Genomic DNA, 90464 nt, shown 5'->3' with positions numbered 1-90464 from the left:
CGAAGAAAGTCGTGTATGCTTGTCCATGGTTGATCCTTTGCTTTGGATTTGGACAGGTGACCACCTCTCCCTCCATTGTAAAGGGTTTTTTCATTATATAACGACTTGTTTATTGAACATTCTTTGTATTTTTAATGATCAGTACCTTTTAATGCAACGCTAGTGAAAATCGGTAAAAAAAAATCCCTAAAGCGACATTATCGCTTCAGAGATTCATAAAGTAAGGGTTTTTAATTTATTCCAAGCGCAAAACGAGGACAAAAAAATCAGGCTGGATGAAAACGCTTGGCTTATCTAAGCAAAAGGCTTTGGAGGCGCGGAGTTGCCATAAGGGCAATGCGCACCGGACAAGACAATGCAACAAAGAAAGCGAGCGTTTGTAGTCATCAGCCTGAAGATTTATCTCTTTTGTTTTGCCTTAGGCGGACCTAATATTTCTGCCCAAACAATGCCTTGGGCAGCATTCTTAGCAGAAAAGGCAACAGAAGCTTGATGATTGCCAGCTTTCTTCTTTGGTTGGTCTACTTTAACAACGACAAGATCGTCATCGCCAATCGCAGAGTTAGCCGACTTAGAAGGTTGGTATGTTTTACCAACGAACAGACTATCTTCTGATGTAGATGTATGCTTAGACTCTTCTGCCTCATTTGTGTACGGCTCAATCGTTTCATACTCAGGCATTTTCTGTTGCTCAGCATTTTTCTTCTCATTGCTCTTCATCCAACCGTAAATCATGAGAATAATAAACACAAGTGGGCCAAGAAACTCCATCACAGACCCTCCTTATTTATTCTTCATCTTCTTGATTGACCTTGCCAATGGCATCACGCATATCGGTATCCGCACCAATATTTTTGTAATTCATGTAATCCATCACACCCATTTTTCCTGAACGTAGCGCTTCTGCCAATGCCAGTGGAACCTCTGCCTCTGCCTCAACAACCTTAGCACGCATTTCTTGAACACTTGCGAGCATTTCCTGTTCTTTTGCGACAGCCATTGCTCTACGTTCTTCTGCTTTCGCCTGGGCGATGTTTTTGTCTGCCTCTGCTTGATCTGTTTGCAAGACAGCTCCAATGTTTTTGCCAATGTCTAAATCAGCGATATCAATCGAAAGAATTTCAAATGCTGTACCTGCATCAAGACCTTTCTTCAATACTGTTTGCGAAATCAAGTCTGGATTTTCAAGCACTTTTTTGTGATTATTGCTTGAGCCGATCGTCGAAACAATCCCCTCACCTACACGAGCGATAACCGTTTCTTCTCCAGCACCCCCAACGAGGCGGTCAATATTTGCACGTACGGTAATTCTTGTTTTTGCTTTGATTTCAATCCCATCCATGGCAACACCAGCAATAAACGGTGTTTCAATAACCTTTGGATTAACACTCATCTGTACGGCTTCAAGCACATCTCTTCCTGCAAGGTCAATGGCTGCACATCGCTCAAAGCTTAACTCTATGTTTGCTCGTTGGGCAGCAATTAACGCATTGACAACACGGTCAACGTTTCCTCCTGCTAGGTAATGACTCTCTAGCTGGTTGGTATTCACATCAATACCTGCTTTAGACGCTTTAATAAGTGGGTTGACGACGCGACGAGGGATGACTCGGCGTAACCTCATTCCAATCAGTGTGAAAATGCTAATGCGGACGCCTGCAGCAATCGCAGAGATCCACAACGTCACTGGGACAAGTGTGAAAAAGACGACGACGACAATAACAATGAGCGCGAATAAAAACCATGGTCCGACGTTTTCAATCATTTCCATCATTTCAACCTTACCTCCTTTAGTTCGTATCTATATGTTTTAATGCAAATGACATACCTTTTATACGTATGTCAGGTAAAAAGGTTTCATCCGTTTGCAGTGGTTGACAAACGTTCTCCTATCACTCAATGCCGAAACAACCTCACCATACTTTCAAAGAGAATAAGGGTTTTCCACATATTCATTTTGTTAGGAGCAACTAAAGTGAACGAAAACCTATGTAATTATTCAATCTTTTTTGCCTCGTGCTTTCTTTCCAAAAAAAGCACCTTGTTTTCACAAGGTGCTTTGATTACGATAATTCATCTTGTACTATCGTCCGAACGAGAGTGCCATCTGCTTTGCCTTTTACTTTCGGCAAAACGGCTCCCATGACTTTACCCATATCAGCTGGGGAGGTAGCTCCCACGTCTGTTATAGTTTCCTGAATCAATGTGCGCAAGCTTTCTTCTGAAAGCTGCTCAGGCATATACATCGTGACGATGTCCAATCCCTTTGCAACTTGCTCAGATAGATCACTGCGCCCCGCTGCGTCAAATTCACGGAGGGATTCCTTACGTTGCTTTGCTTCACGGGAAAGAATATTCAAGGCTTCTTCCTCCGACAGTTCCTGTTTTCCAAGCTTTATGGCTTCATTTTGATAAGATGCCTTTAGCATGCGGATCACAGTCAATCTGTCTTTGTCTCGCGCCTTCATTGCTTCTTTCATATCTTGATTCAGACGCTCCAATAAATTCATGGAGTCACACTCCCCTAGAATTTGCGCTTTCTGGCCGCTTCAGATTTTTTCTTACGTTTAACACTTGGCTTATCGTAGAATTCACGCTTACGAAATTCTGCCATCGTTCCACTTTTTGAAACGGTCTTTTTGAAACGGCGGAGAGCGTCTTCTAAACTTTCATTTGATTTCACTCGAGTTCCGTTTGACATGCTTATCCCTCCCTCCGAAAAGTCAGCTTGCAAAATGCATGCGTGACTTGTATCTCCCAAGATTATATAACAAGCAACCTTAAGGGTCAATAAATCCGTAGTCTTTTTAGGTCTTTCCAAGCAAAAAATTGCATAGGTTGGAACATCACTGACTTATTTCGCTAGATTAACGAAGCGACATCAAACAGTTTAACGTTGTCATGGACAAGGGAGACCGACCTATGAATCCTCTACTCATCACTTTTGCTGTGTATATCAGCATATTTTTGTTTGGCATGACGCTTATGAGGACAGGCCTTCTGTATCTTGGGAAGGAACGAGCAAATGTTTGGATCGAAGCCGCAACGAGTCAGCCTTGGAAAAGCTTGCTCATCGGCACGGCAGCATCGGCCATATTGCAAAGCAGCTCTGCTGTGCTTATTATGACGGTCGCTCTCGTTGCCGCAAAACAGCTCCGTTTCACAAGTGCTGTCGGCATTGTCCTTGGAGCCAATATTGGTACGACGCTTACATTGGAAATTCTAGCGTTTCATATTGACGTTATCGCCATTCCTCTTGTTATCATCGGTGCCTTATGTTTGTTCACGGGAAAGAAAAAATGGATGTTCGCCGGAACGCTTACATTTGGCTTAGGCTGTATGCTCATCGCCATGCATGGCTTTGAAAGCTTATCAGGAGCGATGATTGGTTTTGTGAACCGGGTGCTTGAGACGACGAACGCGACCGAGTGGCAAAGTTTTTTAGTAGGCAATCTTTTTACCATTATTATTCAATCTAGTTCTGGCGCTCTCGCCATTGTGATGACGATGCTTGAGCAGAATGCCTTGCTAATGACGCTCGCTCTTGCCTTTATGCTTGGCTCCAATGTCGGCACGTGCGCGACGGCCTTTTTGGCCTCGATTGGTGCAGGCAAGGCAGCCTTTTATGTCGCTCTAAGCCACCTTGCCGTCAATCTTCTCGGGACACTATTGTTTTATCCGCTACTGCCATGGTTTTCAGAATGGACACAAATGCTCTCAAACCATCCTGCACAGCAGCTTGCCCATGCAAGTGTCATTTACAATATTGTAACCTCTGTTGTGTGCTTGCCCTTGCTGCTTCCACTAGCGAAGCGGATTGAAAAAGCCCTTTAGCCCATATTGACAATTGTCACAGAAGCACTTGCGCCAATACGATCTGCACCTGCTTCAATCATCGCTTCGGCCGTTTGTCGGTCTCTAATGCCGCCCGACGCTTTGACCTGACAATGCCCTTTTACGACAGATGACATCAGGGCAACATCATCGAGTGTTGCACCACCTGTCGAAAAGCCTGTAGACGTTTTTACAAATGCCGCTTTTGCAGCAATTGCCAACTTACAAGCCGTCGTTATCTGCTCGTCTGTAAGCAAACAGGTTTCTAGAATGACTTTCACAGGAATATCCCCAGCCGCTTTTACAACTGCCTCAATATCGTGTTGGACCGTTTCTGTATCGCCGTCTAGCAATGCACCAATCGGAAGCACCATATCAATCTCAGTGGCTCCTTGACTTATCGCCTGTGTTGTTTCAAATGCTTTTGTTTCGCTTGTATTTGCACCTAGCGGGAAACCAACAACTGTACAAATGTGTACGTCGGTGCCGCGCAAATGCTCCGCAGCTAGCTTGACCCAACTTGGCTGAATGCAAACTGAATAAAAATGGTTCGCTGCTGCTTCGTCAGCCAATGCGACAATATCCGCTTTTGTTGCGTCTGCTTTTAAAAGTGTATGATCAATTTTTTGAGCCATCATAAGATTTTCCATTATTGTCACTCCAATCATTATCGTTTTATGAGGATAAACTTTGACGGTCATCGTCTTCGAGCGTCCGAACATAGACTCCTTCATTGTGAGGATAGCCCGCAGAGAGGATTTTAACCTTCACCAGTTTCCCAATGAGTTCCTCATGCCCTTTAAAAACGACTTTTAGATAGTTTGGTGTATACCCAACAAACAGATCACTATCTGGCTGATCTTTGAGGCGCTCTTCTGGAATAACCTCGACGACTTCACCCTCAAAGGTAGACGCATATTCTTTAGCAAGCTGATCTGACAGGGCAATCAGTTTGTGTACACGCTCCTGCTTTATCTCATCCCCGACTTGGTCGTCCATTCTTGCGGCCGGTGTGCCTGTCCGCTGTGAATAAGGAAACACATGGAGCTCTGAAAATTTATGTTGGGCGATAAATTGAAACGTCTCCATGAATTCTTCTTCTGTTTCGCCAGGAAAACCGACGATAACATCAGAGGTGACGGCAAGACCAGGAAGGGCTTTTCTCAACTTACTAAGCTTTTCAGCAAATTGAGCCATTGTATACTTTCTTCTCATCCGCTGAAGAACTGTGTCTGATGCGGATTGAATTGGAATATGAAGATGAGGAACGACTTTTTCCGAAGCTTGTAACACCGCGATAACCTCATCTGTAATTTGGCTCGCTTCGATTGAAGAAATTCGAATGCGCTTCAGCCCTGGGACATCAGCTTCTAAGGATTTCAGCAGCTTTGCAAAGTTGTATTCCTTCATGTCCTCCCCATAGCCGCCCGTATGGATACCCGTTAACACAATTTCTTTATACCCTGCGTCAACAAGCTGCGTTGCTTGTGCAATGACCTGCTCTGGATCTCGTGAACGAAGTAAACCACGTGCCCACGGAATGATGCAAAAGGTGCAAAAATTGTTGCAGCCTTCTTGTATTTTCAGAGATGCCCGTGTACGATCGGTAAACGCAGGAACATCCAATTCCTCATAAACATTCGCCTTCATTATATTGCCAACACCATTAATTGGCTGGCGCTCTTTACGGTACCGTTCGATATAGTCAATCATTTTCGAACGATCCTGTGTGCCCACAACAATATCTACGCCAGGGATTGACATCACTTCTGCCGGCGATGTTTGTGCATAGCAACCTGTCACGCAAATGACGGCTTCAGGGTTTTTCCGGATGGCTCGACGAATGGCCTGACGGCTTTTCTTGTCACCTGTGTTTGTAACCGTGCATGTATTAATAACATACACATCGGCTTTTGACTCATACGCCGTTCGTTCGTACGTCGCCGTCTTAAAAATTTGCCAGATGGCTTCAGTCTCATAATGGTTAACTTTGCATCCTAATGTATGGAAAGCAACGGATGGCATGACATTCACTCCTAGAAAAAATTATGATTCAAAATGAAACGACACCGCCGAAAGCAAATACATCGGCGCTGTTTCCGCTCTTAAAATGCGCGGACCTAAGCGACATGTTTCAAAGCCTGCCTGCAGAAGTTGCTCAATTTCGCTGTCTGCAAAGCCGCCTTCCGGACCAAATACGACTAAAAGTCGGTCGTCTGGACGCAAGACCTCACATTGTTTGTAAAAGGTACCAGACCCTGGTGAATCAGCTTCACGTTCATAGGCTACCCACTTTTTATCATACTCCTGGCTTTCCGTCAAAAATGCAGAAAAGTCCATCATAGGATGTACATGCGGAATTTTTGTTCGTTTGCTTTGTTCGGCAGCTTCCTTAACGATCGTTTGCTGGCGCTCACGTTTCTTTTGCGCCTTCTTTTCATCCCATTTTACAACTGCATGATGCGCTTTAAAAAACAAAAAAGCGGATGCACCGAGCTCAGTTGATTTTTGAATCATCCAATCGGTTTTATCACCCTTTAACAACCCTTGGGCGATCGTAATATGGACAGGAAGTTCAGCGCCAGCAGTGATCTGTTCGATTTGAGTTGCGGTTACGTATGGTCCATCAACCGTGGCAATCTCTGATTCCCACAAGGCTTGATCGGAAAAGCATACTTCAATTCGGTCACCCGCATTCATTCGCATGACGGTGGCGATGTGATGGCTGTCTTCTTTTGAAAAGGAAAAGCAATGCCCTTCCTCAGCAGCAGGTTTGTCTATAAAGTAACGCTGCATTCTTAAACAAACTCCTTCTTGGCAATCAATGCAACCCAACCTTCTTGCTGCTCTTCCTGGATATCATGTATGCCTTCCCGCTTTAATGCTTGCGCAACGAGCTCTTTTTTCTCCTCAATGATGCCGGAGACAATGAGTGCTCCGCCAGGGGATAATAAACGCACGGCATCGCTTGCCATTTCTATGACAATTTCAGCAAGGATATTGGCAACGATGACATCCGCACCCTCTTCAATACCTTGCAAAAGATGATTCGTTCCCACGTCAACCACCGAAGCGACACCATTCACTTCTACATTTTGCTTGGCGATGTCAGCTGCCATTGCATCAATGTCAAACGCTTTGACCGAAGAGGCTCCAAGTTTTGCTGCAGCAATGGCTAAAATACCTGATCCAGTCCCTACATCAATCACCTTTTGCCCCGGAATGAGATACTTGTCCAACGCTTGCACACATAATGCCGTTGTCGCATGGTCGCCAGTTCCAAACGCCATTCCAGGATCCATCGTAATTCGGATATCGACCTTCTCATCTGAAGGCTCCCACGGTGGCTCAACGATCACTCTCTCTGTTAAACGAATCGGATGGTAATGCGTTTTCCATGCATGCGCCCAGTCCTCTTCTGGTCGTAAATCCGAAGCCACCTTCACTTTACCAATGCGGAGGCCGAACGACGGTAATGTGTCTATAAAGGTGCGCACCTGCTGTTCTATTGTTGCACGCGAATGCTGTTCTGAAAAATAAGCCTTTACGAGCACTTCATCCTCGTCCACATCTGGATCTATGTCGGCAGGTAAAACGCCAAAAGGCCGCCCCTCTGTTTCATAAGCATCCTTCGGGTCTTCCGTAACAATACCGCTCGCATTCATTTGGTCAAGTTCATAATGCAACGCCTCTACAGCTTCACGATGAAGCCTAACTTGTAGCTCAATCCAGTTCATCAAATCCTCCTTTGTAGGTGCTGTTTTATCTCGTGTGGAACCTTGAAAAAAGCAAGCGGAGGTCCGCTTGCTTCACATTAATCACCTTTAAACGCACGTTTCATCTTAGAGAAGAAACTGTTTTCTTGCTCATCAATATGCTCTCCTTCGCCATCAGCAAATTCACGAATCAATTGCTTCTGGTCTGCCGAGAGCTTTGTCGGCACAACCACACGAACAGAAATATTCTGATCGCCTTGCCCTCTGCCTCGAACATTAGGAGCCCCTTTGCCACGCAGTCGGAATTTTGTTCCCGTTTGCGTTCCGGCTGGAATTTTCAGCTTCACCCGACCATGGGGTGTAGGCACCTCAATTTCATCGCCAAGCGCTGCTTGTGCAAAAGTTAATGGCACCTCACAGAATATATTATCGCCGTCGCGTTGGAAAAATTCATGAGGCTCGACATAAAACACAATATACAAGTCGCCAGGAGGGCCACCGTTTGCTCCAGGCTCCCCTTGACCTGCCACTCGCATTTGCTGTCCCTCATCTACACCTGCGGGCACATTAACATGAATGACTTTGTTCTTTTTGACACGCCCAGCTCCATGGCAAGTGCCACATTTCTCTTTAATAATTTTGCCTTTGCCTTCACAATAATGACATACACGGCGATTTACAACACGACCGAACGGCGTGTTTTGCGCTTCATTTAGCTGTCCGCTTCCATTACAGTGAGAGCATGTTTCTGGGTTCGTCCCCGGCTTTGCACCTGAGCCATAACACGTTTGACATTCTTCTTCTTTTGGAAGCGTAATGTCAGCTTCCTTCCCAAAGATCGCCTCTTCAAACTCAAGAGACATCGTGTATTGTAAATCTGCCCCTTGCTGTGGTGCGTTTGGATCGCGGCGTCGCCCGCCACCAAAAAACATGTCAAAGATGTCCCCAAAACCACCAAAATCACCAGCACCGCCGCCACCGAAGCCTTGTTGATTCGGATCAGCATGACCAAATTGGTCATATTGTGCACGTTTTTGTTGATCTGACAACACTTCATAAGCCTCTGACACTTCTTTAAATTTATCTGCAGCGCCTTCTTCCTTGTTTACATCTGGATGATATTGACGCGCAAGCTTTCGATAGGATTTTTTTATCTCATCTTTTGAAGCGCCCTTCCCAACCTCAAGAACGTCGTAATAATCTCTCTTACTCATGTGCACCACTCCCTACTTCACTAGCTACCATGTTACCATCTCTGGCTTCTTCCTCGCAACGTCTAACGCATAGAAAAAGCCAAAGCCAAAGCTGTCTAGCAACCTTGGCTTTAGCATGCATACCGTATAAATTATTTGTTGTCTTTGTCTTTGTCGTCATCTTTTACTTCTTCATAGTCTGCATCAACAACATTATCGTCCCCTTGGGCACCTTCGCCTTGAGCATCCTGTTGTGCTTGTGCTTCCTGTGCAGCTTGCTCATAAAGCTTTACAGATAACTGTTGGACGATTTCTGAAAGCTCGTCTTTTTTCGTTTTGAGTGCTTCTGCATCGTCACCCTCGAGCGCTTCTTTTAAAGCGTCTTTGGCTTCGTTTGCTTTCGCAATTTCGCTTTCATCAACCTTGCCGTCAAGGTCCTTCAGCGTTTTTTCCGTTTGGAAAATCAACTGATCCGCCTCATTACGAAGTTCTACAGCTTCACGTTTCGCTTTATCCGCTTCTGAATTTTCCTCAGCTTCACGAACCATGCGATCGATCTCATCCTCATCTAAACCTGAAGATGATTTAATCGTAATCGATTGTTCTTTGTTTGTGCCTTTGTCTACCGCACGCACATTCACAATACCGTTCGCATCAATATCAAACGACACTTCAATTTGAGGAATGCCTCTTGGTGCTGGTGGAATATCCGACAGTTGAAAACGACCAAGCGTTTTATTGTCTGCTGCCATTTCACGTTCACCCTGAAGCACATGAATGTCCACTGACGTTTGATTGTCAGCCGCAGTCGAAAAGACTTGGGATTTGCTTGTTGGAATCGTTGTGTTACGTTCAATGAGCTTCGTAAACACAGAACCCATCGTTTCAATACCTAAAGAAAGTGGCGTGACATCAAGAAGGACAACGTCTTTTACATCTCCGGCAAGAACGCCCCCTTGAATCGCTGCGCCAACCGCTACTACTTCATCAGGGTTTACGCCTCTATGTGGATCTTTTCCTGTTTCCTTTTTAATGGCTTCCTGAACCGCTGGGATTCGTGTCGACCCACCAACGAGGATGACTTTATGAATATCGCTTGCACTCATTTTTGCATCGCTTAGTGCCTTACGTGTTGGCTTCATCGTTCTCTCGACGAGGTCAGATGCTAGCTCCTCAAATTTCGCACGTGTTAAGTTTAATTCCAAATGCTTTGGACCATCTGCATCCGCGGTAATAAACGGTAGCGAGATTTGCGTTTGCGATACACCAGACAAGTCTTTTTTCGCTTTTTCAGCCGCATCCTTCAAGCGTTGCATGGCCATTTTATCTTGGGCAAGGTCGATGCCGTTTTCTTTTTTAAATTCAGCAACGAGATAATTAATCACAACTTGGTCAAAATCATCGCCACCTAGACGATTGTCGCCTGCTGTGGAAACAACTTCGAATGTACCGTCGCCAATTTCAAGAATAGAGACGTCAAACGTACCGCCACCAAGGTCATAGACGAGGATCGTTTGGTCTTGGTCTTCTTTATCAATGCCGTAAGCAAGTGCCGCTGCAGTTGGCTCGTTAATGATTCGTTTTACATCAAGACCGGCAATTTTCCCTGCATCTTTCGTTGCTTGGCGTTCTGCATCATTGAAATATGCAGGAACTGTAATAACAGCTTCTGTCACCTTTTCACCTAAGTAATCTTCAGCGTAAGATTTCAAATGCTGTAAAATAATCGCTGAAACTTCTTGCGGAGTGAATTGTTTCCCTTCAATCTCAACCGTATAATCGGTTCCCATGTGACGCTTAACTGATTGAATCGTGTCAGGGTTTGTAATGCTTTGACGTTTCGCTACTTCACCAACTTGGCGCTCTCCATTTTTAAAAGAGACAACAGATGGAGTTGTTCTGTTTCCTTCTGGATTTGGGATAACCTTTGCTTCTCCACCCTCCATTACTGCGATACAAGAGTTTGTTGTTCCTAAGTCAATACCAATAATTTTAGCCATGTTTTTTTCCTCCTTGGTCACTATCGAACACTATTCGTTTACTTTCACCATAGACGGGCGTAAAACCCGGTCTTTGAGCATATACCCTTTTTGGAATTCCTCAACCACTTGATTCGAAGGTACCCCTTCTTCAGACACTTGCATGACAGCCTGATGAAACGTCGGATCAAATGATTCGCCAACAGCTGCAATCACAGTCACGCCTTCCTTTTCTAGCGCCTGTTTGATTTGCTGGTGAACCATTTCAACACCCTTTAATACCGTCGTCACATCGGCGGATTCTGCATCGACCGCCAAGGCACGCTCAAAATTATCAAGCGCAGGCAATAACTCCGTGACAATGCCTTGTGCACGATATTTTTCACGAGCAGCTGTTTCATTACGTTCTCTTCGACGATGGTTATCATAGTCTGCTTGAACGCGTAACAAACGTTGCTCAGCCTCCTGAAGCTTTTCCTGGAGAGCAGCTACTTCAGCGGAAGACTCATCGGCTTCTAGAATTTCTACGTCGACATCCTGTTCGCCTTCGTCGCCACGATCCTCAAGAGTCGTGTCTTTTTCTTCAGGCGCCTCGGCCGTGTCCTCTGTCACGTTTTCTTCATGCTTGTTCGATTGCTTCTGTTCCATTGTAGGCACCTCCGGTCAAATTAATTCAAATCGTCGTTAAAGCGATGCAAATCGGCAGATAAATACGTAAGCAGGCTGATCACTCGACCGTACTCCATACGCGTCGGACCAAGCAAGGCCAACGTACCTGTTTTCTTACCATCTAGAGTAAAGGTTGCTGTGATTAAGCTGCAATTTGCCATCTCAATTAAGCTGTTTTCTTTGCCAATCTTCACTCGAATGCCATCGCCTAATTCATTAGGCTGCTTCATAAGGTCATACAAAGGTTGTTCTTTTTCAATGACGGAATACAACCCGTGAAGCTTACGAATGTCATGAAAATCCGGCTGCGATAAAATGTTTTCTTTGCCGCTGAAGAAAAGCTTCGCGTGCTGCGGTAGACCAAACAAATTTCCGACCAATTCATACAGCTGCGAGGATTGCTTCAAATGGTGCATCAAAATTCGGTCCATTTCTTTCGCAATATACTCATTCAATTGGCGGATTGGCACACCCCGAAGCCTATCATTCAGCATTCGGACGAGCATTTCTAAATCGTCTGCAGAAACAGATTTCGGAATGGCAATGGTTCGGTGCTCAACAAAGCCTGTTTCTGTAACAAGGATGACCACCGCCATTTGATCTGATACCGGAATGAATTGAATTTGTTTTAAAGAGGCATCAAACAGTTCAGGGCTTAATACAATCGACGTGTAATTCGTCATTGAAGATAGAATATTTGCCGCTTCCTGAATCAGCTTTTCAAATTCAATCATTTGCTGACTAAACAGCATATGGAGCTTCTCAACTTCTTTTTTTTCTAACACACTTGGGCTCACGAGATGATCAACATAAAAGCGGTAGCCTCGCTCAGACGGAACACGTCCTGAGGAACTATGTGTTTTCTCAATGTAGCCTTTTTCCTCTAGCTCGGCCATTTCATTTCGAATGGTCGCCGAACTAAATGCAATTTTGCCTGACTTCGCCAATGAACTAGAACCTACCGGCAAAGCAGTTTCGATATAATCTTCGATGATGACCTGCAATATAGACAGCTGTCGCTCAGTAAGGTCCATGCTAGAAATCACCTCTGTTAGCACTCTGTAGTGCCGAGTGCTAATTCTATTAATAACCTACCAAAACGAGAAGCAAATTGTCAATGAAGATGATCGAAAACATTCCAATTACATCAGTTCACCTCTAGACCTAAAAAAGCTTGAAACACTTCGTTGCCGAGCGGACGACCCAATTCAGTCAACCGTAACTGTCCATCTTCTTCGCTTAACAGCTCTTTTGTTTTTAACTGTTGAATGGTTTCCATAAACGCTTTCGGTAGCGGCATTCCAAACTTCTTTACGAAATGGGGAAGTGAAACACCATCATTTTTACGTAACCCTAAAAACAATTCTTCCTCCATTTTTTCCTGCGTCGTTACAAGATGATGTTCAAGATGTGGCTGGCCAGCCTCTACTGCATCAATGTATTTCCCGATCGGTCTTGTGTTCACCGTTCTATATCCATCAATGTACCCGTGAGCGCCTGCGCCTGCGCCGATGTACTCCTCATTGTCCCAATACGTAAGATTATGTTTGCTTTCAAAGCCAGGACGAGCAAAATTGCTTATTTCATACTGCATTAACCCCTCGTTTTGCATGTGTACGATCAGGGATTCATACATTTTGGCGTCCTCATCCTCAACAGGCAATGGAAGGCGACCCCGCTTATGCAGATTATAAAACACTGTTTTTGGTTCGATAATTAATGAATAAGCGGATACATGCTCAATACCCAATGACGTCGCTCTTTTCAAGGAGTTCTCCCAATCCGCTTGCGTTTGCCCCGGCAGACCAAACATCAAGTCGACGGAAAGGTTTGTAAATCCTACATTTCGGGCGATAGGAATCACTTGATCGAGCGTATCGGGTCCATGCGTACGTCCAAGACGTTCAAGCAGTTCAGACTGAAACGCTTGCTGACCTATGCTTAACCGATTCGCTCCCCCTTGCTTTAAAAGCTCAAGTGTCGGTTGGTTAAGGTCATTGGGGTTGGCCTCAATTGTGTATTCAAGCTCGTCGGAAGCCAACGGCAGCAATGTTTTCTCAATAAAACGCAGCAGCTTACTTAGCTGTTCATGATTCAGGGCGGTTGGCGTCCCTCCACCGATAAAAATAGATTGTATTCCTTCTAGTTGGGGATGTTTGTCTAACGTAAGCTCCACTTCCCGCTCCAACGCTTGCAAATACCGATCAACAGGCTGATTCTCAATAAACACCTTACTAAAATCACAGTAATGGCAAATCTGTTCACAAAAAGGGATATGCAGATAAATAGCTTTCATTTCGCTTCCCCTCCTAGGAAAACGTGCAAACGTCACGGAAAAACCGCAAGCGTTAGCCCGCGGTTCCTTCGCATATGCATTTATTTTGAACCACCGTCATCGTCCATTTTCAATACCGCCATAAAGGCTTCTTGCGGCACTTCAACCGAACCGACTATTTTCATACGTTTTTTACCTTCTTTTTGCTTTTCAAGCAACTTTCGTTTACGAGAAATATCGCCACCATAACATTTGGCAAGTACGTTTTTACGCATTGCCTTTATCGTAGAGCGGGAAATAATCTTTTGCCCTATAGCTGCTTGGACCGGCACTTCGAATTGTTGGCGCGGAATGAGTTCCTTCAGCTTCTCTACAATTTGCTTGCCTCGATGATACGACTGATCCCTATGCACAATAAACGACAGGGCATCCACCTTTTCGGCGTTCAATAAAATATCCATTTTCACAAGATTTGAAGAGCGATTGCCGATTGGCTCATAATCAAAGGACGCATACCCTTTTGTGCTCGATTTAAGTTGATCGAAAAAATCGTATACGATCTCCGAAAGCGGCATCTCATAGACGACATTCACTCGATTGTCATCAAGGTATTGCATATCCTTAAACTCACCGCGTTTCGTCTGGCAAATATCCATGACCGAACCGACATAATCGTTTGGAACCATGATGCTTGATTTAACATAAGGTTCCTTCACATCGTTAATTTTTTGACTATCCGGCATGTTGGATGGATTATCAATCTCAAGAATGCTTCCATCCGTTTTTTCAACAGTATAGATAACGCTTGGTGCAGTCGTAATTAGATCAATGTTAAATTCGCGCTCAATACGTTCTTGAATGATTTCCATATGCAGGAGTCCTAAAAATCCACAACGATAGCCAAACCCAAGTGCTTGCGAGGTTTCCGGCTCGTATTGCAATGAGGCATCATTTAGCTCTAGTCGCTCTAATGCTTCACGTAAGTCATTGTATTTCGCAGTATCGATTGGATAAAGACCACAAAACACCATTGGTTTTAGCTTTCGGTAGCCAGGAAGTGGGGTCTCCGCAGGATTAGCAGTACTTGTGATCGTGTCCCCCACTCTTGTATCGCCAACATTTTTTATGGCGGCTGTTAGAAAACCTACGTCTCCTACGGTCAGTTCTTTTTTAGCAACTGGCTTCGGTGTAAACACACCTACTTCGCTAACTTCAAAATCCTTTCCCGTTGCCATCATACGTATTTTGTCCCCGGGCTTTACTGTACCTTCAACGACACGGATGTATGCAATCACACCGCGGTAAGGATCGTAGAGGGAATCAAAAATTAACGCTTTTAAGGAGGCATCAGGATCGCCTTCTGGTGGTGGAACAAGTTCAACGACTTGCTCTAGAATTTCTTCAATGCCAATCCCCGCCTTTGCTGAAGCAAGCACAGCTTGTGAGGCGTCGAGGCCGATCACGTCTTCAATTTCCTGCTTGACGCGTTCAGGCTCTGCACTCGGGAGATCGATTTTATTCACGACGGGAAGTATTTCTAGATTGTTATCAAGTGCCAAATAGACGTTGGCAAGGGTTTGTGCTTCGATCCCTTGAGCAGCGTCTACTACGAGAATGGCTCCTTCACATGCTGCCAAGCTTCGCGACACTTCGTATGTAAAATCAACATGTCCTGGCGTATCAATCAAATGAAAAATATATTCTTCTCCGTCTTTTGCTTGATAAGTCAATTGTACTGAGTTTAATTTAATGGTGATTCCACGCTCGCGCTCTAAATCCATAGCATCGAGCATTTGTTCTTTCATTTCACGCTGTGTGAGCGCACTCGTCTTTTCCAAAATGCGATCGGCCAACGTCGATTTCCCGTGATCGATATGCGCAATAATGGAGAAGTTCCGAATTCGCTTTTGTCGTTCAAGTCTACGTTCTCTACTCATAAAGCTCATCAACTCCTACCAATGTGAACAAGGTACACTGCAACTGATTATAGCAAAGTGTTATGTTCCTGTCACGAGGCGAAGCAAGCGATTCACTGTTTGATAAAATACCTCTCCCGTCTTAGCACCAACCGAGGAGAGGAAGTTTTCTGTCTGCATCGCCTCAAACTGCTCTTGCTTTTGTTCTAATCGTTCTTGATCCCATTTCTCTCCTAGAACGACCGCATTCCATTCTTTGTCGCTCTCGGTCCATGCCAAGGCTTCATGGAACGATGAGTCATCGTACCCCTTAATCGTGTTCATTCCGTCATTTGACAGTTGCATACCGTACAAAACACTGATAAATAACAAGAGCAGCAGTCCAATGGTTTTTAGAAAAAATCGCTTCATTCAGACGTACCTCCTTCCGTATTGACCTTCTCAGCTTCCCAGTAATAATCTGCAAATACGTCCGCAATGGCCTCAGCCGTCCGATACAATTCTTCACTCGTATTGTCCACACCACCAAATTCAATTAAGATGGCGTTTGGCGATAGATCTTGATTGAATTTTCCATTCGTCCCAGGCCCTTGTTTCTTTGTAATGCCTCGACTTAACCCTGGATAATCTGCCTCTAAGCGCTGATTTAACTCCTTGGCTAATGCAAGATTCTCTTCATATCGTGCATGTTCTCCTCCAATGACAAACACAGTCCGCGCGTAGGCCTTGTTGTTTATCGTCACCGTCGTATCCTTTTTCCTGAGCGCATCACGGTGAAGATCAAAAAAGAACGTCAGATCATCGTTGTTTGCTATCGCTTCTTTGACTACTGGTTTGGAAAAATCATAGGACTGTGCGTACGTTGCATCATTGGCGAGAAGCTGACCAGTGATGTCCTCCGTGTTCACAGCGGTTCCTATACCACGTTTTTCAAGTGCTTCTCCTAGCTTTTTCCCAACCAGCGTAATATTCGCCTCTGTATGAAACGCCTCATTCGGGTTTGTCACATCAGGAAGCATTGGCAGAAATGATTCACGCGAGTGTGTATGATAAATGTAAACGACATCCCGATCTCCGGTTGTTTGTAGTGGGGGTGATAAAGAGGGACCTTCTTCCCCTTTAAGAGCAAGAGCAGAAGCTTCTCTCTCCTTTTCTAATACTTCCAACGGTGGCGCCGATTCTATTGGCAGTGTTGTGTAGTCTGTCCCTTCACCAGCAACGATAATATCGCCATCAAAGGTCGTAAATCCTGGCAATTCTTTTCCTAAAAGCGTTCGATGATCCTCCGGCTGAAGCGTTGAAATCGCTTGGAGGGTCAAATGTTGGACGTTTGGTGGCGGCGTTGGGGTCGCTTGCGAGAAATAGTGATTTTCCATAGCGAGCATATGCACAAGGCCAGCTCCTGAGAAAGGAGCGAGATAGTCTTGCAGCGGCTTCGCATTCATTCGCCATTCCGATTGCACGGCAGTTAGTGCGCCGGCAAGACTAACAAATCCCCAAAAGCTTAAAAGCAGCAGTGCCATCCACCTTCTGCCGAACATCGTTACCGATGGTGTGTGTGACTTTACTGGCACTCTCTCGTCCCTCCCAAGGTAGCATGTCTTATACTAAACTCTATGAGAGGGATTAGAAGAGTAGAACAGTAACCTCTATCAACTCTATTGTCTGTAAGATGCGAGATTGCTTTGTGTGATCGCTTCATGGAGGGCAGCGTTTAGTCCATTGGCAAGGACCTCTGCGGTATCTTGCAAAAATGCGTCCACTTCTTTAGGCGTGACCATTAAATTATGTCCCATCGGAGCAAGCACTTCATAGATGAGCTTTCGTTTTTCTTGCTCATTTAACTGACCTACAATGCCCATATACACCCCGCGCTGTTCTTCGTCAGGCAAATCATTTTGTGAGAGCTCTCGTTTCTCTCCAAATGACATGGATGCAGGCGCAAGGCTTCTCCTTGGCGTCCCTCCTTCCTTTTGCTCCTTTCCGAAATGCTTTAAAACAAAATCAATCGTATCGCTCGCAATTGTCACAGCATCGACGACTGTAGGAACACCAATCGAAATCACCGGAATTCCAAGCGTCTCTTTGCTAATTTCTTTCCGTTTGTTTCCGACCCCAGATCCAGGATGGATGCCCGTGTCCGACATTTGAATCGTTGCGTTCACACGCTCAATTGAACTTGCTGCTAAGGCATCAATGGCCAATACGAAGTCGGGTTTTGTTTTCTCCAAAACGCCGAGGATGATGTCACTGGTTTCAATGCCTGTCAGCCCCATCACACCTGGCGTCAAGGCGCTCACTGACCGAAAGCCTTCGGACACACGCTCTGGCTGCAGCTCAAATAAATGCTGTGTGACAAGAATTTGCTCCATCACTAAGGGGCCAAGTGCATCTGGCGTTACCTGCTTGTTTCCAAGACCGATCATCATACACGATGCATTCTCAGCAATGCCGCAGGATGAAAGAAAGGCAGCTAGCGTCTTTGCGAAAACTTCTTCTACGTGCTGCTTATGTTCTGCATCCTGCGTACGTAACCCCATCGTTTCAAGCGTAATGTAAGTGCCCGGTTTTTTCCCCGTCCATTCTTCACCTTCTTTTGTAATGACGACCGTCGTTTCTTTAATGCCATCGAGCTCCCTTGACGTTGACGTGACACCTTTTCTAGTTGATGTCGTTTCTTTTTTCTGCGAACGTTCAGTTGCCTCCAGTGCCAAGTCCGTTCTCACCTGATATGCTGACAAATCAATCTCTTCCACAGGCTCGCCTCCTTTTTTATTCAGTCTGCCCAGCCACATTTTTGTTCATTCGTGCAATTCCTTCTCTAACTCCATGATGAACATATTGCATAGTTGCAACGGTTTTGATAGAATTACCTATGGTTCAAGCACTGGAATGAACAGTGTCTATAAGGAGGTGAACGGTATGCCAAATATTAAATCTGCAATCAAACGTGTAAAAACGACTGAAAATCGTCGTACACGCAACATCGCATTCAAATCGTCAATGCGTACAGCTGTGAAAAAGTTTGAAACGTCTGTTGCTGACAAGAATGTTGAGCTAGCAACACAGCTTTATTCTGAGGCTTCAAAGCAGCTTGATAAAGCGGCGCAACGTAACATTATTCACAAAAATACGGCAGGCCGCCAAAAATCACGTTTAGCGAAACAGTTAAACAGTTTGTCTGCATAACAAACAAATAAAACAGCCTGGTCTTTTAAAAGACCAGGCTGTTTTTATTTTTGTGTCGTATCCGTCTTTCAACGATCGCCGCACGTAAATTACCGTCATAGCATGTAATGTCGATTAGGGAACACAGTGTCATTTTTTTAAATGGTACGATTAGCGGGAGCTATACTGAAGAAGAAACAATTCAAAACCTAACACTTTATCAACACGACCACTTTTCATTTGCACATCTAGCTGCCCAAGGTCAAAGAGCATTTTGGAAAGGTCGAGTGATGATGATTTTAATTGTGTGCTTAATACCTTTACTCTGTATGGGTGGAGTTTGAGCCGTTTTGCCACTTGCGCTTGTCCATAGCCCTTTTTTAACAGCCCGTCTATTTGATGCATCGCACGCACCTGACTTGCTAACAATAAAAGCAACTTGAGTGGATCCTCCTTTTGACGAAGCAGGTCGTGATAACGCAACATGGCGGAGTCTGTTTTTTTTTGCTGAAGATCATCCATGAGAGCAAACACATTTTGATCCAATGTTCGTGGAACAAGCTCGTCAACCATCGAAGCTTCAATCGTCCCTTCTGCATACAGGGAAAGCTTTCGAATCTCTTCTCTCAGCATTCGTAAAGAAGGACCCACCCGTTCAAGGAGAACTTTTCTTGCGTCAACTGTAATCAAAGCTTCATCTTTTTGTGCCGTTTTTTCGACCCATTGATGCAACTCCTGCTCCGAAAGTTCCGTGGCATGTTTTATCACTGCTGTTTGTTTAAGTTGCTTTACGATTTTTTTCCGTTCGTCTAACTTTGGGTAAGCTGCCCTGAACACTAGATAGGTAAACGGCGCTGGGTTATGTAAATAAGGCAACAGTATGTCCACATTTTGTTCAACGGCACCTCGTGGCTTAGTCCCTGTTAAAAAATATGGATTAGTCACCAAAACAACTTTACTTTCTTTCAAAAAAGGCAGTGTCTCAGCATCCTCCAAAATTTCATGAAGGGGCGTTTCCTCTCCGTCATAAAGAGAGATATCAAATGGAGATGGGTCATCTCCTACGGCTTTTTTTACAAGCTCCTTTTGGAATTCATCTATAAGGTACGGTTCTTCTCCGTATAATACAAATATACGATTTTCCTTGCCGCTCACAAACGTCACGTCCTTCTCCTCACATTCTAAAATTATCGTAGCAGGACGTCACTAAAAAAGCTACAGTAAGGAATTGTACCCAAGGATGCAGCGTGCTTTTACACTTTAGGTGTAGAGATTGATAAAGTATAGGGAGGAAGGCTGTAATGGACTCCCTCCCCTTTATTTAAACATTCCTATTTGAAGACCTAGGAAGCTTCAATGGAATGAGAACAGAGCAACCGGCTGTTCAATTAATATAACCTTGCATGGTTGAAGTATGGGTGTTAAGTCCTGTCAAATGAGGGGGCTCGTTTTTTCATGGATTTTCTGTTAAAAAACCTTTATACTACCGTTAAGGGAGGTTGCCATAATGAACGAATTTGAAAAAAGTGTCCAAAGCAAACGCAATGATTTTATTGATGCTGGCGTAGGCTTTGCTGTTTCCTTTGGTTTTTTCGCAACCATTTTCATCATTGGCATGGTTGTTCAAATTATTGGATCTTAAAAACGAACCATTGGTGAGGGAAAAGTAGCATTTGCTGTTTCAGAGTGAAGACAAAGCAAGGATCAATGTCAGGCTTGTCATGTTCAGGCTGAGTGTAAACGTTTGTTTATCGAGGCAAGGAACTGCCTTAGGGCATGACTTGTGACGAGACAAAGCATTAATGAAAGCAAGCGTTGTCAACAGCCTGGAGCAGCATTTCGCTGCTTTTTTTATTTTTCAAGTCAGTACGCTTTCTGTACGGTGCGCCTTATAAAACAGCATACGACATCCTATGCCCGTGCGCCTGAAACGTGCGTAGGTGACTAGCGGAACTGAATAACAATGCTTCCTTCCAAGTCTGTTCGCCGAACGACTACTTCGGCTGATTTTAATCGATTGAGGACAATGGGGTGTGGATGACCAAATTGGTTGTTTCTGCCTGCAGAAATCAATGCAAGGGTTGGGTTCACTTCCTCCAAAAACGATACTGATGTCGATGTTTCACTCCCATGATGAGCGATTTTTAGAATATCTGCCTTTAGGTCCTTCTCTTTTACTAATTGCGTTTCCCGATCCTCTTCAATATCCCCTGTAAAAAGCCATGCCTTCTTCCCAAGCATTGTTTTTATCACTATCGATTGGCTATTTCTTGATAATGTCTCTTTCGTAGACATAAAAATGTCAAATGAATACCCGCCTTGGGTAATCTGCATGTGATCCGTTGCCTCGACGAGTTGAATGCCTTTTGTTTGTGCTACGTTCACAACCTCCTGAACAGCGGCAGAGTCTAGGTTTTTCCCTTTGCCCATAAGAATGCGTTGTACTGAATTTGCATGAAGGAGTGCAGAAACCCCTCCTACATGATCCAAATCGCCATGAGATACAATCATCCAATCGACTCGACGAATCCCCCGCGATTTAAGATACGGTCCTACGATATCCTCTCCCGGATCAAAATGTGGTGAAAACACCCCACCTGCATCAATAACCAATACCCCTTTGCGATGAGGCAATTCAATGACAATACTGTCTCCTTGACCAACATCTAGCATTGTGACACGACCTAGCGGAGAAAGCTGAAACATAAAATAATGGGAGCTAAAAACAAGAACGAAGGGGAGGAAAAACAAAAGAACTCTACGCTGAAAACGATACCTTTCAACGCCTATTAGCAAAATAACAACACTGATCATCTCCAAACAGACGACCCATAATGGCGCCCTACCGTACAACATCGTTCCCGGTGCTGCTGTATCCATATATAGCAAACCGGCATGCATGACGTCTAATCCAGTTCCAAGGAAAGACCCAAGCAGAGCTGCGAATGCGGGAGAAACGAAAGAAAGAAGAAATAAAAAGAGGCAACCTGGCAACAAAATAGCTGTATACAATGGGACAAATATGACGTTCCAGAGTGGGCTCCAAATGGACAGCTCATAAAAATGATACAAAACGATTGGCCCACCAACGAGCTGAGCAATTGTGGAAATGAGCAATGACTGGTTAAACCAATGAGAGGACACCGTTTGCAATAAGTTTAACGAAAATAAGAGTCCATACGTCACGAGAAATGACAACTGAAAGGAGACACTTTGCAAAACGTAAGGGGAAAAAGCAAGCATGCACATAAAAGCGATGGACAATGCCTCAACACTTGAAAGCTTTTGTTTTAGAAGGAAGAACCAGCAGATCACAAGACCTACTTTAATAACGGAGCGGACGACCGGAGGATCTGCCCCAGTGGCGATCGCATAGCTAGGAAGAAAAGCCAACAAAAGCCACATGGCAGTGTTTCGAGAAAAAAATCGTGTGAGTAGTATAAAGAGGATCATGCAGAGGACAGCCACATGCAAACCTGAAATCGAGAGCAGGTGACTAATGCCAAAACGGTTGTAAACGTCGGTTAGTTCTTCTGGCATGGATGAACGATCACCTAGTAACAACGCCTTAGCAAATGGAGACAGCGAAGGAGGGAAAGTCTTCTCTATTTGGGAAAGCGCCCGTTGTCTTGTTTCGTACACAAGCGTCAGAGGACTTCTTTCAGGTGGAAAGCAATGGAGAGTGCTGGTCTTCACTTCCGCCAGCCAATGGATATGCTGTCGATATAAATACGCACTATAGTCAAAGCTGTTTGGCACTGTACTCTTCGGAGGCTTTTTTAGCGTTGCATTCATTTCACACCGCATACTGCGAGTCAATGGCTTCGCAAGACCTTCCGCCTTGGCCATAACTACCTCGCCCTTTACTGTTTTAAATGCGAATCTTATGCTTCCACTCTCACTCGTTTCAGGAAATGAAGAAACAGTGCCTTGAAAATGCTCCTGCGCTGGATCAATCACCGTGATGTTCGTAGCGTCCGTATGCCATGCCAGCGCATAGAAAACAGCAAACACACAGAAAGGCAGCCAAAAGATTTTTTTACTCCACATCAATAAGACACTTACGCATACAGCGATTGCCCATGCTGCACTCACATCGTCTAGCCCACCCCAACAGCCTACGCATGCAAAATACGCCAACACAGTGAGACGACCGTGGTTATTCACCTGCGCCTATCGCCTCTATAATCTTCTCGTAGGTTTTTTCACCGATCCCTGACACATCTTTTAATTCTTCAATTGATGAAAAAGACCCTTTTTCATCACGATAAGCAAGAATCGCCTCTGCTTTTTTTGGCCCTATACCAGGCCACTCCTCCATCGCAATGACGTCTGCCTCGTTTAAGATGTTCAATACGGGGTCGAAGACTTGCCCTCCGGTTTTTCCAATCTCACCAGAACTCTCTTTGCCTGGAATGACGATGACAAGCTCATCCTCAAGCCGTTTGGCAAGATTAACACTTCCGGTGGACGCTTCTTCTGTAAGACCTCCAGCCTTCTCGATCGCATCCTTTACCCTCTGTTTAGCTGTTAACTGATAAATGCCAGGTTGCTTAACCGCACCTTTCACATCGACAACAACCTGACCGGGCTCTTTGATCGCATGCTCTTCAGAGGTGTCCGTGCTCCAGTCCCCTATTTGATCCACAGATTGTGTCTGCTTCAACAACGGCGTTTTTATGACAAAGAGAATCGCAACAACGACCAGAACGGCCAGAACAGCAGCAACTGTTTTCCATTTCTTTTTAATCATAAGCTCATTTCACCTCTACCTAGAAAATTTTCATCAACTAGGGTGTGTCTGAGAACTTAGAAGGGAGCAGATGTTGCCGAATTATCGTTCCAAGCAAGGCGCTTTTTCGCAGTCGTACCGGGCGTACGTCAAGAAAAAGGAACGCAGGTGGGAACGAAAAGACGGTGACAGATGCCTCTGACCGAGTTTTAAGACACGCCCTAAAAAGCACAACTGTGAATTAGAGGAAATAACGTATAGTCGTGAACGACGACGCATAGGTTGGTTTGTAAAGCATTCATCTCGACGATGAAAGCTACAGAGTCATTGAGGAGGTGCATACATGAAACTAGGATTTATTGGGACAGGAAATATGGGGAGCGCACTCATACAGGCATTTGTGGAAAGCAATGCCGTCTGGCCAGAAAATGTGCACATAATGAATAGATCCACTGATAAAGCCTTACAGCTAAAAGAACGGATACGTGGAATCCATGTGGAAGAAACCTCAGAATCGGTTATTCAAAAAACGGATGTTCACTTTATTTGTGTCAAACCATTGGATATGCTTCAGGTGATACGAGACATCACACCCTTTCTGCGACCAACATCCATTTTAATTTCAATTACAAGCCCTGTATCAACTGCCGATATCGAAGAAATTGTCCCATGCTCTGTTGCAAGAGTGATCCCGAGCATTACAAACCGAGCGTGTGCTGGTCTCTCGCTTGTCACCTATGGTGAGCGATGTGACAACCGTGCCAAGGAAAAACTCAAACGTTTGCTGCAGCACATTTCTCAGCCCGTCTGTATTGAAGAAAATGTCACAAGGGTTTCATCAGATATCGCTTGCTGTGGACCTGCGTTTATTAGCTTTTTGCTTCAGAAGATGTGTACCGCAGCAGTAGAAGAAACAGAGATTACAAAAGAGGAAGCCGTGAAGCTGACGACTAGTATGATTATTGGGCTGGGGAAGTTGCTTGAGGAAAATGTGTATACGTTAGAAACCTTGCAAGAAAAAGTGACTGTAAAAGGCGGCATTACTGGCGTTGCTTTAGAAGCTTTAGAGGAAGGTGTAGGCGATACATTTTCAGAGGTTTTTCGAAGAACACACGAGAAGTATGCTGTGGAAAAAGCGCACATTTCAAAAGAAAAAGTAAAGTAGTGCGTTTTGTATTATACATTCTCTCTTTTAACAAGAAATCCTTTTTTTATTTTTGATTACTCAACTTTCGCAGTAAAAACTAATTCACCTGCATTTTATTGTTGTGGTTGCTTTTTATACAAGCTGCCGTGCGCTCGCTTTCACCCTAAAGGGTACAAGGGCAACATCGATTCGAAAGGATCTCATCGTGTTTTTTTGCCGCTGGAGTCTCGCTAGTGGCTGCTTTTAATAATCAGCATTTATGATTTAAATACAATTCAAAAAAGACTCTTTTAGTGATTAAGGGGTAGATGTCAGTTTCATTATTGAAAGACGACCTTTTAGAAATACAGGATTGTGAGCACTGGCATCATTCGGTCAATTGATCTATATCACTTCGCGTCAACTCAAGCTCAGCCAGTGTTGTAGATGATTTTTGCTCTGCGCAAGTTATCTAAACATATGTCCACCGCTGCATCAACATTGCACTAGGTGATGTAACTTTACAGAAAAGATGTACTTACTTATCTTGTTTGGTAAGCAATCACGATTTAACACGCTTTCTTACTCGTTATACGAGACCCGAACAAATAAAGAAATTACGCAGAAACAAACATCAGCGTAGTCAAAATACGCAGACTCCTGCGGCAAAGAAAACACGACGAGGTCTTCTCGAGTCGATGTTGCACTTGTACCCGTAGGGTGTAACAGCGCGAGCTGAAGATCCGCTCGGAAAGCTTGCTTTTCGAGGAAGCTGAAGCCGTGCCCGCGGAATGCGAAGTATTTTGACGAAGCGGTTTATGCTTTACTAACGCAAAAAAAAAACTCCAGAACAGATTCATGTATTGTTCGGAGTTTTATAAGGATAAATTAGTTATGTCCTAGCCTCTTTACAGAAATTGCATGCGCTTTTTGCAGGGCTCTCAAAATTGGAGACTTATTTTTTTCGACAGAGAAAAAGCCAACGTTCAGCCTCTTCTAATGGGATCGTTTCGTCAAAATCGCCAATGCATTGCTCAAGAGAAAGACCACTTTCATGGATACATTCCATAATCGCATCCATCGGAAAGGCCTGTTGCTCATGAACCTCTTCAAATCGCTCGCAAAGATTGTCATCATCAATGGAAACGAAAAAGGTAATTTCATGATCGACTCGGGCTTCACCTTCGCCTTTGAATGTGTTCCAAATATAGGACACCTCGTCACTCGCATAAGCATACGTACCTTCTTCAATAAAAGCATCCATTTTCTTAAGCGAATGCACATCAAACAACAGCCACCCATGATCTTCAAGGTGGCGTGCTGCAGCGGTTAATGTTGCTTTCCAATCCATTAGGTCGTGAAGGTAATTTAATGAATCACATAGGATGGTGATGCCATCAAACTGAGCTCCTATGTCAAGAGATCGCATATCTTGACATACGAGCATTGGCGTTTGTCCAGTATCCGATGCCAAACGATCACGTGCGACGGTCAACATATCCTCTGATAGGTCAACACATGTCACCTCATGACCTTCGTCCAAAAGCAATTTAGCAAATTTACCTGTCCCAGCAGCCACTTCAAGAAGCCGTGCAGGCTTTCCACCGGTTTGTTTCTGAACGGCCTGGAACCATTTGTCATATGGGGCATCCTTCATAAGGATGTCATATACGTAAGCGAATTGTTCATAACTCATTCACTTCGCCTCGTTTCTATCTATACGCTGTCTGCGTAGGCTCTAAAAAAGAATCTATATTCACATAGGATGCATCGCCCCAAAGCTTTTCAAGCTGGTAATGATGACGCTCTTCACTATGGAAAATATGGCAGACGACATCTCCAAGATCAACAAGCACCCATCGGGCATGGTCATACCCTTCAATTCGATGCACTTGCAATCCATCACCAAGTGCCTTTTCACGAATTCCTGAGGCGATGGCTTGCACTTGTTTCTCTGAATTTCCGTGGCATATTAAAAAATAGTCAGCGACCAATGAGATGCCTTTCATGTTGAGAACAACAATTTCATGGGCTTTTTTATCATCTGCCGCTTGCACGGAAAGCTGTAATAATTGAGTTTCTGTCAAAGAACAAATCCCCTTTCACTGCTTTAGTAGTTTTACCGTTTCCTTCTTATCTTACACTTTCGATTTGCGTTGAAACAGGACATCGTTATAAGCAAAAAAAGTATCTGGAACAACGGTTTGATGGGTATTTACAAGCATCGTAATCGTATTCGCCATCGCTTTAATAATGGCTGCATCCAATGATTTTTCTGCCAAATCGCGCACATCATCGACTCCATCGAATTTGCGATTAGGCTCGATATAATCAGCTAAAAAAATAATTTTTTCTAGCGTCGTCATCCCTTGACGCCCCGTCGTATGGTATCGGATGGCGTATAGAACACGATCGTCCTCAATCGCAAACTGTGTTCTGACAAGGTCCGCACCAACAACAGCATGCCATGTATTATGATGAAAATGCAACAGATCATGACCGATATTGTGATCGAGCATATATTGTTTTTGTTCATCTGGTGGTATGCATTTTGCACAATCATGCAACATTGCGGCAAAAGCCGTCTTGTCTTTGTCTTCAGAATAACGTTCGGCAAGCTCGACCGCTGTTTCTACAACACCGAGAGTATGTGTCATTCGAGCCTCGGTTAATTTAGGTGCGACAAAAGCTTCTGCCTGTTTAAGGCTGTACATACAAATCATGCTCCTTTATATAGGTCAACACATCCTCATCAAGAAGGTAGGCGATAGGCTTGAGTTCTGAAAGTCTATTCCTTAGCCATGTTGATGACAGCTCAATTTCTGGAGTATCGACGATGGTTAAAGGAAATTTTGATTGGAGTGAATACCCTGGACGTTTCGCTGCAATAAATGAGATTTGTGACATAAGGTCATCAATATCCTTCCACAAATGCAATCCTTCGACCATATCCGCTCCAATAATGAACGAAAAATGGACATCTGGGTAAGCGTTTTGGAGTGCAGCAACTGTATCTACAGTATATGATAGCGCTTCTGTAAATTCGATTGAGCACAGTCGAAATCGCTGATTTCCTTGAATCGCCTTTTCCAGCATGGCACACCGGTGCACACCAGACGTTAGACTGCGCGTCTTTTTGTGCGGTGGATCTTGAGCTGGAACAAACCAAATTTCGTCAAGCTGACAGGCGACAAGGACCTCCTGTGCCAGGATAAGATGACCAATATGTGGAGGATCAAACGTGCCTCCTAAAAGTCCTACTTTTTTATTCATGGCAATTGAATTGTTGGCTCATTTTCAGATGGCTTGTACAACACAACAATATGACCAATGGTCTGAATTAATTCCGCACCCGTTTTCTGCTGCAACAATTCTCCCGCTTCTTTTGCGTCAACATCAGCATTTCGCAATACGTTTACCTTAATAAGCTCTCTTGCTTCAAGAGCAAAGTTAATTTGCTTTGCCATCTCATCTGTGACACCCTGCTTTCCGACTTGAAAGATCGGATTCAAATGGTGTGCTTTGCTTTTTAAAAAGCGTTTTTGTCTATTTGTTAATGATTGCATTATTTTCTCACCTCGCTAATGCCTCTAGTACGACTTGACGCATTCGTTTTTCTGGCGCCTGTTGTTTTGTCCAATGTTCAAAGGCAAGCGCCCCTTGCCCAACAAACATCCCTACACCATCATGGACTATGCAGCCCTTCGCTTTTGCTTCTTTTAAAAGGGCTGTTTCAAGCGGATTGTAGACGATATCACTTACAACGCTTCCGGCAGTTACCGTATTGAGAGATAGTGGTTGTTCACTATCGTTTGGACTCATGCCAACAGACGTTGTATTAATAATAACATCATACGTCTGCAAAACGACTTCAGCTTCTTCATACGTAAAGATGGTGTGATTTTCTGGATGAGCAGATCCTTTAATGAGCGTTTCTGCCCGATCAAACGAACGGTTAACGATGTCCAGCTTTTGAGGTTTTTTTTCATCAAGCGTGATAAACAACGCCCTTGCCGCACCGCCGGCTCCAACGATAAGCACATTGGAATCCTCTAAAGGTTTTGGCAGTATCTGATTTAATGAGCGTAAATACCCCAAGCCGTCTGTGTTGTAGCCAATGAGCTTTCCTTGATCAATGACCACTGTATTTACAGCCCCAAGCTTTAACGCCAACGGATCAATCGAATCAAGCAATGGCATAATGGCCACTTTATGTGGAATGGTGACGTTAAACCCCTTGACTCCAAGCGCTTTTAGTCCGCGAACCGCCTCTGGCAATTCGGTTGGGTCGACGCTATAAGCAATATAGGATGCGTCAATTCCAAGTGAGGCAAAAGCCTCGTTATGCATGATTGGTGAAAGCGAATGACCAATAGGATGACCAATAAGACCGTATAAATCCATGACATACAACCTCCTTAAATCAAAGGAACACGCTTAAATACCCCAGACGCCTCTGGGGCATGGACACGAACCGTCACTTTATTTTTAGGTCGGATCGTAATCCAACCAAGCCCCGATATCACAATATCGGTTTTTTCAGAGATAGAAAAGCTTTTTTCTTTTAAATCAGGAAAGCTCTCACGTGTTTCTTCAGTTGGTGGTTGCAGTAAACCACCTACATGAGTTTGATACAGCTCGTCAGCTTTTTCAAGCTTTGTTCGATGCAAATGGAGCTCATTTGACATAAAACAGACAACATCTGCTTGATTGTCTACAACATCAAGTCTTGCTAACCCACCAAAAAAGATCGTCTGTGCGGATTGAAGCTGGTACACTCTCGGTTTCACTTCTTTCTTCGGGAAGACGACCTTATAGTCTTCCGCCGAAACAACGTGCGCCATTTGATGTCGATTGATTAATCCAGGCGTATCATACAGCGATTGATTTTGCTCTAACGGTATTTCAATTAGACCAAGGGTAGTTCCTGGATGCGCCGACGTTGTGATCACAGCCTCCTCAGCTGCGCCATATGTTTTTATCAGTTGATTAATGAAGGAGGATTTACCAACATTGGTACACCCGACAACATACACATCACGCCCTTTGGCATATTTAGACATATACGTTGCCGCAGCCTCTACCCCGCGGCCTGTCTGTGAAGAGACAAGTGCTGAGTCGACGACCTTTACGCCCCAATCTCTGGCTTGTCCTCTCATCCACTTCCTCACTTTTTCCTCATTAATGGACTTCGGAAGTAAATCCACTTTATTCCCTATGAGCAAAATATCGTTATTGCCCGCAAAACGTTGTATTCCTGAAATCCAACTTCCTTGAAAATCAAAAAGATCAACGACTTTAACAACAAGCGCTGGTTTTTGCGAAATAGTGTTGGCTATTTCCAAAAACTCCTTTTCGCCAATTGCGGTCGGAGTCACTTCATTATAATGACTAAGTCGAAAGCAACGGCGACAAACAAGTTGCTCTCGTTCCAAGGCTGATGCCGGAGCGAACCCTGGGGCATTTTCATGTTCTGTCTGGATGGGAACACCACATCCAGCACACACAAGCATATCATCTCTTTGCAAAAGCTAATCCTCCCATTTTACCAAACCTTTTTTCTTCATAAACGTCAGCAACCGTCGTTCAATTTGACGATTCACTCTAGTGATGAGACCGTCACTTTTTGACACAGGCACAACTAGAATTGTTTTCAAACCTGCCCTGTTGCCACCAAATACATCCGTAAGCAATTGATCGCCAACAACGACGACCTCTTCTTTTTTCAATCCCATATCTTTGATCGCACGTTTAAACGCTCTTCCCATTGGCTTCCGTGCTTTGTATATAAAAGGCACACCTACGGGTTCAGAAAATGAGGTGACCCTTGCCTTCGAGTTATTTGATATGATCGTAACCAAAATGTGGTTGGCTTGCATCGATTGAAACCATTCGAGAAGCTCTGGTGTCGCATCATCTCTATCCCACTCTACTAACGTGTTGTCTAAATCTGTAATAACCCCTCGTACGCCTCGTTTTTTTAAAGCCGCTGGAGAGATATCATACACATTATTTACATGTTCATCTGGTAAAAACCATTTCATCAACACTATCACACCTCATTTACTACGCTTATCTTATCATAACGAAATGAACTCCGTCTTTCAAAACAAGACCCCTTGACTCATCGTTCGACGAATTGATGAGATTTCATTTGATGAGGTCGTTTTATTTAAGTGATTACCCGAATAAATGAACGGTTTAACCAAACACGCTCTCGCCGTATCCGCTCACTATGAGATTGTCTCAGATGATTGACTGAACCACAAATTTTTTTTCGACAAAAAATTCAGGTCCTCCCTCTGTGTATAACATTATTCACAAAATACATACTGAAAAATCAATACTTAGCGCGTTTATTCACAAGTCATACACAGGTTATCCACGACGAGTTGTGGATAACAGAACAGTTGTTCTTGTTCGTTATTTCTGCTATTGTAGAAATTAACCAACTTACCATGATATGCACACGAAAAACTTTCATTCATACTTTGTATTTTCGGGAGGGTTGGATGTGAAACAGCTGACAGATGAATTGCTTCTAGAATCTTATTTTAAAGCAAGTGAGTTAAAGCTGAATCCCGAATTTATCCGATTGATTGAACAGGAAATTCGTCGGCGATCCTTACATGCGAAAATCAAATTAACATCGTAATTTAAAAGACCATACTCTGGCCAGTTCTCTGTGGCTAGAGTTTTTTTATTTTTTACTCAACTTTCGCACCTTCATTTATCAGACATACTTAGATTTAAATGGGTACTCCTTCAATTAATTGTTGTGCTTACTTTTTATATTAGCTGCCATACGCTCGCTTTCACCGTACGGGTGAAAGCGAAGTATTTTGACGAAGCGATAGTTCTCACCTTGCTTCTACTAAGACACAGCCAGCGTTGAAGATGACTTTTACACTGCGAAAATTATGTTTATTATAAATAGGTAGACATGCGATTTTCTTTTTGATCAAGCTCGTCATTACGACGTAAAGCTTGTAGAAGCAAAGATAATGCGCTTAAAATAGAAGCAAGCGTTTGAAGGAGGTTACTTTTATGCATTTGCTTCACATAGCGTTATTTTCCCCGATGTTTATTGCCTGTTGTATTCCCTTTCTTTCCCGCTGGAAAACAGCTGTTCATACGGGGTGGTTTGTCCTCCCGCTTCCTCTGTTGCTATGTGGTTATTTTATTTCATTACTTCCGAATGCGTCATCAGCTCCGAGGTTTGTTTCAATCCCTTGGATTCCCTCATTAGGGATAAACATTGATTTGTATGCAGATGGGCTCGCATTGCTTTTTGCGCTGCTGATTACCGGCATTGGGTCGTTAGTAACGTTTTATTCAATCTATTATTTAAAGAAAACCGAAGAGCTAGGGCACTTTTATACATATCTTGCTATCTTTATGACGGCGATGCTTGGGGTCGTTCTATCTGATAACATTTTCATTCTGTACACTTTTTGGGAACTCACAAGCCTTTCTTCATTTTTGCTCATTGGCTTTTGGAACAAAAGAAAAGGCGCTCAATATGGTGCACAAAAATCATTGTTCATCACTGTAGCTGGAGGACTTTCACTTTTCGCAAGCTTTCTCATCATTTTTAGTGTTACAGGGACGTCATCCATACGAAGCATCATCCTACAATCAGATATGCTTTTGAACAGTCCCCTTTTTCCTGCCATACTGTTGTTAATGCTCCTCGGCGCCTTCACAAAATCGGCGCAATACCCCTTTCATACTTGGCTGCCTGATGCAATGGAAGCACCAACGCCGGTTTCTGCTTATTTGCATTCGGCAACCATGGTGAAAGCTGGTATTTATCTCGTTGCCCGCTTTTTGATTATTTTTGCAAGCAGTGATTTATTTTTCTTGATGGTTACAGGAGTCGGACTAGCAACATTATGTTGGGGTGCCTTCCTAGCTCTTAGACAAACGGATCTGAAAGCCATTCTAGCCTACTCGACGATTAGTCAGCTCGGCATGGTCATGGCGATGCTCGGATTTGGCACCAATACTGCTGTTTTCGCTGCAGTATTTCACCTCTTCAATCATGCGACCTTTAAAGGCTGTTTATTTATGGTCGCTGGCATCATTGACCACAAAACAGGCACTCGGGATATCCGAAAGCTGCGTGGTCTATTGACCTTTATGCCGATTACCGCGACACTCGCATTTTTTGCTGCCTTTTCTATGGCAGGTATACCAATGCCTTTGCTTAATGGCTTTTTGAGCAAGGAAATGTTTTTTAAGGCGGCCACTCAAATCGGGGAAGGTTCTTTGCGTGAAGCTGTTGCCCCTTTCATTCCCGTCGCTGCGGTCCTAGGAAGCCTATTTACGTTTGCTTATAGTATGCTGCTCGTTTTTTCACCTTTCACTGGAAAAGTGGTCAATACTCGTGAGCAGACGCCTCAAGAGCCCGGTGTAGGGATGCTCATTTCCCCAGCCCTTCTTGCCTTGTTCATCGTGGGCATTGGCCTTTTTCCGAATGTGCTAGGTGCCATTGTACTCGTCCCGGCAGCAGAAAGTATTTTAGGTGGCACCACGTCTAGTGACATATCCTTTTGGCATGGCTTTTTTAATGTTCCGTTTCTGCTCTCCTGTCTCGTCGTTATAGTGGGCACGATTTTATACATGACGAGACATCGATGGAACAGCATTTATCATATTCTGCCTGGCAAATTAAGCTTTGATACACTGTATCAATTCATCCTCACAGCCATAGGGAAAACTGCTAAAACGACGAATCGTATCATGATGACGGAGTCGTTAACGGACTATTTTCGTATCGTGATAGTCGTGTTTGTTGGTCTTGCCGGCTACACGTTGATTCGCTCATTAGACCTATCGTTTGTAACATCACATTTGGCAAGTGGGGAGTTCTATGAGTATGCCATTATGGCGATCGTTGCGCTCAGTGCTTTAGCATGCGTCTTCATTCACCATCGTATTGCCCTTATTTTAACTGTTGGTGTCACAGGATACTGTGTGTCTTTACTGTTTGTTGTTTTACGTGCACCTGACCTTGCCTTAACACAACTCGTTATCGAAACCGTAACAGTCGCCCTTTTCTTACTTTGTTTTTATCATTTGCCTGAGATAGGAAAGATAAAACAACGAGCGATCAGCAAAGGGCTGCAAATCATACTATCTGTCTCCGTTGGTGTGATTGTTGCAGTCATAGGCATTGCTTCATACAGTGACAGTGGTCAATTTGAGAAAATCTCTACCTATTTTCTAAAAACCTCTTACGCTCTTGGTGGTGGAGACAATGTCGTCAACGTTATTCTTGTTGACATGCGTGGCCTCGATACCCTGTTGGAAATCACGGTACTTGGTTTGGCCGCATTAGGCATCTACACAATGATTCATGTCCGAGATAGAGAGAGGCTGAAATAACAATGGAATATGCGATGTCGATTTTAGCTGGTTTGTTGTTTGCCATTGGTGTTTACTTTTTACTGGAAAAGCAATTACTCAAAGTGATTATTGGCACGGTTTTACTGTCACACGGGGCACATCTAATGATTTTAACGATGGGAGGCTTAAAAAAGGGGGCTCCACCTGTGCTGGAAGATTATATTTCCAGTTATACGGACCCACTTCCTCAAGCACTCATTCTAACGAGCATTGTTATTTCGTTCGGGGTTACATCCTTTTTACTAGTACTCGCCTACAGAACGTTTAAGAAAACAAAAACCGATCGTGTGGATCAACTGAGAGGTTCAGATGATGATTAGCAATAGTGTTGTCCTTCCACTGCTTCTGCCATTTATCGCTGCCATCTTGGCTGCTTTTTTTCCAAAACGAATGGCATTCAATCGCATTTTTTCACTTATAACGTACGTTGTTACTCTTTTGATCTGCTTGTTTTTAGCACAGCAGGTGTTTGCAAATGGGGCTCTCGTTCTTGAGACGGGAGACTGGCAGGCTCCATACGGGATCATTCTTGTGGCAGATCCGCTTGCCAGTGTTTTGATCATCATTACACAGCTTGTTGCCCTTGCCACAGTGCTGAATGCCAGACAAACGCTACATTCCTATGAAGAAAAGGCTTATTTTTATTTCTTTTTCAATTTGCTTATTGTCGGTGTAACCGGGTCTTTTTTAACAGGTGACTTGTTTAATCTATTTGTTTTTTTCGAAGTGCTATTAATGGCTTCATACGGTCTGATTGTATTAGGTGGCCGAAAAGCTCAATTTAGGGAAGCAGTCAAATACATTTTAATTAATTTGTTCTCTTCCATCCTTTTTGTCATGACGGTCTCGTTTGTGTACGGCATTACTGGAACTGTGAATATGGCCCATATTGCTCAGCGAGTGCCAGAACTTGCCGATAATGGAGCTATCACAGGTGCTGCCATCCTATTGTTTATCGTGTTTGCAACAAAAAGTGCCCTATTCCCTTTGTATGTTTGGCTTCCTAAGTCATATATTGCACCGCCGACTGCGATTTCGATCGTCTTTGGTGCTCTCCTGACCAAGGTTGGCGTTTACGCCATCTTAAGGGTGTTTACGATTTTGTTTCCAGGACTCTCCGATTTTACTAGCGTTCTCTTTCTAGTTATTGCAGGTGTAACGATGGTATTTGGCGTTTTAGGTGCGCTTTCCACAAACAACGTCAAACTCATCATTGCCTACAATATCATTCCGTCCATTGGCTTTATGATGATGGGCATTGGTATTGGTACAGCAACGTCTTATGCCGGCACAGTGTATTATCTTATCAATGACATGGCACTCAAAGCAGCGCTGTTTCTTTTAATCGGTGTTCTTGTCACTTTGGCGGGGACGACAAATCTAAAGCAAATGGGGGGATACATTCGTCAGGCTCCATGGGCTGGTTGGTTGTTCTTCATCGCCTGCATTACCTTAGCAGGTCTTCCTCCCTTTAGTGGGTTCATAGGAAAATATTTATTGTTGCAAGCGGCTTTCGACAATGGCCATTACCTACTCGGCGCCGTTGCCTTGCTTACAAGCCTATTGATTTTATTTTCCGTCCTACGCATTTTCATTTACGGGTTTTGGGGTGAGAGCGATGACTCCCCACCCAGCGACTCTAAAAATGCCGCAGCGCGCTTCCGATCCATCGTTCCTGCGGGCATCCTTCTATTGTTCACCTTATTTTTAGGTCTTGGCGCTGAATTCGTATTGCCGTATATCGACGTCGTGTCCCACTCATTGCTCAATCCTGAAAACTATATTACACCCGTATTGAAGGAGTGATACCTCATGGCCATACAGCTCTTGATTACAGTCATCATTGCCGTTTTATGGATGTTTTTACAGGAAACCTATACGATGCAGACCTTTGTCGTAGGGATTATTTTTGCTGTAGTCCTTTTAGTCATGCTACGACGGTTTGTTCCAGGGAGACTTTATTTCATAACGATATGGCGATTTTTAAAGCTGGTTCTTGTTTTCTCAAAAGAACTTCTCATCGCAAATTGGGATGTCGTAAAAGCCGTCTATTCACCACGTATGAACACAAAACCTGGTATATTCAGGGTTCATACAGAGCTGCGTTCTAAATGGCAGATTACGCTTCTCGCGAACCTCATCTCCCTAACGCCTGGAACACTTTCATTGGTCGTTTCGGATGATCGTACGGTGTTATACATTCACGCGATGGACATCCACTCGACTGAAGAATCGGCACACAACATCAAAAATACGTTTGAAAAACTGATAATGGAGCTGACTGAATGATGATGGATGGATCAATTTTGCCTGTGGCGATCACCATTTCAATGGGAATTGTCAGCGTCTCACTGCTCATGCTTTTTATTCGAGTCGTTATTGGACCAACCATGCCAGATCGAGCAGCAGCATTAGATGCAATTGGAATTAATCTAATCGCCATGATCGGGTTGCTTGCCATCCGAATGCAGACCATTCATTTTAATGACGTCATTTTACTGATCGCCATTATAACGTTTATTGGGACAGTGGCTCTGGCCAAATTTCTCGTGAGTGGCTCCGTCATAGATCGGGAGATGGATAACTCGAACAAACCAAGAGAAGAACGGAGGAACAGTGATGAGTGAACTTATTGTCAGTGCACTACTCCTCATTGGGGCCTTTTTTCTCTTTTCAGGCTCGCTGGGTGTCCTGCGCTTTCGTGACGTCTACAATCGCCTCCACGCGGCGACCAAAAGCTCAACTCTAGGCATTATTGGCATCTTGCTCGGAGGATTTATCTATTTTTGGCATGAGAAAGGGATTGTCAGTGGAAAATTGCTCATTGGTATCTTTTTCGTAATGCTCACAGCACCCGTTGCCGCACATATGTTGGGACGCGCTGCTTACAAGCTCAAAATTCCAATGCAAGACAACACCATTCATAATGCATTGAAGGAAGATGTGCATGATGAAGAGAAGAACCAGGAGACGAGAGGATAAATTGAGCATTTCACCTCAATGTTCCACGATTACTTCTGATAAGAGCCCCATAATCATAGTAGGGAAAGCAGAATTCTGCTTTCCTTTTTTGATTGTCTCGCCCCTTCCTCGTTTTTCATACCGATTAAGTATGGACAGACACGGGCAAGCCCACAATTGCATAAGGTGGGATATATGGCCACAACGGGGGTGTTTCAATGATTCTTACATCAATTGGTATTGCGATAAAAGAAGTGTTGCTATTTGTCTCCTATGTAAAGAACAATGCGTTTCCACAGCCTTTGTCAGCGAAAGAAGAATCGTATTACCTGGACCGTTTAGCTGAAGGTGATGAGGATGCTAGAAATCGATTAATTGAACATAATTTACGCCTTGTAGCTCACATTGTAAAAAAATTCGAAAACACTTCAGAAGAACAGGAGGATTTAATTTCCATTGGCACGATCGGATTAATTAAAGGTATTGAAAGCTATTCTAAGGGCAAGGGCACAAAGCTCGCCACGTATGCAGCCAGGTGTATTGAAAATGAGATACTGATGCATCTTCGAGCGATGAAAAAGACGAAAAAGGATGTTTCCTTACATGATCCAATTGGTCAGGATAAGGAAGGCAATGAAATCTCATTGATCGATATACTTAAGGCTGAAACAGAAGACGTTGTGGATATGATTCAGCTTCATATGGAGCTGGAGAAGATGAAGGAATTTTTGCATGTTCTTGACGATCGTGAACGTGAAGTCATTACCCACCGTTTCGGGTTGGGCGTTCAAGATGAACTTACTCAAAAGGAGATCGCTCAACAGCTAGGGATTTCTCGGAGTTACGTCTCACGCATTGAAAAAAGAGCGCTTATGAAATTATTCCATGAATTTTATCGAAGTCAGCAAGCCTCGAAATAAATATCATGTTTGTCATTTGTCTAGTCACCAAAAGTCTTGTTCGCATACAATGCTTATAAAACTGGCGGTGAGTTTGTGGGGTACTGTAACGGATATTACCCGTATTATGGCTATCAAATGGACTGCGAACCGATTTGCTCATATGGCCCTCCAACCTGTCCTTCAAGTGGCGGTTTTGGGAGCGGCATTTGGTTATATTGGCTAATTATCATCCTAGCTATTTTACTGCTTATTTTCGGCGCATATTGGTGGAATACCTACGATGAGTAAAAAACGAGACAATTAAGAAACGGATGAGCATTCTCGCTCATCCGTTTCTTACTGTCTTTATTCATCCTCACTCACGCTGGCGAGGTGTTTCCCTGCGACGATGGATCGTCGAAAGGCAGCAAACGCCAAAAGAAGTGTGATGCCCGTTCCAAACATCATATATACTGCTGGAACAGTGGTTGTTGGCATAAACACGCCAATATAGAGAAAAACGCTGACGGCTAGCATGACGTAGCCTAACGTTGCATTGTCTTGCTTAATTTCCTTCAATTTCTTCATTGATTTTGATGCCATAAAAGACTCGGCTCCTTTGTATCCATGATAGTTTCACTGTATCATAGAAGCCAAAAAGAACCGAGCAGAGATCAGAGGCAAAGCTTGCAGGATTTAACGCTTAAAATACATTTTTCCATTCAGCACGTTTGTCGAGCATTTTTTGTGCTTCCACCTTTGCGCCTTCTAGACTATGGCTAGCAGCATATCCACATTGCACTTCATTGCAAGCGGGTACTTCGGTTGCCGTAAGAACATCCTGGAGTGTTGCTTCAATCACTTGCCCGATATGATCAAGATCGCTATCGTTTAGCACGGAAAAATAAAAGCCTGTTTGACAACCCATAGGCCCTAGATCGACGACTTCATCATGATGATTGCGCACAAATTCTGCCATCATATGCTCTAATGAATGCAGTGAAGGCATTTCCATATGCTCTTTGTTTGGCTGGCAAAAACGCAGATCGTATTTATAGATCTTATCCCCATGCGTGCCGTCTACTTGCCCTGCAAGTCGGATGTAAGGTGCTTTGACCTTCGTATGGTCAAGGTTAAAGCTTTCCACATTCATTTTTTTCGTCATTATTATTTCACTCCTTCTACAAATTGATGAATCACTTTTGCCGCATTGATCGATGCGGTTTCCAAAAATTGCTCAAACGACACATTGGATTCTTTGCCTGCAATGTCGGACAACGAACGAATCATCACGAATGGCACGTTAAATCGCTCGCACACTTGGGCTATAGCAGCTGCTTCCATTTCAACAGCCTGCACGTCAGGAAATTGCTTCTTGACCTCCTGAACCTTTGTCGCGTCACCCATAAAAGAATCCGAAGAAGAAACAATCCCCTTCCTCGCTGTGAGACCGGTTTTTTCTGCGATCGCAATGGCTTGCTCACTGTACCCAGGGTGAGCAGAAAAGACGGCTGGCATACCTGGCACCTGGCCGAGAGCGTAGCCAAAAGCAGTGACATCAACGTCGTGGTATTGCACGGCGTCTGCTACCACCACATCCCCTACTTGACTCGCTTCATTGAGTCCTCCTGCCGACCCAGTATTCACAATCATGTCTGGAGAAAATGTCTGTACTAATAACGTCGTGCTTACAGCTGCATTTACTTTGCCGATGCCAGATTGACACAACGTCACGGTGTTTCCTTGTATCGTGCCTTTGTAAAAATGGCAGTCTGCGATCTGCACCTCTTGTGAAATCTCCATATGATGCTTTATGGCATCAACTTCTTCTTTCATTGCCCCGATAATTCCAATATGCATAATTCACACCCCTACAGCATTCTGTTCAATAGCTGTATTGTATCAAACAAAGGCTTGATTTGACCACAAGCATGTTTGTCGGAATAAATGCATTTTACTCTTTAGCGCTCTATAAAAAAGAAAAACCTGCGAATAATCGCAGGCTTCTGTTCCTTCTTATCCTTGGTCGTTTTCCTTCAAACGTTGCATTTCTGTAACCTGCCACCCTTTATTCGGCACCCATTGCATGTAGAGCCTAAAGAAAGCCGATTGGTCGTTTGGACTTACGGTTGCGACAACATGATTGGTGTTCCCGTTGTAATTCCCATTCCACCAAATCGTAATGTCATTCTTCGGAAGACCCGTTGCTAATGAGATCACATCAAGTCGTTCTGCACCGTCTGTAGAATTGACATCAAAATTCGTCGTGTGTTCTCCAGACTGTGAGGTTCCTGTAGGTCCCCAAGGCCCTTCCATCACTTCAAGAACATTCGGGTCGTCGTTTGAATCAATGATGAGTGGAGCAGATTCCTCTGAACCAGTATCCGCTTCGCCCTCATTCCCTGTATTCCCGTCGCCTTCTGTACCTGTATTCCCCTGTTCCTCATTGGAACTAGTAGGATTCTCCTGCTCTTCGCCGGATTGATTCGCGTCCTCACCACCTGGGCTAGTTACAGCGGTGTCAGGATCTTCAGGTGATGGCGAATCATCAGGGGTCTCTTCTGTATCGTCAGTATCATCATTTGTTTCATTAATATTTATTGAATCGTCTGGTTCAGATGAGCCACCTTCTTCTGTAGACTCTTCTTCTCCGCCACCGGAATTTCCTTGTGGTGGAGCAGCTGTATCATCGCTTCCTGGTGACCACCATGTAATAATGAAAAAGAATAAGATCAGCATACAAACGAAACCGATTAAAAAGTTGAGCACTCGGTTGGCTGTCCTTTTCTTCTTTTTGCGTTCGAACCGTGGTCCATCAAACTTGGGCATCAGATATCCTCCTTCTTCCCTCAAACACTTAACAGGCCATCACCTTTAGTGTCATGGCATTTTATGCAGATAACCCAATTTACCTGCTATGGAACAACAATCGTTTGTTGTATTCTATCATGTTTTCGTCATAGAATACATGTTTTTAGTCGTATCTTGTCAAATACATTATTCTTTGACACCAACAAGACTCTCCCCCAATTTTCTGAATGTGTTGTAAGCACTATCATCCCCTGAAGATGTGTCCAAGGCGACCACAACAACGGCAAAGCGTGGCTGATCCAATGGATAATAGCCTGCAAACCATTTGTGCACATCCGCTCCATGACCAGTTTCAGCTGTCCCACTTTTTCCAGCGACTCCCCCTTTGATCGTTTGAAAGGATTGTCCAGTTCCATCTGTCACAACTTTAGCTAGTAGCGCATTGAGTTTTTTATATGTAAACATTGCCAAACCTTCCGCGCTTTCCTCAGATGGAAACAAGTAAAATGGCTGCCCATTTTTATATTGAATTTCTCGAACAGCCTTTGCTTTATAAACGGGCCCTTGCCGTGCAATGGCCGCCATCATATTCGCAATCCCTAAAGGCGTGATTTTCACATTTTTTTGCCCAATAGCCGTCTGTGAAATAGCTTTTTCAACATATTTATCTGCCTCATCTCCCCAAAGCGTTGGTAATGCTTCATCGGGAAAATGAGCGACAGAGTGCAACTTATACAGATTTCCTTCAAAACCGGCTTTTTGTGTTACCCCTAGCTTTCTTGCATACGTCTCTAAAATCGTAGGATCTTTTGCCATTAACTCATTGGCTAACGTTGCAAAGGTATTGTTACAGCTTTGAGCAAAGCTGTCTGCAAAGCTCAACTTGCCAAGCTCTCTAACTTCAGGCCCATCCCCATACATGTTTTTGTCGCAGTCAAACATACGGTCATGTATATTTAAGTGATCAATCGCCGCAGCTGCAGTAACAATTTTGAAAATAGAGCCGGGAAATGCCGGCTCCGTCATATAATTCAATGCCCCAGGACCCTCCAATGGAGCGTCTTGCTGCTTCTTAGGCCGACTCACCATCGCCAATACTTCATTCGTCGCTATATCTAGGACGACAACGCCTCCCTTTTTAAGGTGTGATTGATCAACATGGTGTTCGGCAACGGCTTGTATCTGTTTATCTAAAGTGAGTTGTACCTGAAGGGGATAAAACGTATTTCCATCTCCCATATACTTCATTTCCGAACCAAAGATCGGGTGACCAAACAAATCCACATGATATAACAGCTGCTCTTTTCCTCGTGATATTAATAACTCATCAAACGCTTGTTGGAGCCCTGAAACACCCGTTTCTGTTGCTGGAACAATCGTATGATTAAACTCCTCTGGGTATCGTTTTTGCAACAGATTGTCATTTTCTCCAAGCGTGCCTATGACATGAGAAGCGAGTGATTGTTCATTTTGTGACGTAGGTATCATTAAAAAGCCGCCATGGCCAACGACAGCAAGCGATGCTGCTCTATTTTTTTGAACATGGATCAGCTTGCCATCCTTCTGGAGAAAGAATGGCCCTTCATTGACTTCTATTTGATGGATAATATCGGATGAATGCAATTGTGTAGCCTCTGCAATGGCATCGATTCGGTCAGTTGATGAGGCAAGAGAAGGAAATACGAGGATGGCCAACTGTTCATTTTGCCACGGGGCATCATTTCGATCAATAAACGTTCCTCTTCCTTCATCTAAAACAAATGTCTCAGTACGCTGAGCGACACTCTCCTTAATTAAGTCGATATTATGTGCAGAAAAATGCGTCGTACGTACCACTTGAATATCAAACAACCGCCCACCTAAAATCAGAAGCATTAGTAAAAATAGGATTCCAATCCAGCGCATTCTGCGTTTCATCGAAAGCCCCCCTTCATTACCAGTGTGACCAGTTCCAGCTTGATTCAATCACAGGGGTCCTCGTGACTAGTGCCTCTTCAGGTAACGTAGATTTTATTTAATTTTATGATGTGTTGTGCTTGCTCGCTTGCTAATGGCCATTTTGAAAACATTCTCTCTAGGCAAACGCCTATACGTTCGCTTTCACCCTAAAGGGTACAAGTGCAACATCGACTCGAGAAGACCTCGTCGTGTTTTCTTTGCCACCGAGTCTCATTAGTAGCCACTTTTGTTTATGATAAAGGGCGGATCAAATGAAATCGACCTTTTATGGTTTCACTTGATTCCGTTACCAAACGAACTTCGTGTAAAAGGTACTAGGTGACCTACCTTGTAACAATGCACTTACCTGCCTTATATGGTTGCAACACGGCTTTTCACCCGCTCTACGAGACCGAGACACAATAAAAACCATTTTGCGCAGAAGCAAGCCCCAGCGAAGTCAACATACGTAGACTCTAGCGGGATTAGCGCGAGCTGAAGATCCCCTAGGAAAGCCTGCTTTCCTAGGAAGCTGAAGCCGTGCCCCGCAGAAAGCGAAGTATTTTGATGGAGCGGTCGTGATTTCTTTGCTGCCGGAGAAAGACCTTGTTGGTTCATTTTTGATCATGACCAACTACATTAGTGGAAAGTGCACTAGCATGAAATCTCACACTTACTGAAGCAAGGCACATATACGGTTAGCTTCAAATGGATGTCTTTTCAATCGATACAAAAAAAGCTGCCCTAAAAGTCATTTTAGTGACTTTTAGGGCAGCCTTGCTTTGGCACTCTTATTAGTGAATGTTCGTTATTTTTACGGAGATTTCTCCACCTGGGGTATGAACGTTCACTTGTTCGTCAACTTTCTTCCCAAATAGGCTTTTAGCCATAGGTGAATCGTTTGAGATTTTCCCTTCAAACGGATCTGCCTCAGCACTCCCGACAATGGTATAACTTTCCTCTTCCCCATCAGGCAATTCCACGAACGTGACTGTTTTCCCTAATGAGACCATATCAGTGTTTTTGTCTTCTTCAATAATTTCAGCATTTCGAAGCATGTGCTCGATTTGTGAAATGCGAGATTCAACAAAGGCTTGCTCATCCTTTGCAGCATCGTACTCAGAGTTCTCCGAGAGATCTCCAAAATCGCGTGCCACTTTAATTCGTTCAACCACTTCTTTTCGCTTTTCTGATTTCAAAACAGAAAGCTCATTTTCCAATTTCTCTTGTCCTTCAAGCGTCATAAAAAATTGCTTGTCTTCTGCCATATCCCTTCTTACACTCCTTCATATCTGATGTCACTTTTCTCAATCTTGTTCAGCAGATTGCTGTTCTTGCACAGCTTCCCATTCTGAACGATATTGGTTTTTTAATGTATTATGCTCTTCTAGCGTTTCTGAGAACAACACTTCTCCATTTGGTCGTGCATAAAAGTAAATTGCATCGGTGTCCTCAGGGTTCAAAGCCGCCTCCAAGGATGCTTCACCCATATTGGCAATAGGACCAGGGGGCAGCCCCGCATTTTGATACGTATTGTACGGTGACTGCACTTCTAAATCATCAAGTGAAATTCGAACCTTATGCTGATCTAGCGCATAGAGAACGGTCGGATCTGTTTGTAATCGCATATCGCTCTGAAGTCGATTCATAAAAACCCCGGCAATTTTTCTCCGATCCGTACTCTCTGTCGCTTCCTCCTCAATCAGAGAAGCAAAAGTTAACAGCCTATGAGCCGACATGTCTTCTGGCATTTGGCCCGTGTATCGACGCACAACCTCAGACATTTGATCGACCATCTTCATCACAATGCTTTCAATTGATGGCGACGGTTCGTAAAACGAATAGGTTGCAGGGAACAAGTAGCCTTCCAAAGGATGTTTTATCTCCGGCTTTAAAATGTCGTCGGTTAGTAGATCTGGATACTTCGACATAAGCGAAGAAATGAACTCTTCATCATTAAGTGTTGCCATCACTTCTTCTTCCGTAAAGGAGGTGTTGTTCGAAATCGTTTCGGCAATCTGATCGAGTGATTGACCTTCTGGAATGGTTAGTTTAAATTCCGCTTCTTGTATGATTTTCCCTGTTTTTAACTGTGAAATAATGGTTTCAACATCCATGGATGGACTTAATTGATAGCTTCCAGCTTGAAAGCCTTGTTCATTTTTATATTTTACATAATATTTAAAGACCTGTGCATCCTTAATGATCCCTTTTCCGGATAAAATTTGACCAATTTTCCCTGGAGAGGATCCAATCGGAATGGTTACGTCGATAATTTGATCGCTTTCTGCAGCAATCGGCGCAAGCGAACTTTTTATATAAAAATAGCCACCTATTCCAACAGTAAGAACACCTATAAAAATGATTGAAGCTACAATTGCAACAATCCGTCGCACCATTCCTGCTTCTTTTTGTCTACGAAGCTTTTTCGTTCTTTTCAATTTTTTATTGTCCAAAGGCGTTGCCTCCTTCCATCTGCATGCTCCAATGAGCGCTTTAGGAAGCTTTCATTTTTAATCAGAAGAAAAAGCATTCAAGCGTCTAGACATGATCGCCTGATGCTTTTTTCTCCTTCGTTTAAAGGTCTTGTTCGTTTGTATACGTGTTGATCATTTCCTCAACCATTTCCCACTCTTCATCCGTCTCGATTGGGAATAAGGCAAAGTCTTCGGGATCATCACCGTTTTCTTCATAACGGAAGGCAAACACCTCTACATCTCCTTCGTCGTCCTCGCCTTGCTCGGAAGGTGTAACGACAATATAAGAGGTTTCAGTTGCATCCACATCAAAGCTGAAAACGACATCGAACAAATGCTCCTCACCGTTTTCATCTGGGATGATAATACGTTCTTGTTCTTCACTCATCCAAAACACCTCCACTTACAGCAGAGCTACCCTTAGCATCCAAATAAGATTGGAGGATCAGGACAGCTGCCATTTTATCAATCACTAGCTTTCTTTTATTACGTCGAACATCAGCAGATATCAGCATTTTTTCTGCTGATACTGTTGTAAGTCGCTCATCCCATAGCACAACAGGAATGCCCACTTTTTGTTCAATACGTTTGGAAAAAGCCTCTATCGACTGTGCCCTAGGACCAATTGTCCCATTCATGTTTTTTGGCCAGCCACAAACGATTTTTTCAGCATCATAATGAGCAATCCACGTTTTTAACTTTTCGATGCTAACGTTGGGCTGTTCATCACCAGATGCAATCGTTTCGACCCCCTGTGCTGTCCAACCAAGTTCATCAGATACAGCAAGACCAATCGTCTTCGTACCTACATCAATCCCTAACAATCGCTTCACTCGTTGGCTCCCCTTTGATTCTCTAAATAATACTTCACTAAAACTTCGATAAGCTCATCTCTTTCAAGCTTACGAATCAAATTACGAGCATCCTTGTGACGAGGAATGTAGGCAGGGTCCCCTGACAACAGGTACCCTACGATTTGATTGATCGGGTGATAGCCTTTTTCCTGTAAGGCATCATAAACAGAAAGCAAGACCGTTTGGACATCAGTATCCAATGGCTCATCTTGAAAATTAAACTTCATTGTTTTATCAGAACTCATGGCCACATCACGCTCCTATGATGATGCTCATTTTTCCCAGTTTCACACATTTCACGCCTTCTGTAAAGTATCGTGAACCAAGTCTTCGACAGAAGCTATCGCTGCTGGAAGTTTCTCAGGCTCTTTTCCACCTGCTTGGGCCATATCTGGTCGTCCTCCACCACTGCCTCCGCACATGCTAGCAACGGCTTTAACAATATCACCAGCGCGTAAGCCTTTCGGATGAAGGTCCTTTGTTACACCTGCGACGATATGGACTTTGTCCTGCGATGCGCTACCAAGAACGATCACTGCAGAGTCAAGCGATTGCTTCAATTGATCTAAACGTTGACGAAGTCCATTCATATCAACGTCACTCATCTGCACGGCAAGCACTTGAACGCCTTCAATTGTTTTAACTTGCGAGAGAACATCGCCGCTTTCCCGGGCCCCAAGCTTTCCTTTTAAGGACTCATTTTCTCTTTCAAGGCCACGTAATTCATTGACGAGATTCGTTGCTCGGTCCACTACAGTTGAAGGACTTGCTTTCAAGGTTCCTGCGATTTGCTGTACTTTGTTGGCTTCTCCTTGCAAGCGTTCAAATGCTGCTTTGCCAGTGAGCGCCTCAATCCTTCTCGTTCCAGCGCCAATGCCTGATTCTGACTCAATCACAAACAGACCGATTTCTGCCGTATTGCCGACGTGACATCCACCACATAGCTCCACAGAATAGGAATCTACAGAAACCACACGGACACGATCACCGTATTTTTCACCAAACAAAGCCATGGCGCCTTTTTCTTTGGCAGCAGCCAAATCCATTTCTTCAATTTGCACAGCCGTTGCTTCCCAAATCTGTTCATTTACTTTTTGTTCGATGACCCGTAAATCATCAGCACTAATCGCGCTGAAATGGGAGAAATCAAAGCGAAGACGATTTGGCGAAACGAGGGAACCCGCTTGATTAACATGTGTTCCTAAAACATCCTTTAACGCCTGATGAAGTAAGTGAGTCGCTGTGTGATTTTTCACCGTCGCCGATCGCGTAGTACGGTCAACTTTTGCGTCGACTACATCGCCTAATTGAACCGTTCCAGCTTCAATAACGCCATAGTGTGCATTTTGGCCATTCGGTGCCTTTTGTACGTCATTGATAAACACACTTCCATTCGCGAGATGAAGGTAGCCCGTATCAGCGACCTGCCCACCGCTCTCTGCATAAAATGGTGTTTGATCTAAGATGATGACGACTTCATCGCCTGCCGACGCTGATTCGACGATCTTTTGTTGTGAGATCAAGCTGGCTACAGTCGCTGTCGTCGACGTGTCCGAATACCCAACAAACGAGGAATTGACTGTGATGTCTCCTAAAACGCCGCCTTGAATTTGCATGGACCCTTTATCCTCACGAGCGTTTCTTGCGCGATCTTTTTGTTGATTCATTTCCTTAAGAAACTCATCAAGATCTACACCAAGACCTGCTTCACTTGCATACTCCTCAGTGAGCTCTACAGGGAAGCCGTACGTGTCATACAACTTAAAGGCATTCGCACCACTTAAGGTTGTCTCACCTTTCGCTTTTAATTCATTCAGCATCTCATTTAAAATGCTTAAGCCCTCTGAAAGCGTCGCATGGAAACGTTCTTCCTCGGTTTTTACAACCTGCTGGATAAAGCTGTTGTTTTTTAACACATCCGGGTAGAATTCGGCCATATTTTCAGCAACTACATTGACGAGTCGGTACATAAACGGCTCTTCTAGCCCAATGATTTTTGCAAAACGAACCGCGCGGCGAAGCAATCTTCGCAACACATAGCCTCGACCTTCATTCGAAGGCAACGCACCATCAGAAACAGCAAAAGCAACGGTCCGAATGTGATCCGCAATGACTTTAAATGCGGTATCGACCTCGTTACTTTCTCCATACCGATTCGTCGTTAGTGTTTCCGTATAACGAATGATTGGCAAGAACAAATCAGTGTCATAGTTTGTTTTTGCTTCCTGAATGACGCTGACCATTCGTTCTAGTCCCATGCCGGTATCAATGTTCTTTTTAGGCAGTGGGGTATATGTGTGATCAGGATTATGATTAAATTGCGAAAAGACAAGATTCCAAATCTCGAGAAACCGTTCATTTTCACCGCCTGGAAACATTTCAGGGTCGTTTTCGTCTAACAAGCCGTAGTCGTCTCCGCGATCAAAGAAGATTTCTGTATTTGGTCCGCTTGGGCCTTCACCGATATCCCAAAAGTTTTCTTCGAGACGGATAATACGCTCTTCTGGGAGCCCGATCTCCTGATTCCAAATCGCAAAGGCTTCATCATCTTCTGGGTGAATGGTTACAGACAGTTTGTCTGGATCAAACCCAATCCACTTCTCGCTCGTCAAAAATTCCCACGCCCAATGAATGGCCTCTTTTTTGAAATAATCACCAATAGAAAAGTTGCCGAGCATTTCAAAGAAAGTATGATGCCTTGCCGTTACACCGACATTTTCAATATCATTCGTTCGTATTGATTTTTGTGCGTTTACAATCCTCGGATTCTCAGGAATGATGCGGCCATCAAAATACGGTTTAAGAGTGGCGACGCCAGAGTTTATCCAGAGCAATGTTGGATCATTCTTTGGCACGAGTGAAGCACTTGGTTCGATGGCATGTCCCTTTTCCTGAAAGAAATCGAGAAACATTTGCCTGACCTGATGAGAATACAACCACTTCATTACAAAACAGTCCTTTCCAAATGCCATGAGTGTTAAGAGGAATGGCAGGCTTTTTTTGCCACTTGCTCTACGTATAAAAAAAACACCATCATTCCAAAGGAACGAGAGTGCAGCCTTCGTTCTATGCACCTGTGATAGAGAATCGAAAATCGACCTCTTTTCACTTTCGAGGGTGCAATCCCTGCGTTGTTTTGATGCATTCAATCTGCGGATATTATAGTCAATTCCACCGCTTTTGTCAATTCAGCCATGCGTTTCTGCCGTGTTGCCATATAATGCGGATGACTGCAGCAGCCGGGATTGCCAACACCATGCCGACTAATCCAAAGAATTCACCTGCAAGCAAGAGGACGAAGATAACGACGACCGGGTGCATATGCAAGCTTTTTCCGACAACAAGCGGGGATAATACATTGCTTTCAAGCAATTGAATCACAACGACGACGCAAATGGCAAACACAGCTTTTGTTGGGGACATAGCAAACGCGACAACAAGAGCCGGAACCGCACCGATGATTGGTCCGAAATAAGGGATTACATTCGTTAAACCAGCAAACACGCCAAGTAGAATCGGAAATTGAAGCCCGATGATCCAATACCCTAGCATAGCCGCCCCACCGACAGCCGCACAAACAAGCAGCTGTCCGCGAATGTAACTACCTAAGGACGCGTTGACTTCTTTCGCAAACACTCGCCCCTCCCGATGCCACTTATTCGGAACAAAAGAGACGACGGCTTTTTTCACCTGTGGGTAATCCTTTAGCAAGTAAAACACAATAAAAGGAACCATAAGGAGCAAAAGCATTTCATCAAGGTTGTTTTGTGCTGTGTCCAAAAAACCATTCAATAGAACTTGTATCCATTGTTCTATGGAGGCGATCATTCCCCAAATTTTCTCCTGAACCCCATCTGGGTAATGCTCCGTATAATCGGATAAAGTGTAGAGCAAATCACGATAGGTGTTTGCCAAAGATGGGAGTTGCTCTGAAAACGCCCGCACCTGCATGAGTAGAAAAGGGACACCACGGTAAATGCCATAGCCACATGCCCCAAAAAACAACAGAAAAATGCTTCCTACCGATAACGTTCTTGAGAGTCCAGCACGCAGCAAATATTCGATCAACGGATGGAGCAAGTATGTAATCGCAATCGAAATGAAGAAAGGCACGAGCACCTTTATTGCCTTCGTGGCATAGGGCAGCCACACTTCCGATAAGCGCCACAGTAGAAATAAAATTGTTGCCGCCAGTAATGCATTGGTGAGCCATACTAGCCATACTAAGGGCTTTCCCATAAAAGAGATCTCCTTCTATAAAATGTTCAAGCTCAAAACCTGTGGACACCTTTTTGCTTAAATGAATTCCCGATTAGTTTAGATGGACGTTCAGTAACATAGCGAATAAACATTCACTTTGCTTTATGATTCGAATAATTATGAACAGACATTCGACTGCCAAAAAACCGATCTCCACACCATGTGAAAATCGGTCATTTTTTTGCTACTTTGTAAACTGTTTGACGCGTTTCTTCAGCTTTTTGTAAGTGGCAGGCTTCATCCAAGACATATAAGACGGTTTTTTTTCTCTTCTCATAAATACGGTGGAAAGCATGACTGCCCCAAGACCTGTTGCAACAGCGGAAACGGTTGTTTTCATGGAATCCTCCTTTGGTCTAACATCAACTGCTCTTCTGTAAATAAATCGTCTAACGTGCTTAGTGTCCCGTCCTCTTCCACTTGATGAGTGGATAAGCGATTTTGATGAATGCTCAATTCGATATAACATCCCCAGCAATAATACTGGTGGACACCGATTTTCCCGATATCCTTGGATCTGCAATTCGGACATTGCATGGGTGAACCCCTTCTTTCAACGGTTTTGTTACGACCATTGATGCCCGATTTTTTGCATTGCTATACGTGAGAACGGGGTGTCGTTTAGTCTAGAACATACTGAGAAGCACACCGTACATAAAGAAAAAATGCCCGGAACTCCGAACATTTTTAGTGTGCCCTCTTATAGGAAATCATAAGGAGAAACATTTTCCATTCCTGGTTCATCAACCTCTTGTAATGAAAAATACTCGTTTGAATCAACTTCATCCATAAAACGGTAAGCTAAACTCGTTTGCCTTGTGAAATCCATCGTTCTTCGCGCAGCTTCGTTAAATGCCCCGAGCTGGCCACAGAGAATAAGATAATCCTTACTACGAGTAATGGCCGTATATAATAAATTCCGTTGTAACATTCGGCGGTAGCTATACACTAAAGGAATGATGACGATTGGGTATTCGCTGCCTTGGGATTTATGTACAGAGCAGCAATACGCTAAAGTAAGTTGAATGAGGTCTTGCTTTGTATACACGATCTCCCGTTCATCAAAGTCAACGACAATTTGCTCTTGCTTGTCCGTCGTCTCGTTCGCCTTCATAATCGCTACAACTTCGCCTACATCCCCATTGAACACATGGTCTTCAGGTCGGTTCACGAGTTGAAGTACCTTATCGCCTGTGCGGAGAATGCCCCCTTTATGAGCTGTTTCACGTTTTTGGGGGTTTGGAGGGTTAAAGCATTCCTGTAACCTAAGATTTAACGCATCAATGCCTGCAGGGCCCTTATACATTGGTGCCAATACTTGAATGTCGTGTGGACTATAGCCTTTACTAGCCGCATTGCCACATACTTTTACAACAACATCGGCAAGCTGATGCTGAGAGCACTCGAACATACGCCGGTCGTTTGTTGGCTCGAGAATATCTTCAGGCAGCTCCCCTCGCTTTAAAGCATGCGCCATCCGTATAATGGAGGAGGATTCAGCTTGCCGATAAATATCAGTGAGTCGGACGACGGGAAACGAGTCCGCCTGAATCAAATCCTTTAGCACCTGACCTGGCCCAACAGATGGAAGTTGGTCTTCATCGCCAACAAAGATGACCTTGATCCCGTCCTCTACTGCCTTTAATAGTTGATTTGCCAAATAAACATCCAGCATTGAAGATTCATCAACAATCAATAGCTTTCCTTTCACAGGGTTCGTTTCATCGCGAGAAAATTTATTTTCTCCATTCCACCCGAGCATTCGATGAATCGTCATCGCAGGAAGACTCGTCGATTCACTCATCCGTTTGGCGGCTCGACCCGTTGGAGCAACCAACAACACTGGAAACGGATCATCTTTTTTATAATCCGACGGATCCAGTGAAAAACCTTCCATTTTTGCAAGCACTTCAACGATTCCACGAATAACAGTCGTTTTCCCAGTACCTGGTCCACCCGTTAAAATCATCATCTGCGCACGCAATGCCGTTTCAACTGCCTCGCGTTGTCTTTCAGCGTACGTGATGCCACGCTTTTCCTCAATCGTACCAAGGGCTTTTAGGAAGGCAGCCTGCGAAAAACGATCGCTCTCTGTCGTTGCGAGCAAGCGCCCAATTTGCGTTCGCACTCCCTTTTCCGCCCAATAAAGCTGTGCCATAAACACCTTGTCGTCTTCTTTGATGATTTTCTTGTCTGCTTGTAGAGTTGACAAATATGATGTTAAATCTTCGATCCGAAGCCTTAACAATTGTGCCATTCTTTGACGGAGTTGTTCCTCGTGCAAATATGTATGACCGTCATTTTGACCTGCTTCATACAACACATAAAAGCATGCCGCTTCAACTCGTTTTGGATGGTCTCCAGTAAACCCAAGCTTAGCTGCAAGTTCATCTGCTTTTAAAAATCCAATGCCTTCCACATCGTGTATCAATTGATAAGGGAACTCCTGCACCATCTCGATCGTCCGCTCTTGATACGCCTGATAAATTTTTATAGACAGCTGGGGACCAAAACCATAGTCTGCCAACGCACCTAATACAAGCTCCAATCCACGATGTTCCTTCAGTGCACTTCGCAAATCTTCCTTTTTTTTGGTCTTTAAGCCTTTGACCGCATCCAACGCAGCGTCATCATTCAAGATTTTTTCAATCGCTTGCAGCCCAAGCTCGGCAACAATCCGTTCTGCCGTTTTTTCACCTATGCCATGAAATAAATCACTGGACAGATAATGCACAAGCCCTTGTTCCGTTGTAGGACTTTCTTTACGGTAACGCTCCACTTGATATTGCAAGCCAAAACGGGGATGCTGATGAAAATGCCCATAAAACGTCACAGACTCATCCTCAGACAGTTTTGGGAAGTGTCCCGTAATGACGACTTCCTTTGTTGCTTCTGGCAGGTCTTCCGTGCTTTGTTCAACAGCGATTTTCGCCACCGAATACAAGGATTGATCGTTATGATAGATTAGCGCCTTAAGCTTGCCCTGCACAAATGGAGTTGCTGTTTCAGACATAGGTTGAACACTTCCCTTCTCACCGTCTATCTGGCGTGATTGTCCATGCAAAGTTGCTGTCAATCGGCCAACGTATCCACCGCTTCTAAAGCATGCACAGCAAGCGTATGGTCAGGCTGGATGACCAGCGCTTTTTGTAACGCGCTTTTTGCTTTATCTACATCGTTTTGGGTACTGTAGGCGATTCCGAGGTTATACCACGCGTCAGCATGCTGCTCGTCCTCTTCCACGATACGTTCGAGGTGAGGCAATGCCAACAAGATTTCATCCGTTTTTGCCAGCGCAAGCGCAAGCTGAAAGCGGGCTTCGATGTCATCTTCATTCAAATCAATGGCTTGTTGTAAATAAGGGAGCGCAAGCCGAGGATTGTCAAGAAGAAACAGACTTGACCCAAGCATAAAATAGACGTCGCTGCTCTCTAGCTTCGCATCGACTGCTTTCTGAAACTGTTGAGAAGCCTTCTGGTAGCTCTCTTGATCATAGTATAAAATGCCAAGACCATAGTAGGCAGCACCGGCTGATGGATCAAGCTCAATCGCCCGCTCAAAAAATTGTATCGCCTTATCAGCTTCGCCCATGGATTGCAGTAGGTTGCCAAAATTAACATACGCTACTGGATCTGTTGGTTGTGCTTCAATGGCTTGATTAAATGCCTTTGCAGCCTGTTCTATGTCGCCTTCTTGCAAATGCTGAATGCCTATTTCATTGTATTCTTTTGTCATAAGTATACCTTCTTTCCGGGAAACCCGTTATGCTGTCATTAAAAAAGGCAGGCAACTGGGCTTATGCCACAGCACCTAACCTAAACGTCATTATCCAACGTGCAACAGTTTGTTACCCTCTTTGTAGACCTCATCAATCGTCCCACCACCAAGACATACATCATCTCTATAAAAGACAGCAGACTGTCCAGGGGTAATCGCTTTTTGAGGCGTATCGAACCGAACGGTAACGCTATTGTCATCAAGACGCTGAACCGTCACAGGAATATCTGGCTGACGGTAGCGAAATTTTGCCATGCATTTCATTTCAGTAGCATCAGGAGGCAGGACCCAATTGACTTCGCGAGCAATAAGACTCGTTGAATACAAGGCTTCATGGTCATCTCCTTGCTCAACATATAGCTGGTTGGTCGCCATGTTTTTGCCGACAACAAACCAACGATCGCCAGCACCGCCGATACCAAGACCTCTGCGTTGGCCAATTGTATAATACATCAGTCCCTCATGCTTGCCCACAACTCCTCCGTCCATCGTGACCATCACACCTGGCTTCGCAGGAAGATACGATTGCAAGAATTCCTTAAAGTTCCGCTCGCCAATAAAACAAATGCCCGTGGAATCTTTCTTTCCCGCCGTCGCTAATTCTGCCTTTTCAGCGAGATGACGGACCTCTCGTTTTTCAAGCTCGCCCAAAGGAAACAACACATGCGATAGTTGCTTCTGCGACAGCTGATGCAAAAAATACGTTTGATCCTTTTGGCCATCGATCCCTTTTTTAAGCAAGACACCCTCCTCTGTTCGTTCAACACGGGCATAGTGACCCGTCGCCACATAATCTGCACCTAAGCTCATAGCGTGCTCAAGAAAGGCATTAAATTTTATTTCCTTGTTGCACATTACGTCAGGATTCGGCGTGCGTCCTGCTTTGTATTCCTCAAGAAAATACGTAAACACACGGTCCCAATATTCCTTCTCGAAGTTTACGGAGTAGTAGGGAATGCCAATTTGTTCAGCAACGCGAGCGACATCTTCAAAGTCCTCTGTGGCCGTACAGATGCCGCGTTCATCGGTATCGTCCCAATTTTTCATAAACAAGCCAATGACATCATAGCCTTGCTCTTTGAGAAGCAACGCTGTTACCGACGAATCTACACCACCGGACATGCCTACTACAACACGTTCTTTCATCCTTTTCTCCTCCTTCCTCTAGTTGTTTTTGCTTAAACGTCGAATAATCGTAACCGTCCGTTTCGCGGCCTGTTCGACCTCATCAACATCCATGTATACACCAAAACTAAACCGCACGGAGGTCATCGCCCGCTCCGGTAGATCCGGCCACATTGCTTGTACAACATGGGAGGGCTCTAACGTTCCTGCGGTGCATGCCGAACCACTAGAAGCCGCCACACCTTCTAGATCCAAATTCATGAGCAATTGATCACTACGAACATCAGGAAAGCAAAGGTTCACGATGGAAGGCAAGCTTTCCACTCCACTTGCGCCATTCGTAGAAAAAGATAGCTTTGCATCCTCTAGCACGGACAGGAAACGTGTCTTGAGCTTTTGCAGATGATCGTGGTGACCAACGAACTGCGCTTGCGTTAGCTCGATGGCCTTTTCGAATCCACATAAACCAGCGATATTTTCTGTTCCTGCACGATGCTGTCGTTCCTGTGATCCACCGTGCAGAATTGATTCAATTGAGTTTGCATGACGAACGTACAAAAAACCAACGCCGTTCGGTCCATTTAATTTGTGTGCAGCGGTTGTGAGGAAGTCAACGTTTAGTTCATCAACTTGCAGCGATTGAATGCCATACACCTGTACAGCATCTGTATGAAATAACACCGGATGATTTAGTAGCCTCGCGCCAATTTCACCAATCGGCTGTAGGGTTCCCACTTCATTGTTCGCCGCCATAATTGAGACGAGCACTGTAGAAGGCTTCAATGCCTCCTCAACCTGATCTGCTGTGATAAAGCCTTCACTTGACGGAGACAAATACGTAACGTCCCACCCACGCTTTTCAAGCGCATCAAAGGCCTTTAAAACCGCATGGTGTTCAATCATCGTCGTCATCATATGCCCTTTTTTCCCTTGCTTCTCTGCTGCCGCTGCTACACCTAAAATGGCAAGGTTATCCGACTCGGTGCCGCCACTTGTAAAAATGATCTGCTTTGCCTCTGCACCAATTGACTTTGCTGCCGTACGGCGAACCGCTTCCATTCTCTGCTTTGCCTCTCTTCCAAAAGTGTGTGTGCTAGATGGATTGGCAAAATAGGTCTGACTCGCTTCGGCTACTGCTGCAATGACGTCAGGGTGCATTGGTGTTGTGGACGCATGATCAAGGTAAATACGTTTCATTAAGAAAGCCTTCCTTTCTAGTGCGTGCAAGGAGGCTTTGGTGTTTTAGGGGTCACACACGCTCAGCCTCCGCGTTTTTTTTAGGCTGATGAGAAACGCTTGCTTTCTTCGTTGCTTTGCCTTGTCCGGTGCTCATTGCCCTTATGGCAGCGCCTCGCCTCCTAAGACTTTGCGCTTAGAGCAAACAAACGTTTTCGTTCAGTTTAGGTTTTTCAGCCTTCGGATTTAATGATATTTTTAGCTTAAATATAAAACATGTAGGATTCTTGCTCATCATTGCTCTCGTAATTCGCCAAATCTTCAAGCGTCGTGTTGTCAAGAACATCCTTGACCGCATCACGAATACGAATCCATAGGTCACGTTTCGCAGGTTCTTCATCTTCTAATACTTCAACGAGACTAATCGGTCCTTCAAGCACACGAATAATATCCCCTGACGTAATTGTCGCTGCATCTTTTGCTAGCACGTACCCTCCGTATGCACCACGGATACTTTTCACAAGCCCTGCGTTCCTTAATGGGGCGATTAACTGCTCAAGGTAATGCTCTGACAGGTTATGATCCTGCGCAATTGATTTTAACGATGTCGGTGTATCACCAGTTTTTTTAGCCAACGCGATCATAATGGTTAGACCGTATCTTCCTTTTGTCGATATTTTCATTTTGATCTCTCCTGTTCAACAAATATGTCATACTTCGTTCGCACATTGGAAGCGTCACCCCTACGACGGGACCAATACCAAATGTAAAAATAAGTGTTCCCCAAAAAACGGGTCCCCCAAGCAACCAACCACATGTGAGTACAATCATTTCCATTGCACTTCGAATTCGTCGGACGGGCCACCCTGTTCGTTTCGTTAATGCAAGCATTAATGAATCTCTTGGGCCAGCACCAAGATTTGCTGAAATGTACATGCCGATGCCAAAACCAATGATCATAATGCCTGCTAGCAGCATTGTCCATTGAAAAATGAGCATTTCTGGCGTTTTAAACCAAGGCATTAATAAATATACATCAATAAAAACTCCGACAAGTACCATATTCACAAAGGCACCTGCCTTTGGCCACTCACGCTCTAAAATGGAAGACATACCAAGAATCATACATCCAATAATGATGGACCACGTTCCGATGGTCAGACCAAGTTGTTTGTACAAGCCAATATGCAGAACATCCCAAGGCGCACTACCGAGGTCTGCTCGTATCATCATCGCAATACCAAAAGCCATAACGGCCATGCCGATTAGGAAAACACTTATACGAATCACTCTTCGCCTCAACCTGTGTATACAGCTCCTTTTATACATCATGCGACAAAACTGAACACATTATATCATGAAACCAATCTTTCTTGCATTGTTGGCTACAGTGGTGTATGTTTCGAACAGATTGTAGCGCTGATGACTCTAGTATATCACCGCTGAGATAGGAACGCTTCCATCACAGCTTAGAAAACAGAGCAATCTAAGCTGACATGGGACCATCCATGAATAGGAGGACTGGCATGGATCTATTTTCAATGAATAACCGGTCGCCAAAAGGGACGCCTCTCGCTTCGCGCATGCGTCCGCGAACACTTGATGAGTTTATTGGTCAAGCACACATCATCGGCAAAGGAAAGCTACTGCGCAGAGCTGTTGAAGCAGACCAGCTCACTCCGATGATCTACTTTGGACCGCCTGGCACTGGAAAAACAACGTTGGCCAGAATTATCGCCCATACGACGTCAGGTATCTTTGAGCAATTAAATGCCGTCTCTTCAGGCGTAAAGGATATTCGCGAAGTAACAACAAACGCGAAGGAACAGCTGCTGATGAATGAAACGAAAACGATTTTATTTATCGATGAAATTCATCGCTTCAATAAAAGCCAGCAAGATGCCCTGCTCCCTTTTGTTGAGGACGGGACGATTGTCCTCATTGGGGCAACGACAGAAAATCCAATGTTTGAAATTAATCGGGCGCTCTTGTCACGATCACGCCTTTTCGAATTTCATTCTTTAACAAACGATGACGTAAAACATGTTCTCCAGCAAGCGATTCAAGATAAAGAACGCGGGTACGGTGAGTACGCAATTGAAATAGCGGAAGACGCTCTCGCACACCTCGTCGACGTCGCAACTGGAGATGCTCGAACAGCACTCAACGCCCTAGAGCTTGCCGTTCTCACAACGTCACCTGCGGACAATGGCGAAATCCAGATTTCTTTGGAAGCCGCAGAGGAATCCATTCAGCGTCGCGTCGTCCACTATGATAAAAACGGCGATGAGCATTACGACGTTATTTCGGCATTCATTAAGAGCATTCGCGGCTCTGACCCCGATGCCACGCTATATTGGCTCGCCAAAATGATCTATGCTGGTGAAGATCCGCGCTTTATCGCTCGCCGTCTCTTTGTTCATGCCGCTGAGGATGTTGGCCTAGCGGATCCAAACGCACTCCTTATCGCTGAGGCTGCGGCACGTGCGGTTGATTTTATTGGCATGCCAGAAGCTCGAATTCCTCTAGCAGAAGCCGCTCTCTATCTTGCAACTGCTCCAAAAAGCAATCGTGTGATTACCGGAATTGATGCTGCCCTTCGCACGGTTGAAAAGGAAAAAGGCGGCTTAGTTCCCGCTCACCTTCGTGACGGTCATTATCCAGGAGCTAAAGAGCTTGGGCGAGGGCTGGATTACAAATACCCACACGATTATGAGGGCGGGTATGTGCCACAGGCGTATCTGCCAGAGCACTTAAGTAAACGCACCTTCTACCAACCTACTGATCGAGGGTACGAAAAAACGGTCCAGAAACGACTTGATTATTTCCTTCAACGTAAAAAAGACGTATAAGTCAAGCGCAGAGCGGTCATACTGTTCACTAGTAAAGCGGGACGAAGACGCCTTGGGTGCCGTCCAAATCTCATAAACTAGGAGCTGAACAATATGATTAAAGTGAGACAGGATGCTTGGTCGCATGAAGATGACCTCCTGCTTGCAGAAACTGTCCTTCGTCACATACGTGAAGGAAGCACACAATTAAAAGCCTTTGATGAAGTGGGCGATGCATTAAATCGAACATCTGCTGCGTGTGGCTTTCGTTGGAATGCAGAAATTCGCAATAAATATGAACAAGCGATTGCCATGGCCAAAAAACAGCGCAAGGCATATAAGAAAGAACAAGCTCAAGCGTACGTCCCTGGGCATATAAGAGACGAACCGGTAAAGCGTGCTACAGAAGGAATCACACAGTCACCTTCCCCTACCGCTGCAAAAACATCAATGACTTCTTTACAGGACGTCATCCAATTTTTGAGTACCTTTGATGAAAAACAGTCTCAGGTGCTGGCAGAGGATCATGAACAGCTTCAACGGTTGTATGAAAAGCAGAAGGAAGAGATTCAAGAGCTTGAGGAAAGCTATCAGCGTTTGAAGGATGACTATGAGGATATCCAAGAGGATTACCAAACCTTTGTGCTTATGATGGATAAAGCGAGACGGCGTACAAAGCTTGATCAAAATGCCTCCGTCGGTCGGTTTCGTATGGACGAGGATGGGAACTTCACACAAGTGGCGAAATAGAGACCGTTATGAGAAAAAATAAATACAATTTATGTAAAAATCACTTATATAAACTCCAAACAGTTTCAATTTAATCTGTTTGGAGTTTTGTTTTTAAGACACTGACCGCTTCGTCAAAATACTTCGCTTGCACCCTAAAGGGTATAAGGTCAACATCGATTCGCGAGTACCTCATCGTGTTTTCTTTTCACCCTACGGGTACAAGTGCAACATCGACTCGAGAAGACCTCGTCGTGTTTTCTATGCCGCCTGGCACGGCTTCAGCTTCCTCGGAAAGCATAAGCGGCTTTCCTCCGGGATCTTCAGCTCGCGCTGTTTCACCCTAAAGGGTACAAGTGCAACATCGACTCAAAAAGACCTCGTCGTGTTTTCTTTGCCGCAGGAGTCTACGTATTTTGACTACGCTGATGTTTTGTTTTTTGCGTAAAGTGTTTTTATTTTTTTATGTTCTTATTACAATGGAGAAAATGAAAATTTAGTTTAGCCACTTTGCTTCATAACTTGTGACCGAAGATCATCTGCTTCGCAGGATTGATCTTCGAATATGTTTATGTCTTTGTAAAGAACTCATACTGCACGTATTAAGGAACCTGAATTAAATAAAACTCCGAACAGATTCAATTGAATCGTTCAGAGTTTTTCTCAGTAAATTAGTTATGAGATTGCTTCACTTATCTTTTTGTGTTTACGTATTTTTAATCTTTATCCTAAGTCAACATAAAGAAAGAAACCCCAATGGTGCCGTCTCCTCAAGTGTTTTGAACCCGCTCTTCACAGGTGGGTGCGCAGTTTCCGAAATCTTCTCCTTCCTCAGCTTACGAGGCATGAAGGCATCCGAAAAACAATCGCTCCCGATCACACTATTGTTCGGTCAAAACAAGGCGAGGAAACACGTACACTTCAGGACTTCTTTCTAAAACTATATCATAGACAACAAAGCGTTGCAATAGTAGTCAGATTATTTTTACACATCTAGATCAATATGCAAATCGCTGAGCTGTTTCTTGCTGACAGCTGATGGCGCTGCGGTCATCACATCAGATGCACTCGCCGTTTTCGGAAAGGCAATGACCTCACGCAAGTTGGAATGTTCGGCTAGCAGCATGACTAGTCGATCTAATCCAAATGCGATACCGCCGTGTGGTGGCGTGCCATATTCTAAGGCGTCAAGCAAAAAGCCAAATTGCTCCTGACTTTCTTCCTCACTGAAACCAATCGCCTTAAACATACGCTTTTGAACGTCATTTTCATGAATACGAAGCGATCCCCCACCAATTTCGTACCCGTTCAAGACAAGATCATACGCTTCAGCTTTTACGTCGGCTGGGTTGCTCTCAAGCTTATCCAAGTCTTCTGCAACAGGCGATGTAAATGGATGATGCGCGGCGTGATAACGATTTGTTTCGTCATCATACTCAAGCAACGGCCATTCTGTAACCCATAATAAGTGATGGGCCTTTTGATCAATGAGGTCAAACTCTTTGCCAAAACGCAAACGTAATGCACTTAGTGTATCGGCTACGACGCTAGGCTTGTCGGCAACAAACAACAGCAAATCGCCTTTATTGGCCGCAAACCGCTCAATCATTAGGTCAAAGTCGGCGTCATTAAAGAATTTCGCAATTGGTCCTTTGACTCCATCTTCCTCTACCTTGAGCCAAGCGAGTCCTTTTGCCTTGTATTGCGCAGCAAAATCAGCAAGCTGATCAATTTCTTTACGCGAGTATCGATCGGCAGCGCCTGGTACACAAATGCCCTTCACCTGTCCACCGTTCTCAATGGCTTGACGGAAGACTTTAAAATCACAAGCTGTTGCTAGGTCTGAAAAATTCTTCAGCTCGACACCAAAGCGTGTATCGGGTTTGTCGGAGCCGTAACGTGCCATTGCTTCGTCATACGTCATACGTGGGAACGAAGAATCAATTTCGATACCTTTCACGTCTTTGAAAATCTTAACAACCATCTTTTCCATCATCGCAAACAGCTCATCTTTTTCGAAAAACGACATTTCAAGGTCGAGCTGTGTAAATTCTGGCTGACGATCGGCTCGCAAGTCTTCATCACGAAAGCACTTCGTAATCTGATAATATCTTTCGAGTCCAGATACCATCAACAGCTGTTTGAAGAGCTGTGGTGATTGTGGAAGGGCGAAAAATTCGCCTGGGTGCACACGGCTTGGCACAAGATAATCACGCGCGCCTTCAGGTGTGCTCTTTGTCAGCATCGGTGTTTCTACTTCAGTGAATTCAAGATCATCAAGATAGTGACGAATCGTTTTAAACACCTGATGACGGAGCCTCAATGTGTTTTGCATTACAGGCCGTCTTAAATCAAGGTAACGATAGCGCAAACGAATGTCTTCGGACGTTTGCAGGTCATCTTCAATAGGAAATGGAGGCGTTTTTGCTTCATTCACTATTTTGATATGCGATGCTTCAATTTCAATCTCGCCAGAAGGAATTTTTGCGTTGACGGTTTCTTTGCTTCTCGCCACAACTTTTCCTTCTACGTGCAGGACGTATTCACTTCGTACACTCTCCGCTGTCGTAAAGGCATCAGCAAACAGCTCTTGGTCCGCTACGACTTGAACAATGCCTGACGCATCTCTTAAATCAATAAAGATGACGCCACCTAGATCTCGACGAGTGCTAACCCATCCTTTTAGTTCGACAGTTTCTCCGATTTGTTCATTTCGTAGTTTGCCACAGTAATGCGTTCGTCCTCTACTCATGCTTGAGCTCCCCTTTGTTGAATATACTTAACCACTTCTTGCAAGCTCACTTCGGCTTGCTCGCCAGTCTCCATGTTTTTCACTTGCGCAATCCCTTTGTTTAATTCTTCTTCACCAAGAATGACAACGAATTCCGCTTGCAAACGGTCCGCCATTTTAAACTGGGCTTTCATTTTTTTATCCAAATAATCTCGGTCTGCAGAAAGACCCGCTTGACGCAATTGCTGTAGCAGTTTACTTCCTTCCAACTTGGATTCTTCACACAAACATGCAACAAAGCAATCGAGCTTTTTGGATATAGGCAACTCAACGCCTTCTGTTTCTAGCGCAAGCAACAGTCGTTCAATGCCTATGCCGAAGCCCATACAAGGCGTTTCTGGACCACCAATCTCTTTCACCATGCCATTGTAGCGTCCGCCACCACTTAACGTTGTGACGGCACCAAACCCTTCTGCCTCGCTCATAATCTCAAAGGCTGTGTGATTGTAATAATCTAGCCCGCGAACAAGCGTCGGATCAATCACATATTGGATGTCGTTAGCATCAAGATACTTTTGAACATCCGCAAAATACGCTTTCGATTCGTCAGATAAAAAGTCGAGTATGGCTGGTGCCGATTGAACTAACGGATGTTCCTTATCCTTTTTGCAATCAAGAATGCGGAGCGGGTTCAGTTCTAGTCTCTTCTGGCAATCCTCACAAAACTCGTGAATCGATGGCTCGAAATGGGCGACAAGCGATTCGCGATGACGTTTTCTGCTCTCCCAGTCTCCGAGAGAATTAATCACGAGCTTTAGCTTCTTAAGCCCAAGGGATTTGTACGTGTTAAACGCAAGTGAGATGACCTCAGCATCAATGCCTGGATCCTCACTCCCCAAGGCTTCAATACCAAACTGATGAAGCTGTCTCATGCGCCCAGATTGAGGACGTTCATAGCGGAACATCGGTCCAATATAAAAAAGTTTTACAGGTTGTTGTGAGAGACCAAAGAGCTTGTTCTCCACAAAAGCCCTCGCCACAGAGGCCGTCCCCTCAGGTCTTAACGTAAGGCTGCGATCGCCTTTATCCTTAAACGTGTACATTTCCTTTTGAACAATATCAGTGCTTTCTCCAACACCTCGTAAAAACAGATCAGTATGTTCAAAAATAGGCGTCCGAATTTCATGATAGTTGTACGCACTACAAAGCGTTTTTATATGGTTTTCAACGTACTGCCATTTTTCAATCGTGCCCGGCAACAAATCTTGCGTGCCACGCGGAATGTTAAAGCCCATTTTTTGTCCTCCTCAGTCGTTTTCATCAATGCTCAACGCAATCGTTTAGGCAAATTTGTACAATTGCCAACAACGCAAAAAAATCCCGTCCCTAAAAAAGGGACGAGATTAACCCGCGGTGCCACCCTCATGAAATGCCAAATGCATATCACTCTGTACAGTTATCGCCTGCTAAACGTTGTCCCTACTTTCATCTTTCAGGACAAAACCTCAGGAAGTGTCTTTCGCTAAAACGCTCTGAAAGGATTTCCAGCCGATGATCCTTCTCTCTTGGCAGGCTCTTTTCTAGCAACTCTCTTCTTCAACGGTTGCGCCGTATTGTATTGCTTTTATAGTACGCAGGTTCATCCAATGTGTCAAGGGCTCATTTCCTAAGCCGTGACGAAAGCACTGCATTTGTAATAGAAACGAAATGTGAATAATAAAGGAATATAGGCGATTTTTGTCGAAATAGTGCGCAGTGCATAATCTATCCTTCATTGTATTCATTCAATGGAGTGCTTTAATTCAGCTAGAAGGAGGATGTTGTTTGAAACAAGCTTGGTTTTTTCTTATTTTGTTGTTTTTCGCACTCATTTATACGACGCAGCCAGTTGATGCTGCATCACAGGCAACCGTCCAAACTGATTCATTAAACGTTCGTGAGGAACCTACTCGAGAAGCCCCCGTTCTTCATACGGTAAAGGCACAGCAATCCTTCCCAGTCGTCGAGGAAAAATTCGGTTGGGTCAAGATTCAGCTAACAAATGGGTCTACTGGATGGGTCGCAGGGTATCTCGTTTCGACAAATCAGTCCGCCCAAACAGATGCACCTTCCAATCAAGGGAGTATCGCTACAACCGGGACTGCGGCCGTCGTCACAGCCACTCAACTTCGTGTCCGTTCAACTCCATCGACTGAAGGTGACATTTTAGGGGCATTATTCGCTGGAGAAAAAATCACCGTGTTAGGCGAACAAAACGGTTGGTCACAGGTCAATTACAAAGGCCATAACGCATACGTATCAAGTAATTTTCTCCAAGAAAACGGTGCGCAGCCTGCCGCAATCGGGACGGCACCTGTTACTACACAACCAGTTGTTGATACAGTAGCTACTCAATCCTATGTGACGTCTTCCGTCGAAGGTGCCCGTGTTCGCTCAGCGCCTACGACAAATAGTTCCATCATGCTACAGTTAAACACAGGAGACCGCTTGCCTTTTCTCAGGGCAGAAGGCGATTGGTTTGCCGTTGAAACACCACAAAAACAAGTTGGTTATATCGCAAATTGGATTTCTAGAACCGATTCATCATCGGAATCACCAGCTAATGTACCTGCCCCGCCAGCGAATCGCTCAGGTGGCATACAAGGAAAAACAATTGTCATTGACGCCGGTCACGGTGGTCGCGACCCAGGAGCGATAGGCAAAGGCAGTACGTATGAAAAAACAGTGGCTTTACGGACCAGTTTAATGCTTGCAGATAGACTCTCATCTCTTGGAGCCAATGTCGTCCTTACACGATCAAATGATACATATTTAACACTGAGAGAACGCGTTCAAATTAGCGAAGCGAACGCGGCCGATGCCTTTCTTTCCTTGCATTATGATGGATCGGACAACTCTCTGGCAACAGGTGTAGGTAGCTTTTATTTTGATAGCAGAGGCAAGGCACTCGCAGCAACGATTTTGCCATCGCTTTCCTCTCACACAACAATGACAAACCGTGGAATAAAAGAAGCCAATTACCATGTTCTAAGAGAAAATGCCCAACCTGCTGTTTTGGTCGAGCTCGGGTTTATGACGACGCCGACCGACGAGCAAAAAATTGTGACAGCCAGTTATCAAGCAAATGCTGTAGCTGGCATCGTCGATGGCTTAGCAGCATACTTCGGTGAATAAAAGGAACACAAAAACTGTCCTACCCTCAGACATAATGAGCGGTGGACAGTTTTTTTATGCGATCATCTTTCAGATACGCGATCTCTCACGTACTTCAGATCAATTGGTGCTTATCCAAGCAGTTTGCACCAGTATCCGCGCAGATTGGGACATTACCCGAGCATGTTCTGACCGTATCCGCGCAGATTGGGACATTATCCGAGCACTTTCTGACCTCATTCGAACAGTTTAGAGCTGTATCCGCGTACTTTAAGCCTATCGAAGCAGTTGTTTTCACTTCGGCTTGCCATTTTCCCTATGTTTGCACTTGGAACGCACCTATACCAGGTCAATGTGATTTACCAAAAAAAGCCGTTCCTTACGCCAATGACGTGAGAACAGCTTTGAAAGACTATTTTTCGAGAAGAAACGTGACCGGCCCATCGTTCGTTAATTGGATGTCCATATGTTCACCGAATCGACCCGTTTCTATATGAACACCAAGACGGGTAAGGGCTGCGTTAAAATTGTCATAAACCTCTTTTGCCTGCTCTGGCTTTGCTGCGGCACTAAAATGTGGACGGCGCCCTTTATCGGTATTGCCGTAAAGAGTAAATTGAGAAACCGATAGCACACGACCTTCAACCTCTTTGATGCTAAGGTTCATTTTCCCCTCTTCATCTCCGAACACACGTAATCCAACGACTTTGTCGGCAAGTTTTTCTGCCGTCGCCAGAGTATCTTCATGGGTAACGCCTACAAGAGCAACAAACCCTTGCTCAATTTTGCCAACAACCTCTTCTTTCACCGTCACAGAGGCATTAGATACTCTCTGAAGAAGTATTTTCAAACCCTCTCGCTTCCCTTCTATTATTGCAACACACGTCGTACAGAATACACATCTGGAATTTGTTTAATACGCTCAGCAACCTTTTGCAGGTGACCGACATGATGAATAGACAACGTCATGTGAATGACCGCCATTTTGTTGCGATCGGTCCTTCCTGACACCTGTGAAATATTGGTTCGCGCTTCATTCACAGCCTGCAATACTTCATTTAACAGTCCACGACGATCATATCCTGTTATTTCTATATCAACATTGTAATGCTTGTTTTCATCCGGTTCCATTTCCCATTCGACTTCTAAAAGTCTGTCCTGCATATCATCCGCAGTGACATTCGGGCAATCCGAGCGGTGAACAGAAACCCCGCGCCCTTTTGTAATGTAACCGACAATGTTGTCCCCTGGCACCGGGTTACAGCATTTTGATAAACGCACGAGCAAATTGTCGACACCCTTTACCGTCACGCCAGAATCCTTCTTGCGCCTCGGTTCGGGTGTTGAGGAAGAAGAGTTAATATTCGTATTCGCCACAGCTTCTTCGAGGTGTTGCTTTGTCTCCATTTCTTGCTTTTGGCGAATCTTTTCAGTCAACCGGGTCGCAATTTGTGCGGCGGTAATCCCGTTATACCCGACAGCTGCGTACATATCCTCTTCATTCGCAAACGTAAATTTATCAAGAACTCGTTGGATGTTCTCAACGGTAAGTACTTTTTTCGGTTCTAAATCATGTCCACGAATTTCTTTTTCAACAGCTTCCTTGCCTTTTGTAACATTTTCTTCTCGACGTTGCTTTTTGAAAAATTGACGAATCTTATTTTTCGCCTTCGACGTTTGCGTAATCTTGAGCCAATCCTGGCTTGGCCCGTAGGAATGCTTTGACGTCATGATTTCAATAATATCGCCGGTTTTCAGTTTATGGTCGAGGGTGACCATCTTCCCGTTCACCTTAGCACCAATCGTTTTGTTGCCGATTTCTGTATGCACACGATAGGCAAAGTCAAGTGGTACCGAACCTCTGGGAAGCTCGTACACATCTCCTTTAGGCGTAAAGACGAAGACCATATCAGAGAACAAGTCCATTTTTAAAGATTCGACAAATTCCTCTGCATCTGAAGTTTCGTTTTGCCATTCAAGGATTTCCCTGAACCATGTCAGCTTTTTCTCAAAGGTTTCATTTGGTGCTTCGATATTGCCTTCTTTATACGCCCAATGCGCAGCAATCCCGTATTCAGCGATTTTGTGCATCTCAGACGTACGGATTTGCACTTCAAGAGGATCTCCTGTTGGACCGATGACTGTCGTGTGCAAAGATTGATACATGTTGGCCTTAGGCATCGCTACATAGTCTTTAAAGCGCCCTGGCATCGGCTTCCAGCACGTATGAATAATGCCGAGCACAGCATAGCAGTCTTTAATGGAATCAACGATGACTCGCACAGCAAGCAAATCATAAATTTCATTAAACTGCTTGTTCTGAACCGTCATCTTCTTGTAAATCGAGTAAATATGCTTCGGGCGACCTGAAATGTCTGCCGTCACATAGATGTCATTCACCTGATTTTCAATTTCAACCATGACTTCTTGAATATATTTCTCCCGTTCAGCCCGTTTTTGCTTCATCAAGTTTACAATTCGATAATATTGTTGTGGATTCAAATAACGAAGCGCTGTGTCCTCTAGCTCCCACTTTATCGTCGAAATCCCTAGCCGATGAGCTAACGGAGCAAAAATCTCCAACGTTTCCTTCGAGGTTTTGCGTTGCTTTTCTGGCGGCATATGCTTTAACGTACGCATATTATGCAAACGGTCAGCCAGTTTGATCAGAATCACGCGCATGTCACGCGCCATGGCGACAAACATTTTCCGGTGATTTTCTGCCTGCTCTTCCGCTTTTGACTCATATTTTATTTGTTTCAGCTTGGTCACGCCGTCGACGAGCATAGCCACTTCATCATTGAACGCTTCGGCTAAATCATTTTTTGTGATGTCTGTATCTTCAACCACATCATGAAGGAAGCCAGCAGCAATCGTTTCGGGATCCATTTTTAATTCAACCAAAATACCGGCCACCTGCACGGGATGAATAATGTACGGTTCACCGGATTTCCGATATTGGTCCTGATGGGCTTGCTTCGCAAACAAATAAGCCCTCTCAACCATATCCTTTTCGTCTTTTTCCATATACTCTCCAGCCATCTGAATTACTTTTTCAGAAGAGAGAATTTGATTGCCAGCCATTCCATCACCTGCGTTTTTGAGGCATGCTCTAAAATTTAATATATAACCTTTATTATGGTGAATAATTCGCGCGATGTAAAGAGAATTACAAGAAGTTGTCGAATGACGTCAAAAAACCGAGACAATTTCGTGATTCATTTGTCGAAAACAGAATATACGTTCTTAGAATAATGATTTATTTGTTGCAACTTCCGTAAAAAAACAATTTACACTTGTGCCCTTCAGGTTTAAAGAAAACACGATCGCTTCGTCAAAATACTTCGCTTTCACCCTAAAGGGTACAAGTGCATCATCGACTCGTTAAGACCTCGTCGTGATTTCTTTGCCGCCTGGCACGGCTTCAGCTTCCTTGGAATCTTGCTTTCCTCCGGGATCTTCAGCTCGCGCTGTTCCACCCTAAAGGGTACAAGTGCAACATCGACTCAAAATGACTTCGTCGTGTTTGCTTTGCCGCTGGAGTCTACGTATTTTGACTACGCTGATGTTTGTTTCTGCTTAATTTGTTTTTTATTTGTCTCTGTCTCGATATCCATTCAACACATAAAAAAAGTGCTTCTTTGCTGTGGTCTTGACGAATCGAGATCACTTAAAGAAGCACTTTTGTATTTTTATTGATAGTTCATTAGCGACATAATTGGATAGCCGTCCAGCTTGTCTCGACCGTTTAAGTAATCAAGTTCAATGAGAAAGGCGAGTCCGACGACAACTCCCCCAAGTTTCTCAACGAGTTCAATCGTCGCTTTGATTGTTCCGCCAGTGGCTAACAGATCGTCTGTAATCAGCACACGTTGACCAGGACGGATGGCATCTTGATGAAGGGTTAAAACACTTGTGCCGTATTCCAAATCATATTCGACCTTAATCGTTTCTCTTGGCAACTTGCCTTCTTTTCTTACTGGAGCAAAGCCAACGCCAAGAGCGTAAGCGACTGGACAGCCAATAATAAACCCCCGTGCCTCTGGACCTACAATCACATCCACGCCCTGCTTTTCAGCATATGCAACGATGTCATTTGTCGCCTGACGATAGGCCTCACCATTATCCATTAATGTCGTAATATCCTTGAAGCGTATCCCTTTTTTCGGGTAATCCTCAACGACTGTTATAAAGTCTTTGTAATTCATATGGAGACCTCCTCAACCCGTTGGTTGTTTTCTAAAATGTCATTTCCCCACAGCCATAGCTCGTCCATACCAGCCGTGCTTAGCCATTCCCCTGTTTCTAACAACGTTTTATAGGCTTGCAGTTTTGCTGATTCATTAATGTCCTTTTTTTCTTGAGACTTTGTCACTTCAAGAACATCGTTGCTTGCAGCGAACAACCCAAGCTCTTCAAACACATCAACAATGACCGTTGTTGCCTCAGCTGTTAATCCTTTTGTTTTTCCTGCACGAATTAACTTTTCCAATGGAACGGGTTGATGTGTTAAGACGATTTGATACACCCACTTAAATCGTTCTCGAGATGGAACTGCATCAAAAAGCTCTCTTTCTTGTTTGAACCAAATGTACAATGCGTCCGGCTGATGCGTGATAAGCCAGTCTCTCAATTCTTCTAAGGAAGCTGGCACATCAAGCAGTACCCACGTGTTGGATGTGGATGATTGTTGACCAGCAGAAGACTCGAGCTGCTTAACCAACTCAGTATTGTTTTGAAAGCTGAACAACTTGGCTCCTCCAAGCGTCTGCAATCGTTTTTTCACTGCCTCCATGGCAAGTCCACGCCAATCAAATAGTTGCCAGTGCTTTACAGCGATATCCTGTAGCATGAGCTGCGGTGATTGACGCCCATTCCATTCGTTAATGGACAGTTCACCTACAGCACTTACCTTTGCAATAGCCGAAATTGCTTCAGCACAATCTCCCATCTGAAAACCAACGGCGTCTAACTGACTACCTTCAGACCCCAGCGTTAGCTTTAAATGGTTTTTATCTGAACCAATTCGCTTGCTTTGTAAAATATGAAGCTGATCAAATAAAAAGAGTGGCTTCGGATTTCCATTTCCAAACGGTCGCAGTTTTTGCAATTGCTGAAGCACATCTAAAGTGACATCTGAAAGCTTCGCCTCCATCTGCACAGGAAGAACTGGCTGTCGCTCTTCTGCAGAAAGCTGCGCTTCAACCAGCTGACCAAGTCGATGTTCAAGCTCTTCGACATCGTGAAGCTCTAACGACATCCCCGCTGCCATCGAATGACCGCCGAAATGAGGCAAAATATCGCGATGCTTAGATAATTGATCAAATAAATGAAACCCTTCGATAGAGCGTGCAGACCCCTTCGCCATTTGTGTCGCTTCGTCTTTACCAAGAACGACACACGGACGGTGAAAGCGATCGACCATTCTAGAAGCGACAATGCCGACGACTCCTGGGTTCCAATCTTCTTTGAGCAACACAAGTGCAGCTGGCAGTTCATCCCGTGATTCCACCATGTCAATTGCTTCAGTCGTCATTTTACGGACAAGCTGCTGTCTCTCCTTGTTCTTTTGATCAATGGATAAGGCAAGCTCTTGTGCATCCTCTTTTGCGTCTGTAATTAAAAGAGAGACGGCCGGTGTCGCATCTCCAAGACGACCAACTGCGTTCAGTCTTGGTCCAATGGCAAAACCCACTTTTTCCTCATCTATGTCACTGATGGAGAACCCGCATACGTCTGTTAAGGCGGTTAACCCAGGAGACGTCGTTTGCTGTAACTTCGATAATCCTTTCGCAACAATGATTCGGTTTTCATTTGCTAGAGGAACGAGATCAGCGATAGTGCCAATGGCTGCTAGGGCAACGAGGTCATCAGGAACCTCCCCTAGAAGTGCATGAGCTAGCTTTAACGCCACACCAGCTCCGGCAAGCTCGCCAAATGGATAGGCTTCGCCTTTAATCCCTGGGTGAATCAAAGCGACGGTATCGGGAAGCTGCTCTCCTGCTTCATGGTGGTCGGTTATAATGACGTCCATTCCAAGGGACTGAGCATACGCCATCTCCTCTACGCCACTAATGCCATTGTCCACAGTAATGAGCAATGAAATGCCTTCTTCAGCAGTACGACGAAACGCCTCTTTGTTTGGACCATACCCTTCAATAAAACGGTTTGGTATGTAAAAGTCCACAGATGCACCTAGTAAAGTCAATGCTTTGTAAACAATGGCTGTGCTTGTCACACCATCTGCATCGTAATCGCCATAAATCCGAATGGCTTCATTGGCATCAATCGCATGTTGAATGCGAGTCACTGCTTTTGCCATATCGTTAAATAGAAATGGGTCATGATAGGACTGCTTTTCAGGCGTTAAAAATGCCTTCGCATGCTCCTCTGTGTTTATGCCACGATCAACTAAAATCGCGGCCACAAGTGGAGAGACCTTTAACGCTTTTGCAAAGGAAGCAAGTTGTTCATCTTCTTGCTCCAATGCGTTTATACGCCAGCGTTTTTTCGATTTCAACATAAAAACACCCCTCGACTAACCCATTATACGGGAAAAGCCAAGGGGTGACAAACAGGTTATTTGTTTTTCGTATCATTCTCTTCGGGCGTCTCCAGAACACTAGGTTTCGTAAACGAATGTGCCTCTTCATTGCCAGGGGCATGCGCGGATTCGTCCCTTGCATTCACCTGGTTTCGTTTATCGCTACGCTGTCCTTTATAATAACGGACGAGCGAAAAGAACCCAACGATAATCCCGCCAAGAAGAGCAGAAAACAAAATGACGAGGATTAAAGGAACCTCTGCCGTTCCAATAAAGTAATTGACTTGCACTGGATCGACATTAATGACAGCAAAAGCGGCCACAATACAAACAAAAACCAGTGCCAGGATGCCTGCTGTTTGCCCTCGCATAGGGAACACCTCTTAGTCGTGTAGTTTAGTGGTAGACTTCCCTTAGAATGCCGTTTTCAAACAATTCATGTGTGGCATATCCACTTTCTACACATCGGTTTGACTTGGATCAAGCTGACCTTTAGGTTGCTTTTCAAGCTGTTTGATTTTCCAAGTAAGCCATAGTTGGCTAGCGAGGCAAATCGACGAGTACGTCCCAGCAATCAAACCGATTAATAGCGCGATTGAGAAAGTAGAAATCGACTCATTCCCAAAGATCAATAACGCAAGAACCCCAATAATGACGGTTATAATCGTATTCAATGAACGTGTCATCGTCTGCACAAGACTGCGATTAACCACTCGTTCTAAATCTTCCCTCGTCCGGATCTTTTTCTCGTACCCCATGTTCTCACGTATTCGGTCAAAGGTAACGATCGTATCGTTAATGGAATACCCGATAATCGTGAGAATGGCTGCAATAAAGTTAATGTCGAGTTCGATCTGGAAGATGCTGAACACAACAATGATAAAGAAGGCGTCGTGCAGCAAAGCCAAAATCGCTGCAAGGCCAAAGAAAATCTCGAATCGAATCGCTACATAGATGACCATCCCAATGGAGGCGATGATGAGCGCGAAAATCGCATTTTTCGTAAGCTCCTTACCAACAATTGGAGACACTGTACTAATGCTAGGATCTGTCCCGTAGGTTTCCTGGAAATGAGCTTTCACAATTTGGGACTCCTCTTCGCTAAGAGCACCTACATAACTTGCGGTCGCTCGTTTGCTGTTTTCCCCGTCAATCAGAAGCTCATCTGGTGCCGCCAGACCAATGCTAGAGAATTCATTGTTGACACTCTCCTCGGTAAGAGGCTCCTGAGCAATCAGATCAATCCGCGTTCCACTCGCAAAATCTATGCCCAAATTAAACTTGAACACAAAGAGTGAAATGAAACCAACGAGGAGCAGCACACCGGTTCCAATAAAAAAGAATTTCCGATGCTTTACAAAATTGACTTTGCGATAAGGTCCTTTTAAACGTCGCTTTGATTCGTCCTCAACCTCATGAAGATTATCGATGTCTGATCGTTTAACCCCAAACCAGCCTGGTTTGTTTTTAAACAAACCACTATTCACCCACAGGCTAAGCAAGAAACGTGACCCGTAGACTGCTGTTATAAAGCTAACGAGAATACTGATAATGAGCATTGTCGCAAACCCTTTTACAGAACTCGTACCAAAGATAAACAGGACGCTCGCTGCAAGTAGCGTTGTAATATTGGCGTCAAAAATGGTGCCGATCGATCGTCGGTTTCCTGCGCGAAATGCGGATCGAATGGATTTGCCTGATTGTATTTCGTCTTTAATTCGTTCGGCTGAAATGATATTCGCATCAACCGCCATCCCAACCCCAAGAATTAACGCCGCAATTCCCGGCAACGTTAATACCGCATTAAGCTGTTGGAATACGAGCAGGATTAAATAAATATAGAAGCTTAACGTGACTACGGAGATGATGCCTGGCAATCGGTAATAAAAAATCATAAACAAGAAGATGGCAATGATGGCCACATAACCCGCAAACACGGTTTGCTCCAATGCCTCCTGACCAAATTGCGCACCAACGGAGGTTAAATGAAGTTCTTCCAAAGCCACTGGCAATGAACCAGAGTTCAATAGATCTGCTAGTTCTTTGGCTTCTTCAACTTCGAAATTCCCTGTAATTGATACTTCTGGTTGACGGAACACTTGGTCTACATTGGCCACTGAAAGGATTTTCGATTCTTGATTCGGGTCACGGTGTTTTTGATACTCTTCCTCGAACGAGTCCCCTTCCTCGTAATCCAACCAAATGACCATCTGGTTTTGTGGAGCCATATTTACGATATGCTGCGTCGCTTCAGCAAACTTATCCGCATCCTTGAGCTCCAATGCGACAGCGGGCTGATTTTGCTGGTCAAAGGTTTGGGAAGCCCCATTCTCTGCCAAGTCCGTTCCGTCAAGAAGCAGCTCGTCGTTCACATCTCGGAAACTAAGCTCCCCTTGTGTGGACAGAATTTCTCTGGCATTTTCCTGGTCCGTTACCCCAGCAAGCTGAACACGAATGCGGTCCTGTCCTTCGATTTGAATACTTGGCTCACTGACGCCAAGCACGTTAATACGTCGATCGAGAGCCTGCGTTGTCGCCACCATCGTTTCATCGGTGATCGTCTGCTCTTCATCCTTCGGCGTGACCTGATAGAGGACTTCAAATCCTCCTTGCAAATCAAGTCCGAGATTAATGTTTTGAAGAATCGGTCGTATCGTCCCTACTGCCAATGCAGCGAGAAGAGCCACGACGATAAAAAACACGGCAATTCTTCCTTTTTTCATCTAGATGTTCCTCCTTGTTATGCAAACAACGACTCATTTCTACAAGCCGGTTTATGTAAGTCCTTTTAAATCAAATGCGGGTGCTTTATAGGCTTCCACTGTCAAAAAGGTCATATAGCCCGATACGGACACTGACATTACATCTTGAACGAGCTGGTGCAGAAATACATCTTCTTTTGGCTTCTTCCATTTCTTATGTAGTAAGTAGGACCACACTTCAGCAGTCGTTGCCTCAGGGTAGCCGAGCAATTGAAGCTCTTCCATTTTGCTCACTAAAAAAGGATAAAGCGTCGAATGCCACCTTTCATAAGGATGAGCGGTCATCAGATTCCCTCCTCTCTATACAGGATTGTCATCATATCGATTTATAAACACGTATCGTATTTGTTGCACATGCGTGCCCATTTCCACTTGTAGGAATCTGTGGAAAGGATAAAAAGACGAGCAGTCATGACTCGTCCTCCTAATAGCATATAGATAATTGAAATAGATGTCTATATTTTTCATAAGAAAGCAGGGAAGGCAATGACCAAACAAACCTTTTTGAAAGGGACGATAACCCTCGTGCTTGCCGGGCTTGTCATTCGACTGCTTGGATTTGTCAACAGAATTGTCGTGGCAAGGCTCATGGGTGAGGAAGGCGTCGGGTTGTACATGATGGCTGTCCCAACCTTAGCACTCACCATCACAATGACACAGCTAGGACTCCCCGTTGCCATTTCTAAGCGTGTTGCTGAAGCAGAAGCTCGGAACGAACAGAGCAGGGTCAAACAAATTCTAGTCGTCTCACTCGCTGTCACAGGGGTGCTCAGCCTTGTGTTCACAGCAGGCATGATGGCCTTGTCTCATTGGGTTGCTTCGACACTGCTAACCGACGAGCGTACGATGTACCCACTCATGGCGATCGCTCCAATTGTCCCTATCGTGGCGATCTCCTCTGTCATTCGCGGGTATTTTCAAGGCAAACAAAACATGCGACCTTCGGCGATTTCACAGTTAATCGAGCAGGTTGTTCGTATTTCACTTGTCGCTGTGCTCACGAGCCTGTTTTTGCCTTATGGCGTAGAATTTGCTGCAGCTGGCGCCATGATCTCTGTTGTCCTCGGAGAACTTGCCTCACTCGTTTATATGATCATCCTATTTAAAAAACAAAAAACGGTCGCTATTCGAAAAGGCTTTATGCAATCCCTTTCTCGCGGCAAATCAACACTCTATGACTTGATGAGTATTGCTCTCCCGACGACTGGAAGCCGCCTTGTAGGCAGTGTGTCTTACTTTTTCGAGCCGATCGTTGTGGCCCAAAGCTTAGCCATTGCTGGGGTGGCGACGGTCGTAGCAACACAACAATATGGCGAGCTTACAGGTTTCGCCATGCCGCTCCTTTTTCTCCCAAGTTTCATTACACATGCCCTTTCCATTTCGCTTGTGCCAGCGATTAGCGAAGCCGCTGCTAAAAAACAAACACGACTCATTCATTATCGTTTGCAGCAAGCTCTGCGGCTTTGTATGGTGACAGGCGGGTTGTCAGTAGTCGTTCTGTTTTTATACGCTGAGCCGCTAATGGAGCTAATGTACGGCTCTTCGAGTGGGGCCAGGTTTATTGAATTAATGGCACCGCTATTTTTGCTCTATTATTTTCAAGGCCCGTTACAATCAACGCTACAAGCACTCGACATGGCAAAAGCAGCAATGATTAATTCCATCATCGGAACAGTGTTAAAAATTGTTGCCATCTTTGCCCTTGCTACGCAAGCAAGCATCGGCATTATGGGTGTTGCAATGGCAATTATGGCAAGCACGATCCTTGTCACGCTCTTGCATTTTTTTACAGTCGCAAAAACGATCGGCTTTGTCTTTTATTTTAGAGACTTCATAAAGACAATCATTGCCATGGGAGCAGCCGTGGCCGCTGGTTCTGTCTGGTTTGTCGTTCAGCACGAGCAATTGCTCTCTTCAACCCTACTGTCAATTGTCTGGACGAGTCTGTTGTATGTAATTCTAATGGTTGCCTTCAAGCTCATTAAACGCTCCGACGTCAATCGCATCCCCTTTGTCGGCAAGTGGCTTTTTACATTTATGCCTAAAGGGTAACCACCGATTGCTTCGGGAAAAACTTCATTTTTAAAAACACGCTCGAGGAGAGCTCAGCAGAAGCCAACTGCAATGAAATCACGACGAAAGGCACTTTTGAGTCGATGATGCCCTTGTGATAGGCAAGCGGTCATACGCTCGCTTTCCGCGGGCGAACTGCGAGCCTCCTCGGCACTTCGTGCACTGCGGGGTCTCACTTAGCTCGCTATCCACCCCTACGGGTACAAGTGCAACATCGATTCGGAGATACCTCATCGTGTTTTCTTTGCCGCAGGAGTCTCGCTAGTGACCGCTTTTAATGATCCGCTTTTATAATTTAATCAGAATAAAAAAGAATCATTTAGTGATTCAGCGGGGTTGAAGTCAGCTTCATTACTGAAAGACAATCTTTTAGAAATCACAGAATTAGGTGATGTAACTTTGCATGAGACGCTTACTTGTCTTTTTGGCCGAAGCAAAGCAGGTCAACTCACTTTTCATTTTCTTCGTTGTATGAGACCGGGACAAAATAAAAAATTTTACGCAGAAACATACATCAGCGTAGTCAAATTACGCAGACTCCTGCGGCAAAGAAAACACGACGAAGTCTTTTTGAGTCGATGTTGCACTTGTACCCTTTAGGGTGGAACAGCGCGAGCTGAAGATCCCGCAGGAAAGCAAGATTCCGAGGAAGCTGAAGCCGTGCCAGGCGGTAAAGTAAACACGATGAGGTACTCGCGAATCGATGTTGACCTTATACCCTTTAGGGTGAAAGCGAAGTATTTTGACGTAGCGGCCGTGTTTCCTTTGCACCCTAGAGGGCACAAGGGCATCATCGACTTGAGAAGACCTCATCGTGTTTTTTCCCCCAGCCCCTCTCATGCGGTAACATAGCTAATTAAAGCAGGCGTTTCTCAACCGTCTAGTTTTTTTTCTGCATAAATAACGTTCCATCTGCCGCAACAGACAAATACAGTAGGCTTGTGTAGTCAACGATATCATGTTGCTTCAACACATCTTTTAGCCACTCCTCGTCCTTTCCGTTTTCATGTAAATGCCGAGATTGAATTTGACCATCAAGAATAAACGGAAGCGAATAGAAAGGACGTTGCGAGGAAGCTGGATTTTTTTCAAACACCGACAGTTTTCCTGATGGCTCAAGGATGGCGACATCCACATCCCGGACATCATGAATTTTTTCTTCACGAAGCTGGATGAGCAAATCAGTGAAATTATAGCGTTGTTTCTTCATTTCTTTTTCATTTATTTCCCCGTTCCGAATGATAAACGAAGGTTTGCCATCAATCACTTCTCGTAGCTTCTGATTTTTCAGTTGGAAGTAAGCCAACCCCAGTTGAATTAGAAGGAGAACGGCCATTGGGACGATCGTATCAAAAATGGGATCCTTTGGTTCTTCAATTGCTGAAACAGCCATTTCGGCAATCATAATAAAGACGACCAAGTCAAGAATCGAAAGTTCCCCAATTTCCCGTTTGCCCATTAGCCTGAAAATAAGCAGAATGATTCCATAGAATAACACTGTGCGCAACACAATGATGACCATATCCATACACTGAGACCCCTTTTTCAAAAGATTCTTTTGTATGGTGTCCTTCTCATCATATATCCATTCTAAGACGATGCGTCTGAATATAGTGGACATATATGCATTTATAAAATTACTTTATCCTCAGCACGTATTTTACTGTGGTGCAGACTCTCTTTTGGGATTCTTCCCTGTTTTCAATTGACTCATCTCATTATTCCTCCAGAAAAGAAAATCCGAACTGTCCTATGAAATTCTAAGTGGAATTTCGAAGACGTTCGGATTTTTTCAATATTAAAATCTGCCCTGCCACCCTTTAAGAATGGGGGGCGATATAGCGGATATACATGTACAAACTAGCGATGAGCAAGGTCAATAGGACAACGGGAATACCAACAAGGGCAAATTGCAAAAAGGACAGCCGTACATGTTGTCTTAGAGCGAGCCCGGTAACAATCATGTTTGCAGAGGAACCGATTAATGTTGCATTGGCTCCTAAAGATGATCCGATTGCTAAAGCCCACCAGAGGGTTTTCACGTTGGAAACGCCCATTGATCCTAGCTCCTCCACTACTGGAAGCATGGCAGCTGTAAAAGGAATATTGTCAACAAATCCTGCCACGGCACCGGAAATAAACAACAACAAAAAGACACTTTCCGCACTATCTCCGTCTGCAAGATCAAAAAACAGCGAGGCCATTTGGTCGATCCATCCCGATGCATTTAACCCTCCGACCATCATAAACAGACCGATAAAAAAAAGCAGAGTTCCCCAATCAATGCTACGGAAAATGTCATCAGGTGCGTGTTCTCGGGCGACGATCAGCAGCATTAGTAAGGCACCAGCTGCTGCAATGCTTGTCACGTCTGTCCCATGGTAAGGCTGTGTCACAAACCCAGTTAAGATTAAAATGAGGATGGTTAAGGACTGCGTCAGCGCGGGTGTTTTTAACACATAGGATTGAGCATCAAGTAGCACCAGTTCTACCTTACGTTCTTCAGGAACTTGAAGACGCTTGCGAAAAATGAGATACAGTAATGGATGAATGATGAGCAGCAAAAGGATGGAAAGTGGCGCAAGATGAAACAAGAAGTCATTAAACGTAATCGCCTCTACCTCCTGCCCGATCATCACATTTGGCGGGCTCCCAATCAATGTCGCCATGCCGCCAATATTGGCAGATATCATTGTACTAATTAAATAAGGGGTTGCAGGTACTTTAAGATGCCTCGTTACGGACAGCAAAACAGGGACAAAGACGATAACCGTGGTGACGTTATCAAGTAGCGCCGACCCACCAGCAACAATCGTTGCCATCACAGCATACAATCGTCCTGGATGTCCTTTCGTCGATTGTATTAGCTTGATAGCAACATATTGAAATACACCTGTTCGTTCCACTATTTTAAGCACGATGAACATGCTGAACAGTAAGGTAAGGGTTGGCCAATCAATATATGAGGTAAAGACGTGAGGCCAATCGATTAAGCCAACCCATACCATCGCTGCCCCTCCTGCGAGCATGATGACGGACCGATTCACACGATCTGTTAACATTAGCAAATAACAAAATAAAAAGATGGCAAACGCCACACTCACGCCAACACTCCCTTATGGTTTTTTATCACTATATGCAAATATGGACAAGGATTATTAGATTCTATTCCATATTCTTTTGCATATGTTTGTGTTAGGACAAGTGGAGGGAGAGAGATCAACGTATGCAATCATCTTTGAAGGCCGTTGGTTCGGGAGGACTCGTGATTGGGGCGTGGATTTTAGGTGCGAGCCTACTCCTCGCAACAATTTTACGGTTTACATCCATGTCAGAGGCATCACTCACATGGGTATTCACAACCGTAGGCTGTTTGGCTTTTCTGTTTGGCGGTATGAAAGCGGGGAAAATGAAGAAGGAACGTGGTCTTTTTATTGGACTTGCTACTGGAATTGCTGTGAGCCTTTTGATTTTTATCATTCAGTGGACCGGATATAACCAATCAATGGACACAATAAAGGCGCTCTTTCACCTGCTCTATATCGGCATGGCGCTTGTTGGCGGGATTGTTGGGGTCAATCTCGGGGCAAGACATCAATAATCTTTTAATAGCCGAAAAAAAGCAACCCCGGGAATGGGATTGCTTTTTGCATTTTTAGTCTTTATTCAGCACTTCACGAACTGAACTACGGTCAAACGTTAGTCGCGAGCCGTCACCAGCTTTGATGACTACTTTTTCCTCATCAACAGCATCAACTATTCCATGCATACCACCAATGGTAACCACGCGGTCGTTTTTCTGAATTTGCGAACGCATTTCGTCCAATTTCTTCTGACGCTTTTGCTGTGGACGAATTAAGATAAAATAAAACACAACAAACATCAAAACCAACATACCAATCGACAATAATGATTGTGGCATCACTTTCACTCCTTTCCTACAGAAGCAAGGATTATTCACTTTAGGACTTCATCCTGCATCATCTATTAAAAGTTTTTAGCATCAGGTTGATTAAAACCGTAAGCTTCAAAAAACGACTCCCGAAAATCGAGGAGGCGGTCTTCCCTGATCGCTTCCCTGACCTGACGCATTAATTTTAACAGAAAATAGAGGTTATGGTAAGTTGTTAACCTAAATCCGAACGTTTCGTCACATTTTACTAAATGACGAATATACGCTCGGCTGTAATTTCTACATGTATAGCAATCACAGTTTTCATCAATTGGTCGAAAATCACTTTTGTATGCTGCGTTCCGAACGACTAATCGACCGGCGCTTGTCATACACGTTCCATTACGAGCAATTCGGGTAGGCAGTACGCAATCAAACATATCAATCCCACGTACAGCCCCGTCGATAAGGGAGTCCGGTGACCCAACGCCCATTAAATATCTTGGCTTATCAGCTGGGAGCAATGGTGTGGTCCATTCCAATACGCGATTCATCACGTCCTTTGGCTCGCCGACAGACAAACCACCGATCGCATAGCCAGGAAAATCAAGAGAGGTCAAATCTTTCGCGCTTTGTATACGCAAATCTTCAAACTCCCCGCCTTGAACAATCCCAAACAATCCTTGTTCCGCGGGACGAGAATGAGCAGTAAGGCACCGTTCTGCCCAACGAGAGGTTCTCTCAACAGACGCTTTCATATACTCATACGTGGCTGGGTATGGCGGACATTCATCAAAGGCCATCATAATATCGGAGCCTAAAATGTTTTGAATCTCCATTGCCTTCTCAGGCGAGAGAAACAGCTTTTCACCACTTAGGTGGTTTCGAAAGTGAACCCCCTCTTCTTGAATATCTCTTAAATTGCTGAGGCTAAACACTTGGAAACCACCAGAATCGGTCAAAATCGGATGCTTCCAATTCATAAATTTATGCAATCCGCCAGCCTCTGAGATAATATCCGTGCCAGGCCGAAGCCAAAGGTGATACGTATTGCCTAAAATAATTCCTGCGCCCATAGACTCCAGATCTTCAGGGCTCATCGTTTTTACGGTTCCAAGTGTCCCCACAGGCATAAATGCAGGTGTTTCAAAGCTTCCGTGCGGTGTATGGACGATGCCTAATCTCGCTCCAGACTGGGCACATGTTTTAATATGTTCATAAGTGACTGCGCTCATTCGTTATCCCCTCTAAGTAGTAGCATTGCGTCACCAAAGCTGAAAAACCGATACTCTTGTTCAACGGCTTCCTGATACGCATGTAATATAATTTCTTTAGAAGCAAAGGCGCTAACAAGCATCAGCAAAGTAGACTTTGGCAAATGAAAATTCGTTAGCAAGCCATCGATCCCCCGAAACTCATAGCCTGGGTAAATAAAAATAGATGTCCACCCAGAAGACGCTTTGAAATGACCTGACTCATCAGCAATGGTTTCAAGTGTGCGTGCCGATGTCGTGCCAACGGCAATGAGACGACCACCTGCTTTGCGAGTGTTATTCAGCAATGCTGCCGTTTTTTCATCAAGCTCATAAAACTCTCCATGCATATCATGCGATTCGACTTCGTCAACGCTCACCGGTCGGAATGTGCCAAGCCCCACATGTAAGGTTAAAAAAGCCAATGACACACCCGCATCCTGCAACTGGTTAAGAAACGGTGTCGTAAAGTGCAAGCCTGCGGTTGGTGCAGCTGCCGATCCAGCTGTTTTGGCATACACTGTCTGATAACGGTCTGGTTCGTCCAGTCGTTCCTTTATATAAGGCGGCAACGGCATACTGCCTAGCTTTTCAAGTACTTCAAGAAATAAACCTCTATAAGAAAACGTTACGAGACGTTTCCCGTCTTCGAGCACCTCATCACATGTACATGACAATTCATGCTCACCGAAAGATAGTATAGTACCTGGCTTTACTCTTTTTGCTGGTTTGGCAAGCACTTCCCATTGATCCGTTTTTTCTGTCTGCTTTAACAGCAGCAATTCAATGGTTGCTCCTGTCTCATTTTTGGTGCCAATTAGTCGGGCTGGCAATACCTTCGATTGATTAAATACAAGGCAATCTCCGGGACGTACCTTATCAAGTAAATCCACAAAGGTCCTATGCTCCGTCTTCCCCGTTTCCCTGTCTACTGTTAGCAGGCGTGATCCCGTTCGATCTAACAGTGGTTGTTGAGCGATCAATCGCTCCGGGAGGTGAAAATCAAACTCACTTACTTTCATAGTTGGCGCAGAACGGCATTCGTTCCACTGGACCCCTTTCTCCTATTTAAACTTCCCGAACAATGATAACACGAGCGACAGCACGATGCTAATGATGATACAGGTTACGATCGGAAAAAAAACTGTCGTGTTCCCTTTTTTGAACATTAGATCACCAGGAAGCTTTCCAATGAGAGGCCAGGCAAGCCCAATCAAAATCAGCAAAATGCCTCCTCCAATGAACAGCTTAGACATGTCGGTCATGCTGTGGTACCTCCATTTTAAAATACGAATACACGGCAGGCGTGACCATCCGTCCACGAGGTGTCCGCTGTAAAAAACCGATCTGCATCAAGTAAGGCTCGTACATTTCTTCAATGGTCGGAGATTCCTCCCCAATGGCCGCCGCTATCGTATCCAGACCAACCGGACCTCCACGAAACTTTTCAATCATGCCGAGGAGAAGTCGACGATCAATGGCATCTAAGCCAAGCTCATCTACATTGAGTGCATCTAATGCTTGATTCGCAATGGCAGCATCAATATGCCCATTCCCGATCACCTGTGCAAAATCACGGACACGTTTTACTAATCGGTTGGTAATGCGCGGTGTGCCACGAGACCTTCTTGCAATTTGCTCAGCAGCTGCCTCCTCCATCTCAATGTCAAAGAGTTCAGCTGTTCGTTTCGCAATATAGGCAAGCTCTGCAAAAGTGTAGTAATCCAAGCGCTCAGTGACGCCAAAACGATCCCTAAGTGGCGCGGATAAGCTCCCAGCCCTCGTCGTTGCCCCAACGAGCGTGAAGGGCGGCAGGTCTAGGCGGATGGATCGTGCTGTCTCATCCTTGCCAATAATGATATCAAGACAAAAATCCTCCATCGCAGGGTACAACACTTCTTCAATCGCACGAGGCAAACGGTGGATTTCATCAATAAACAATACGTCTCCAGGCTGCAAAGAAGTCAAGACCGCTGCCAAGTCACCTGACTTCTCAAGTGCCGGGCCTGAGGTTGTCCGAAGCTGCACACCCATTTCATTGGCAATGATACTCGCTAATGTTGTTTTTCCAAGGCCAGGTGGTCCATACAAGAGCACATGATCCAATGGTTCTTCTCTGAGTTTAGCCGCATTAATAAAAATCGATAAATTTTGCTTAATGCCTTCCTGCCCTATGTATTGGGAAAGCAGCTGTGGTCGTAAAGACGGCTCTTCATGCTCCCCTACTAAAGGCGCTTGCTGGACAAATCGTTCCTCCTCAGGCATCGTTATCGCCTCCGTTTTCCTTCTAGCATCATTTGCAACGCTTTTTTGACATAGGCTTCAGCTGTAAGGTCTTCGTGTTCTAACAATGGACGAATTTTATCAACCTCACGTTGGCTATAGCCAAGTGCAAGCAGCGCCTCAGCTGCTTCCTCAAGCTCTGTATTCATTGTTGCTTCTTCTGTCGCTGCAACGAGGTTCATCTGATGCGAAGGCAAAAATTCGGACACCTTCCCTTTTAAATCCAAAATCATTTGCCTTGCTGTTTTTTTACCGATCCCTGGGAACTTCATTAAAAAGGTCTCATCCTCTGAATCAATCGCCTTTACAATATCCTCAAGTCGACCTGCTGCTAAGATCGCTAACCCACCTTTAGGACCAATACCTGTCACACTTAAAAGCAATTGAAACAATATACGATCCTCTCGCGTTGGGAACCCATATAGATGTTGCGCATCTTCTCTAACATAAAAATGAGTAAACAGCTGCAAAACCTCTCCCTTTTTTGCTTCATACTGCAAGGGATGAGGCAGAAGCAGCTGGTACCCAACACCGTTCACATCAAGTGTAATATACTGAGGACAAACGTAAGCAACAGTGCCTTTTATAAAATCATACATAAACCCAACCCCTTTTTAACCGAACATATATTTCTATGATATCAAACGATCGCTAAAAACTCACTTGTTTTAAAAAAGGTAGACATGAAAAAAACCCCTTTCCGTTATGCAAAAAGGAGAGTCCTTTTACAATGCATTATAGTAATTAGTATACCATAGCATGTGGCAGTAACCATTACGTTGACTTTAATGAAGGGGATTCAAGCTGCCTGCTTATTTCATCAAAATAAGATACCCTGTGCTCAATCGAATGGATTGAAGCAAACCAATCAAACGAACGAGAATTATTTTCTTTCATTGCAGCATTCCAGTCTCGATATAAATCCGCTGGATAGAGCAGCCCTGTTAAGAACCATTTTTTTTGTAGGAAAGAACGAATGTAGCGTTCTTTTCCAAGAGCATTTAGGGACCATTGCATCCATGGCATATAACGTAACGACAGCTGCAACCAATCGTACGCTTCAGGAGCAGATGCAGCTAGGTCAAAATCAATCATATGCAAGGAATCGTCCGGTGTAAGTATAAAGTTATGCGCGGCCGTATCCCTATGGATGGCCTGCCCTCTGCTTTTTGCTTTTTCCTCTAGCTCGTAAAGTCGATATCTTCGCAGCTTCGAAAGCGCAATATCTCCCCATCTTAAAGCCTCTTTAGCACGTTTTTTTCCGATGACCTCAGCCAATGTATAGAGACTGTCTTCTTTACAAAATTGATCAAACCGCTTCTCCCAATGCTTTAATAATGAGTAATCAGGAAGTTGAACGTTGTTTTGCGTCTGAATAACGCCGTGAAACGCATGAAGCAAATCGCCCGCTTTTTCACGGTCTTTTCCATTTTGGAAGTGAACCGGACGTTTTTGTGGAAGTCGTTTCATGCTTAGCCAATACATGCCCTCTGTTTTTACAACATAGGATCCAGAAGGGAAGCGTCTGTACTCAAGGCCGCGATGAAACCCCTCACTTTTTAAGGCTTTAGCAAGATGCCATTGTCTTCTTGCCGCCGCCTGATTTGTGTATCCTTTAATCACATAATGCTTGCGGTTTGTTGAAACGAAAAACACATTGTGCTTTATTTGCTTCACATTAGGATGGTCAAAGCCAAACGCAGAATCTGCGTCTAAAAAAAGACGATTCCTGCGGAAATCGCCTTGTGCCTCTCTAGTCATCGTGACTGTCCTCTTCATCTACTTCAGGAAATTGATAGGCCGGGCCTTGAGGCGCCTGTGGCTCCTGATCATAGGCGTATGATGGGTCATAGCCGGGACCACCACGCATGTTCATATATTCCTGCGGATAGCCTAGGTACCATTGGTCTTGTTGGCCGGCTTCCTGACCCCATTGCTCAGGTGACGCGTACATTTGACCTTGCTGTGGTGGCATCATTCCGCCCATTTGCTCAGGCGATGCGTACATTTGGCCTTGCTGTGGTGGCATCATTCCGCCCATTTGTTCTGGCGATGCGTACATTTGGCCTTGCTGTGGTGGCATCATTGCACCCATTTGTTCTGGTGATGCGTACATTTGGCCTTGCTGTGGTGGCATCATTGCACCCATTTGCTCTGGTGATGCGTACATTTGGCCTTGCTGCGGCATATACCCCATTTGACCTTGTTGTGGCATTGGCATATAGCCCATTTGACCTTGCTGTGGCATCATCTGTGGATACCCTGGATACCCTCCTTCTGGAGACTCCATATCTTCAGCATTTGGCCAGCCATACGATGCATTGTCACCGCTTTCCATCCATTGGTACCCTTGCTGCATGTAGCCTTGCTGTGGATAGTACGGTAGTGGCTGCCCTTGCTGTGGCCATGGCTGCATAGGAGGTCCTCCACATCCACACGATTCATCCTCTGCACCAGCGACTGGATATTGCGGCTGCTGTGGGTATCCCCATGGCTGATGATGCATTTGCTCCGGTGGACAATCAAGCCCTGACCCAGGCAAAATTGGGCTCACTGGATAACAAGGATACGGTGGTAACTGCATCATTTGCTGTTGTGGTTGAGGTGGTGGCGGTGGTGGAGCTGGCGCTTCTTTTTTCGGCGGTATAGGAGCTTCTTTTTTTGGAGCAACTTTTTCTTTTACTTTTTCCTTCACCTTTTCTTTGACGACAGGCTTAGGTTTTGGTGCTTCTTTTTTTACAGGTGCAGGTGGTAGGTACACATTGTACATAGACTGATGCACTTGAGGCATGTCGATGGATACACTTTCATCATAATGATACGGTTGCACAGCCTTTGGAGTTTTATCATAATACTTCTTCTGTGCTTTCGGCGCAGGCGCTGGGGCAGGTGTTGGTTGTTCCTTTGGTGCTTTGGGAGCAGTCGGCGCTTCTTTCTTCACTTGGACACTACCGGATGGAATTTTGATTTTCATTCCCGGCATGATCTCATCAGGATTTGCGAGCTGCGTATTCGCTTGCTTCAGCTGGGCAAATGGAACCTTATACTTTTGCGCAAGGTTCCAAAGGGTATCCCCCTTCTGGACGATGTGTATTTTCAAATTTCTGTTCTCCCTTCTATACAGTAGTCATTGCCAGTATATGAACCCATGGGCAAAATGCTACTAAAGGTTCGTAAAAAAGTATGCGCACACCTTATGTGACATCACGCACTACTAGACATATATGTCATGATGGTAGAGGATATGTACTGTAGTGTTGAATGTTTTGGTATAATGGCTTCTAAGCATATTTGAAGAGATTAGGATAGATGGGGGAATGGCTATGTCTGATAAAAAACTCCTTGGTGAACCACGGAGGCAAGCCATTTTGGAGTGGCTTAAGGCGTCAGTGAAGGCGGTCAAAGGCAGTGACCTTGCACAACGAACAAACGTAAGTCGTCAGGTTATTGTGCAGGACATTTCATTGTTAAAAGCACGTGGTGAACCTCTTATAGCGACATCAGACGGGTACCTTTACTTACAGCAGCAGCCCGCCGTGACCCATATTGAACAAGTGATCGTCTGTCATCATCAAGGTGAAGACACACGCAAAGAATTAGAAATCATTGTGAATGCAGGCTGTCACGTGAAGGATGTCACCATCATGCATGCGTTGTATGGGGAAATTGTTGCTCGACTTGAAATCGCAACGATAGAAGAGGTCGACGAGTTTGTAAAACGATCTGCCAAGCAAAATGCGTCGTATTTGCTAGAGCTTACTGGCGGTTTGCACTTGCATACAATTGCATCCATGCATCAGCGCTGTATTGATCAAGCGTGTGTACAGTTAAGAGAAGCTGGGATTCTTATCGAGGAAGAATAAAAAGGGATGTCCCAAAAGTCAACGTTGTGACTTTTGGACATCCCTTTTACTATGAGTACTTCATACCCTTTCTTTATAGAGCGAACAAGGTTTAAGGATTGTTTAGATCCCAGACGTCGTCTTCGTTGCTATGGCCTCAAAAGAAGGATAGCTCCCTAATATGCGAACCTGACAGCCTAGCGCTTCTAACTCCGCCTGCGCACCAGGCAAAAGCACCTCGTCCAGAGGATGGTCTATGTCAATAATGAAAAAATACCGCCCAAGTCCCGTTTTCATTGGTCTAGATTCAATTTTACTAAGGTTTAATTGTCTCCAGCTGAACGCGGACAGCACCTGATGCAAGCTGCCTGGCTTGTCCTGAGGCAACGCAATGTGGAACGTCGTTTTGAATCGCTCCGTATCCATTTTGATCGATTTCCCTTGGCGATGTAAAATGAGAAACCTCGTATGATTGTTCGCAAAATCATGGATATTCTCTTTGGCCAGGACAAGCGAAAACTCCTTCGCCGCATTGTGATGAGCAATAGCAGCCAACGAAGGATCCTTTTTTTCCGCGATATATTGCGCAGCTGCCGCGGTGGATGACATTGTTTCCATTTCGGCATTTGGCAATTCATTACGGAGAAATTGATAGCATTGGGCTAAGGCATGCGGGTGAGAAATCACTTTTGTGACAGTTGATCGCCAATCTGTTGCAAAATCAGCATGCACAAGCAGATGTTGCTGAATGGGAACAATGACTTCTCCTACGATTGGCAAGGTTTTTTCGTGGATTAAGTAGTCTATAGTCAAGTTCACAGAGCCTTCTAGCGTGTTTTCTAAAGGCACTACTCCATAATCGACCTCTCCACTACTCACTGCCTCAATACACGCGGGAATTGTTGAATAGGGTACAGGCTCACCTGCTGTAAAGGCTAGTGAAACAGCCTCAGATGAAAAAGTTCCTTTTGGTCCTAAATAACCAATTTTACTCATGGTTGTTTCACTCCCAGCTTTCCTTACTCGTGATTGAATGTTGCTTATTGTGATTCGCGCTTCAAAACGTGCTCGCCTCCGCTTTTCTTGTCCAGCTCCTGCTCGCTGAAACTGCGGGACAGAAATCCCGCCACTGAGGAAATGTGAAGAACCATTTCCTCGTGCCGTGATGTTCTGCCCTCCGTTTCAAAACGTGCTCGCCTCCGCTTTTCTTGGCTAGCTGCGCGCCGTAGAAGCTGCGGCGCAGAAATCCTCGGGCTAGTGAAATGAAAGAACCATTTCACTGCCCAATGATGTTCTGACCTGCGCTTCTGTACAACGGCGCTCCGCTTTTCTTGGCTAGCTACGGCTCGCTGAAGCAGCGAGGTAGAAATCCCGGTGCGAGAGAAATGTGAAGAACCATTTCTTCGCCCCGTGATGTTCTACTCTGCGCTTCAAAACGCGCTCGCCTCCGCTTTTCGTCTTTAAGCTCCGGTTCCTAGGAGTTCTACTTTTTCGACGAAGTCTAGGGTTCTTAGCATGTCTAGCATGTCGCCTAGGTCGGAGTTGATGGCGGTGATGTCCATGGATAGGGTGACGTTGGCCATTCCTTGTAGGGGGATGGTTTGGTGAATCGTGAGTACGTTGCATTGAAACTCGGCAACGATGCTTAGCAACTTGGACAATGTACCTGACTGGTCGTGCAAATGGAAAAACAATGAGACGATTTTTTCCTTAACCATTGTTGAAAATGGGTACACGGCGTCTTTGTACCGGTAAAATGCACTTCTGCTTAAGCCTACGCGATCTGCGGCTTCATGGATGGTGGCTGCTTTTTTTCGATCAAGCAATTCCTTTGCTTGTAGTGTTTTTCTAGCGGCTTCTGGAAGAATGTCCTCGCGAACTAAGTAATACTTTGCCTTCTTATTCTCCACTTTACTCCACTCCCGTCACAACGACTACTCCACAAATTCAAATTCATATTCCATAATGCGGACGATGTCACCGTCTTTTGCCCCTTTTTCACGGAGTGCATCGTCTACGCCTAAGCTTCTCATTTGTCTTGCGAAGCGCAGGACCGATTGATCCCTTGCGAAGTCCGTCATCTGGAATTTTT

88 protein-coding genes, 1 other RNA gene and 1 other annotated feature (1 of these 90 only partly in view) are annotated in these 90464 nt (G+C 44.5%); of the genes, 18 read left to right on the top strand and 71 right to left on the bottom strand.

What is annotated here, in order from left to right:
* Window positions 1-399: 399 nt before the first annotated feature.
* From EV213_RS13650 to rpsU, 4 genes are all read right to left on the bottom strand, one after another.
* Window positions 400-771, bottom strand: coding sequence for a hypothetical protein (locus tag EV213_RS13650; protein WP_133581101.1), 372 nt, complete (start codon window positions 769-771; stop codon window positions 400-402).
* Between the two features lie 16 nt (window positions 772-787).
* Window positions 788-1765 carry a flotillin-like protein FloA gene (floA, locus tag EV213_RS13645; protein ID WP_133581110.1) on the bottom strand — a complete coding sequence of 326 codons (978 nt, stop codon included), beginning with the start codon at window positions 1763-1765 and terminating at the stop codon, window positions 788-790.
* A gap of 298 nt (window positions 1766-2063) precedes the next feature.
* Window positions 2064-2510: a GatB/YqeY domain-containing protein gene (locus tag EV213_RS13640; RefSeq protein WP_133581100.1), complete on the bottom strand. Its 447-nt coding sequence runs from the start codon at window positions 2508-2510 to the stop codon at window positions 2064-2066.
* A gap of 14 nt (window positions 2511-2524) precedes the next feature.
* Window positions 2525-2701 (bottom strand): 30S ribosomal protein S21, encoded by a 177-nt coding sequence (gene rpsU / locus EV213_RS13635; RefSeq protein ID WP_133581099.1) that lies wholly within the window; start codon window positions 2699-2701, stop codon window positions 2525-2527.
* A gap of 221 nt (window positions 2702-2922) precedes the next feature.
* Here rpsU and EV213_RS13630 point away from each other — a divergent pair, with 221 nt between their 5' ends.
* Entirely contained in the window at window positions 2923-3834 is a 912-nt protein-coding gene (locus EV213_RS13630; protein ID WP_166639313.1) for a Na/Pi symporter, read from the top strand.
* Here the strand turns inward: EV213_RS13630 and deoC are convergent.
* From deoC to gpr, 13 genes are all read right to left on the bottom strand, one after another.
* On the bottom strand, window positions 3831-4484 hold the full coding sequence (gene deoC, locus EV213_RS13625) for a deoxyribose-phosphate aldolase (RefSeq protein ID WP_133581097.1): 654 nt from the start codon (window positions 4482-4484) through the stop codon (window positions 3831-3833). The two genes, EV213_RS13630 and deoC, sit on opposite strands and share 4 nt — an antisense overlap.
* 25 nt (window positions 4485-4509) lie before the next feature.
* Window positions 4510-5859, bottom strand: coding sequence for a tRNA (N(6)-L-threonylcarbamoyladenosine(37)-C(2))-methylthiotransferase MtaB (gene mtaB, locus EV213_RS13620; RefSeq protein WP_133581096.1), 1350 nt, complete (start codon window positions 5857-5859; stop codon window positions 4510-4512).
* 21 nt (window positions 5860-5880) lie between these two features.
* Window positions 5881-6630 carry a 16S rRNA (uracil(1498)-N(3))-methyltransferase gene (locus tag EV213_RS13615; protein ID WP_133581095.1) on the bottom strand — a complete coding sequence of 250 codons (750 nt, stop codon included), beginning with the start codon at window positions 6628-6630 and terminating at the stop codon, window positions 5881-5883.
* A 2-nt stretch (window positions 6631-6632) separates the two neighbouring features.
* Window positions 6633-7571 (bottom strand): 50S ribosomal protein L11 methyltransferase, encoded by a 939-nt coding sequence (gene prmA / locus EV213_RS13610; protein ID WP_133581094.1) that lies wholly within the window; start codon window positions 7569-7571, stop codon window positions 6633-6635.
* 77 nt (window positions 7572-7648) lie between these two features.
* Window positions 7649-8764, bottom strand: coding sequence for a molecular chaperone DnaJ (gene dnaJ, locus EV213_RS13605; protein WP_133581093.1), 1116 nt, complete (start codon window positions 8762-8764; stop codon window positions 7649-7651).
* Window positions 8765-8895: 131 nt separating this feature from the next.
* Window positions 8896-10743 carry a molecular chaperone DnaK gene (gene dnaK, locus EV213_RS13600; protein WP_133581092.1) on the bottom strand — a complete coding sequence of 616 codons (1848 nt, stop codon included), beginning with the start codon at window positions 10741-10743 and terminating at the stop codon, window positions 8896-8898.
* 30 nt (window positions 10744-10773) lie between these two features.
* A complete protein-coding gene (gene grpE / locus EV213_RS13595) occupies window positions 10774-11370 on the bottom strand; it encodes a nucleotide exchange factor GrpE (RefSeq protein WP_133581091.1) in 597 nt (198 codons plus the stop codon).
* A 20-nt stretch (window positions 11371-11390) separates the two neighbouring features.
* Complete coding sequence (hrcA, locus tag EV213_RS13590) at window positions 11391-12425, bottom strand: heat-inducible transcriptional repressor HrcA (RefSeq protein WP_133581090.1); 1035 nt, start codon at window positions 12423-12425, stop codon at window positions 11391-11393.
* Window positions 12426-12538: 113 nt separating this feature from the next.
* Window positions 12539-13687, bottom strand: coding sequence for a radical SAM family heme chaperone HemW (gene hemW, locus EV213_RS13585; protein WP_133581089.1), 1149 nt, complete (start codon window positions 13685-13687; stop codon window positions 12539-12541).
* 80 nt (window positions 13688-13767) lie between these two features.
* Entirely contained in the window at window positions 13768-15603 is a 1836-nt protein-coding gene (lepA, locus tag EV213_RS13580; protein ID WP_133581088.1) for a translation elongation factor 4, read from the bottom strand.
* Between the two features lie 60 nt (window positions 15604-15663).
* A complete protein-coding gene (locus EV213_RS13575) occupies window positions 15664-15993 on the bottom strand; it encodes a DUF3679 domain-containing protein (protein WP_133581087.1) in 330 nt (109 codons plus the stop codon).
* Window positions 15990-17123: a stage II sporulation protein P gene (spoIIP, locus tag EV213_RS13570; protein WP_133581109.1), complete on the bottom strand. Its 1134-nt coding sequence runs from the start codon at window positions 17121-17123 to the stop codon at window positions 15990-15992. The genes EV213_RS13575 and spoIIP overlap by 4 nt, the downstream gene beginning before the upstream one ends.
* A 117-nt stretch (window positions 17124-17240) precedes the next feature.
* Window positions 17241-18377, bottom strand: coding sequence for a GPR endopeptidase (gene gpr, locus EV213_RS13565; RefSeq protein ID WP_133581086.1), 1137 nt, complete (start codon window positions 18375-18377; stop codon window positions 17241-17243).
* A gap of 127 nt (window positions 18378-18504) precedes the next feature.
* Here gpr and rpsT point away from each other — a divergent pair, with 127 nt between their 5' ends.
* A complete protein-coding gene (gene rpsT / locus EV213_RS13560; RefSeq protein ID WP_166639312.1) occupies window positions 18505-18771 on the top strand; it encodes a 30S ribosomal protein S20 in 267 nt (88 codons plus the stop codon).
* Window positions 18772-18921: 150 nt separating this feature from the next.
* Here rpsT and holA read toward each other — a convergent pair whose 3' ends face one another.
* A complete protein-coding gene (gene holA / locus EV213_RS13555) occupies window positions 18922-19914 on the bottom strand; it encodes a DNA polymerase III subunit delta (RefSeq protein WP_166639311.1) in 993 nt (330 codons plus the stop codon).
* Window positions 19915-20257: 343 nt separating this feature from the next.
* On the opposite strand from holA, the gene EV213_RS13550 reads away from it, so the two are divergent.
* Entirely contained in the window at window positions 20258-20392 is a 135-nt protein-coding gene (locus tag EV213_RS13550; protein WP_133581083.1) for a YqzM family protein, read from the top strand.
* A gap of 302 nt (window positions 20393-20694) precedes the next feature.
* On the opposite strand, the gene EV213_RS13545 is transcribed toward EV213_RS13550, so the two are convergent.
* Entirely contained in the window at window positions 20695-22917 is a 2223-nt protein-coding gene (locus EV213_RS13545) for a DNA internalization-related competence protein ComEC/Rec2 (protein WP_133581082.1), read from the bottom strand.
* Window positions 22910-23503: a helix-hairpin-helix domain-containing protein gene (locus EV213_RS13540; protein ID WP_133581081.1), complete on the bottom strand. Its 594-nt coding sequence runs from the start codon at window positions 23501-23503 to the stop codon at window positions 22910-22912. Before EV213_RS13540 ends, EV213_RS13545 begins: the two co-directional genes overlap by 8 nt.
* A 322-nt stretch (window positions 23504-23825) precedes the next feature.
* Here EV213_RS13540 and comER point away from each other — a divergent pair, with 322 nt between their 5' ends.
* Window positions 23826-24647, top strand: coding sequence for a late competence protein ComER (gene comER, locus EV213_RS13535; protein WP_133581080.1), 822 nt, complete (start codon window positions 23826-23828; stop codon window positions 24645-24647).
* A gap of 916 nt (window positions 24648-25563) precedes the next feature.
* On the opposite strand, the gene EV213_RS13530 is transcribed toward comER, so the two are convergent.
* From EV213_RS13530 to EV213_RS13495, 8 genes are read right to left on the bottom strand one after another with little or no spacing between them, the layout of a single operon-like run.
* Complete coding sequence (locus EV213_RS13530; protein ID WP_133581079.1) at window positions 25564-26304, bottom strand: class I SAM-dependent DNA methyltransferase; 741 nt, start codon at window positions 26302-26304, stop codon at window positions 25564-25566.
* A gap of 16 nt (window positions 26305-26320) precedes the next feature.
* Window positions 26321-26695 (bottom strand): ribosome silencing factor, encoded by a 375-nt coding sequence (gene rsfS, locus EV213_RS13525; RefSeq protein ID WP_133581078.1) that lies wholly within the window; start codon window positions 26693-26695, stop codon window positions 26321-26323.
* Window positions 26696-26746: 51 nt separating this feature from the next.
* The gene (yqeK, locus tag EV213_RS13520; RefSeq protein ID WP_133581077.1) at window positions 26747-27322 is read right to left on the bottom strand and encodes a bis(5'-nucleosyl)-tetraphosphatase (symmetrical) YqeK; all 576 of its coding nucleotides are present in this window, start codon (window positions 27320-27322) and stop codon (window positions 26747-26749) included.
* Window positions 27309-27881 carry a nicotinate-nucleotide adenylyltransferase gene (locus EV213_RS13515; protein ID WP_133581076.1) on the bottom strand — a complete coding sequence of 191 codons (573 nt, stop codon included), beginning with the start codon at window positions 27879-27881 and terminating at the stop codon, window positions 27309-27311. The genes yqeK and EV213_RS13515 overlap by 14 nt, the downstream gene beginning before the upstream one ends.
* Window positions 27878-28174 carry a ribosome assembly RNA-binding protein YhbY gene (yhbY, locus tag EV213_RS13510; RefSeq protein WP_133581075.1) on the bottom strand — a complete coding sequence of 99 codons (297 nt, stop codon included), beginning with the start codon at window positions 28172-28174 and terminating at the stop codon, window positions 27878-27880. Before yhbY ends, EV213_RS13515 begins: the two co-directional genes overlap by 4 nt.
* Before the next feature lie 7 nt (window positions 28175-28181).
* Window positions 28182-29012 (bottom strand): shikimate dehydrogenase, encoded by an 831-nt coding sequence (gene aroE, locus EV213_RS13505; RefSeq protein WP_133581074.1) that lies wholly within the window; start codon window positions 29010-29012, stop codon window positions 28182-28184.
* A 14-nt stretch (window positions 29013-29026) separates the two neighbouring features.
* Complete coding sequence (gene yqeH / locus EV213_RS13500) at window positions 29027-30121, bottom strand: ribosome biogenesis GTPase YqeH (RefSeq protein WP_133581108.1); 1095 nt, start codon at window positions 30119-30121, stop codon at window positions 29027-29029.
* 18 nt (window positions 30122-30139) lie between these two features.
* Window positions 30140-30658 (bottom strand): YqeG family HAD IIIA-type phosphatase, encoded by a 519-nt coding sequence (locus EV213_RS13495; protein WP_243740151.1) that lies wholly within the window; start codon window positions 30656-30658, stop codon window positions 30140-30142.
* 464 nt (window positions 30659-31122) lie between these two features.
* Between EV213_RS13495 and sda the strand changes: the two genes are divergently transcribed.
* The 8 genes from sda (at window position 31123) to sigK (ending at window position 37900) form a co-directional block, all read left to right on the top strand.
* Entirely contained in the window at window positions 31123-31263 is a 141-nt protein-coding gene (gene sda, locus EV213_RS13490) for a sporulation histidine kinase inhibitor Sda (protein ID WP_133581072.1), read from the top strand.
* 392 nt (window positions 31264-31655) lie between these two features.
* A complete protein-coding gene (mbhE, locus tag EV213_RS13485; RefSeq protein ID WP_133581071.1) occupies window positions 31656-33998 on the top strand; it encodes a hydrogen gas-evolving membrane-bound hydrogenase subunit E in 2343 nt (780 codons plus the stop codon).
* 2 nt (window positions 33999-34000) lie between these two features.
* Complete coding sequence (locus tag EV213_RS13480) at window positions 34001-34339, top strand: Na(+)/H(+) antiporter subunit C (RefSeq protein WP_133581070.1); 339 nt, start codon at window positions 34001-34003, stop codon at window positions 34337-34339.
* Window positions 34329-35825: a Na+/H+ antiporter subunit D gene (locus tag EV213_RS13475; RefSeq protein ID WP_341770353.1), complete on the top strand. Its 1497-nt coding sequence runs from the start codon at window positions 34329-34331 to the stop codon at window positions 35823-35825. The genes EV213_RS13480 and EV213_RS13475 overlap by 11 nt, the downstream gene beginning before the upstream one ends.
* Window positions 35826-35831: 6 nt before the next feature.
* The gene (locus EV213_RS13470; RefSeq protein ID WP_133581069.1) at window positions 35832-36308 is read left to right on the top strand and encodes a Na+/H+ antiporter subunit E; all 477 of its coding nucleotides are present in this window, start codon (window positions 35832-35834) and stop codon (window positions 36306-36308) included.
* Window positions 36305-36646, top strand: coding sequence for a Na(+)/H(+) antiporter subunit F1 (locus tag EV213_RS13465; RefSeq protein ID WP_208112758.1), 342 nt, complete (start codon window positions 36305-36307; stop codon window positions 36644-36646). The genes EV213_RS13470 and EV213_RS13465 overlap by 4 nt, the downstream gene beginning before the upstream one ends.
* The gene (mnhG, locus tag EV213_RS13460) at window positions 36639-37001 is read left to right on the top strand and encodes a monovalent cation/H(+) antiporter subunit G (RefSeq protein ID WP_133581068.1); all 363 of its coding nucleotides are present in this window, start codon (window positions 36639-36641) and stop codon (window positions 36999-37001) included. The genes EV213_RS13465 and mnhG overlap by 8 nt, the downstream gene beginning before the upstream one ends.
* Window positions 37002-37198: 197 nt before the next feature.
* Window positions 37199-37900: an RNA polymerase sporulation sigma factor SigK gene (gene sigK / locus EV213_RS13455; protein ID WP_133581067.1), complete on the top strand. Its 702-nt coding sequence runs from the start codon at window positions 37199-37201 to the stop codon at window positions 37898-37900.
* 327 nt (window positions 37901-38227) lie between these two features.
* Here sigK and EV213_RS13450 read toward each other — a convergent pair whose 3' ends face one another.
* From EV213_RS13450 to EV213_RS13360, 20 genes are all read right to left on the bottom strand, one after another.
* Window positions 38228-38464 (bottom strand): YrhC family protein, encoded by a 237-nt coding sequence (locus tag EV213_RS13450; RefSeq protein ID WP_133581066.1) that lies wholly within the window; start codon window positions 38462-38464, stop codon window positions 38228-38230.
* Between the two features lie 100 nt (window positions 38465-38564).
* A complete protein-coding gene (locus EV213_RS13445; RefSeq protein WP_133581065.1) occupies window positions 38565-39026 on the bottom strand; it encodes an S-ribosylhomocysteine lyase in 462 nt (153 codons plus the stop codon).
* A 2-nt stretch (window positions 39027-39028) separates the two neighbouring features.
* Complete coding sequence (mtnN, locus tag EV213_RS13440) at window positions 39029-39721, bottom strand: 5'-methylthioadenosine/S-adenosylhomocysteine nucleosidase (RefSeq protein WP_133581064.1); 693 nt, start codon at window positions 39719-39721, stop codon at window positions 39029-39031.
* 156 nt (window positions 39722-39877) lie between these two features.
* The gene (locus EV213_RS13435; protein ID WP_133581063.1) at window positions 39878-40690 is read right to left on the bottom strand and encodes a DUF1510 family protein; all 813 of its coding nucleotides are present in this window, start codon (window positions 40688-40690) and stop codon (window positions 39878-39880) included.
* 168 nt (window positions 40691-40858) lie between these two features.
* Window positions 40859-42589, bottom strand: a complete 1731-nt coding sequence (locus tag EV213_RS13430) for a penicillin-binding transpeptidase domain-containing protein (RefSeq protein WP_133581062.1) — start codon at window positions 42587-42589, stop codon at window positions 40859-40861.
* Between the two features lie 815 nt (window positions 42590-43404).
* Window positions 43405-43878 carry a transcription elongation factor GreA gene (greA, locus tag EV213_RS13425; protein ID WP_133581061.1) on the bottom strand — a complete coding sequence of 158 codons (474 nt, stop codon included), beginning with the start codon at window positions 43876-43878 and terminating at the stop codon, window positions 43405-43407.
* Window positions 43879-43917: 39 nt separating this feature from the next.
* Window positions 43918-45066 carry an endolytic transglycosylase MltG gene (gene mltG, locus EV213_RS13420; RefSeq protein ID WP_243740131.1) on the bottom strand — a complete coding sequence of 383 codons (1149 nt, stop codon included), beginning with the start codon at window positions 45064-45066 and terminating at the stop codon, window positions 43918-43920.
* 121 nt (window positions 45067-45187) lie between these two features.
* Window positions 45188-45475, bottom strand: a complete 288-nt coding sequence (locus tag EV213_RS13415) for a DUF1292 domain-containing protein (protein ID WP_133581060.1) — start codon at window positions 45473-45475, stop codon at window positions 45188-45190.
* Window positions 45468-45920 (bottom strand): Holliday junction resolvase RuvX, encoded by a 453-nt coding sequence (ruvX, locus tag EV213_RS13410; protein WP_133581059.1) that lies wholly within the window; start codon window positions 45918-45920, stop codon window positions 45468-45470. The genes EV213_RS13415 and ruvX overlap by 8 nt, the downstream gene beginning before the upstream one ends.
* A complete protein-coding gene (locus tag EV213_RS13405; RefSeq protein WP_133581058.1) occupies window positions 45917-46186 on the bottom strand; it encodes an IreB family regulatory phosphoprotein in 270 nt (89 codons plus the stop codon). The genes ruvX and EV213_RS13405 overlap by 4 nt, the downstream gene beginning before the upstream one ends.
* A 51-nt stretch (window positions 46187-46237) precedes the next feature.
* Window positions 46238-48886: an alanine--tRNA ligase gene (gene alaS / locus EV213_RS13400; protein WP_133581057.1), complete on the bottom strand. Its 2649-nt coding sequence runs from the start codon at window positions 48884-48886 to the stop codon at window positions 46238-46240.
* A gap of 238 nt (window positions 48887-49124) precedes the next feature.
* The gene (locus EV213_RS13395; RefSeq protein WP_133581056.1) at window positions 49125-50180 is read right to left on the bottom strand and encodes an AI-2E family transporter; all 1056 of its coding nucleotides are present in this window, start codon (window positions 50178-50180) and stop codon (window positions 49125-49127) included.
* A gap of 205 nt (window positions 50181-50385) precedes the next feature.
* Window positions 50386-50541, bottom strand: a complete 156-nt coding sequence (locus tag EV213_RS20800; protein ID WP_166639310.1) for a hypothetical protein — start codon at window positions 50539-50541, stop codon at window positions 50386-50388.
* Complete coding sequence (locus tag EV213_RS13390; protein ID WP_133581055.1) at window positions 50538-50738, bottom strand: hypothetical protein; 201 nt, start codon at window positions 50736-50738, stop codon at window positions 50538-50540. Before EV213_RS13390 ends, EV213_RS20800 begins: the two co-directional genes overlap by 4 nt.
* A gap of 163 nt (window positions 50739-50901) precedes the next feature.
* Window positions 50902-53214: an SF1B family DNA helicase RecD2 gene (gene recD2, locus EV213_RS13385; protein ID WP_133581054.1), complete on the bottom strand. Its 2313-nt coding sequence runs from the start codon at window positions 53212-53214 to the stop codon at window positions 50902-50904.
* 59 nt (window positions 53215-53273) lie between these two features.
* Complete coding sequence (locus EV213_RS13380; protein ID WP_133581053.1) at window positions 53274-53936, bottom strand: tetratricopeptide repeat protein; 663 nt, start codon at window positions 53934-53936, stop codon at window positions 53274-53276.
* A gap of 90 nt (window positions 53937-54026) precedes the next feature.
* Window positions 54027-55124, bottom strand: coding sequence for a tRNA 2-thiouridine(34) synthase MnmA (gene mnmA, locus EV213_RS13375; protein ID WP_133581052.1), 1098 nt, complete (start codon window positions 55122-55124; stop codon window positions 54027-54029).
* Between the two features lie 18 nt (window positions 55125-55142).
* Entirely contained in the window at window positions 55143-56300 is a 1158-nt protein-coding gene (locus EV213_RS13370) for a cysteine desulfurase family protein (RefSeq protein ID WP_133581051.1), read from the bottom strand.
* Between the two features lie 242 nt (window positions 56301-56542).
* Complete coding sequence (cymR, locus tag EV213_RS13365) at window positions 56543-56962, bottom strand: cysteine metabolism transcriptional regulator CymR (protein ID WP_133581050.1); 420 nt, start codon at window positions 56960-56962, stop codon at window positions 56543-56545.
* Window positions 56907-57569, bottom strand: a complete 663-nt coding sequence (locus EV213_RS13360) for a YczE/YyaS/YitT family protein (protein ID WP_243740124.1) — start codon at window positions 57567-57569, stop codon at window positions 56907-56909. Before EV213_RS13360 ends, cymR begins: the two co-directional genes overlap by 56 nt.
* Window positions 57570-57805: 236 nt before the next feature.
* Here EV213_RS13360 and EV213_RS13355 point away from each other — a divergent pair, with 236 nt between their 5' ends.
* Window positions 57806-59131: an AAA family ATPase gene (locus tag EV213_RS13355; protein WP_133581049.1), complete on the top strand. Its 1326-nt coding sequence runs from the start codon at window positions 57806-57808 to the stop codon at window positions 59129-59131.
* Between the two features lie 93 nt (window positions 59132-59224).
* Window positions 59225-59860: an RsfA family transcriptional regulator gene (locus EV213_RS13350; RefSeq protein WP_133581048.1), complete on the top strand. Its 636-nt coding sequence runs from the start codon at window positions 59225-59227 to the stop codon at window positions 59858-59860.
* A gap of 725 nt (window positions 59861-60585) precedes the next feature.
* Here the strand turns inward: EV213_RS13350 and ssrS are convergent.
* The 3 genes from ssrS to hisS all read right to left on the bottom strand — a co-directional run bounded on the left by ssrS (window position 60586) and on the right by hisS (window position 63865).
* A non-coding RNA gene (ssrS, locus tag EV213_RS13345) (6S RNA) lies at window positions 60586-60770 on the bottom strand.
* Window positions 60771-60824: 54 nt separating this feature from the next.
* Window positions 60825-62591, bottom strand: coding sequence for an aspartate--tRNA ligase (aspS, locus tag EV213_RS13340; RefSeq protein WP_133581047.1), 1767 nt, complete (start codon window positions 62589-62591; stop codon window positions 60825-60827).
* A complete protein-coding gene (hisS, locus tag EV213_RS13335; RefSeq protein ID WP_133581046.1) occupies window positions 62588-63865 on the bottom strand; it encodes a histidine--tRNA ligase in 1278 nt (425 codons plus the stop codon). Before hisS ends, aspS begins: the two co-directional genes overlap by 4 nt.
* 95 nt (window positions 63866-63960) lie before the next feature.
* Window positions 63961-64179, bottom strand: a binding site (T-box leader).
* Between the two features lie 215 nt (window positions 64180-64394).
* Here hisS and EV213_RS13330 point away from each other — a divergent pair.
* Window positions 64395-65744, top strand: coding sequence for an N-acetylmuramoyl-L-alanine amidase family protein (locus EV213_RS13330; RefSeq protein ID WP_166639309.1), 1350 nt, complete (start codon window positions 64395-64397; stop codon window positions 65742-65744).
* 391 nt (window positions 65745-66135) lie between these two features.
* On the opposite strand, the gene dtd is transcribed toward EV213_RS13330, so the two are convergent.
* The 7 genes from dtd to EV213_RS13295 form a co-directional block, all read right to left on the bottom strand.
* Window positions 66136-66573, bottom strand: coding sequence for a D-aminoacyl-tRNA deacylase (gene dtd, locus EV213_RS13325; RefSeq protein ID WP_133581044.1), 438 nt, complete (start codon window positions 66571-66573; stop codon window positions 66136-66138).
* Window positions 66574-66593: 20 nt separating this feature from the next.
* Complete coding sequence (locus EV213_RS13320; RefSeq protein ID WP_133581043.1) at window positions 66594-68807, bottom strand: RelA/SpoT family protein; 2214 nt, start codon at window positions 68805-68807, stop codon at window positions 66594-66596.
* Window positions 68808-69415: 608 nt separating this feature from the next.
* Window positions 69416-69931: an adenine phosphoribosyltransferase gene (locus tag EV213_RS13315; RefSeq protein WP_133581042.1), complete on the bottom strand. Its 516-nt coding sequence runs from the start codon at window positions 69929-69931 to the stop codon at window positions 69416-69418.
* Window positions 69928-72246 carry a single-stranded-DNA-specific exonuclease RecJ gene (gene recJ, locus EV213_RS13310; RefSeq protein ID WP_133581041.1) on the bottom strand — a complete coding sequence of 773 codons (2319 nt, stop codon included), beginning with the start codon at window positions 72244-72246 and terminating at the stop codon, window positions 69928-69930. Before recJ ends, EV213_RS13315 begins: the two co-directional genes overlap by 4 nt.
* Window positions 72247-72302: 56 nt before the next feature.
* Complete coding sequence (locus EV213_RS13305; protein ID WP_133581040.1) at window positions 72303-72638, bottom strand: LapA family protein; 336 nt, start codon at window positions 72636-72638, stop codon at window positions 72303-72305.
* Between the two features lie 87 nt (window positions 72639-72725).
* On the bottom strand, window positions 72726-74990 hold the full coding sequence (gene secDF / locus EV213_RS13300; protein ID WP_133581039.1) for a protein translocase subunit SecDF: 2265 nt from the start codon (window positions 74988-74990) through the stop codon (window positions 72726-72728).
* Window positions 74991-75041: 51 nt separating this feature from the next.
* Window positions 75042-75314 (bottom strand): post-transcriptional regulator, encoded by a 273-nt coding sequence (locus EV213_RS13295; RefSeq protein ID WP_133581038.1) that lies wholly within the window; start codon window positions 75312-75314, stop codon window positions 75042-75044.
* Between the two features lie 201 nt (window positions 75315-75515).
* Here EV213_RS13295 and spoVB point away from each other — a divergent pair, with 201 nt between their 5' ends.
* Complete coding sequence (gene spoVB, locus EV213_RS13290) at window positions 75516-77081, top strand: stage V sporulation protein B (RefSeq protein ID WP_133581037.1); 1566 nt, start codon at window positions 75516-75518, stop codon at window positions 77079-77081.
* Window positions 77082-77982: 901 nt separating this feature from the next.
* Here the strand turns inward: spoVB and EV213_RS13285 are convergent.
* Complete coding sequence (locus EV213_RS13285) at window positions 77983-78630, bottom strand: DUF421 domain-containing protein (protein WP_133581036.1); 648 nt, start codon at window positions 78628-78630, stop codon at window positions 77983-77985.
* Window positions 78631-78922: 292 nt separating this feature from the next.
* Window positions 78923-80206, bottom strand: a complete 1284-nt coding sequence (locus EV213_RS13280; protein WP_133581035.1) for an ArsB/NhaD family transporter — start codon at window positions 80204-80206, stop codon at window positions 78923-78925.
* Between the two features lie 122 nt (window positions 80207-80328).
* Between EV213_RS13280 and EV213_RS13275 the strand changes: the two genes are divergently transcribed.
* Window positions 80329-80703, top strand: a complete 375-nt coding sequence (locus tag EV213_RS13275) for a TIGR04086 family membrane protein (protein ID WP_133581034.1) — start codon at window positions 80329-80331, stop codon at window positions 80701-80703.
* 54 nt (window positions 80704-80757) lie between these two features.
* Here the strand turns inward: EV213_RS13275 and yajC are convergent, their stop codons facing one another.
* The 8 genes from yajC to safA form a co-directional block, all read right to left on the bottom strand.
* Entirely contained in the window at window positions 80758-81024 is a 267-nt protein-coding gene (gene yajC / locus EV213_RS13270; RefSeq protein WP_133581033.1) for a preprotein translocase subunit YajC, read from the bottom strand.
* Between the two features lie 65 nt (window positions 81025-81089).
* Window positions 81090-82229, bottom strand: a complete 1140-nt coding sequence (tgt, locus tag EV213_RS13265; protein ID WP_133581032.1) for a tRNA guanosine(34) transglycosylase Tgt — start codon at window positions 82227-82229, stop codon at window positions 81090-81092.
* Complete coding sequence (queA, locus tag EV213_RS13260) at window positions 82226-83269, bottom strand: tRNA preQ1(34) S-adenosylmethionine ribosyltransferase-isomerase QueA (protein WP_133581031.1); 1044 nt, start codon at window positions 83267-83269, stop codon at window positions 82226-82228. The genes tgt and queA overlap by 4 nt, the downstream gene beginning before the upstream one ends.
* A gap of 42 nt (window positions 83270-83311) precedes the next feature.
* Window positions 83312-83512 (bottom strand): DUF2905 domain-containing protein, encoded by a 201-nt coding sequence (locus EV213_RS13255; protein ID WP_133581030.1) that lies wholly within the window; start codon window positions 83510-83512, stop codon window positions 83312-83314.
* On the bottom strand, window positions 83496-84512 hold the full coding sequence (gene ruvB / locus EV213_RS13250; protein WP_133581029.1) for a Holliday junction branch migration DNA helicase RuvB: 1017 nt from the start codon (window positions 84510-84512) through the stop codon (window positions 83496-83498). Before ruvB ends, EV213_RS13255 begins: the two co-directional genes overlap by 17 nt.
* Window positions 84513-84514: 2 nt before the next feature.
* Window positions 84515-85129 (bottom strand): Holliday junction branch migration protein RuvA, encoded by a 615-nt coding sequence (ruvA, locus tag EV213_RS13245; protein ID WP_133581028.1) that lies wholly within the window; start codon window positions 85127-85129, stop codon window positions 84515-84517.
* Between the two features lie 175 nt (window positions 85130-85304).
* Window positions 85305-86291 carry a phosphotransferase gene (locus EV213_RS13240; RefSeq protein WP_166639308.1) on the bottom strand — a complete coding sequence of 329 codons (987 nt, stop codon included), beginning with the start codon at window positions 86289-86291 and terminating at the stop codon, window positions 85305-85307.
* Window positions 86284-87630, bottom strand: a complete 1347-nt coding sequence (safA, locus tag EV213_RS13235; RefSeq protein ID WP_166639307.1) for a SafA/ExsA family spore coat assembly protein — start codon at window positions 87628-87630, stop codon at window positions 86284-86286. Before safA ends, EV213_RS13240 begins: the two co-directional genes overlap by 8 nt.
* Before the next feature lie 223 nt (window positions 87631-87853).
* Between safA and EV213_RS13230 the strand changes: the two genes are divergently transcribed.
* Window positions 87854-88393, top strand: coding sequence for a transcription repressor NadR (locus EV213_RS13230; protein ID WP_133581025.1), 540 nt, complete (start codon window positions 87854-87856; stop codon window positions 88391-88393).
* Between the two features lie 102 nt (window positions 88394-88495).
* Here EV213_RS13230 and pheA read toward each other — a convergent pair whose 3' ends face one another.
* The 3 genes from pheA to obgE form a co-directional block, all read right to left on the bottom strand.
* The gene (gene pheA / locus EV213_RS13225) at window positions 88496-89368 is read right to left on the bottom strand and encodes a prephenate dehydratase (RefSeq protein WP_133581024.1); all 873 of its coding nucleotides are present in this window, start codon (window positions 89366-89368) and stop codon (window positions 88496-88498) included.
* 464 nt (window positions 89369-89832) lie between these two features.
* A complete protein-coding gene (locus EV213_RS13220) occupies window positions 89833-90282 on the bottom strand; it encodes an ACT domain-containing protein (RefSeq protein ID WP_133581023.1) in 450 nt (149 codons plus the stop codon).
* A gap of 24 nt (window positions 90283-90306) precedes the next feature.
* Window positions 90307-90464, bottom strand: the 3' portion of a protein-coding gene (gene obgE / locus EV213_RS13215; protein ID WP_133581022.1) for a GTPase ObgE. 1123 nt of this gene lie beyond the right edge of the window; only the last 158 of its 1281 coding nucleotides appear in the window; its start codon lies beyond the right edge, outside the window — the gene reads right to left on this strand; the stop codon is at window positions 90307-90309.

This window comes from Aureibacillus halotolerans, assembly GCF_004363045.1.
Lineage (GTDB): Bacteria > Bacillota > Bacilli > Bacillales > DSM-28697 > Aureibacillus > Aureibacillus halotolerans.
Note: the sequence above shows the minus strand (reverse complement) of the source record. Positions and strands in the feature narration are given on the sequence as shown.

Excerpts from the sequence above, each read along its gene's own strand:
- yhbY (WP_133581075.1), bottom strand. The coding sequence starts at position 28,174 with ATGCAATCATTAACAAATAGACAAAAACGCTTTTTAAAAAGCAAAGCA.
- EV213_RS20800 (WP_166639310.1), bottom strand. The coding sequence starts at position 50,541 with ATGAAAACAACCGTTTCCGCTGTTGCAACAGGTCTTGGGGCAGTCATG.
- recD2 (WP_133581054.1), bottom strand. The coding sequence starts at position 53,214 with ATGTCTGAAACAGCAACTCCATTTGTGCAGGGCAAGCTTAAGGCGCTA.
- mbhE (WP_133581071.1), top strand. The coding sequence starts at position 31,656 with ATGCATTTGCTTCACATAGCGTTATTTTCCCCGATGTTTATTGCCTGT.
- EV213_RS13550 (WP_133581083.1), top strand. The coding sequence starts at position 20,258 with ATGAACGAATTTGAAAAAAGTGTCCAAAGCAAACGCAATGATTTTATT.
- yqeH (WP_133581108.1), bottom strand. The coding sequence starts at position 30,121 with ATGCTTGTGTGTGCTGGATGTGGTGTTCCCATCCAGACAGAACATGAA.
- EV213_RS13240 (WP_166639308.1), bottom strand. The coding sequence starts at position 86,291 with ATGACTAGAGAGGCACAAGGCGATTTCCGCAGGAATCGTCTTTTTTTA.
- EV213_RS13465 (WP_208112758.1), top strand. The coding sequence starts at position 36,305 with ATGATGATGGATGGATCAATTTTGCCTGTGGCGATCACCATTTCAATG.
- EV213_RS13530 (WP_133581079.1), bottom strand. The coding sequence starts at position 26,304 with ATGAGTTATGAACAATTCGCTTACGTATATGACATCCTTATGAAGGAT.
- EV213_RS13295 (WP_133581038.1), bottom strand. The coding sequence starts at position 75,314 with ATGACCGCTCATCCTTATGAAAGGTGGCATTCGACGCTTTATCCTTTT.
- alaS (WP_133581057.1), bottom strand. The coding sequence starts at position 48,886 with ATGAAGTGGTTGTATTCTCATCAGGTCAGGCAAATGTTTCTCGATTTC.
- rpsT (WP_166639312.1), top strand. The coding sequence starts at position 18,505 with ATGCCAAATATTAAATCTGCAATCAAACGTGTAAAAACGACTGAAAAT.
- rpsU (WP_133581099.1), bottom strand. The coding sequence starts at position 2,701 with ATGTCAAACGGAACTCGAGTGAAATCAAATGAAAGTTTAGAAGACGCT.
- dnaJ (WP_133581093.1), bottom strand. The coding sequence starts at position 8,764 with ATGAGTAAGAGAGATTATTACGACGTTCTTGAGGTTGGGAAGGGCGCT.
- EV213_RS13275 (WP_133581034.1), top strand. The coding sequence starts at position 80,329 with ATGCAATCATCTTTGAAGGCCGTTGGTTCGGGAGGACTCGTGATTGGG.
- EV213_RS13540 (WP_133581081.1), bottom strand. The coding sequence starts at position 23,503 with ATGATTAAAAAGAAATGGAAAACAGTTGCTGCTGTTCTGGCCGTTCTG.
- EV213_RS13380 (WP_133581053.1), bottom strand. The coding sequence starts at position 53,936 with ATGACAAAAGAATACAATGAAATAGGCATTCAGCATTTGCAAGAAGGC.
- mtaB (WP_133581096.1), bottom strand. The coding sequence starts at position 5,859 with ATGCCATCCGTTGCTTTCCATACATTAGGATGCAAAGTTAACCATTAT.
- prmA (WP_133581094.1), bottom strand. The coding sequence starts at position 7,571 with ATGAACTGGATTGAGCTACAAGTTAGGCTTCATCGTGAAGCTGTAGAG.
- EV213_RS13470 (WP_133581069.1), top strand. The coding sequence starts at position 35,832 with ATGGCCATACAGCTCTTGATTACAGTCATCATTGCCGTTTTATGGATG.
- EV213_RS13305 (WP_133581040.1), bottom strand. The coding sequence starts at position 72,638 with ATGCGAGGGCAAACAGCAGGCATCCTGGCACTGGTTTTTGTTTGTATT.
- lepA (WP_133581088.1), bottom strand. The coding sequence starts at position 15,603 with ATGAGTAGAGAACGTAGACTTGAACGACAAAAGCGAATTCGGAACTTC.
- EV213_RS13640 (WP_133581100.1), bottom strand. The coding sequence starts at position 2,510 with ATGAATTTATTGGAGCGTCTGAATCAAGATATGAAAGAAGCAATGAAG.
- EV213_RS13315 (WP_133581042.1), bottom strand. The coding sequence starts at position 69,931 with ATGAATTACAAAGACTTTATAACAGTCGTTGAGGATTACCCGAAAAAA.
- spoVB (WP_133581037.1), top strand. The coding sequence starts at position 75,516 with ATGACCAAACAAACCTTTTTGAAAGGGACGATAACCCTCGTGCTTGCC.
- hisS (WP_133581046.1), bottom strand. The coding sequence starts at position 63,865 with ATGGGCTTTAACATTCCGCGTGGCACGCAAGATTTGTTGCCGGGCACG.
- hemW (WP_133581089.1), bottom strand. The coding sequence starts at position 13,687 with ATGAAAGCTATTTATCTGCATATCCCTTTTTGTGAACAGATTTGCCAT.
- EV213_RS13390 (WP_133581055.1), bottom strand. The coding sequence starts at position 50,738 with ATGCAATGTCCGAATTGCAGATCCAAGGATATCGGGAAAATCGGTGTC.
- aroE (WP_133581074.1), bottom strand. The coding sequence starts at position 29,012 with ATGGATTTATACGGTCTTATTGGTCATCCTATTGGTCATTCGCTTTCA.
- EV213_RS13255 (WP_133581030.1), bottom strand. The coding sequence starts at position 83,512 with ATGACCGACATGTCTAAGCTGTTCATTGGAGGAGGCATTTTGCTGATT.
- EV213_RS13230 (WP_133581025.1), top strand. The coding sequence starts at position 87,854 with ATGTCTGATAAAAAACTCCTTGGTGAACCACGGAGGCAAGCCATTTTG.
- EV213_RS13615 (WP_133581095.1), bottom strand. The coding sequence starts at position 6,630 with ATGCAGCGTTACTTTATAGACAAACCTGCTGCTGAGGAAGGGCATTGC.
- yqeK (WP_133581077.1), bottom strand. The coding sequence starts at position 27,322 with ATGTACAGCCTTAAACAGGCAGAAGCTTTTGTCGCACCTAAATTAACC.
- EV213_RS13370 (WP_133581051.1), bottom strand. The coding sequence starts at position 56,300 with ATGAAACGTATTTACCTTGATCATGCGTCCACAACACCAATGCACCCT.
- EV213_RS13355 (WP_133581049.1), top strand. The coding sequence starts at position 57,806 with ATGGATCTATTTTCAATGAATAACCGGTCGCCAAAAGGGACGCCTCTC.
- EV213_RS13445 (WP_133581065.1), bottom strand. The coding sequence starts at position 39,026 with ATGACGAAAAAAATGAATGTGGAAAGCTTTAACCTTGACCATACGAAG.
- deoC (WP_133581097.1), bottom strand. The coding sequence starts at position 4,484 with ATGGAAAATCTTATGATGGCTCAAAAAATTGATCATACACTTTTAAAA.
- EV213_RS13350 (WP_133581048.1), top strand. The coding sequence starts at position 59,225 with ATGATTAAAGTGAGACAGGATGCTTGGTCGCATGAAGATGACCTCCTG.
- EV213_RS13650 (WP_133581101.1), bottom strand. The coding sequence starts at position 771 with ATGGAGTTTCTTGGCCCACTTGTGTTTATTATTCTCATGATTTACGGT.
- EV213_RS13430 (WP_133581062.1), bottom strand. The coding sequence starts at position 42,589 with ATGAAACGCAGAATGCGCTGGATTGGAATCCTATTTTTACTAATGCTT.
- EV213_RS13475 (WP_341770353.1), top strand. The coding sequence starts at position 34,329 with ATGATGATTAGCAATAGTGTTGTCCTTCCACTGCTTCTGCCATTTATC.
- EV213_RS13575 (WP_133581087.1), bottom strand. The coding sequence starts at position 15,993 with ATGAAGCGATTTTTTCTAAAAACCATTGGACTGCTGCTCTTGTTATTT.
- aspS (WP_133581047.1), bottom strand. The coding sequence starts at position 62,591 with ATGAGTAGAGGACGAACGCATTACTGTGGCAAACTACGAAATGAACAA.
- tgt (WP_133581032.1), bottom strand. The coding sequence starts at position 82,229 with ATGAGCGCAGTCACTTATGAACATATTAAAACATGTGCCCAGTCTGGA.
- EV213_RS13395 (WP_133581056.1), bottom strand. The coding sequence starts at position 50,180 with ATGGGAAAGCCCTTAGTATGGCTAGTATGGCTCACCAATGCATTACTG.
- EV213_RS13285 (WP_133581036.1), bottom strand. The coding sequence starts at position 78,630 with ATGGATATGGTCATCATTGTGTTGCGCACAGTGTTATTCTATGGAATC.
- recJ (WP_133581041.1), bottom strand. The coding sequence starts at position 72,246 with ATGTTGAAATCGAAAAAACGCTGGCGTATAAACGCATTGGAGCAAGAA.
- greA (WP_133581061.1), bottom strand. The coding sequence starts at position 43,878 with ATGGCAGAAGACAAGCAATTTTTTATGACGCTTGAAGGACAAGAGAAA.
- gpr (WP_133581086.1), bottom strand. The coding sequence starts at position 18,377 with ATGTGGCTGGGCAGACTGAATAAAAAAGGAGGCGAGCCTGTGGAAGAG.
- mtnN (WP_133581064.1), bottom strand. The coding sequence starts at position 39,721 with ATGCATATTGGAATTATCGGGGCAATGAAAGAAGAAGTTGATGCCATA.
- queA (WP_133581031.1), bottom strand. The coding sequence starts at position 83,269 with ATGAAAGTAAGTGAGTTTGATTTTCACCTCCCGGAGCGATTGATCGCT.
- EV213_RS13480 (WP_133581070.1), top strand. The coding sequence starts at position 34,001 with ATGGAATATGCGATGTCGATTTTAGCTGGTTTGTTGTTTGCCATTGGT.
- pheA (WP_133581024.1), bottom strand. The coding sequence starts at position 89,368 with ATGAGTAAAATTGGTTATTTAGGACCAAAAGGAACTTTTTCATCTGAG.
- EV213_RS13450 (WP_133581066.1), bottom strand. The coding sequence starts at position 38,464 with ATGGCATCAAAATCAATGAAGAAATTGAAGGAAATTAAGCAAGACAAT.
- EV213_RS13415 (WP_133581060.1), bottom strand. The coding sequence starts at position 45,475 with ATGAGTGAAGAACAAGAACGTATTATCATCCCAGATGAAAACGGTGAG.
- ruvA (WP_133581028.1), bottom strand. The coding sequence starts at position 85,129 with ATGTATGATTTTATAAAAGGCACTGTTGCTTACGTTTGTCCTCAGTAT.
- spoIIP (WP_133581109.1), bottom strand. The coding sequence starts at position 17,123 with ATGTTCGGCAGAAGGTGGATGGCACTGCTGCTTTTAAGCTTTTGGGGA.
- dnaK (WP_133581092.1), bottom strand. The coding sequence starts at position 10,743 with ATGGCTAAAATTATTGGTATTGACTTAGGAACAACAAACTCTTGTATC.
- secDF (WP_133581039.1), bottom strand. The coding sequence starts at position 74,990 with ATGAAAAAAGGAAGAATTGCCGTGTTTTTTATCGTCGTGGCTCTTCTC.
- mnmA (WP_133581052.1), bottom strand. The coding sequence starts at position 55,124 with ATGAAAGAACGTGTTGTAGTAGGCATGTCCGGTGGTGTAGATTCGTCG.
- floA (WP_133581110.1), bottom strand. The coding sequence starts at position 1,765 with ATGATTGAAAACGTCGGACCATGGTTTTTATTCGCGCTCATTGTTATT.
- EV213_RS13320 (WP_133581043.1), bottom strand. The coding sequence starts at position 68,807 with ATGGCTGGCAATCAAATTCTCTCTTCTGAAAAAGTAATTCAGATGGCT.
- mnhG (WP_133581068.1), top strand. The coding sequence starts at position 36,639 with ATGAGTGAACTTATTGTCAGTGCACTACTCCTCATTGGGGCCTTTTTT.
- EV213_RS13630 (WP_166639313.1), top strand. The coding sequence starts at position 2,923 with ATGAATCCTCTACTCATCACTTTTGCTGTGTATATCAGCATATTTTTG.
- sigK (WP_133581067.1), top strand. The coding sequence starts at position 37,199 with ATGATTCTTACATCAATTGGTATTGCGATAAAAGAAGTGTTGCTATTT.
- grpE (WP_133581091.1), bottom strand. The coding sequence starts at position 11,370 with ATGGAACAGAAGCAATCGAACAAGCATGAAGAAAACGTGACAGAGGAC.
- EV213_RS13515 (WP_133581076.1), bottom strand. The coding sequence starts at position 27,881 with ATGAATAAAAAAGTAGGACTTTTAGGAGGCACGTTTGATCCTCCACAT.
- cymR (WP_133581050.1), bottom strand. The coding sequence starts at position 56,962 with ATGAAAATATCGACAAAAGGAAGATACGGTCTAACCATTATGATCGCG.
- hrcA (WP_133581090.1), bottom strand. The coding sequence starts at position 12,425 with ATGGACCTTACTGAGCGACAGCTGTCTATATTGCAGGTCATCATCGAA.
- EV213_RS13435 (WP_133581063.1), bottom strand. The coding sequence starts at position 40,690 with ATGCCCAAGTTTGATGGACCACGGTTCGAACGCAAAAAGAAGAAAAGG.
- comER (WP_133581080.1), top strand. The coding sequence starts at position 23,826 with ATGAAACTAGGATTTATTGGGACAGGAAATATGGGGAGCGCACTCATA.
- ruvB (WP_133581029.1), bottom strand. The coding sequence starts at position 84,512 with ATGCCTGAGGAGGAACGATTTGTCCAGCAAGCGCCTTTAGTAGGGGAG.
- yajC (WP_133581033.1), bottom strand. The coding sequence starts at position 81,024 with ATGCCACAATCATTATTGTCGATTGGTATGTTGGTTTTGATGTTTGTT.
- EV213_RS13405 (WP_133581058.1), bottom strand. The coding sequence starts at position 46,186 with ATGAGTTCTGATAAAACAATGAAGTTTAATTTTCAAGATGAGCCATTG.